Genomic DNA, 114,582 nt, shown 5'->3' on the forward strand with positions numbered 1-114,582 from the left:
CCCACCGGACGTTTGGTAGCCCCTCTTCCGGAACCCTATCCTTGAATTGGAAATTAGTCTTCATAATTACCGCCTAGTCCCCCAACCCTTTCTCTTATACCCACCCGGGGGGGGGAAAGCCCTGGGCGCCGAGCGCCCGCCAGCCCCAGCCCAGCAACACCACCAGGGCCAGCGCCTCCAGCGCCATCAGCGCCACCGAGCGGTTGCCCCCGCGTAAAAGCGTGGCCAGCGCCACCAACAGCAGCGCCGCCACCCAGACCACCCCGCCCAAGCCTTCCTGCGGGTGGGGCCTGGTGCGGCGGCGAGGCGCGTTGAGAACGGCAGACGAAGTGTTCATGCGGAATGCACCAGATAAGGGGAAACAGGGGCCGCGCCGGGCGCACGCGCCTGCAGCCAGGCCACATAGGGCTTCACGTGTTCGTGCACCGTGTCCGCAGCCTGCGCCAGCGGCAGCCATTGCCAGTGCCCGTGTTGCTCGCCCACGGGCAAGCCCAGGGCGTTCACCTCGGCATCGCTCAGGTGGGCCGCGTAGGGCAGGTTCACGTAGTGCGTGGGCACGGTGGGGGAAAAAGCGGCATCGGGGTAAAAGTGGTCCCAGGCGCCCATGGGCTCGCCGCGCTGCGCCAGCGCGCCCGCCCGCTCATCCGCCAGACCCAGCTCTTCCGCCGCCACGCGCCGCAAGGCAGCCGCCAGAGGCTCCCCCTTGCGGATGCGCCCGCCGGGTGTGAACCAGGTGCCGCGCGCCGGTGCGTTCAGCCGCTGGCCCACCAGCAGTTCACCGGCCGGGTTGGTCAAAACCCAGTCCACCGACACCAGCGGCAGCGCCGCCACCGCCTGTTGAAACTGGGCCAGCGGCAACAGAACACCGGCCGTTGCCGTATCAGCTGGCGCGCGCCAGCGTTGCCAGACCAGATGCGCGCCGCCCGCAAGGGCAATGCCCACCGCGTCGGCCAGCCAGTCTTTCAAGCTGGCAGAGAACCCCGGCAAGAAATACTGGTGCACCTCCACCGCCGCGCCCAAACCCAAGGCGAGGGCGGCCAGCGCCCAAGGCTTCAAGCGCAAGGCCCAGGCCAGCGCCGAGTACACGCCCAGAAACACCAGCCCGTGAGCCAGCTTGTCCACATCGCTGTACCAGGCGCGCACCGGCTGCCACAGCGCCAGTGCATAGGCCACAGCCAGCAGCAAGGCAACACATGCGAGGCGGTGCAGCGCTGCTTGCTTCACGCAGCCTCCCCCCGCACCAAAGCCAGCAACTGCGCCTCGAACCGGCGCAGGATCACGTCCTGGCTCAGCTCGGCCTCGGCATAGCGGCGGCCGTTGGCGCCCAACTCGGCTCGTCGGGCCGGGTCTGTCGCCAGCGTGCGCAGCGCTTCGGCCATGGCCGCAGCGTTCTCCGGCGGCACCACCAGGCCACAGGCAGCGTTATGAGTCACCACACGGCCCAATTCAGTTTCAGGCATCGCAGTGGCCAGCACCGCCCGGCCGCTGGCCAGCATGCCCGTGAGTTTGGAGGGCATCACCAAGTCCGCCGCATCGGCCCGTTGGGGCAGCAGGTGCACATCGGCCAAGCCCAGCCAATCGTTCAGGCGCTCCAGCGGCTGCAGGTCCAAAAAGCGCACGTTGGGCAAACCGGCGCAGCGCGCCTGCAAATCAGCCCTGCCCGATCCATTGCCGCCAAATACGAACTGGATCCGCGGGTCGCTTTGCAACAGACGGGCAACGTCGGCCAGTATTTCCAGCCCCTGCTTGTTGCCCATGTTGCCGGAATACAGGGCCACGACCGCATCAGACGGCAGGCCCAGCTCGACGCGATAAGCGCTGGGCGCGGCCAGCGGCTTGATGCCGCTGATGTCCACCCAGTTGGGAAAGTGCACCACCCGTTTAGCCGACACGCCCTTGGACAAAGCCCGGTCCACCATGCGGCCCGAGATGGTGGACACACGGTCAAACCGCTGCATCAGCCAGCGCTCAGCACCGGCCACCCAGCGGCGCAGGGTGTTGCCTTTGATCAGGCCCAGATCAAACGCAGCATCTACCTCGAAGTCCTGAATGTGCAGCCAGCTTTTTGCGCCTCCCAAGGATGAAAAAGCTATCGCTGCAGGCGCACACATGAACGCGGGCTCGACCATCCACACCACATCGGGCCGCCACGCCGTTTGGCGCAGCATCACCGGCAAGCTGGTCAGTGCAAAGCTTGCCAGGTGCAGCAGCCGTTTCAGGGCACTGGGTTTGGCTGGCACGTACAACGGGCAACGCCACACCTGAACGCCTTGCCCGCGCTCTGTCTGCCAAGTGTTGACGAAATCATTGGTGATCTGCCATTCAGGGTAATACGGCGGGGCCGTGACTACCCGTACATCGTGCCCCGCAGCGGCCAGCCAGGTCGCCATATCGCCGGTGTATTTGCCGATGCCCGTTAGCTCCGGGGCGAAGTTAATTCCATAGAGCAGTAGCTTCATTCGTTCTGGTCAGTTGTTTGCGCGAACATCTCCGCACACAGCGCGTCTAGCCCTGCATTCAAAGGCGGACTTAATAAGAGTGATCGTTTACTATCAATTGAAAAATAAAAATCGATATAAAAGCGTCATTGCATGGCCTTGCTATAGTCAATGGATGACTAGAAAATTTGCTTATATGTGTGCAAGCACGCAGCGCTTAATCAATTATTTCTATCCAATTCCCGTAATGCCATATTGGGCCAATGTCGCCGCCTGCCCAGCATGCAAGAAATAAGTTGTAGAGCAAATTGCACAGCAGAGGTTTAAATTACTATTTAATTGATTCGGTGCAATCCAGCCTTCATTTATGTGATAGAAGTTAAGTGCTCATTGCTGAGCGGTCCGAGCTATTAACATGACGCTTCCGCCTGATTGCTAGCGGTCATGCGCTTAGCAAAACGGCGCCCAATGCTGTTGAAGGGTTGTTCAATTAATTTAAAAGTTGTCCTTGATGCGAAAATAATAACGGGAAAACTGAGTAGGACAATTATGTTTACGGTTGTTTGAGAGATATCAGAATATAGAAGTGTCGGAGCGCCAACTGCGATTGAAAAAATTGGTATATGAAGCAAATAAGTCGAATATGACCAAGAGCCGGCCCTGGCGACTCGATAGTTTAGAACAAATATCTGTGCCGCATGTTTCAAAAAGGGATTGCTAATATTTACAATATTCATTTCGCTAAGAATTAGCGTGAAGAAGATGCTCCAAATTGCTGCCTCGAGCGGTCCTGATATCGTGGCAACTAGCGCGCTAAGAATTATTAGCGATTCTGCACGAAAATCGTGCAGAAATACCTCTTCTAGAATTAATCTAGAAATAATTCCAATTAAAAAATAATGTATCGATAATGGCAAAAAAGATGCATACGCCCAAGTGCCGAATTGACCGGACTTGGCAAGTTGGTTAAGCGCGAGACAAATTATCACAAACGCGATCGAGATACCTGTGGAGCGACGCAGCATATAAAGGATGGCAGGCGCCACAAGATAAAACTGCCATTCGAGAGACAGACTCCAGGCGGGTGCAAGGAATGTAGACGAAGCAAACGGTATTAGTGTGTCTGGTATGAGGCCATGTAGCAGGGTCAGATGTAAACCGAAATGGGTCAAAAAGTTGAGTGATTCCTCATTTGCACGAGCCTCTCGCATTTCTACACCGAACACCCATGGATGGAAATACGCAGCCTGATAGAGGTCATGAATTGCTATTGCGAGCAAAAAGCATGCAAAGTAAATTGGAAAGATACGAAAAAAACGTCGTGTTAGGTAGGGCGCGTACGATTCCTTGGATGCTTGAATCAGGTGTGTAATTACGAAGCCGCTAACGATGATGAATACGTTCACCGCAATGTCGCCGCGCTCAATAAGTGCCACAATTGGTTTTGGTATATAGGACGACCAGCCACCAAGGTGTGATGCGTGCCCAATGACGACCCACCAAGCCATGTAGGCGCGCAAGCTCTCGATGGAGACAAAATTTCGCATATAAACCCTCGGTATTCCTAATTAATGTAGCAGATGATGTGCTTTTAAATCGCAAACCTTCTTCAGGTAAAAAAGCTGTTTCAGCTCTAGGGTATCCCTGGCTCACTTGATGCGACGCGGCTTGAACGTACAACACTATTTCCTGCTAACCGGCTGATCGCAAGAGTTAAAAATAGGTAAGTGTTAAAGCGGGGTGAGTAAAACGCCGCCTCGGTTACGCTAAGAATAAAAAATAGGAAAATGGTAGGCCAACGAATTGGGCCAATGAGAAATCTCACATAGATTGAAGTTGATACGAGGTAATACGTTGTGCCGATAACGCCGAGATAGATCGCTAATGCAGATGGCAGATTCTGAATTTGGAAACGCCACTCGTAAAATACTGAGCTGGCCGGAATGTCTAAACTGAGATAGGTCTCCGTTAAAGGTGTAAAAGCCAGGTCGATCGAACCGATACCAACACCGAAAAGAGGATTTTTCGCCAATACGGCTAAAGCCGCATAAAGTGAACCGTAGGTGCGGTAAATCACGCTGTAGTCGTCGCCAGAGCTGATTGTTTGCAACCGGGTCTCGAACAATGTTTGAAGCAGTGTATATCCCAAAGCCATTGCGGGAAGCGCAACTACCATACCAATAATAAGTGCATTGACGCGTGTGCCAGAACGACTTTTTGAGCTCTCAAAAATGGCAAGAAGGCCAACAAATACCAGTGAAAAAACCGGAATTGGGCTGCGAGCCACTAGGACGCCGAGAACCCCGAACACAAGTGCAAGTGCATATCGCCTGCGATCTTCAGAAAGCCATGCAAACGCGCAAACGAGAAAGCAATATGCCAGTGCAAAATAGGAGGTTTCAGCAGTGAAAAATTTTGGTCGGCGAAATCCAAAGCCTATACCGACATCGCGATTATTAACAATGTCAATATAATCACCAAGCGAATAGAAATACGCCATCAAGGAATCCATGACAGAAGACAATCCAGTCGTGATTTCGATCGTCCCACCTATCAAAAGAAAAATAATTGCGAACTTGCTGAACCTCGCGATCTGCTTTCTCTCAAATGATGTGATTGTCCAATAGAGGGTAAGGCCTATGACGATGCTATATACATACTGAAAGAACGCGAGCAGCCTGGTTCCAAAGAAGGAAGAAGGTTCCGGCGCCATGTTTGAAAGTAGAAAGACTCCTACCGCGATTCCAAATGCTGCAAGAAATTGCCGTCTGCCAAGGCGGGGCAGGAAGATAAAAACCCCTATTAGCGCGAAAGGGAGCGCAGAGACCATCGGGAATGGTCCATATGGGATATTGACGTAGCATCCGATCAAAAAAAATATAGCAAAGATTGAAAATATAAGACGAGGCTTTTTCCGAATGATGCGGCGTTCAGGCGGCGTCAAATGCCTCATTTTCTGAGTATCTTCTACCTCACGACTAAGTAGTATGTAAGTCATGGTTCAAATTCCGACGGCGATGAGTGAAACCATGACTGTATATCCTTGTGGTGCCGGAGTGAATACTGGTAGCGAAAGCGAAAGAAGACCGCCTGTGGTCAAAATGAGTGGTAGTTCCTGGGACCTGAGCGCTTTCGGAAGAATGATGATTTTGCCTAAATCGAAAATCTGACCAAGGTCCTTGCGACCAGAGAGGATTGGCTTACCGTCACTATATAAGACGAACCCTCGAAGGATGTCGTCACTTATGCCCTCCGCGAAAATTCCTACCGCAACGATTCCAGCTCGCTGGCGGACAAATTTTCTGGAAAAGACCGGTTTTCCATTCCCTTCGAAGAAGAAATCGTAGCTATCGGCTTCTGTGAAGCGCACTGTTGATTCCGACGCAATACGCGCTAATGTCAAGGCCGGATCGAAAAGTGGGGCAATGAAGCCCACAGTTATGTGACCGCCTTGAGCGTCTGCGACTGCGACAGTGTTGTGCATGAGCTCATAGCGCATAGCTGATGGCGCTCGCCAAGGCATGTCAGTGAACCCGTCGATTTTCACCCTGGCGCCGTTCATTGCCCGTACCAAAGCAGAAGCGGCACCGCCACCAGCAGCCAGTTCCATGGACTGGATGGACAGGGCCAAAAGCTGAATGTTTGTGTGCCTGCCAGATGCAACGATATATGCACCGTTCGATCCGAGCCCAACGTGTTCGAAGCGAATACCCTGAACAACAAAGTTGGAGCAGCTTTCCAATAGAAGTTGGCATCCGGTACCTCTATTGAACTCAATCGATGTTAAAACAGCTGTGTCTGCACTTTCGATAATAATTGCAGGTTCTGAAAGATGATCGCAGCGGGCGTAGAATTCCTCGATCCGGTTGTTTGGTTGACCTGACTTGCCAAAAGTCCTCAAAAAAATGGCGGCCCCGCTATGGGCTTGACTCATGTGAATGCGACGGAAAGCGGCGCCCCAGATCGGACAAAGCAGCGTCTTGTGGCCATTATCACTTTGACCAAAACCTCGAAATCCATTGACAAGAATGCAATTGCTAATTTCGAAGTTCCAGTGTCCTGCGCCGCCTGGTCGGTTCGTTGCGAATCGCACAGCGTAGGCATTACGGTTGGCAGGTGTCTGATTTCGTTGCCATAAAAAACGAAAACCTGATATCGTCCAGTGATGAGTGTTTTCGCCGGAAAACAGGAAGATGCTCTTGTTGTCGCTTAGTTGAACGAGTTCGGTCATACACAGACCGACGAGCGAAAATTTTTCCGCATCGGCGGGAACGATTATTTCGTCACTAATGGAATAGCGAGCACCCCGAAATTCCAACCGACGCTTGGTAAGCGCTGCTACGGTAACCGATCGCTGAATTGGGAAGTAGTCGTCATGAATATCGCCTAGTGCACCGAACATTTCCGGTAATAACACGTTTTCATCAATTTCGAAGATTGAGTCGCTCGCATCAGTAATGTAGCCAGGATGTTGTGGTTGTTTCGAAACCCTGATCCACACTGCAGCGCCACCGTCATGCGGAGCAGTGAAGCCACTTGTGGAAATACGTTTCAAAGACTTAGGAACCGTGGACTTCAGAACTTCCTCCGTCGTCAAATAGACTGATTCAGTCTGCACTTCGGCACTCGCTACGACTGCGTGAGAACCTATTGCTCCTACAAGGGGCAACATGGTTAACGTTTGCCTCCGATTTATGTGCATTTCCCGCAGCATGTCATTTGGTGTGTTCAATGAATTCATTCGCCAAAATTCTCTTCAGATTGGATCGAAGAGACAGCAGATGTAGTTCACATGCTAGTGGATAAAAACCTCAGGCTCAAGGCGCGATGAGATAGCAACACGACAGTCATCAGCCAAATATCCGCAAGCGATCATCATGACCGGAAATAGTCCGTTGTCCAGGTTCAGAGCTTTGGCAACCTTTATTGCCATATGATGAGATACACACATATTGAGGCAACACGAGCCAATATTGCGAGCACTAAGTGCATTGACAAGCGCGCCCGAAAATATGCCAGTATCCACAAAAGGTTCGAAGATCTCATACTCGTTGAGAAATCCGCGAACGTCAGCAAGCACCACGATCATGTTAGCGATGGTGTCATCGAAACCCTTATTTCCATTTTGTAAGTCCAACATGCTCCGCACTTTCCGCGGATCTTGTACCAACGCTATAGCCCATGATTGCCGGTTGCAAACAGAAGGGCTATGGTTTGCCACTCGTACGGCTTCGATTATCACTTCCGAGGGAACTATGTCTTGGCGAAAATTGCGCACCGAGCGTCTTCCCGTGACCATAGAGTCGTACAGTTGTGTTGCTTCCTTAGAGTGATCGGTTTGATAGTTGATTGTGCCGGATTTACAGTCAATGGGCTTCTCGAGTGCATTAACAATTTTGGTCAGTGAGCGAATATCATCGTTTATGTGATTGTTCCTCGTGTGCCAACCAATATATTCATCCAACACCCCAACAGCTATCGAACGCGGTGCACCATTAGTCCCCGCCGCATGGCTTCGCTCTATCTCGCTCAGCAGCTTCTCTCGTTTAGCTGCACCGAAGTATGGACGAATTTCGCGAAAGCTTAGCCCCTTTTCAATGGTGTGGGCTTCTTTAAGAATCCACGCCCTGCTGTGCTTTGCGACATATCCTTTCGAAAGCGTCGCTGAATATTTAAGGTAATAAAATAGCCACCGGGTTGAGCGAATAACGGCTAGCGCTAATCTGGTCGCTCGGTTCGTGCGCACGAAATTTATCACTTAAACCTCCTGAAGATCAACGATGATGTCTGAATATCATCAAGTAAGTATGAATTAAATTTTGGCATATAACTGATCCTTGTCTTTATGCTGGCTGAACTTGTGTTCCATGTGCTAGAAAAAACACATTGGAAGAATTGTCGAAACGATCAATCGCGTAACCCACATCACTGCAGAGCCCTTCTTTCCATAAAATTCCGCGTATAGTGGAATGACAATGCAGCCACGCAACCAAATTAAGCTTGATAGAATCCAGACTAAGTTAATCATCGATAAGGACGAATTAAGAAATGCCACAGCGATAATGCTGGCTGATGCAAGCGCGATTTGAGTGCTGCCAAGGAAACCCGTACGGGCAAGCGCGATCATGCGCACTGAGTATATTTGTTGAATCGCTGATCCCAGAACGCCTAGAACGAGTGGTGGCATGAAGGTTGCCGCAGCTGCGAAATTCGGGAACGCGAAGCGAATAATCGGAGGCAGTAATAGGATTGCCCCCGCAAGGATCAGGTAGATTGTGATCTCAATGGCGACGGCTTGCTTGATGTTTCCTATTCCGGGAACATTAACAGAGGCAATGCTATTGTGAAGCCGTTCAAGGGGCTGAACTGCTGTGAGTATGATTTGTCGAATTATGGCTAATGTTGAAAACGCTAGACCATAGTTGGCAATATCGACTCGGTTGTATTGAGTGTGGTTGTAGAGAAAGAACTCCACACCTTGATATACAACGACAGATCCAAGAGAAATCTGAGATAGCGTGAGGTACCGGCCGAAGTTGAACTGAAACCGGCCTGAGGTCCAGTTGGCAAACTGGTATGATTTTCTATCAGATAGCCTCGATGCAATGGCCAAGACTGCAACGATATTTAGAAAATTCAGTGCAATTGTTCCAAGGAAGAAGCTGTTTTGACTGGAGATCAATGCAAAAGAAAAGGCGGATATATAGGGGATTGCGCCACCAAAATTGTTGAGAACAATTGAGGTGAAATAATTTCCTCGAAATTCGAGGATGCTCGTGGTGATAGTTCTTGCAAGAACCAAGAGGAGCGCAAACATGAGCGCTACAGTGTTGAGCCAAGTGACAGTTGCACCAGATCTGTTGATTGACAGAATAATTCCGATGAGCAGCAAGGCTCCAGTTACTAGTTGCACTATTGCCAGAGAGTTCATCTCACCACGGATATCTGTTGATGGTGGTTCTGAGAACAGAATGGAACGGAGATAGTTTTGGTTGGCTGGTGCAAATGCCGTTACAAGAGCAAAGGGTACGAAATAATGCTGGCGCAAAAAAGCGACTTGATCCGGTGAGAGAAATCGGAAGATTGCAATAGACAATAGTGCCAAGCCAACTGATGCACCCGTTTGAGCTATTGCCGATAATAGATTTTTGCGCATCCCACTACATTTCTACCATGCAAGCCTTGGGGCTTATGATGGACTGTTGTTCAATAGACTGTTAATTGCTTCGCAATAGTGCCCGGCTAGATATGCACTTTGTGGTGGAGGCATTGCCTTTGTTAGCTCGGCGTAGCGAGCACCATTCTCGGCTGCCAACCCTCGAATGGTGGTGATCACGTCCTCAACCGCAAGCTGGCAGGTGACACCTATGCCACGCTCATGGACAATATCACCAACATATACGCCCCTATTCGTTAAAGCCAGCTTTCCGAAGGCCACAGCGTTATAGATCCGATTGGTAAGAAGCCAGCGCTCATTGTCATTAGCTTCTGGATCAACGAACGCCCAGCTCAAATGAGCCTTGGCATAAATTTCTGCTAAATCCTCTTGCTTGAAGCGCCCGTGAAAATGAATCCAAGGGCTTCCAAAAATCAACTGCTTAAATGTTGCAGGTGGAATAGTCCTGTCTGGATAGCCGTGGAGATGAAATACGACCTCGCCCCGCATTTGCTCGGCAACTTCTCGGAGCACGTTAAGAATCGCTAGTGAGCGAAAAATACCTGAATAGACGATGACGAAGGGCGGGAGTTCCGGTGCCGGTGGCAGTGTGCTAGATGGTGCGCCAGGCAGATAATTCTCGATTACCTTCACTCGGTCACGTGCAATATTGCCACGATAATAATTTGTGTAAAAAGCCTCGGAAGTGAGCAGTAATAGATCAGATCGCTTTAGTAGCATCCATTCGACTTTCTGCAGCAGGCGCGCCCCCCATCCGCCAGACAAAACACGAGGATTTAGATCTGTGATATCCCAAATCAACCGGACATTGGGCTTTAGCAGTGCCGCAAATGTGACCAGAAAGCAAGCGTCGAGTCCCCAGGCCCAAAGGACGGTTGCGTCCGTTCGCAGCAGAGCCAGCATCAGTCTTGGGAACTTCAGGGAGAAGATCCGTTGGGTGATCGTCTCGACGACCTTATCTGTCGCGCTGTCATACATTTCTAAATCGAAGCTACCACCTACACAATCGGCTATACGGTTGAGTGAGGAGGAGTGTCTCGGCGCGAAAGAAATGAACAAAACCTTGTGCCTAGTCATAGCCCTTCAGCTCTGATTGGTGTAAAGGAAGGATTGCGCAGTGTAGACAGAATGTCAACCCAAAAGGCCGACATAGGCTGCCTCCAATTTTCGCCCCGTTGCCTGTTTGCTGAACTGACCAGCGACATGAAGATGAGCATCGATATTGGGCAGAGGTTGGGCGAGAGATTCACTGATTGCATCTCCCAGCGCCTCGCTGTCGCGCGGATCGAAAAAAATTGCTTGTGAACCTAAATAGTCCCGGGTACCGCCCGCTGACGTAATTGCTAGATTTGCTCCGCAATAGCCGGCATCCAACGCAACCAGTCCAACGCCTTCATAGAGACTCGGTAGGCAAAATACAGAGCAACTCAACAATTCCTCCATGAGTTCTTCATCAGAAATCCGGCCGAGATAGGCAATATTCGGATGCTCCTCCACAATTTTCATAAGCCAAGCAGCGAAGTCCGGGTCCGATAGAGAACCTGCAAGCCTGAGATTGAAATCGCGTTTAATTGCCACTTCAATTAATAGTCGAACATTTTTGCGCTGCTGTGCAAGATGACTGACATGAAATACTGTTGGTTTCCGGTGCTTTGAAGAAAGCATTGAAACATCAATGTTCCAATCTTTACTGACACTGATCGGAACATTGACAATTTTCTCAGTCGGAACCCCAACAGCTTCAAGTGATCGGCGCTCGAGATTCGAGCGGCTGAGGAAGAGATCGAAGGTCTGCCCGTACTTTCGGAGAAGGCGCTGGTTTTGATGCAACCGTAGCCTCTCGAACGGAATCTTTGAGACAAACGTTGCAAGCTTGCCGTAGGGCCTTGGGGGGTCGATGATCGGTGAGTAGACAGTATGGATTTTCTGCTGTGCTAGTTCATCAACGAGACTGTCGCACCAAGAACCATGCTGAAAGAGATGCACTAGGTCGAAGGATTTCCAATCAATTGACTGATCGGCACGAACAAATTCAACTTTATGTCCCAGTCTTGATAGGGACTCCGCCCAGCACTTTGCCTGCACTACAACGCCGCTGAAGACGTTGGTGTAGTAGCAGTACGAACTGAGAATGTAGGCAATCTTCACAATAATATTCCTGACATAACGTTCCAGATCGACGAGGTGGCGAGCTGTGGCGAGAGGTCGACTGAAATTCCATCAGGATGGGCTTCACCAAGGTGTTCGATCGCCCTAATAAGCAACCTAATATCTTCAATGGTAATCGCATCTGCTGAAGTCGATGCGTAGGCGCTGGCCGCCTTTGCATATGGGGTCTCGGTTACCAACCATTTCAACATGGTCTTGGCTTTTTTGCTGTACTCAAGGAAATAGACTGGCTTGCCGAGGGTCACTGCGTTTAGGCAGCAATGCATGCGTGCGGCGATTACGAAATCGACTTCGGAAATTTCAATTGCTATCTTTTTGAACCCGAGCGCGTCGTCGCAGAGCTTGACAGCCTTTTGTTGAATTGGTTCGAGTCTGTTGTAGATATTACGAAGAATAAAGCGATCGTCCAGATTATTGTCGCCGTCGGTCGAGTAGACGTGTGGAATAAAGCTGAACAAATAACCATCGTTGATGAGATCGGAAACGATTTTGGTGTACTTTTCGATCAGATCTGGACCAAACTTTTTCACTGTTAACGGTGAAAGATTTAATCCAATTCGCTGAACCTTGTTTGCTCGTACAACGCATGATGGGCGCAAAGAATACATCGGGTCAGGAAAGACCAGTGTTGGCGAATTAATGTTTTGATCGATGAGGTAGGAACTTGTTGAATCATCGCGAACTGCGATTAATTTGAAGCGATTGAGGTGAGCGATTAGGCGATTTCTTTGGACCCCCGAAAGTAGCTCAAAATTTTCCATGTTTGCACCGAACATTATGCTCGGAATGCCGCGCCTAGAAGCGAAGGATTCGTAGCCCATCCAGTCATCTGGGAGCATTCCGTCAAATATGGTGTAGATGTCGCCACCCACCGAGACAAATAGGTCAGCCTTTTCGAAGGCGGCTGAGCTGAAGCGTGGGGACCAATATTTGTCGAAACGTCTTGTCTGTCGGAGAAGGGCTCGAAAATATCGTTTCCATGAGAGCATCGGCACAACCTCGATTTGAGGCAAGTCCTTCAATATTTGCCTATCTCGGTTTGAATCGTAACTAGGGACGATGAAGCGTAAATCGTAGTCTGAAAGGGCATTTTCAAGAAATTTGATTGTCCCTCGTATAATTATCTCGCAACCAACATTGGATAATTGGAGGTACGAAAATATAATGGTCTTTGTTGATTTTTTCATGCTGGACTCGGCGAGATTTGTGCCATTTGATATCTCGTATAGCTCTTGCTTTGGATGTTCTGGGTGGCAGCAGGCTTATTTACTATTAAGAATAGCTTTCTGCTGGCAACCCTTTGTGTGGGAGTGGACGTTCTTTGCGGACTGTCGCTGGACATCCGGCGGCAATTACCCCGGATGGAATGTCTGATAGCACCGTGCTGCGCGCAGCGATAATCGCACCCCGTCCAATTGTTACGCCTGGATATACGAAGCAATCCGTAGCGACCCAAGCTTCCGCCTCTATGACGATAGGCGTAGCTGTAAGTGGGAATGTTATGTTGGCGATATCGTGCGAGCCAGTACAGATGTAACACCTTTGTGAAATTACTGCATGGTCGCCAATCTTGATTTCTCCGAGGCTATATAGGGCGGTGTTGTCTCCTATCCAGCAATGTTCTCCGAGTTCCACCTTCCATGGGTAAGTCACGCGGGCGGTCGGCCGGATTATCGCGCCTTTCCCGACCTTTGCGCCGAACAACCGCAGTAGCCATCGTCGCCAGAGATAGAAAGGCTGGGGGGACAATCCAAACGCCGTTGCTTGGACGATCTGCCAGGCCAGCACTATGAGTCCAGATCTTCCACGGAAATCTTCCGCAATGCTAAATCTGGATAAGTCCTGATAAAGCGGCTTTTCAGACACCCTTCTCTCCATCTGTAGTCTGGATAGACGCATTTTCGATAAGCGAGGGGATCTTCCTCCACTCACTATGCCTCTTAATCCAATGATCTGTGGGGCGCTTGGAATCAACGGATGCCATGGTATCAATCGTTCTGATATCAAAGTGTTAAGTGGCTGAGGCGGCCATTTTTTGCGAAATAGCTCTGTGAGGTAAGAAACCTCTTCCTAATAAAGTCATTAATTGGTCTAACCTCGGATGGCTCTTTGCATCTCTGGTATTCACGCGGGTTCGTATGAGGTATTTGGCTTCAGATCTCTAAGCCGATGGAGATGTGGTACCCGTGGGTTTTGAGTAACGCGTGGCGCTTTGCTTCGCCCAGATCGCTAACGACCATCTCTGTGACCATCTCTTGCAGTGCGATCTGCGGCACCCAACCCAGTTTCGTCTTGGCTTTGGAAGGATCGCCGAGCAAGGTTTCCACTTCCGCAGGGCGGAAGTAGCGCGGGTCGATTTGAACAAGGACGTCACCAGGTTTCACCGCTGGCGCTTTGTCGCCATCCACTGTTCGCACGACGGCCTTCTCGTCAATCCCGGTGCCCTCAAAGGCCAGAGTGATGCCCAGTTCTTTGGCGGCCATGTCGATGAACTGGCGCACGCTGTATTGCACGCCGGTGGCAATGACGAAGTCTTCGGGCTTGTCCTGCTGCAACATCATCCACTGCATGCGCACGTAGTCTTTGGCGTGGCCCCAGTCGCGCAGGGAGTCCAGGTTACCCATGTACAGGCAGCTTTCAAGGCCCTGGGCGATGTTGGCCAAGCCGCGCGTGATCTTGCGCGTGACGAAGGTTTCGCCGCGGCGTGGGCTTTCGTGGTTGAACAGGATGCCGTTGCAGGCGTACATGCCGTAGGCCTCGCGGTAGTTCACCACGATCCAGTAGGCGTAGAGCTTGGCCACGGCGTAGGGGCTGCGCGGGTAGAAGGGTGTGGTTTCCTTCTGGGGGATTTCCTGCACCAGGCCATACAGCTCGGATGTAGATGCCTGGTAGAAGCGGGTCTTCTTCTCCAGCCCGAGGATGCGGATGGCTTCGAGCAGGCGCAGCGTGCCCAGGCCGTCCACGTCGGCGGTGTATTCGGGGCTTTCGAAGCTGACGGCCACATGGCTCTGCGCGCCCAGGTTGTAGATCTCGTCGGGCTGGGTGTCCTGCACGATGCGGATCAGGTTGGTGCTGTCGCTGAGGTCGCCGTAGTGCAGGTGAAAGCGGGCGTTGTCAATGTGTGGGTCTTGGTAGATGTGGTCCACGCGCTGGGTGTTGAACTGGCTGCTGCGGCGCTTGATGCCGTGCACGATGTAGCCCTTTTCCAGCAGCAGCTCGGCGAGGTAAGAGCCGTCTTGGCCGGTGACGCCGGTGATGAGGGCGACTTTGGGTTTGGCTGCGGCGTTGGGGTTGGTGGTCATTGAGCGGTCTTATTCAGGAAATCTTGGTAAGCCAGGGCCAGGCCGGTGGGCAGGTCGACTTTCGCTTGCCAGCCCAGGCTGTGCAGGCGGCTGCTGTCCATGAGCTTGCGGGGGGTGCCGTCGGGTTTGCTGGCGTCAAACGTGATCTGGCCGGTGTAGCCGGTGACGCGGGCGATGCTGTGGGCGAGCTCGGCGATGGTCATGTCAGACCCGTAGCCCACGTTGATGTGGCTGAGCATGGGCTGGGTGTGTTGCTCGTAGCTGGCCTTGGGCAGGTTCATCACGTGCACGCTGGCGGCGGCCATGTCGTCCACATACAGAAACTCGCGCATGGGCGTGCCGCTGCCCCAGATGGCCACCTCGGGCGCGCCAGACACCTTGGCTTCGTGGAACCGGCGGATCAGCGCGGGGATGACGTGGCTGTTTTCGGGGTGGTAGTTGTCGCCCGGGCCATAGAGGTTGGTGGGCATGACGCTGCGGTAGTCCACGCCGTGGCTGGCGCCAAACTGGCGGTTGTAGCTTTCGCAGAGCTTGATGCCGGCGATCTTGGCCACGGCGTAGGGCTCGTTGGTGGCTTCGAGCGGGCCGGTGAGCAGGGCTTGCTCGCTCATGGGCTGCGGGGCGAGCTTGGGGTAGATGCAGCTGGAGCCGAGGAACAGCAGCTTTTGCACGCCGTTACGAAAAGCGGCTTCGATCACGTTGGCCTCGATCATGAGGTTCTGGTAGATGAAGTCGGCGGGGTAGACGTTGTTGGCGTGGATACCGCCCACCTTGGCCGCGGCCAGATACACCTGTTGCGGCTTGACTTGCGCGAAGAAGGCGCGCACGGCGGCCTGGTCGGTGAGGTCGAGTTCGGCGTGGGTGCGGGTGACGATGTGGCTGGCGGGGTGGCCGGCGGCGAGCAGCTGGCGCACGATGGCCGAGCCGACCATGCCGCGGTGGCCCGCAACGTAAATGGTTTCTGGCTGGTTCATGGGGTGGGAACGGGGTGGGGGGTGACGCGGCCGTAGGTGTCTTCCAGGCGGACGATGTCGTCTTCGCCGAGGTAGCTGCCCGACTGCACTTCGATCATTTCCAGCTCCAGCCGGCCGGGGTTGCGCAGGCGGTGCACCTCGCCGATGGGGATGTAGGTGGACTGGTTTTCAGACAACAGGAAGGTCTCGCTGCCGCGGGTGACTTCGGCCGTGCCTTTGACGACGATCCAGTGTTCGGCGCGGTGGTGGTGCTTTTGCAGGCTGAGGCTGGCGCCGGGCTTGACCCCTATGCGCTTGACCTGAAAGCGTTCGCCGAGGTCGATGCTGTCGTACCAGCCCCAGGGGCGGGCGACCTTGCGGTGGATCACGGCCTGGGCGCACTGCTGGCTCTCCAGCTGGGCCACCACGTCTTTGACCTGTTCGGCGCAGTCGCGGTGGGCCACGAGCAGGGCGTCGGGGGTGTCGATGATGAGCAGGTTTTTGGTGCCGAGCGCGACCACGGGGCGGTGGGGCGCGTGGATGTAGGTGTCGTGCGAGAGGTGGGCGTGGCCCTGGCCCTCGATGCGGTTGCTCTGGGCGTCGGCGGGCGTGAGCTCGGCAACGGCGTTCCAGCTGCCGACGTCGCTCCAGGCGCCGGTGTAGGGCACCACGGCCACGTTGGCATGGTGTTCCATGACGGCGTAGTCGATGCTTTGCGAGCGGCAGGCGGCGAAGGCGCCGGGCAGCGGCGTGACGTATTGGGGGCCGGTGGCCTCGGTCGAAGCGAGCGGCGCGGGCAGGGCTTCGCGGCAGCTGGCCAGGATGTCGGGCGCGTGTTGCTGCAGGGCTCGCAGCAGGGTGCTGGCACGGCACAGGAAGATGCCCGCGTTCCACAAGACTTCGCCGCTCAGCAGCAGCTGCAGGGCGTGGTCGGCGCCGGGCTTTTCAATGAAGCGCTCGACTTGCTGGGCGCCGTCGGCGCGGCGGGCGCCGTGCTGGATGTAGCCGTAGGCCGTGCTCGGGGAGCTGGGCACGATGCCGAATGTGACGATGGCGCCGCCCTCGGCCGCGGGAACACCTTGTTCGACCGTGCGGGCAAAGGCCGCGGCGTCGGGGATGTGGTGATCAGACGGGCAGAAGAGCAGCAGGGCCTCGGGCTGGCCGTTCTGCTCCGCCAGCAGGGCGGCGAGCGCCATGGCGGCGGCGGTGTTGCGCGCCACGGGCTCCAGGATCACCTGGGCCGAACCGGGCACGGTTTGCAACGCGTCGGCCACCATGAAGCGGTGGGCTTCGGCGGTGACGACCATGAGGCCGGGGCCGAGCGGGCGCACGCGTTCGAGCGTGAGCTGGAGCAGGCTCTTGCCGTTGATCAGGGGCACGAACTGCTTGGGGAAGCTCTTGCGGCTGAGGGGCCAGAGGCGGGTGCCGGAGCCTCCGCAGAGGACGACGGGGGTGATTATGTTGCGGTGCAGCATGAGATAACTATAGACGGGTCCGCCCGCAATGTCTGTAAGGCATGCGGGCGGCGTTGGGGAAAAGCTCGGGGTGGAATCAGCAGGCGCCTTCTTGTTTGAACACCACGCCCACGGTGCGCAGCATGATCACGAGGTCGTACCAGAGGGACCAGTTGCGCACATACCAGAGGTCCATGTCGATGCGGTGCTGGAAGGTGCTGCTGCTGCGGCCGCTGATCTGCCAGAGGCCGGTGATGCCGGGGCGGGCTTTGCCGTAGGCGGCGATGCTTTTGCCGTATTCGCCCAGCTCGCGGGCGAGCAGCGGGCGCGGGCCGACCAGGCTCATGTCGCCCTTCAAGACGTTGATGAGCTGGGGCAGCTCGTCGATGCTGGTGCGGCGGATGAGGCGGCCGATGGGGGTGATGCGCGGGTCGTTGGCGAGCTTGAAGTTGCTGGCCAGGTATTGCACGTAGAGCGTTTCGTTTTCGGTTTTCCAGCGCTCCAGGGCGCCGTCGGCGTCCATCACCATGCTGCGGAATTTGATGAAGTCGAACAGCTCGCCATCCACGCCCACGCGCTTCTGCACGAAGAACACGGGGCCGGCGTCGTCGCGTTTGATGCGCCAGGCGACCCAGGCAAACAGCGGCGCGAGCAAGACGAGCAAGGCGGCGGCGCCGGCGATGTCGAGCCCGCGCTTCAGGATCTGCGGGCCGCGGCGGTTGAGGTTGTTGCGGGCGCGCAGGAGCAAGACTTCGTGGCTGAAGAAGTGCGAGACCTCCATGCCGTAGATCGGCAGGCCGCCGATGGCGGGCACCATGACGAGGTCGTCGCGGGTGAGCATGAGCTCTTGCGAGAGTTCGCGCAGCCAGTTGTTGTCGCGGATGCCGAGCACGCCAACCAGCTGGTAAGGCCCGGGCTTGGCGAGGAACTCGCGCACGGCGGGGGTGAGCGCGGTGGGGGCGAAAACCCCTTCTTTGCCGAGCGAGACGAGGCGTTCGCCGGGGTTGGGGCTGACCACGGCCACGGGCTTGTAGCCCAGCAGGGGTTCGCTGGCGAGGGCGGCGGCGGCTTTTTCAACGTCGTCGGGGTGGCCGATCAACACGTAAGGCTGGGTGAGCAGGCCGGCGCGCAGCAGGTGGGAGCGGATGGCCAGTCGGGCCAGCGGCAGGAAGATGAGCACCAGGCCCCAGGTGACGCCGGTCCAGAGGCGCGAGAGCGGCCACTTGGCGAGGTACATGACCATGGCGTCGAGCAGCGCGGCGACCACGATGACGCGGATCATCTGGCGCGCTTCGTCCCACCAGGGTTTGCGGCGGTGGGCGGTGTAGTGGCCCTGCTCGGTCCACATCCAGCCGACCATGGCGAGGGCGATGGCGGCGAACAGCGTGAGGCGGAGCTGGCCGTTGTTGGCCCACCAGATGTTCATGGCCTGCGAGAGTGTCATTTCGTCGCGGAACCAGGCGGGCAGGCGCCCGGCCACGAAGCAGCACCACAAAACGCTCAGGTCGGTCAACACCAGACGGGCCTTGACCCAGCGCTGCCGCCGGGCGAGCTGGGCCCAGGGCGCAAGGCTGCGGGCCAGGTCCTGCTCGTTGTAGAGCGGGACCACCGTCACATTCGCAGGCGCTGCGGGAGGCGGTAGCACGCCTCTGTCTGGCGAAGCAATCATGGAATTCCCCGATTTTGTATTTGTTTCGACTTGCAACCTTTGGGCCAGGAATTACGCAAACAGGTAACGCCGACTAAACCATAGGTTCTTTTAGAGAACGTGACAGTGTGTAAATAGCCACACCCAAATACTGCCACCTGTAGACCTTCAGTTTAATCGACGACTTACGATTGGTAACACCTTTGGTCGATTCACCTTAGGCAGTCCTCCATTTGGGGGACAAGCCGGGCGGGGCCAGGCGACGAACGGTTGGTGCTGAGGGTGGGCCGCGGCGGGGTGCGGCGCACGGTTTGGGGGTGCTGCACAGCCTTGGTGCACTCTGGGGGTGTTCAGCTCAGGTCAATGTCCAGCACGGGGCTGCGTTGCGCGGTCGGTCGTTGCGTGCAGCCGACGAAGATGTGTTCCTCGGGCTCTTCGAGGCGGCCCAGGTAGAAGCAGCAAAAGGTCCAGCCGATGGTGTTGTCGACCTGGGCCGGGGTGCTCGGGCCGCGGCAGTCGAGTTGAGTCAGCAGGGCGTCCATGAGCTCGATGGTGCAGCGGGCGTTGAAGTGCAGCTGGCACAGGCCGCCGCTGTTGCGCTGGACTTGGCCAACCACCTGGCCTTCGACCACGACGGCCTGCCCTTCGGTCAGCGCAGCGAGCGAGCCGCCGGGGCGGGCCATGAAGTGGTCTTCTCTGCGCGCGGTGCCGTTGCGCGAGAGCGTGAGGGTGGCGTCCTGGAAGCACAGGCCGAGGGGGAAAGTGTCGCGGTCTTCGTTGACCGGAAACGGCCGGAGCTGGGCGTGCACGGCGAGCCCGGCACCGGGCGGGGGCGGCGTGAGCTCGTCGCCATCGAGCAGCCATTCGGTGACTTCGAAGTCGGTGCCGTCGATCTGGAACCAGAGTTCGGCTGCCTGGGGCTGGTCGGGGTCGGCGAAGGCTTCGAAGACGTCAAAGAAGTCCTGGTCGCCTTCGATGGCGTGCAGGATCTGGCTCAGTTCGCCGAGGTCGAGCGGCGAACACACGGTACCGGGGCGGGCCAGGTGGTTCATGGGGGACTCCTCCGAGGGGTTTCTGTAACTCCGTCCCTCCAGATACCGGGCTCGGGTATCCCGGGTTTCACCGCGGACTCAAAACGAGGTCTCCATGTCCACCGCCAGCGGCAGCTGGAAATAGCAGGTGGTGCCGACGCCGAGCATGGAAATGACCTCGAAGGCGCCGCCGTGCATGTTGATGATCTTCTTGGCGACCGCGAGCGAGCGGCCGCTTTGCACCAGGCCCTGGGCCAGGGGGTGGGTTTCGGTCAGGGGCACGTTGACCAGCTTGTTGATGAGGCCCATGTCCATGCCGGTGCCGTTGTCGGACAACACGAACGATTGCTGCGAGTTGCTGAAGCCGATGCGGATGCGCAGGGGTTCTTCGGGCTTGCTGTGGTCGCGCGCGAAGTTGATCAGGTGCGACAGGGCGCGGATGAGCAGGCTGGGGTCGGCGCGCACGGCGGGCATCTTGCCGACGATGACGCTGCCGGGCGCCAGGTCGGTGAACACGCTCTGGGTGGTGAGCACCACGAGGGACTGCAGATCGACCACTTCGGCGCGCACCGTGCTCTTGGCCACGAGGTGGTAGTCGACCACGTCGGCGATCAGCTCGGACAGGTGGGCCGCGGTCTTGGCGATCTTGCGCAGGCTGTCGTCGCGCTCGGGTTGGGCTGCGGGGTCCGAGCGCAGCAGGCGCTCGGCCTGTTGGTGAACGTAGCGGATGGGGTCGAGGAAGTTGCGCGCGACCGAGGCCAGCAGTTCTTCGGTCTCGCGTTTGGACTCGGTGGCCTGGCGTGCGTGGCGGCCGATGATGTCTTCGAAGCGCCGCACCTGCTCGCTGTCTTCGGCGGGGTGGTCGCTGACCAGGGGCGACCCGCTGGCGCCCGCGTCGGCGCTGAGGATCAGACCGTGGGAGCCTTCCTGGAGGTGGACTTTTTCAATCCGCAGCGTGGGCGCGTCGTCCTGGTGGAGCAGGAAGCGGCTCGGGATGGCGTCCACGGGCGGCAGGGTGCGCTGTTCGAAGATCCAGCGCAGGTGGTCGGGCAGCTGGCTGGCGTGGGGCTCGAAGGGCTGGCCGGCGTGCGACAGCAGGGTGCTGAAGTGGGTGTGTTCGCCGGCGGGCAGGTGGCAGAGGCCGAGCAGGCGCAGGGCGGGCTGGCTGATGAATTCAACGTAGCCGTTGACGTCGATCTGGACCACGCCTTGCTGGAGGTGGTCGAAGACCGGGTGCGTGCCGGCGTCGGCCTCGGTGTCGCCGGCCAGCGCCTGTTCGAGCAGGGCCTCGGCCGAGGACTTCATGGACGAGAGCTTCCAGCTGTGCAGCAGGGTTTCGAGCGCCTGGAACAGCAGGTAGGCGCCGTCGTGGTCGGCGAGGCCGACGCTGCCGAGGTGGCGCTCGAGCGCGAGCAGGTAGTGGCCGGTGTTTTCGCGCCCGAACACGTAGGCGATCAGCGGCAGGCCGGCTTCGGCCGGGGATTCGAGGTCGTCGGGCGCGAGCAGGTGTTCCAGGGGCGATTCGATGATGGCGCCGGTTTCGAGCTGCTGGAGTTTCAGCTGGAGGGTCAGGACGCCCGGACAGGACAACGGGGGCGAGAGTTGCCGCGAGGGGGGCGAGCCGGGGATGAGCCGCAGCGAGGCCACGGGGTGCAGGCGGGTCTGCCGGTCTTCGCCCCAGGGCAGCTCGGCCAGCAGGCCCTCGCTGGAGCCGGTGGCCCGCAAGATGGTGTGCAGCGCTTGCTGCAGGGGGTGGGCTATTTCTTCCACCTCCACCGCCAGGCGCAGCAGGTCGGAGGTGGCGGCAACGATCGTGGGGTCGGACATGAGGCTAAGTACCGCCGCATGCCAGCAAGGGATTCACTACTGGGGTGGGTTTCTTTGCGGCTTGCGCGGCCTGCTGCTTTTGGGGTGCTTTTGTGAGGTAGGGTGAAACCATTAGTGCACATGGCCGGTATGGCTTGGGTACGCCCCTTTTCCCGTTTCGCCGTCGCACCCATGCACCGAACGTTTGCCCACGCTTGCCTTGATCGCCGCGCGCACCCGCCGTCACCCGACGTCGACGGGCCCTCGCGGGCGTGGTTCGAGAGCATGGCTTCGCTGGCCTGGCTGCTGGAGCGGCGGCTGGCGCCGTTGGCCGAGACCGGTGGGCGGGCACACATGGAGTGTTTGCGCCTGCGGGCCATCGTGGCGCTGATGTGGTGGGAGCGCTTGTTGCCGCAGGCCTTGTCGGGCTGGAGCCTGTCGGACGCGGAGCGCCTGGTGGCGGCGGAGGTGGAGCACGAATGGGATGCTGAGGCGGTGGCTGTCGGGGGACACGACAGAGGGCTCGTTTCGCTGCTGGTCCGGGGCCCGGCACGGGCGGTTCTGGACTGGATCGAAGCGGCCGGGATCCGGGGTGGCCCGGTGTTTCGGCGCATCAAGCCGGATGGCCAGGTGCGGACGGGGGCGCTGACCCCGGTCGGCATCGGAAGTCTGTTTGCCAGTTTGTTGATGGAGGGGCGCAACGTGGGGGTGATTGATCGACAGTTTTCGCTGGACTTCTCAAAGAAGAGTCCCACTTTTCCCCGGAAGAGGCCGAGCTACCCACCCATTGGCCGCGATGATGCGCGGGGACGGGAGGGCCGGGCGGTGGCACCGGGCGGGGGCGTGCTGGGGCTCCCGGCGGGTGGGTGGGTCATGCCGCCCAGGGCTGAGCTGCTGGATATCGTGAGCGAGGGTGGTCATGACTGCCTGTGAGGTGGCGTGGAGCCGTTTGCCCCAGTCGGGCATGCAGGTTCACCGGGGGTTGCTGTACGACCAGATGAACCTGCGGGCGGTGGCCCGCCACGCAATCGCCAGCCAGCCACGCTTCAGTCACCTGACGCCGGAGGGGATGGTGCGCCGGATCTGGTCTGAATTGGCACTCAGGACCGATGGGTTTTCTGCCGAAGTACTGGAGGACATGGCGGATCAGGTGGACACAGTCTGCGGGGTGTATTTCACGGTGTCGTGGAACGAGCTGGAGGCCCAGGGCCACAGGGGCGCGCTCCAGCGGGGGCGGCTGATCACTTTTCTGGCGCGTCTGGGGCGCCCGGCGCTGAAGCTGGTCGCGCGGGCAGCGCCAGAACCCATACAAAGAGCAGGGTAATTGAATTGCCCTGGTTTTTGTGGGGTTATAGGGGATTTTGGGTGCTTCAGTTTTAATAGCGCTTTTTTTTGAAAACCAAGGTGCTATTAAATCTGTGGATAAATCCAATCGGGTCAGTGCTAAAAATGAAATCTTAAGGGGAGTTAACCGTTACATGAATGAACTATTAAAGCGGTTGCGGGGTTCGATGGTCGAGGGTTCCGGTTACGTGCAATTACAAAGTTAATTTCCATTAACATCTGCCCGTGGAATCCAATACCGACCCGCAAATGGAGGTTGTTGCCGAGCCCTTGCTCAGCATCGACAGCATGGCCGCTGTCCCGGCGCTGATGGCACGCATCAAGAACCGGGAGCAGGCGGCCATGGCGGAGCTGTACATGCTTTGCCATGCCAAGGTGTTTCGTCATGTGGCCTATCTGATCAGGGATGACCAGGCGGCGCGTGACATTACACAGGATGTGTTTCTGCGCATTTGGCGATATGCCAGTGCATACGATCCGGCCAAATCGTCCAATGCGATGGCCTGGATCAATCAGGTGGCGCGCAATCAGGTATTGACCGAGCTGGCGCGCCGGAAACGGAGGCAGGAGGACAGTGATGAAATTCCGGAAGATATGCCGGACGAAGGCAATGAAAGTGAACAGATGGCACGGATGACCGCCCGCAGCCCGGCTTTTGCGGCGGCCATGGGCAGTCTGAGCCCGTCGTCGCGGCGGGTGATCACGATGCGCTTCTTCGCGGATCAGTCGCTGGCGGAGATCGCCTCGGAGCTGAATGTGCCGCTGGGAACGGTCAAGACCTGGCTGCACCGTGGGCTGGCGCGCATGAAAACGGCGCTGGAAGCCGGCAACCTGGAGTCGATGAAACCATGAACCAGGTACCCGACCCGGGCGCCGACGGCGAGGCGCTGAAGCAGGCCATGGACGAGCTGATGGAGCGGGTGCGCGAAGATGCGCAGGCCCGGGAGCGCCTCCTGGCGCAGGACCCGCAGGCCGCCGAGCGCGCGGCCAGGCTGCGCATCTTGCTGAACGAGGCCAGGCGGCGGCTGGAGAATGCCGACCAGCCGACCGATCAAGCCACGGGCGACCCGGCTGCCGGGTCCTAGAAAACAAAAAAAAGGGAGTTCACGATGATTGAAATGCTGCTGCCGGAGCGCATGCGGCCCGTTCGGCTGGCTTCGCCGGAGCACCTGGGAAAGCCGCTGCTGGAGCACTTTGCCCAGGCCCGGCGGCGCATGGGGCGCGCGGCCTGGCTGTCTTCGCCGATTGGCCTGCTGGCGCTGTTGCCTTCGATCTTCACGCTGGAGGTGTTTGACCGCGTGATCTTCCGCCAGGGTTTTTCGACGCTGGTGGCGCTGCTGGCGGGTGTGGCGGTGGCGCTGATCGTGGAGTGGACGCTGCGGCGGCGGCGCTCGGCGAACCTGCGCGAGGCCGGCGCCTTGATCGACTGGGGGCTGTCGTCCACGCTGCTGGACAAGATGCTGGGCCAGCCCTTGCGCACGCTGGAGGACCGGCCGGCGGCGTCGTGGGTGGCCTTGTTCCGCGATGTCGGCGCCGTGCGCACCTTGCTGACGGGGCCGGTGGTGCAGTCGCTGTTTGATCTGCCGCTGGCGGTGTTTGCGATCGTGATCGTGGGGCTGGTGGCTTTGCCGGTGTTGCCGGTGGTGCTGGGCATGGTGTGCGTGTTCGCGGCCATGGCCTGGTGGTTTGCCGACGAGGTGAAGCAGGGCAAAGTGGCCGAGCTGCAGCAGGCGCGCAGCCTGGACATGTTCACGGCCGAGATGTGCCGCGCCCGCGAGTCGGTGAAGGCACTGGCGCAGCACGAGTCGGTGGCGGCGCAGTGGAAAACGGGTTACGAACAATGGCTGGCCGAGAGCTTTTCGCGCGGCAGCGAGATGGAGGAGACCAAGGAGCTGACGCATTCGCTGCTGATCGCCTCGTCGATCGTGATCACGGCCACGGGCGCGGTGGCCGTGGCCAACCAGTGGATGTCGATCGGGGGCCTGATCGCGGCCAACATGCTGGCGATCAAGGCGATCTCGCCGATCGCCACGCTGTCGGGCGCCTGGCGCCAGCTGGCCCAGTCGATCGAGGCGGCGCGCCGGCTCGACAAGGTGTTTGCCCAGCCGAGCGAGACCGGCAGCGCGGGCGTTTCGCTGCCGCGGCCCAAGGGCGCGATGACGCTGGACGAGGTCAGCTTCCGTTATGACGAGCAGTCGGAGCCGGTGTTCAAGAAGGTGTCGCTGACGCTGGCGCCGGCGCAGTTCTATTCGGTGGTGGGCAAGAACGGCGTGGGCAAGTCGACCTTGCTCAAGCTGGTCACCGGTCTGTACCGGCCCGACGAGGGGCGGGTGTTGATAGACGAATACGACCTGCAGCAGTTTTCTCGCCATGAGACGGCTTCGTGGATCGCGACGCTGTCGCAGAACGTCTATTTCCTGGACGGCACGATCGCCGACCAGTTGCGCCGGGCGGCGCCCGAGATCACGGACGAGCAGATCGTGAAGGCCTGCAAGCTCACGGGTGTGCACAGCTTCATTTCGCGCCTGCCCCAGGGCTATGCCACGGTCATGCGTGAAGGCGGGCGCACGCTGTCGGCGGGGGTGCGCCGCAAGATCGCGCTGGCCCAGGTGCTGCTGCGCAACCCGGCGGTGCTGGTGCTGGACGAGCCCACGAACGACCTGGACCACATGAGCGAGCTGCAGCTGATCGCCTCGCTGCGGCTGATCGCGAAGATGCGGACCGTGATCGTGGTGACGCATTCGGCCGAGCTGGTGGCCAGCTCGGACGTGGCGCTGGCGGTGTCGGGGGATGGCGATGTGCAGGTGATGACGCCGGTGCAGGCGCTGGGCGCCTACTTCAGCCCGCCCAAGGCGGAGAAAAAACCCGTCCAAGCCGCGCCGAGCCCCCTGGAACCCTCGTTGGGGGTCGTTGGACCGGATCTGGGCCTGGCCACCGCCGTGCCCGGCGAACTGCATTGAAGCCATGAATAAAAACCATCCGGAGGTCATCGATGCCCTGCATCGAAAACAGCACGAGGTGTCGGGCCGTTCGCGCTGGCGTCGCTGGGCGCTGCCCGCTGTGGGGGGCATCGCGCTGACGCTGGTCGTGGTGGCCCTGTTCGTGCCGGTGGAGATGTCGGTGACGGCGCCGGGCACGGTGGTGCCGTCGGCGCGCGTGAAGTCGGTCCAGCACCTGGAGGGCGGCATCGTGCGCGAGCTGTTTGTGCGCGAAGGGCAGAGCGTGCGCGAGGGCGATCGGCTGGTGCGCATGGAGCTGGGCGCCCAGGGGCCGAATCTGGAGGAGATCAGCGCCAAGGTGTCGGCGTTGCACGCGGCGCGCCTGCGGCTGGATGCCGAGGCCAGCGGCAAGGCGATTTCGAGCGAGATGTTTGGTGACGACACGGCGCCGATGGTGGCGCGCACGGAGCAGCTGACCCACGAGGCCCGGCTGCTGGAGCTGCAGGGGCAGCTGGCGGCGGCCCGCGCCCAGGTCGAGATGTTCAACGGCCGGGCGGGCGAGGTGGAGGCCAAGATCGAAGGGCATGCGGCGCGCGCGGCGCTGCTGGAGCGCGAATACGGCATCACGCGGGATCTGGCGAACGAGAAGCTGGTGTCCGACCTGGAGGCCACGCGCGCACTCAAGGACCTGGAGTCGAACCGGGCGGAGATGGCGGCTGCGCGCCAGGCCTTGCTCGCGGCGCGGGCGTCGGCGGCGGAGTCGCGCGGCAAGGTGGCGGAGGCGGAGGGCCGGTTTCGGCGCCGGGCCTCCGAGGAGTTGCTGGCCATCGAGCGCCAGATCGCCACGGCGAACGAGGAACTCCACCGTGCCCAGGACCAGCGCAACCGCACCTTGCTGGTGGCGCCGATCGCCGGGGTGGTCAAGGGGCTGCGCCTGACCGAGTCGGGCGGGGTGGTCAAGCCGGGCGAGACGCTGATGGAGGTGGTGCCGGCCGATGCCGAGATCGAGCTGGAGGTGCGCCTGCACCCCAAGGACCGCGGGCTGGTGCTGGTGGACCAGCCGGTGCAGATCAAGGTCAGTGCCTACGACTTCCTGCGTTTTGGTTCGCTCAAGGGGCGCGTGCTGCGGATCGCGGCCGATGCGGACCAGGACCCGGCCACCGGGCCGTTTTTCAGGATGGTGGTGCAGACGGAGGGCTCGGAGCTGGGCAAGTCGCGCCTGCCGGTGACGCCGGGCATGCAGGCCGACGTGGACATCATCATCGGCCACCAGCCGTTCGCCTGGTACCTCTTGCGCCCGGTGCTCAAGGTGGGTGCCGAAGCTTTCAGGGAGCCGTGATGTTGTTGCCTGTGAGCCGTGTGCCGCGCTGGTTGCCGCCCGCCCTGCTGGCGCTGGCGATGTTTGGGGCGGAGCGCGCGCTGGCCCAGTCGGTCGACGGCGCTGAGGACCGCGAAGTGGTGGCGCGCCGCATGGCCGATGCGCTGATCAACGCGCCCGAGGTGCTGACCGCGCGGGCCGAGCTGCGCACGGCCGAGGCCAACGTGGATTCGGCCGAGTACGCGGCTTACCCCCGGGTGGAGCTGGGGGTTTCGGGCAGCAACGGGGAATCGCCGTCGCGCAACAACCCGGCGAGTTCGGTGGACTCGCGCCTGAACGCCTCATTGAAATACACGGTCTGGGACTTCGGCCGCACCAGCGCCAAAAAACAGGCGGTGGCGTTTGCCCGCCAGAGCGCGCTGATGCGGCTGGACCAGAGCAAGGAGCAGTTTCTGCGCCAGCTGTTCGTGGCCTACCTGCAGGTGAGCCGCTACGAGCTGCTGGTGGAGGTGGGGCAGGATTCGCGCGCGGCGCTGGAGGAGCTGGAACGCCTGGAGTCCCGGCGCGTTCGCCTGGGTGGCGCGGGCATCACCGACGCGCGGGTGGCGGCGTCGCGGCTGGCGCTGTCCATGAACAAGGCCCTGCAGTTCGAGCAGTCCTTGCAGGATGCGCGCCTCAAGCTTGATGCCCTGCTGGGCGAGCCTTTGCCGGTGCAGAGCCTGCCGCCGATGCAGGTGCCCAAGGCCTGGCTGGCGCTGGCGCAGGCGGATCTGGCGCGCGAGAGCGACCGCAGCGCGACCCTGCGGGCGCAGCGGCTGAATGTGGACCAGGCGCGGGCCGACCTGGAGGCCGAAGAAAGCGCACGCTACCCGGCGGTGGACCTGACCTTCATCAAGCGCTACGAGTACCCGGGCGGTTTTTCGGAGAAGGCGCGCGTCGGCCTGCAGGTCAGCATGGGCTCGTCGGCGGCGCTGGAGGCGTCGGCCCGGGTGGAGCGTTCGATCAGCCGGCTGGAGACCGAGGAACAGAAGCTGGCGACCCTGGTGCGCGAGCTGCGGCAGAAAACCCTGTCGGGCTGGCAGCGGCAGCTGCTGTCGGGGCAGCGCGTGACCTTGTTGTCGTCGGCGGCGGGCGAGTCGGGCGCGGTGGTCGATGCGCGGCGCAAGCTCAACCAGGCCGGGCGGGAGACGACGCTGGCCCTGCTGGATGCGCAGGTGGAGGCCAACAACACCCTGATCGACTGGGTGCAGGCCATTTATGACATGCGCGTGGGGGAAGTGGAGCTGGCCGGGGACACCGGCCGCCTGCTGCCCGAGGAGGGGCAGGAGCTGCCGTGGCTGATGACCCTGTTCACCAGCGAGGACTACCGCAGCGACGTGCGCCACCGCCTGACCGCGGCACGGGTTTCGGCGCCGGCCCAGAAACAGGGGCGCCTGGCGCCTGCCACGCTGGCCGGCCTCCCCTCGTTCCGGATCGGCCTCAGTGTTTTGCCGGGGCCTGTTTTGGGGTCGGTGGCGACAGCCTCGGCATCGAATGTGACTTTTTTCCGCATTGATGTGAAACCATTCGAAGTACCGGCGGGTAGTTGGTGAGGGTGTAGCTGACACCTTCCAAACATTTGATGGTGATGTCGATGACTGATGTTCTTCCTATCGCGGGCGCTGACGCCCTGCTGCTTGATGAATTTGGCGACGAGTTGCTCGGGTCCGGCCTGATCAACAGCCTGGGTCTGGTGTCGGCGTTGCTGCTGGTGCAGGAGCAGTCGGCCCAGGGCTTCCCGACGCTTTCGCCGGCCAAGCTGGCGCTGGACGCGCTGTCCATGGATCTGCTGAATCTGGAGCCAGCGCTCGCTTCGCTGTCCAGCAGCGTGCCGGCCGGGTTGTTGTCGTCGCTGGAGGGCGAGGCCGAAGCGCTGCCCTGGTCGGACCTGCTGGGCCAGGCGCAGACCCTGGTCAACGAGCTGGTGGCGGGGGTGTCGTCGCAGGACGGCTTGCCGCTGGAGGCGCTGGGCCTGGAGTCGCTGACCACGCTGCTGGACGACTTGCAGGTGCTGGATGCCCAGCTGCCCGATGCCCTGGACATCACCAGCCTGGCCGGCGTCTCGGGGGTGTTGGCCGGTCTGACCGACGGTCAGCTGCCCTTGAACGCTTTGGATGGGTTGGTGCCGCACGCGGCCGAAATGGCTTCGCCGGTCCTGGATCAGGAAAGTGGTCTGGGGGTGGTGGATGTGCTGACCTCGACGGTGTCGGGTGGGGTGCCGGGCGTGTCGACCGAGTCGCCGGTGGTCAACGCGCCGGAGACTCTGGCGCCGGTGACCGCCCCGGTTCAGGAAGTGGTGGCCGGAGTGCTGCCGCCGGTCGAGAACCTGGTGGGTCTGGTGCCGGGCGTGGTCGCGCCGGTGGTGGATGGCGTGGTCGAGGTGCTGGACCAGACCACGGACGTGGTGGAGACGGTGGTCGGTGCGGTCGACGGCGTGACCGATCTGCTCGGCAACGTGGTTGAGGACCTGCTGACCTCCCCCGGCGATCTGCCCGAAACCCTGGTGGACGGGGTGGAGCAGGTGGTGGGCGTGGTCGAAGACGTGGTGGGCGAGACCACCGAGCTCGTGGGCGACGTCGTGGACGTGGTCGGCGAGGTCGTGACGGGCACCGTGGACAACCTGCTGGACGCGCTGGGTTCGACGGGCGGCCTGGGCGATGCCGGTGGCTTGCTGGAGCCGGTGACGGACCTGCTGTCGGGTGGCGGCCTGGGCGATGCCGGTGGCCTGCTGGAGCCGATGACGGATCTGCTGTCGGGTGGTGGTCTGGGCGATGCCGGCAGCCTGCTGGAGCCTGTGACGGATCTGCTGTCGGGTGGTGGTCTGGGTGATGCCGGTAGCCTGCTGGAGCCGGTGACGGATCTGCTGTCCGGTGGTGGTCTGGGCGATGCCGGCAGCCTGCTGGAGCCTGTGACGGATCTGCTGTCGGGTGGTGGTCTGGGTGATGCCGGTAGCCTGCTGGAGCCGGTGACGGATCTGCTGTCGGGTGGTGTAGATGCTTCCCTGATCGACACCCTCTCGGGGGTGGTGGAGCAGCCGCAGAGCCTGCTCGACGGGCTGACCGATCTGGGTTCGGTGACGGACGTCGTGACCGACCTGGCCTCCGACCTGCCGGTCGTGGGCGATGTGGTGTCCGAGCTGCCGCTGGTGTCCGACCTGACGGGGGGCACGCTGCCGCTGGTGCAGGCGCCAACTGACGAAGAAGGCGGTGCGCTGCTGGGTGGCCTGCTGGGCTGATCGACGACGCCCGCCGGGCGCGACCGAAGTCGCCTCTCGAAAAATCCCAGGCCCAATGCCTGGGATTTTTTTTGCCTCTGCGGTGGGGTCGGTTTCGTGCAACTTCGCACGCGATGGTGGGCTCGCGCAGAAGTAGTCGGGCGGGAATGAAACCCATTGGCGCATGGGTCAGTAAACATAACAAGCGCGTGAACAACAGGTTCACGCCACGTTTATTCAGGAACCGATCTCATGGAAACCACCGCCACCGCAGCCGCCTCTTCCGCACCCAACCCGGACATGGTTCCGGTGCTTCGTGGGGGCACCACCGTTCTGGTGCCCAACGACCAGGCCTTGATGCCGGGGGACCGCGTGGTCACGGGTGACAAGCCGGTGGATGTGCTGGTGCGCAATGCCGCGGGGACCAAGCAGGCCGTGGTGCGTGTGTCACCCAACTCCGAGGTGCTGATCCGCGACAACAGCGCCGCAGCGCCGGGCGAGGACGTGGCCGATATCGAAGTGATTGCCGGCGATGCCGTGTTCGTGGAGGACCCGAACCAGGACGTGGTGGCCCTGAGCAAGGCCAGCAAGGCTTTGCTCGGTGGCGGGCTGAGCATGCTCGACGGCGTGCTGCTGGGTGGCGCCGGTCTGCTGGCCGGCGCGGCACTGGCCGATGACAACGGCAACAACGTCAAGGGTGATGACACGGACACCGATACCGACACCGACACCGACACCGACACCGACACCGACACCGACACCGACACCGACACCGACACCGACACCGACACCGACACCGACACCGACACCGACACCGACACCGACACCGACACCGATACCGACACCGATACCGACACCGATACCGACACCGATACCGATACCGATACCGATACCGATACCGACACCGACACCGATACCGACACCGACACGGACACGGACACCGACACGGACACGGACACGGACACGGATGCCGACGCCGACAACACCCTGCTTTCCGGGGCGGGCCTGGTGCTGGATTCCGCGACCGACTCGGTCGGCGAACTGCTGGACGATGCGGGTCTGGGTGCGCTGGACCCGGTCTTGAATGAGGTCGTCGATCCGATCGTTGGCACGGTGACGGAGGAACTGGACAACCTGCTGATCGGTGAAGATGGCAACGGCGGCCTGACCACCGAAGTGGTCGACCTGGGACAGGAGGTGGCGGCGGTTGGCGAAGGCACGCCGCTGGAGCCGGTGACCGATCTGGCTGGCGACCTGGTGTCCGATCTGGGGACGACCCTGAACACCGTGTTCAACCAGGATCTGCTGGATTCGGAAACCTCGAGTTCGACCGCCAACATCGGAGGCGATGCCAATCAGCTGGTCGACAACCTGACCACCAACGCGGACACCTTGCTCGACGGCCTGCTCGGGACCGGGACGCTGCTGTCGGATCTGGTCGATGACACCAGCACCGCGCTGCTGGAGGACACGCTGGGCGAGGTGTTGTCGGGCGAGGGGACCGGTGATGTGTCGCTGACGGACGGGGTGGCCGCGATCGTGGACCAGGGCACCGATGCCGTGGACACCCTGGCCGCCGAGGTGGGGCTGGATGGCGTGACCGAGCCGCTGACCGAAGGCGTCGTTGACGCGTCGGCCACGGATCTGCTGGCCGCCGCGGACGAAGCGCTGATCGGCACCTCGACCGAACCGGGCCTGCTGGATCAGTTGGCCAGCGTGGGCGACGACGTGGTGGAGACCGGGGCGGACACGCCGCTGGCGCCGGTCACCGATCTGGTGGGCAACGCCGTGAGCGGTGTGGCGGACACCGCGGACGTCGTGCTGAACCAGGACGCTGCGAGCTCTGAAACGGGTTCTTCGACCGAGACGATTGCCGACCCGCTGGTGGACACCCTGGGTGGCCTGACCTCGGATTCCGACACGCTGCTCGACGCCCTGCTCGGGACCGACACCCTGGTGTCCGATCTGGTCGATGGGGGCACGACCGCTTTGCTGGAAGACACCGTGGGTGGATCGCTGGACAACAGCGTGGGGGTGGGTGACGCCATGCCGGGCGAAAACAGCTCGACCCAGGACCCCATCACCCAGCCGCTGACCGACCTGACACAACTGCTGTCGGGCGGACTTCTTGACCCCCTGACTGGCGGCTTGGGCGGCTGACCGCCCCGTTGGCTGGTTTTTGACAGGCCGCCATCTGGATGGCGGCCTTTTTTAATGAACGATCTTCTGCCCTCCTCCACGGTGCCTTGCCTGGCGGCCCTGCAGCGTTTCGGCGCTGAGCGGCTGCGCCTGCCCGGTGGCGACCAGGAGGTCCTGTTCCTGTCGACGAGCGACGGCAGTGAGCGTGCACTCACGGTGCTGGGACGTGGGGCCGACCTGGCGGCGGCTTGGCTGGACGCCTGGGCGCAGTGGCGCCAGCGCCAGGTCGGAGAGGCCGGGCTCCCGCGCTGGGTCCGGGTGGACCGGGTGATTCACGTGCAGGCCGCGAACTGGGGGCAGGTGCGGCGGCTGCTGGCCGGCACGAAGACCAACTATTTCGCTTTGGGCATCGCCTGGGACGCCGCGTTGGCGCAGGCCTGCCTGCCGGAGGAGCTGTGGGGGCACGCCTGTCTGTACAGCGGGGACATCAACGCCTGTGTGCCCAGTGACGAGAATTTGCGCGCGCTCACCCGGCGGAAGTTCGGTCGGGAAACCGGTTGGCCGCAGGACGATGCCACCCCGTTGTGGCTGTTTCAGACCAAGGGCGTCTTCGTGGAGGGCGAGGGGCCGGTGCAGCTGCTGGACAACGAGGGGGTGATGGACCGGGTCCGTCGCATCGATCAGCCCGACGCGACCCTGGTGGCGGAGGCGGTGCAGCGCAGCGCGGACTACCTGACGCGCCAGGTGACGCTGTCGGGGCGCTGGGTCTATGGCTGGTATCCCTGCTTCGACCGCCCGGTGCCGTCCTACAACGCGCTGCGGCACGCGAGCGCCGCCTATTCGCTGCTGGAAGCCTGGGACCTGACGCGTCAGCCCGCGCATCTGGAGGCCGCCACGCGGGCCATCGACCACCTGTGCCGGGAGCTGATCAAGCCGGTGGCGGTGCCGACGGGTGAAGCCCACGTGGCCTACCTGGTCGATGAAGGCGCCGAGATCAAGCTGGGGGGCAACGGGGTGGCCATTCTGGCCCTGGCCAAGCGCATCGAGCTGACGGGCGAGGCCCGGCACCTGGCGCTGATCCGGCCGCTGGCGGAGGGTTTGCTGCGCATGCAGGATGCGGCCACGGGCGCGTTCGTGCACGTGCTGGAATTTCCTTCACTGGCGGTCAAGGAAGTGCACCGCACGGTGTACTACGACGGCGAGGCGGCGTTCGGCCTGCTCAAGGCCTACGAATTGACAGGCGAGCACCGCTACCTGGAGGCGGTGGAGCGCGCCGTTGAATATTTCATCCAGGCGCAACACTGGCGCTCACACGATCACTGGCTGGCCTATGCGGTCAATGAACTGACCCGGCTTGCGCCGCAAGAGCGCTACTTTCGCCTGGGGCTGAAAAACGTCAGCCGGCATCTGGGCTTCATCCGGCAGCGCATCACGGCCTACCCGACCTTGCTGGAGCTGATGATGGCCGCGAGCGCCATGCTCGACCGCATGGACACGCTGGGGCTGGAGCCGCTGGCGCTGGACCCGGGGTTTGACCGCCAGGCCTTCGAGCAGGCCCTGCACCAGCGGGCGCGCCATCTGTTCAGCGGCTACTTTTTTCCCGAGCTGGCGATGTTTTTCCGAAGCCCGGCCCGGATGGTCAACACTTTTTTCATTCGCCACTACAGCTTCAGGGTGCGCATCGACGATGTGCAGCACTACCTCTCGGGGCTGGTCGCGTACCACCAGCGTTTTTTGTCGGGCGCCCGCACGCTGGCGCCGTCAACCGCACCCGAGCTATCGGCCTCTCCCTGAAACCCCGACGCGGTATCCGATGTATTGAAGAGGTACCGCCAGAAAAATCATTCAACAGGAATCCACCATGATCAAGCACCTCATCCCCTTGACCCTCATTGCCGTTCTGGCGGGATGTGCCGGTGTGCAGCAGTCCACCGAGCGCCGCACGATCACCCACTACGGGGGCATGTCGATCCAGAAGCCGGCACCGGTGTCGATGTCGTCGCGGAACGTCGAGTCGGTGGTCGCTCCCGGCAGCGTTCGGGGGACCCAGCTGGGCATCGTGTATTTCGATTTCGACGAGTACGTCGTAAAGCCCCAGTACGTGCCGGTGCTCGAAAACGTCACCCGCCTGCTCAAGGACAAGCCGGGCATGAAGGTGACGCTGGAAGGGCACACCGATGCGGCGGGATCGACGGAATACAACTTGGCGCTCGGGCAGCGGCGGGCCGAGGCGGTGCGCCAGGGGCTGGCCCGTTACGGGGTGTCGCAGGCTCAGGCCGAGGCGATCAGTTTTGGCGAGGAGAAGCCCGCCTTGCCGGGTCGCAGCGACGAAGTCGACGCGCGCAACCGCCGTGCCGAAATCTGGACGACACCCTGAGGCTGAGCCGGCCGGCGCCGGCCGGTGGTGCGCTTTCGGGGGCGTTCAGATGGCCGTGAGGTCGGTCTGGACGGGCCAGTTCAGGGCGTTGCTGTTGGCGGGGCTGCTGCCGAACTGGTGTTGCAGCAGCAGGGTGTACCTCCCGGGGCGGTTGCTGCAGAGGCGGTAGCCATCGGCCATGGGGTTGAGCTGCACGCCGCTTTGGGGTGCGGTCGTGAGTTGCCAGTCGTCAAGCGCGGGGTCGGCCAGGCGCAGCGTGACGCAAAAACCCCGTTTCATGTTCGACATGACCACCAGGCGCTGCTGGGCGCTGAGGCTGCCGTCGGCCTCGGGGTCGATCTGCTGCGGGTGGCTGTTTTCCAGCACGCGCATGACGGGCGGGATGACGATGCGGAAATTGAGCGTGGCGCTCGCCCCGCGGCTTTCGCTCCCCGTGACCACCACGCTCTCGCCCAACCCATTCACAGGCGCCAGCAGCAGGCCCAGGGCCGTGAGTGCGGTCACCAGTGCCGGGCGGATCGAGGGGGACATGCCCCACTATCGGCCTTTGGGGTGAAAACTTGAAGGGGCGCAGTCGATGACGCCTACCCCCGCGGGGGGAAGGAGGACGTCATGGAAAGCATTCCCGGGTCAGGTTTCAGGTGAGGCGACTGGCGGCGGCGCCATGGACGGCGCTTTGATCTCGCCGGCCCACCGCGATGACGGTGACGAACACGGTGTCATCGTCTACGCGTTACACCAGCAAGACCTCAATCCGCGCGCTGCACCGGCAGGCTGAGCTGGGTGGTTTCGCGCAGGCGCACGTCGACCTTGGCCTGGCCTTCGTCAACCACGCTCCAGGGCAGGGGCAGGGTTTCGTTGCGCACGCTGACGGTTCGCGGGCCGCTGGCGACGAAGGGGAATTCGAAGCGGCCCTGGGCGTCGGTGCGCACGGCGTAGCGGTTGTCGAGGTAGACGGTGACGCCGGGGGCGCCGGTTTCGCTGGCTTCCTGGGTGCCGCTGCGGTTAGCGTCGAAGTAGACGACGCCTGCGATGCGGCCGCCGCCTTCGCTGGGGCGCCCGCCCAGGGGCACGCTGCGGCTGCCGGCCTGCAGTTCGTAGCGGAGCACGGCGTAGAAGCTGCGGTCGTTGTCGGTCGGGGTGTCGGTGACGATGGGGGCGAGCGGGTCGAGGGGGCGCACGGTGCGGCTCTGGCCGAGGCTGCGGTTGTAGTTGCCTTCGAGGCTCCAGCGCTGGTTGACGCGCCAGACGCTGCCGAGGTTGATGCCGTGGCGGCGCTGGCCGTTGTTGCCTTGTTCGGTCTGCAGGGTGCCGCGCAGGCTGGCGTCGCCGGTGAGGGGGGCGGTGAAGGCGAGCGCGGCGGACCAGAGGGTTTCGTCTTCGCGGTCGGGGTCGGTGGAGCCGTCGGCGGTGGCCTGGTTGCGGGTGAGGCCGAAGCTGGTGGAGACGCTCCAGCCCTGGGGCACGGTCCAGTCCTGGTCGTAGCTGATCTCCTGTGAGCGGGTCTGGCTGGCGGCGCCGCCGCTGAGGGTGAGGCGCAGGCCGCTGGTGCCGAGCGGGTTCTGCCAGCGCCAGTCGCCGTAGCTGCTCCAGGCGTCGCCGTCGAAGTGGCGCACGGAGGCGCCGGCGCCGAGGCTGCTGGCGCGGCTGAGGCGCCAGCGGGCGCTGCCCGAGGCGTAGCTGCCGTCGCGGGTGCGTCCGCTGATGGAGCGCAGCCAGTCGACCGAGCCTTCGGCGGACCACTGGCGGGTGCGCCATTCGCTGCGCACGGTGGCGCCCTGGACGTCGGCGGGCATGGCCTGGCCGGCCCAGCTGAGGCCGGGGTCGAGGCGGTAGAGGCCGATGCCGTGCTGGCGCGGGCCGTCGTCCCATTCGCTGTCGATCCAGAAGCCCCGGGGGTTGCTGGCTTCGCCGGGGATGGCGCTGGTGGCTGGGGTGTCGCCACGGCTGAGGATGAGCTGGCCCTGGGTGCGGCGGCTGTCGCTCTCGTGGCGCAGGGCAAACAGGGTGGACCGGGCGTCGAGCGGGGTGCCGGTTTCGCGGGTCTGGCCGAGGGCGGTGACGCGGCTGGCGTCTTCGTGTTGCAGGGCGAGGGTCCAGCCGGGCAGGCCGAGCGGATCGGTGCTGTCGGGGCTGGCGCCGAGGTGCCACTGGGCGCCGAGCGTGGTGCGCCGGCCGCCGAGGCCGCGGAAGCCGCTGGCGGGCAGGCTTTCGAGCTGGCCGGGTTCGCCGCTGCCGGCCTGCAGGGCAAGGCCGCTGGCGGGACTGAGCCATTCGCCGGCCAGACCGCGCAGCGTGGCCGAGGGCAGGTACACGCGCGACGGCAGGCGGGTGATGCCGGGCGCGGGCGCGGTGATGACGCCGGCTTCGTGGTTGCCGATCCAGCCGCTGGCCAGCGGCAGGCCGCGCTGGCGCAGGGTGAGCGTGCCGCGGCTTTCACGCGGGGTGAGGCTGCCGTCGAGCGAGAGGGCGCCGTGGTTGGGGGTGTCGAGCAGGCCGTAGACGGCGAAGGCGGTCTGGGTCTTGCGTTCGGTGTCGAAGGGCTGGGTGCCGAGGCGGGTTTCGAGACGCAGGAAGCGCGGCCAGCCGGCTTTGTCGTATTCGAAGCCGCCTTCGTCGTCGTCGAGCGGCGCGAGGCCTTCAATGACGCGGTCCTGGTAGCCGGCGTCGGTGGGGGCTTCAGCGTTGTCGGTGGCGGGCGCAAGCGTCGCGGTCAGAGCGGTCGGGGGAGCAGCGGGCGCGGCTGTCTGCGCGTGCAGGCCCGGCGCGAACGCGCCAAAAAGGGCCAGCAGGCTGCAGGACGCCTGGCGCGCCAGGAGGGTGCGCGGCAGAAGGCATCGAAGCGAAACCGGCGAAAACCGCGGATCGCGCGGTGATACCGAGAAGGCCAGAGTTGAACCCTGGGCGCAGGAAGTAGTACCGTGCGAGACCGGTTTCTCGCCGGTTGCAGCCGATGTTCCTTCTGCCGCGCACCCTCCTAAGGTCATGGGGCGACGAAGCTCGTGTCCAGCGGCAGGCGGTTGGCGCCCCATTCGAGGCGGCCTTTGACGCTCAGCGGGAAACGGATCTCGGGCGCGGCCTTGCCGTCCTCGGGCACGGGACTGAGCGCGACGCGGCGGGTTTCGCCGGGCAGGATGGGCAGGTCCGCGGGCGACATTTCGAACTGGGTGCCCGCGGCGTCGGTGCCGTTGACGAAACCTTCCAGGCGGCCGTGGGCGTTGCCGGTGTTGCGCACGTCGATCGTGGCGGTGGGTTTGCCGTTGACCTGAACGACCTGCTGGGTGCTGATGCTGAGTTGGGGCGCGGCGCCGCCGATGGCGGCGTAGACGATGACGCCGATGCGCCCGCCGACGGGGAAGCTGATGTTGCCCTGCACCTTGGCCGGGTCGAGGCCTTCGACCATGAGGGCGAAGCGGCACTCGCGCGGCGGCGTGCCGGCGGGCGGGTTGATCTCGAAGCGGTAGCGGTAGCGCGCACCGGGTTCGATGCTGAGTTCGCGGCGCTCGATGGCGACCCAGGGGCGACAGCTGTCGGGGGCGAGTTCGGTGCTGAAGCTGACCGAGTTGTCGGGGTTGAAGGTCCAGTCGGCGGTGTAGACGCGGTAGTTGCCTTTTTGCTGGCCGACGTGCTGGATCTCCAGCACCTGGCGCAGGGGCTTGCCGGCTTCGGCCTGGACTTCAAAGCGCGGTGGCGAGATGTAGGCGGCGAAGCCCTGGGCTTGGGCAGCGACGGGCAGCATGGCCGCGGGCAGCAGGAGCGCCATCAGGCGGGAGGCGGGCAAAAGGTTCATGGTGAGTCCACGTCGATTTCGAAGTGGAAGTTGAGGCGGCGGCTGTTGCTCTGCCAGTCGGGGCCGGAGCGCAGGCGCACGAGCATCTGGTCGCGCAGGGCGCTGGTGGTGATGTTGCCGGCGTAGACGAGGGCGCGTTCACCCGAAACGAGGCGCCCGGCGAGCAGTTGGCCGTCGGTGGTCCAGACGGCTTCGAGGGTGGAAGTTTCGTCGTGCGGCAGCACCATGTAGACGCGGCCGCTGCGGCCGATCCAGTCCTGGGTGTTGATGTGGATGTTGACGCGCACCCAGGCTTCCATGCCGCCGTCCTTGTCGGCGCGGGTCTGCGGCAGCCACTGCATCTGGGCCGTGGGCGGCACGGTGTGGCTGAGCGAGTCATCGAGCTGGTGGGTTTCGGCGACGGCGGCGGTGGATATGAACAGCGCGACGAATACTGCGGCGAGGTGGGCAAACAGCGGCGGGTTCATGGGCTGCTCAATGTGTAGGTGACCTGGCCGTTGTAGGTGCCGGCCGCACGCAACGCGCTGTTGGCGTAGCTGAAGGTGTGGCAGTTTTCGATGTAGCGGTTGGCCGGGACGGTGGCCAGCGTCTGCGTGCCGCCGTTGAAGCTGCCGGCGGGGATGATGTTGGGCACGCTGCTGCCGGGCGCGGAGACGGTCCAGCTGATTTGCGAGAACGGAATCGTGTCGCCGGCGGCATTGGTGAGGTTGGCGGGCGAGGTGACGCGCAGGGTGGCGCTGGCGGGCTGGTTGTTCTGGTTGCGGCGGTAGGAGGCGCCGACCATGACCTGCGTGGACGGGTTGGGGCAGGTGGTGTAGTTGTCGCCGTAGAGGCTTCTGGACTGCGTGCTGTTGCTCGTCATGGCCAGGGCGGAGCCATTGCCGAGCTGGTTGACGGGCACCGACACTTCAACGCGGTTGATGGTGCCGTTGTTGCCATCGTACGTGCCGTTGCCGACGTGCAGGAAGACGCGGCGCGAGGCGGCGGCGAGGGTGAGCGACCAGGCGTGGGCCGCTGCAACCTGCCCGAGGCACAGCACGACCAAGCCCAGGGCGGCCAGCCGGCGCGGGCTGTGGGTGGGCGGCTTCATGGGTTCGTCATGGCTTCGTTGTGAAAAGACGAACGGAGGACTGCTGTGCGCAGGTCCTCCGTTGTCGTTTGCAACCGGTCTGCACCGGCTTGGCGATCGTTTCCCGACGATCAGGGGGCTACGGCGGTATAGGTCACCGTGGTTTCGTAGGTGCCAGCACCGACGGGAGCCGTGGCGCCCTGGTGGTTGTAGCTGAACGTCCAGTTGCTGGTGCGGTTGATGATCCGTCCCGTGGTCGGGGTCACCGTTGTCGCGGCTGCGCCGAAGGCTGGGTGGGCCAAGGTGCCGGCCGATGCGACGGTGATGCGCGACAGTGGGATGGAGTCGGTGCCGTCGGTCAGGTCAGCGCCGGCTGATGCGAAGTTCACATTGCCGATGTTGGAAAGCAGTTGCACCGGGACGATGCCGCCGGAGGTGGCCGCGATGCTGCCATCAGCGCCAACTTGTGGGTCAGTCAGAACGAAGGCCACTTCATCGACCGTGCCGTCGTTCGAAAGAATGGCACCGGTGCCCACTTTCAAGGCAATGAAACCCGGAATGACCACGCGGAAGTCCAGGTGGGCGTTGGCGGTACCGGTACCGGTCACGAGATTCGATTCCGCCGAAGCCAGCAGGGGAGCGGCCAGCGCAAGGGCCACAGCGGTTTTGATGAACAGAGACTTTTTCACGACGTTTCCTAGAAACAAAAAATTCCCTGACTGAACACTTTCTGGTGAATGACCAGCGGTGCTTCTATGTCTTGATGCTACGGAAAGTGCCAGTTTCAGGCAACCTGTCCGCATGAAAAAACGCACAGTTTCAACAACTTACGGCCGGGATGTTAACCAACGGTCGAGTTTGTGGATTGAGCGGTATCAAAAAGCGCTCAAGTTTTGCGCCCGTTTGTCGTGGGCAGTGATTTGGTCAACAAATGCGAGAGCGGCAAAGCGCCCGCGGCCTTCACTTCGCCGAGCGAAAAGCTGGTGTGCAGGTCTTTCACGTTGGGCAGGTTGATCAGCACCTCGCGCGCGAAACGGCTGAAGTGGTTCAGGTCGGGGCAGACGACCTGCAGCTCGAAGGTGCCCGAGCCGCTGATGTAATGGCAGGAGACGATTTCAGGGATGTCGCGGATGGCGGTTTCCATCTGGCGCAGGGCGTCGCCGCTGTTGCGTTCGGCGTCGATGCGGACGAAGGCGAGCACGCCCAGGCCGATCTGGGTGCGGTTGATCTCGGCGCGGTAACCGAGGATGAACCCCGCCTCTTCCAGCGCCCGCACACGCCGCCAGCACGGCGCCGCCGACAGGCCCACGCGGTTGGCCAGTTCGGCATTGGTCAGCCGGCCGTCGGCCTGCAATTCGTGCAGGATGGCGATGTCAAACTTGTCGAGTGTTTCCATGATGTCGTCATTCTAGAAAGAAGCGTTCTTCTGTGACCTGATATCAGAAAGGAAACCATCGCAAGTTGCTGCTCCCGCTTCTCCCATCCGTGGATGGGTGGTTTCCCTTCAGCGCAGGGTGTCCGCCGACGCGCCTGGCGGGATCTTCTGGGTGACGTGTCCTTCGGACGTCAGTGCGCTGACGGCAATGTCCTGTGCGGACCCCAGGGCCGGTTTTCTGATGCGGATTTCGAAGCCGTTTTGCAGTGAGGCGTTGGGAAAGTGGTGCTGGATGTCGGGTCGTTCGATGGCCTGCCATGCTTCGATGGGCACGGTTTGGTGCTGGCTCGTGACGACGAATCCGGCCGCGGGCTGGGTTTTCCAGAGCAGGACCCAGCCGGTGATGGTGATGAATCCGGCCTGCTCTTCGAGAGTTTCGACATGGCCCAGCACGGGCAGGTGGATGGCGGTACTGGCCGTGGGTGGGGCGGCGGGATTTTTTGACAGCGGGCCGGAAGGGTCGGCCAGCCCGATGCGCCCGGCCAAGTCCTGGCACCGGGCTTTCAGCTCAACGATGTGCTGCGCGCAGGGGTGGGACGGCACATCGTTGTTGTCGTGACCGAGAAAGAACGGGTCATCGAGCGGGCCGCATTCCGGATATGCCCTGCCGCGCGAGGCTTTGCGGCGAACATACTCGGCATAGGACTTGATGACGTAGTGGTTGATGCGGAACCGGGCCCAGCACACATCGCCAGACTGGCTCGGGTTGCGCTGGCCGGCGGAATAGTAGTCGCGCTTTTCAGTGCCATCGGTGTGCAGGTAGCGGTAGCCGGGCTTCAGCTGGCAGCTGTGCGGGCAGACGAAGCCGGCAAAGGCCTCCATCCGGATGATGGACTTGAAATGGTGGTTCAGATGGTGTTGCTGCGGGGCGTGGTGCAGAAAGCGTTCGGTCACGAGCCCGCTTTCTTCGGCCACTTTCATCGATGAGCCGTAGGTGGCCCAGTTCAGCGCCAGGGCCCCGACATCGGGGTGGGCGTGCGAGGTGGCTTGCAGGAGGTCGGACACCGTGTCCGGATGGTGGCTGGGCCAGAGGAACTCGTCGGCGTCCATGAAGGCCATCCATTCGACTTCGTGGCCATGGCGCCGGACGATTTCTTCGTAGACGGGCAACTGGGGGCCGATGCCCGGGGTGGTGGCGTAGGAGAAACAGGTGATGGGCAGTGTCTGGCTCAGCGCCTGTAGCAGCGGCCAGGTGTTGTCGCTGCTGTCGTTGTTGACGACATAAAAATGATCGAACCCCATCAGGCTGTGGTGAGCCAGCCACTCGATCAGGTACGGGCCTTCGTTCTTCACGATGATGGCCATTCCGACACGCGGCTTGTCTGCTTTCATCGCTTCACGCCAGACAGGCGTCGGGACGGGGGAGGACGATGGCGCTGGTGCGGTGGGCGTAGTGTGTGGGCACCCGATGGTGGTCGGGCCAGATGCTGTATTCGAAACCCCGTTCTTCGATGTCGACGATCTGGTGGGGGAGCCTGCCGGTGCGCAGGGTGGCGAGGATGGCCAGCGTGTAGCAGATCGGGCCAGACAACCGCAGTACACCGTGTTTCCCTGTACCGCAAGGGTCTGTCCGGTAGTACCGGATGTTGTGAAGCGTGGCCCGGATCACCGATTGGAGGAAAGGGTGGTCCGGTTCGGCAACGATGAACCATTGCTGGAATTCGCCACCCGGTATTTGGCTCAGTTCAGGGTGCAGCCCCCAGTTTTCCCAGCGCTGGTCTTTGGCGTTCTTCCATTGGGAGAGCAGGAACGAATCGGACGGCTGGATGGCTTGTCGCAGGGGCACGTTCACCGTGCTCTTGATGTCGAGGTAGACGCCGCCTTCGCGGTACATGACCAGGTAGCGAAAGAGGTCTGCCAGAACGACACCGTAGTCCGGGCTGATGGTCCTGACGGTTTCGAAGACCTCGGGCTCGAAATGCTGGCGGATGTAGTCCATCACGTCGGCGTCTTCATAGACCCTGTGTTTCCACTCGGGATTGCGCTCCGTGAGGCGTTGCAGATTCGCCTGGACGGCGGTCGGCAAGGCCGCTCTGGACGGGCAGGTCTGGTGCAACAGTCGGGGGATGGCCATGGTGGCGCGCGTGCGATGAAACAGCCGTAACAATTTGCACCATTGTTGGCCAAAAGGCATGAAATGCCTGTTGCACATGTGCGCCAGAATGGTGGCGAACGTCGTTTTTTTGGGCTGCGCGATCGGTGGCGCTGCACCCCCGCGCGTTCCGGATGGCATCCCCCAGTTCTTCATTTGTGCAGAACGGCCCTGCCGACCGCATTCAGTCTTTCATTATTTGCGTGTTCATGGAAAGGTTCTTTCTCGAACAGGGCAAACACGGGCATGAAAAGCAAACACCTGTCAGTGCCCGGGTCATACACTGTGCGGCACACTGAAACCCGCTCGCACCCACCCGGAGCGACCCGAAAAAAACCCGCCCACGAGGCGGTTCACCGGCCTTGCCAGGAGACAACAAGATGAACGCCCCACTGCCCGAACACATCCGCCGCGCGCTCGAAACCGTCACGCTGGACGACAAATATTCCCTCGACCACGGCCGCGCCTTCATGAGCGGCGTGCAGGCGTTGGTGAAGCTGCCCATGCTGCAGCGCCAGCGCGACGCGCTGCAGGGCAAGAACACGGCGGGCTTCATCAGCGGGTACCGCGGTTCGCCGCTCGGCGGCTACGACCAGGCCCTGCAGAAGGCGGCGCCCTATCTGAAGCAGCAGAACATCGTCTTCCAGCCGGGCGTGAACGAGGAGCTGGCGGCGACCGCGCTCTGGGGCACGCAGCAGCTGGGCTTTGCACCGCCCGGCTCCAACAAGTTCGACGGCGTCTTCGGCATCTGGTACGGCAAGGGCCCGGGCGTGGACCGCTGTTCCGACGTGTTCAAGCACGCCAACATGGCCGGCACCACACCCTGGGGCGGCGTGATCGCGGTGGCCGGTGACGACCACGTGGCCAAGAGCAGCACCGCCGCGCACCAGAGCGACCACATCTTCAAGGCCTGCGGCCTGCCGGTGTTCTTCCCGACCAGCGTGCAGGACATCCTGGACCTGGGGCAACACGCCATCGCCATGAGCCGTTTCTCCGGCGTCTGGGCCGGCATGAAGACGATCCAGGAGATCGTCGAGTCCAGCGCCACGGCGATGATCGACCCCGAGCGGGTCGAGATCGTGATCCCCGAGTTCGACATGCCGCCCGGCGGCGTGCACATCCGCTGGCCCGACCACGCGCTGGACCAGGAAGCGCGCCTGTTCGACTACAAGTGGTACGCCGCGCTGGCTTACATCCGGGCCAACAAGCTGAACCACAACGTGATCGCCGGCCCGAACGACCGCTTCGGCATCATCGCCAGCGGCAAGGCTTTCAACGACACGCGCCAGGCGCTGCTGGACCTGGGCCTGGACGACGCCACCTGCCGCCGCATCGGCCTGCGCCTGCACAAGGTCAACGTGGTGTGGCCGCTGGAAGCGCAGACCACGCGCGAATTCGCCACCGGCCTGCGCGAGATCCTGGTGGTGGAGGAGAAACGCCAGGTCATCGAATACCAGCTGAAAGAGGAGCTCTACAACTGGCGCGGCGACGTGCGGCCCAACGTGCTGGGCAAGTTCGACGAGGTCGAAGGCGATTTCAGCGGTGGCGAGTGGAGCATGCCCAACCCGAGTGCCCACACCCTGCTGCGCGCCAACGCCGACCTGTCGCCGGCCATCATCGCGCGCGCCGTGGCGCGCCGCCTGCGCAAGCTGGGTCTGCCCGAGGACGTGCAGGCGCGCATTGACGCGCAGCTCGCGATCCTGACGGCGCAAGAGCAGTCGATGCAGACCCTGCTGACCAAGGGCGTGGAAGGCGCCGAGCGCCAGCCCTGGTTCTGCTCGGGCTGCCCGCACAACACCTCGACCAAGGTGCCCGAAGGCTCGCGCGCCATGGCCGGCATCGGCTGCCATTTCATGACCATCTGGATGGACCGCGCCACCGTGGGCTTCACCCAGATGGGCGGCGAGGGTGTGCCGTGGATCGGGCAGCAACCCTTTTCCCATGACCAGCACATGTTCGCCAACCTGGGCGACGGCACCTACTTCCACAGCGGCATCCTGGCGATCCGCCAGAGCATCGCCGCCGGCGTGAACATCACCTACAAGATCCTCTACAACGACGCCGTCGCCATGACGGGTGGCCAGCAGGTGGGCGAGCGCCCCGAGGGCCACAGCGTGGTGCAGATCGCACAGAGCATGCGCGCCGAGGGCGCGGTGAAGATCACCATCGTGACCGACGAACCGGAAAAGTACGCTTCGGTGAGCGGCCTGCCGAGCGGCATTGCGATCCAGCACCGCGACACGCTGGACGCCGTGCAGCGCGAGTTCCGCGAGATCAAGGGCACCACGGTCATCATCTACGACCAGACCTGCGCCACCGAAAAACGCCGCCGCCGCAAGCGCGGCACCCTGGTGGACCCGGCCGAGCGCGTGGTGATCAACGAGCTGGTGTGCGAGGGCTGTGGCGACTGCAGCGTGCAGAGCAACTGCCTGTCGGTGGAGCCGCTGGAGACCGAGTTCGGCCGCAAGCGCACCATCAACCAGAGCAGCTGCAACAAGGACTTTTCCTGCGTCAAGGGCTTCTGCCCGAGCTTCGTCACCGTCGAAGGCGGCCAGCTGCGCAAGAAAGACAAGAAGACCGGCGCGCCGGAATGGACCGGCGGCGTGGTGCCGCAACCGGCCCTGCCCGCGCTCGACGCCGAGGCCTGGGGCATCATCGTCGCGGGCGTCGGTGGCACCGGCGTCATCACCATCGGCCAGCTGCTGGGCATGGCGGCGCACATCGAAGGCAAGGGCATCGTCACGCAGGATGCGGCGGGCCTGGCGCAAAAGGGTGGCGCCACCTGGAGCCACGTGCTGATCGGCGCGCACCAGGATGCGATCCGCACCACGCGCGTGTCGGCCGCCTCGGCCGACCTCGTGATCGGCTGCGACCCCATCGTCGCCGCGCACAAGGACACCTGGCTGCGCCTGCGCGCGGGCCGCAGCCACGTGGCGCTCAACGCCAGCGCCACGCCCACGGCCGCCTTCGTGACCAACCCGGACTGGCAGAACCCGGCGCAGGCCTGCGTGGACGCGCTGACCCGCAGCCTGGGCGCGGACGAAGTGGGCGTGTTCGACGCCGAAGCCGCTTCGACCCGGCTGATGGGCGACAGCATCTACACCAACCCCATGATGCTGGGCTACGCCTGGCAGCGTGGCTGGGTGCCGCTGGGGCTGGACGCGCTGATGCGCGCCATCGAACTCAACGCGGTGCAGGTGGACAAGAACAAGGCCGCCTTCGAGTGGGGCCGCCGCGCCGCGCACGCACCGTTGGCCGTGGCCGCGCTGCTGGCCCCGGCCGGCGCGGGCGCGCAGGTGATCCAGTTCAAGAAGCGCGAAAGCGTGGCCGAGCTGATCGCGCGCCGCGTGGAGTTCCTCACCGGCTACCAGAATGCGGCTTACGCCGCCGACTACCAGCGCTTCGTGGAGAAGGTGCGGGCGGTGGAAGCGCCGCTGGGCAAATCGACCCTGACCGCGGCCGTGGCGCGTTACCTCTTCAAGCTGATGGCCTACAAGGACGAGTACGAGGTGGCGCGGCTGCACAGCGATCCGGCGTTCCACGCCCGGCTGGCGAGCCAGTTCGAGGGCGACTTCAAGCTGCAGGTGCACCTGGCGCCGCCGCTGATCGCGAAGAAGAACAACAAGGGCGAGCTGGTCAAGCAGAAGTTCGGCCCCTACATGTTCACCGTCTTCCGCTGGCTGGCGAAGTTCAAGGGCCTGCGCGGCACGGCGCTGGACATCTTCGGCCGCACCGAAGAGCGCCGCACCGAGCGCGCCCTGATCGGCGAATACCGCGAGGCCATCGAGTCGCTGCTGGACACGCTGGACGCCGGCAACCACGCGCTGGCCCTGGAGATCGCCAGCGTGCCCGAGCAGATCAAGGGCTATGGCCACGTGAAGGCGCGCAACCTGGCGGCGGCGAGCAGCCGCTGGGCGGCGTTGCGGGATCAGTGGCGCAACGGCGAGACAACCGAGGTCCGGGTGGCCTGACCCGAACCCGTGCCACCGACCCCGGGGTCGGTGGCTTCCTCGGGGGATACCCCAGTGACCCCGGCCACTTAAGCCTCCGTTAAGAAAGCGTTCACACCATGGTCCGCGTTGCCCATGCAACGTCATGAGGGGCCAACATGCGGATTTTGGTGGTTGAAGACGATGCCGGGATCGCCAGGGGCTTGCGCACCAATCTCAAGCAGCGCGGCTACGTGGTGGATGTCTGCGATTCGGTACAGCACGCCTGGACCAGTGTCAGTGTCGAGCGCTTCGATCTGATCCTGCTGGACCTGGGACTGAGCGACGGAGACGGTTCGGAGCTGCTGCAACGCATCCGCCAGTGCACGCCCTCGCAGAGTGCACACCTCAACACCGACACGCCGGTGCTGATCATCACGGCGCGCGAAGGGGTCTCCGACCGGATCAGCGGCCTGAACCGCGGCGCCGACGATTACCTGGTCAAGCCGTTCGACTTCGACGAGCTCGAAGCCCGGATGCGCGCCTTGCTGCGCCGTGCCGCCGGACGTTCGCAGCCGACGGTCACACGGGGCAATATCGTGATCGATCCGGCCAACCGCTCCGTGTTGCTCGATGGCACGCCTGTGGAACTGTCGCGGCGCGAGTACACCTTGCTGCTCCTGTTGCTCAACGCCAAAGGGCGCATCCTGTCGCGTCAGCAGCTTGAAGACCGTCTCTACAACTGGGACGGTCTGGTGGAGAGCAACGCCGTGGAGGTGCATGTGCACCACCTGCGCCGCAAGCTGGGCGACGGCTTGATTTTCAACATGCGTGGGGTGGGCTACTACATTCCCCAGCCGGAAACCGAGCGCCAGTCGCTGCCGACATGAACCCGCTGCACCTCCAGCCCACCCTCACCCGGCGCCTGCAGCTGTGGGTGCTGTGCGCGCTGGTCGTGATGTGGCTGGGCTTCGTGTGGCTGGCCTACAAGACCGGTGCCAACGAGTCCGACGAATTGACCGATGGCCACCTGGCCAGCATGACGGCGATGCTGCTGAACCAGCGGTCGCTGGACTTTGTGGCGGATGCCCACCAGACACCCCGTGTGCGGGCGCCGCGGCTGATCTACCACGACTACCAGCAGACGCTGAGCGTGGCGTCGTGGGACGCGCAGGGCCGCCTGCTGGCCTTTCAGGGCGATGCCCCGGTGCCGTCTTTCGATGCCGCGACGGGGTTCCGGGAGCTGGCGCTGGGTGAGCCCGAGACCCGCTGGCGGGTGTTTTCGCAGTGGGACGTCAGCCGCAGTCGCATGGTGATGGTGCTCCTGAACATGGGGGAACGCGCCGATCTGGCCGCGGACATTGCGCAGCAGATGAGCGTGCCAGGCTTCTGGATGCTGCCGGCCTTGTCGGCGTTGCTCATGCTGGCCATCTGGCGTGGCCTGCGACCGCTCTACCAGCTGTCCGCCGAAGTGGCGCGCATCGATGTGGCGCGGGCGGAACGTGTGCCCGAGCGCTACAACATGCGCGAATTTGCATCGGTGGTCTCTTCCATCAACACCTTGATCAACAACCACAGCGCAGCGCTGGAACGCGAGCGCCAGCTGGCCAATGAGGTGGCGCATGAGCTGCGCACGCCCCTGTCCTCGCTGTCCTTGCAGCTCAAGGCGCTGCAGGGCTGGCTCGATCCGGAGGAGCGTCAGGAAATCCTGGCCCAGATGGAGTGCGACACATTGCGCGCCGGCCGTGTGCTGAACCAGCTGCTGGCGCTGGCACGCGCCAGCCGGACCGAGATGCAGAACATGGCCGAACCCGTCGATCTCGGCGCCATGGTGCGCCGGCTGGCGGCGGATGTCGTCCGCAATCCCCGGGTGGACAACCGTCCGCTCCGCGTGGACGTGCGTGAGGAGGTGACCGTCCATGCCCACCCGTTGCTGGTGGAGCTGGCTTTGTGCAATCTGGTCGACAACGCCTTGCAGCACACCCCACCGGGCACCGCGGTGGCGATCCAGTTGCTGCGGGCGGGTGCCGAGGTGTGGCTTCAGGTGTGTGATGACGGCACAAGCCATACGGCCCCGCTCGCCGCGCTCCGCCGCCCCCACGCCACCGAGCGGCTGGGCCTGGGGCACAAGATCGTCCAGCGGGCGATGGAAGTCCAGGGCGGGCGCTTCGAACGGGCCGAAGCGCCGGCGCCTTTCACCACCTGCTTCCGGTTGGTGTTTGTGGTCGGGATCCGGACCCTGGCCGAAGGGCCGGACAAGACGGCCACTTCCGCACCAGACGATCTCTCGCCTTTGCCTGCCTTCCCGTCTGCCTGACGGGCGGCGCGAGCCTGGCCGGCCTGCAGCGCCGGTTCATTCCCTCCCCACGGCTTCACCCTCCGGCGCAATGCGCCCGGTCTGTCATCGCGCTCGATCGGCTGCGCGCGGCGCAGGCGCCCGCCCGCGGCTGACAGGCCCCCATCCAGAAAGGGGGTAGACCCTACCGAACGGGTGGGGTGTCACCGTAAAGACGTACTTCGGAACACCGATCACAGTAATAAAACGTTACTTGTGTCCACTTTCGGTGATCGGGTAACGACCCGTGCGTACTTTCGTTCGCACACCGGTTGTTCTTCTTTTCAGGGGTATTCCATGGCCACCAACTACCAGCTCAAACCGTACGCCTTCAACTTCAACGACCTGAAGTTTCTGGAAAGACAGATCAACTTCAAGCCGCTGTTCGATGAACAGGGCAACGCCATCATCCAGTGGGACGGCACCGGCGCTGTCTACAACTCCAACGACATGGCCACCCGGGTGCTCTATGCCGATCAGGGATCCGCTGTGGCCAACATCGCTGCGTATGGCACCTCCTACGCCTATGTGACCGATTTCGCCGGCCTGCGCGAGCCGTCGGGTCACAACAACAACCTTTACCTCGTGAACGCCGACTGGGGCGCCAACGACCAGCCTTTCCTGCAACGCACCCAGGTGGTTTTTGACCAGTACGTCAAGCCGCTGTCGGGTGCCATGCAACCCGACCCCAGCAACCCGGTCAACTACGACATCGATGGCAATCTCGTGGCGAATCCGACGATGGTGCCGGTCGACCCGAACGCGTTTTATGCACTGAAGTTCGCCACCCCTCCCGCGGCGGGCGCCGACTACGAAAAGACGGCGACCCACGCGGTGCAGAACGTGGTGGACTACACGCCGCGCATGATCAGCCAGTTGACGACGACGGCGGGCGCGACCTTTGGCATCGATGGCAACAACCACATCATCAAGGACGCCAACGGCTTCACCCAGGTGAACGACTACGGCGACCTGCAGGCGTCCGGCCTTCTGGATACCCAGGCGCAAGGCAACACCGAGTACTTCATCGGTGCCACCAACCCCGGCGTGGCGCCGGTCAACGGCTGGTTCGTGTTGTTCGGCCAGTTCTTTGACCACGGCCTCGATTTCATCGGCAAGGGTTCTGACGGCACCAAGATCACCATCAACCTGGCCACCGACGACCCGATGTATGGCGTGATCGACCCGAACACCGGCCAGCCCACCACCCAGATCGTCATCTCGCGCGCCGACGTGAGCGGCTTCACCGCCGACGGCACGGCGCAGTGGGTCAACCACACCTCGCCCTACATCGACCAGAGCCAGACCTACGGCTCCGACCAGGAAGTGACCGACATCCTGCGCGAATGGGTGTCCACCGACGGCGGGCTGACCTACCACGCCAGCTCGCACCTGATCGACGGCCAGACCTCCGTGGCCTGGAAGAACGCCTTCGGCGAAACCACCAACGCCACCCTGCCCACTTTGAACGAGCTGCGTGCCCACCTGATTGAAACGGGCCGTGACGATCTGACCTGGGAAGATGTGGCCAACCTGCGTATCCGCGATGCTTCGGGCCATGTGGCCACGGGTGCCGAAGCGGGCTCGTCGGGCCAGGCGCTGCTGCTGGACTTCAACCCGCGTTTTGACGCTGCCCACTTCACGAATCCGCTGAATCCGGAAGCTGCTGCGGGGTTTGCGGACAACATCGCCACCCTCACGGCGGCAGCGCAGGCCCTGGGCCCGGACTTCAATTTCGGCTACGACGGCGAGACGATCTTCCTGACGGTGCCCGCCGGCATCATGGGTCCGGGCGCACCGGCCATGACGGTCACAGGCGCCAGCGCGCTGGCGCTGTGGGTGAACTTCGGTGACTTCAGCATCAAGTCCACGATGCAGGCCGGTCCCGACATCATCGCCGTGGCCCAGGAAGTCCGTGACGCGGTGGGTGATCTGCTGCTGGCCTCGGTGGGTGACCACTACATCGCCGGCGACGGCCGCGCCAATGAAAACATCGGCCTGACCGCCGTGCACCACGTCTGGCACGAAGAGCACAACTTCCAGGTGCGCAACATCCAGAACGCCCTCGCCACCGAAGACCTCCGCCAGGAACGGCTGGACCAGGCGGGCACCTACGACCACGACCTGCTGAAGGACTGGCAGATCAACACCGGGACGCAGGACGCCAACGGCAACTACACGCATGGGGTGGGTGGCGCCATTGCCTGGAACGAGGACAAACTCTTCCACGCCGCCAAGATCACGGTGGAGATGGAATACCAGCACACGGCGATCGACCAGTTTGCCCGCACCATCACACCCAACATCGCCGAGTTCGTGGGCTACAACGCCGGCTCGCAGGGTGACGTGAGCCTGGACTTCTCGCAGGTGGCCTACCGCTTTGGCCACAGCACGCTGCGCGAGTCGATCGACACGATGGACCCGAACGGCGACCTCACCGGCGCCATCATGCGCGTGGCGCTGGAGAAAGCCTTTCTCACCCCGGAGTTGTTTGCCAACACCGGTGCCGCCGCGATCGCGATGGGCATGACGCACCAGCAAGCCAACGAGATCGACGAGTACCTCACGCCCGCCCTGAACCAGGGTCTGCTGGGCCTGCCGCTGGATCTGGCCGCCATCAACATCGCCCGGGGCCGTGACGTGGGCATCCCGACGCTCAACGCCTTTCGCGCCGCGATCAATCTGGATGAGTACGTGAGCTGGGCCGACTTCGGCGCCAACATGATCCATCCGGACAACCTGGTGAACTTCATCGCGGCCTACTCGTTTGATGGCGATGTGGCACGCGCCGCCGCGATCATCGGGCTGGACAACGGCAGCATCGCCGAAGGCGACACCGAGGCGATGGGCTACACCTACCAGCAGGCGCTGGACTTCATGAACAACACCGACGCATCGTTGTATGGCGTCGATGGCTTCAACCACATCGACACCTGGCTCGGTGGCCTTGCCGAAGTGCACGTGACCGGCGGCCTGCTGGGTGAAACCTTCGACACGGTGTTCGCCGACCAGATGACGCGCCTGATGAACGGCGACCGTTTCTACTACCTCTACCGTCTGGACCAGCTGCAGATGGGCGAAGGCATCATCAACGAACAGTTCAAGGACATCGTCGAGCGCAACACCGGCGCAGAACACCTGAACGGCAGCGTGTTTGCCTACGCCGACAAGTACTACGACCTGGCGGAAGGGGCGCTGGCGGATGCCAAGACCGAACACAAGTACGGCGAGGTTCTGGCCCAGCGGGCGTTGGACGACCTGCCGGCGATCGGCATCTACTCCACCAAGGGCAATGCCACGACCGGCAATGGCGCCATCGTGACCATCAACGGCGTGCAGTACATCCGCGACCTGCGGGTGGATGACGGCGCAGCCACGTCGGGAACGACCGCCATCAACGGCGGCTTGAACCTGGACGGCACACCCAACAGTGGGGCCGAGTCGCACGAGGTCATCGTGGCTTCGGACCACAACGACCTGATCTACGCCTGGGGCGGCGACGACACCGTCTACGCCGAAGGCGGTGACGACATCGTCTATGGCGGCAACGGCATCGACCGCATCTACGGCGGCGACGGCAACGACCGAATCTACGGCGGTGACGGCGGCGACTTGCTGGACGGCGGCGCGGGCGACGACTACGTGAGTGGCCAGCAGACGGCCGTGGCCGCAGCCGGCATCGACCAGGTGATCGGCGGCGAAGGCAACGACATCCTGCACAGCGGCGTGGGCATTGACAAGCTGTCGGGCGAGTCGGGCGACGACTTCATCTTCGGTGAAGAAGAAACCGACGCCTTCACCCACGGTGGCGATGGCAACGACGTGATCGACGGGGGTGTCGGCGGCGACCTGCTCTGGGCCGACGACGGCGACGACCTGGTCATCGGCGGCGACGACCAGGACATTTCGGCCGGCGGCAACGGCGACGACATCCTGCGCCCCGGCATCCCTTCGCTCGCCATGGGCGGTGGCCCGGACGAAGTGGTTGGCGGCCTGGGCAAGACCGACCTGGGCAACGACGGCAAGGGCTTCGGCTTCGACCTGATCGACTTCAGTGACCACCCCTACTCGCCGCAGGGCGTGTCGGTGCTGTTCTCGACCCAGCAGAACCCGCTGGTGCAGATCGACGTGCCCTCTTCGTTCCCGGCCTGGGTCGGTATCGAGGGCGTGATCGCCAGCCAGGGCAACGACACCATCAACGCCGATGTGACCAACGTCTTCGGTGGCGCCAACTGGCTCATCGGTGGCAGCGGCAACGACAGCATCACCGGCGGCCTGGGCAACGATGTGATCGTGGGCGACGGCATCCGTCTGGACAGCCTGATCGGCACTTATGCGGGTGCCTACGACCAGTACCTGGACGGTGCGAGCCACCGCGCAGCGGGGTTCATCCAGAACAACGGCCTGCTCGACGCCGTCGGTTTTGGCGCCGACAAGCACATGACCACCATGCTGTCTTCCGCGACCTTCCAGAACTTCGTGCTGGGCGGCAGCGAAGTCACCCGCTTGTGGCGCAACGGCGTGGTCGGCACCGACCTGGCCGACAGCGTGGTGGTGGGTGACGGTGGCACCGTGGGCACAGCGGACACCGTGAAATTCACGGGCAACTATGCGGACTACGCGGTTGAATTGGTCACCTTCGCATCGCAGAACGAAGGCACGATCACCGCCTACAAGGTCACTGACTCGGTGGCCAACCGCGATGGCGTGGACGTGGTGGTGGGCGTCGAGAACTTCCAGTTCGCCGACCAAACGATCAACGTCGCCCAGCCGATGGCTCCCATGATCACGTCCAACGGCGGTGGCGGCAGTGCCGTCACCGCCGTGGCCGAAAACACGACCGCCGTTACCACGGTGACCGCCACCGACGGCACGTTTGGCGACGTACTGACCTATGGCATCGCGGGTGGCGCTGACGCTGGCTTGTTCACCATCGACGCCAACACCGGTGTGCTCAGCTTTGTTGCACCCAACAACTTCGAGGCGCCAGCAGACAGCAACGGCAACAACAGCTACGACGTGATCGTGAAGGTGACCGACCTCAGCGGACTGATCGACACCCAGACCCTGGCGGTGAACGTCACCAACGTGAACGAAGCGGCCACCGGCTCGGTGAATGTGACCGTCTACACCACGAACGTCAATGTCGCGCAGACCGCGCAGACCGCCGCCACCCTGACGGCACTCAGCACGGTGGTCGATCCGGACGCGCCCGCGTACCCGCTGACGTACCAGTGGCAGCAGCAGAACGCGGCCGGTGTCTGGTTCAACATCGCCGGCGCCACCAGCGCGACATTGGCCAACCGCAGCAACGCCACGCTGCGCGCCACCTCGACCATCAACGACGGCTTCGGCCCGGCCACGTACATTTCCCCGGAAACGGTGAAGGTCGGCACCAGCGGCAACAACACGCTGGTCGGCACGGCGGGCGCCGACCTCGTTCTCGGCCTGGCGGGCACCGACAACCTCACCGGCGGTGCGGGCGACGACACCGTGGACGGCGGCCTGGGCAACGACACCCTGCGTGCGTCGGTGGGTGACGGCAACGACACCTACATCGGCGGTGCCGGCATCGACGCCTACAACCTGTCGGTCACTTCGGCGGCCGCCAACGTTGACCTCACGGCCGGGACCGCCAGCAGCGCGCAAACCGGCAACGACGCGCTGGTGGGGATCGAAAACGTGGTTGGCAGCAGTGGCGACAACGTGATCACCGACGCGACCGGGGCCAACGGCCTGAACGGTGGCGCAGGCAACGACACCTTCGTGCTTGTGGGGGACGACGCACGCGACATCCTGGTCGGTGCAGCGGGCGTGGACACGGTGGACTTCACGGCGGTCGCAGCCAACCTGACGGTGAACCTGGGCACCGCCACTGCCGTGGTAAACGGCAGTGGAACCACCACGGCCCTCAGCGACACGGTCTACGGCGTCGAGAACTTCATCGGCGGCTCCGGCAACGACAGCATCACGGGTAGCTCGGCGGCCAATCAGCTGTCGGGCGGCTTGGGCAACGACAGCCTTATGGGTGCAGCCGGTAGGGACACGCTGGATGGTGGTGCCGGCGACGACACGCTGACAGGGGGGGCCGGCCTGGACAACCTGACCGGTGGTGATGGTGTGGACGTGTTCGACTACAACGCCTCGAACGAGTCGGGCGTCGGCGCTGCGGTGCGCGACCTCATCGCGGACTTCGTCGCCGGGACGGACAAGCTGGACTTCTCGACCCTCGACGCCAACACCGGTGTGGCGGGCAATCAGGACTTCACCTTCAACGCGACCGACGGGGCCCTGTTCACCGGAGCGGGTCAGATCGTGTACCACTATGAGGGCAGTGGTGGCAGCGAGATCACGGTGATCGAAGGGAACGTCAACAACAACCTGGGTACCGACTTCCAGGTTGCCCTGGTGGGCCACGTCAGCCTGAGCGCCAGCGACTTCATCCTGTAACCCCGGCGGCGCCCAGCCTTTGCGCGTCCGACGTCGACGCGTCGGGCTCGTCAGAAAACCCCGCCCGGTGTGGCGGGTTTTTCTTGTCCGACGGCCGTGACGGGCGACATGCAAGACAGTCAACTTCGCCGCGAAGAACTGGTCAGAGTGGCGTCGCGGGCACTACACTGACCGCGGCAGCTGGCACAACCTCAGAGACAAGAAGGTATCGGTCATGAACGAACTTGATCTGCTCCTGAGCACCCTGTTCAATGTGGGAGACCATGCCGAGTTGCGGGGTCCGCGGTTCTGGGGCCTGACCCAGTCGCTGGATGTGGCCACCCTGATCATCGATCGTGAGAATCTGATCGAGCTGGCGAATGAACCGGCCCATCGCCTGCTCGCCTTGTCGGATCTGGACAGCGAATGCCGCAGGATGTGCGAGTTTCTGGGCGAGCCGGGACAGGTGTTCCTGGACGGCGTGCGTCAGCAGACCGATGATCCCTACGCCTCCTTTTTTCGAAGCTATCTGGTGGACCAGACGGGGGCGGCGAACCAGGTGGCCGTCTTTGCGCACGCCATGCACCGTGACAGCCTGGTGACGGGCAGCATGCTGCTGTTCATCGTCCCGGGGCACCGGGAAGCCGCGCTGCTGCACGCTTTGGCCAATGCAGGATCACGCGATGACTTTGTCGCCAACTTCTTGCGACTGGCTCGCGAGGATGAACGCAAGCGCATTGCCAGTGACCTGCACGACGGTTTGGGGCAGGTGCTCACGATGCTCAAGTTCAAGGTCGAGCGTGCGCTGTTGCGGCTGGACAGCGCCGATGTGGAGGGTTCGCGCCTGTTGTTGAACGAAGCGGTCCGCGATCTGCGGGGTGCGGTCGATGATGTGCGGCGCATATCCAACCAGCTGCGGCCGACCATGCTGGATGATCTGGGACTGCTGCGTACCGTGCAGTCGCTTTGCCGTCAATGCCAGGCCGCGACCCCGCAGCTGGCGATCGAGCTGGATGTGCCCGAGTCGGAGAGCGATCTGCCTCCCACGCTCAAGTACGTGGTCTTCCGCCTGTTGCAGGAGGCCTTGAACAATGTGATCAAGCATTCCCAGGCCAGCCGGGTGCTGATCTACATGCGCATTCACGATGGACAGTTTTCCATCGGGGTGGAAGACAACGGCCAGGGTTTTGATTCGCGTGGCATTCTGAGTGGCAAAACCTGTCTCGTGGGGATTGGACTCAACAGCATGCGGGAACGCACGGAGGGCGCCAGTGGGCGTTTCTCCATCCAGTCCGAGCCGGGTCAGGGGACCGTGATCACGGCCACCTGGATGCTGAATGCATCGGGTTCCAAGCACCGGGCGATGCAGGAACAGGTGATGCGGATCACCGCCAGTCCGCCCGCCATTCAGCCGGACATCAATCTCAACGAGCAAGGTCCGTCAGTTCGTCGGTGAAGGGGGACGTGTCCTGGAAGGAGCTGGTGGCCCAGCTACCGGCCGATGACTTGAATCGCAGCATGTGACCACGCTCCACCCAGCCGTGGTGCAGTGCCATCAGGATGAGCTCGGTGGCGCTGTGCAGACCCAGCTTCTGCATGAGGCTGGAGCGGTGCTTTTCGACGGTTTTTGGGCTCAGGTGCAACATTTCTGCGGCGACCCGGTTGGTGCAACCTTCGGCCACCAGCTTCACGATGGAGCGCTCCCTGTGGGTCAGGCGCTCCCATGGCGAGTGGGTCTGCGGTGCGGCAGGGTCTTGAATGAAGTGGTTGACCAGCTGCCCCGACACATCGGCGCTGAGAAACAGTTTGCCGGCCAGCACCTGTCGCATGGCGTGGACAAACTCTTCATAGTTGGCGTCTTTGAGGACGTAGCCATCCGCACCGGCTTTCAGGGCCTCGCGCACGTACTCCTCGGACTGCTGCACGGTCAACGCCAGGATCTTGATCTGGGGATCGCGGCGTTTGATCTGCAGCGTGGCCTCGATGCCGTTCATGTTGGGCATGGACAGGTCCATGGTGATCAGGTCGGGCTTGAGCTTCTGCGCCAGCTGCATGGCTTCCCGCCCGTCGCGTGCCTCGCCCACCACCTCGAAGTTCGGAACGGCGGAGATCATCGAGCGCAGCCCCTCCCGCAGGAGGTTGTGGTCCTCTGCAATCAGTATCCGGTGTTGCATGCTCTTCTCCTTCGGGTGTCTGGGGAGGAGGTTGCGCAAGGAAACTTAAGAACTACTTAACAAACTATCGCGACCGTTTCGGTGCCCTGCGGCCGACAGGCCCCGCGCATACAATCGTTTTTTCCGGCCGTAGCAGGTGGTTTCGTCTGAAGCCGTCCTGTCGGAGGCTGTTTTTTCTCTTGTGGAGACCCTGTGTTTATCTCTTCTGCTTATGCCCAAGCCGCCGCTGGCGGCGACACCCAGTCCACCATCATGGGCCTGTTGCCCCTGGTGCTGATGTTCGTGGTGCTCTATTTCGTGATGATCCGCCCGCAGATGAAGCGCCAGAAAGAGCACAAGGCCATGGTCGAAGCGCTGGCCAAGGGCGACGAAGTTGTGACCGCCGGGGGTTTTCTGGGCAAGGTGTCCAAGATCGGTGAAGCCTATATCGGTGTGGAACTTGCCGACGGCGTGGAAGTCCAGATGCAGCGTTCGGCCGTGACGCAAGTGCTGCCCAAGGGCACGATCAAGTAAGCCCACCCCCGCGCCGGGCTCACTGCGTGGCCCGTCACCCCCTCAAGGGGGCAGTGCCTGCAGCCCGGCAAAGCCGGTTCTGCGGCACTCTGGTTTGAAGACTCCCCTGCGCTGCCGCACTCGAAGCGATTCAACATGAATAGATATCCGCTCTGGAAGTACCTGATCATCGCGGTGGCGCTGGTGATCGGGGCTTTGTATGCCCTGCCCAACCTGTTTGGCGAGTCGCCTGCGGTGCAGGTGTCGGCCGCTCGGACGGCGGTGAAGGTGGATCTGTCAACCGTCACGCGGGTGGAGCAGGCGCTGAGCGCGCAGGGTCTTGTGGCTTCGACGGTGCAGTTCGAGGGCACTTCGGTGCGGGCGCGGTTCGAAGACACCGATACCCAGCTGAAGGCGCGTGACGCCATCGAGCGCGCGCTCAACCCGGATCCGGCCGACCCGGGCCATGTGGTGGCGCTGAGCCTGTTGCCGCGCACCCCTTCGTGGCTGGCGGCGCTGGGCGCGTCGCCCATGTACCTGGGTCTGGACCTGCGCGGCGGCGTGCACTTCATGCTGCAGGTGGACATGCCGGCGGCGCTGCAGCGCCGTGCGGACGTGCTCGCGGGCGACCTGCGCACCGCGCTGCGCGAGAAGAACGTGCGCCACGGTGGCGTCAACCGCAACGGGATCAACATCGAGGTGCGCGCGCGCGATGCCGCCACGCTGGCAGCGACGCGCGCCGTGATCCAGGACCAGTTCCCGGATCTGGTGTCCAGCGAAACCCCTGAAGGCAGCGAGTTCCGGCTGATGGCCACGATCAAGCCGGAAGCGGCGCGCTCGGTGCAGGACCAGGCGCTCAAGCAGAACATCACCACGCTGCACAACCGCATCAACGAGCTGGGCGTGGCCGAACCGGTGATCCAGCAGCAAGGAGCAGACCGCATCGTGGTGCAGCTGCCCGGCGTGCAGGACACGGCCAAGGCCAAGGACATCCTGGGCCGCACCGCGACGCTGGAAATGCGCCTGGTGGACGAGAGCACCGAAGGGCGCGCCGCCGCCGATGGCACCGGGCCGGTGCCTTTTGGTGCGGACCGCTTTCCGACGCGGGACGGGCGCGCAGCGATCGTCAAGAAACAGGTGCTGGCCACGGGCGAGAACCTGACCGATGCGCAGGCAGGCTTTGATTCGCAGCAGCAGGAACCGAGCGTGACGCTCTACATGGATGCCAAGGGCGGGCGTGTCATGCGCGACGTCAGCCGCGAGAACATCGGCAAAGGCATGGCGATCATCCTGTTCGAAAAGGGCAAGGGCGAGGCGATTTCCGTGGCGACGATCCGCGGTGAACTGGGCAACCGCTTCCAGATCTCGGGCAGTATGAACATCAATGAGGCCAACGACCTGGCGCTGCTGCTGCGCGCGGGTTCGCTGGCCGCGCCGATGGAGATCATCGAGGAGCGCACCATCGGCCCGAGCCTGGGCGCCGACAACATCGCCAAAGGCTTCAACAGCGTGATCTGGGGCTTTGCCGTGATCGTGCTGTTCATGTGTGCTTATTACATGTTGTTCGGCGTGTTTTCCAGTCTGGCGCTGGGTTTCAACCTGGTGTTGCTGGTGGCTGTGCTGTCCATGCTGCAGGCCACGCTGACGCTGCCGGGCATTGCCGCCATGGCGCTCGCCTTGGGCATGGCCATCGACTCCAACGTGCTGATCAACGAGCGCGTGCGCGAGGAGCTGCGCAACGGCGCGGCGCCGCAGTCGGCCATCAACGCCGGCTACGAACACGCCTGGGGCACCATCCTGGACTCCAACGTCACGACCCTGATCGCAGGTGTGGCGCTGCTGGCCTTCGGTTCGGGTCCGGTGCGCGGCTTTGCCGTGGTGCACTGCATCGGCATCCTGACCAGCATGTTCTCGTCGGTGGTGTTTTCCCGTGGACTGGTCAACCTCTGGTACGGCCGTCAGAAAAAGCTCAAGACCGTGTCGATCGGCACCGTGTGGCGGGCCGGCGGCAAGGCCCCCGCGATCAAGGCCGACTGAGCGGCACACCTTCAAGGAACCAGCATGGAGTTTTTCCGCATCCAGAAGGACATCCCGTTCATGAAGCACGCCATCGTGCTGAACGCGATTTCCGCCATCACCTTTGTCGCTGCGGTGGTGTTTCTCGTCCTCCGCGGGCTCAACCTGTCGGTGGAATTCACCGGCGGCACGGTCATGGAAGTGGCCTACGAGCAGCCGGCGGACCTGGCCGCCGTGCGCCATGTGGTCGAGTCCCTGGGCTACGCCGATGTGCCGGTGCAGAACTTTGGCTCTTCGCGCGATGTGCTGCTGCGACTGCCGGTGCAGGCGGGCAAGAGCTCGGGGCAACAGAGCGAGGCCGCATTGGCCGCGCTCAAGGCGCAGAACCCCACGGTGGAGCTGCGCCGCTCCGAGTTTGTCGGTCCGCAGGTGGGTCAGGAGCTGGTGGAAGACGGGCTCAAGGCGCTCGGTCTGGTGATCGTCGGCATCATGATCTACTTGGCGGTGCGCTTCGAGTGGAAGTACGCCGTCTCGGCCATCATCGCCAACCTGCACGACGTGGTCATCATCCTGGGCTTCTTTGCGTTCTTCCAGTGGGAGTTTTCGCTCGCGGTGCTGGCGGCGGTGCTGGCGGTGCTGGGCTATTCGGTCAACGAATCTGTGGTGATTTTTGATCGCATCCGTGAGAGTTTCCGTCGCCACCGCAAAAAGACGACACCGCAGATCATCGACCACGCAATCACCTCCACCATCAGCCGTACGATCATCACCCACGGTTCGACCCAGATCATGGTGCTGTCGATGCTGTTGTTTGGTGGTCCGACGCTGTATTACTTTGCGCTGGCCCTGACCATCGGCATCCTGTTTGGCATCTATTCTTCGGTGTTTGTGGCCGCGGCCATTGCCATGTGGCTGGGCATCAAGCGCGAGGACCTGATCAAGTCGGGCAGCAAACCGGCGGAAGCCGATCCCAACGACCCCAACGGGGGGGCCGTGGTTTAAGCGTCAAACACCCCGGACCCAGCCCGCCTGTTCGTCAATAGTGTTGAGTCCTTTCGTGTCATACTGAAACCATCGTGTCCTCTCCTGATCAGCACGTCTCCTCTCTGGCCAAACAGGCGCGTGAACTCTTCGTGGTTCATGTGGGACGTGCGCTTCCCGACCTGGTCAAAAGCTGTGAGACGCGGCTGACCTCCATCCTCGATCAGGCCGGGCCGGCACGCGACATGCAGGAACGCCGCGATGCCTGGATGGCGTTCCAGAAAAATCAGACCGCCTGGCTGAACCAGTCCCGCAAGGTGCTGCAGCGCACCCTGCTGCCGCGTTTCACGGCTTCTGGCAGCTCGGTCAACAGCGCGCCCGGGCGGTTGGAGCTGATGGCAGAAGGTGCCATGGACGACCAGATCCTTGCTTCGCGACTGGCGATGCGCGTGCTGGACCAGGCCTCCACCGAACTCAACGAACTGCGCCTGCGCATCCAGCACCTTGAAAAGCGCCAGGAGCTGCCGCGTGGCGACGTGCTGCTGCCCGACGTGGTGACGCGCATCCTGGTGGACCAGTGGCTCGATGTGCAGATGAGCCGCGAAGGCTGGTTGCTGGTGCAGGACGCCCTGGCACCCATGCTCGCCAAGAGAATGCACGAGGCCTACAAGGCGGCCAACGAATTTCTGGTCTCCAGCGGAGTGATGAAAGAGATCGACCTGCAGGCGCTGGTCAAGCGTGCGCCGGGCAGTCGCTCGGCTGCGCCGGCCGCCGGCGATGTGGCCGCCGCGGGCGCTGTTGCGGAAGGCCGTGGTGGCTTCGAGGGCAAACGGGTGGCCGGGCAGGTCAGCGATGAACGTGGCGGGTCTGCCAGGCAAAACGGTACTGATTCAGGTGGGCAGGCTGGCATGGGTTCGCAGCGGGGCGGCATGACCTCCTCGGCCATGGGTGTGCACGATGAAACCCGCATGATGACCAGTGCTTCGCCCCTGGCCAGGGCGCGCATGCGGGCTCAGGGCGTGGTTGGGCGGCTCAAGCGCATGCTGATCGACCGTGTGGGCGGTGATTTTGAGGCGACGCAGTTGTTGCCGCCTTCGCCCCAGCTGGTGCAGGCGATGCAGCGCATCGCCCCTGTGGTCAGCGTCGACGCCGGCTTGCCGCAGACGGGCAGCACAGGCTCGGGCGTGGTGTATGCGGACGCCTCACACATTGAGCGCGCGGCCACGGCCCTGCGCCAGCGCACCGTTGAACTCAAGCAGGCCGCCGAGACGCCCGCCGAAAAGGCCACCATCGAGGTGGTGGCGCTGATGTTCCAGAGCATCCTGGCCGAGGAGCGCATCCCGGCCACCGTGCGGGTCTGGTTTGCCCGGTTGCAGATCCCGGTGCTGCGGGTGGCGCTGGCCGAGCCCGAGTTTTTCAGTGCCCTGCAGCACCCGGCGCGTCGCCTGATCGACCGCATGGGTTCCTGTGTCATGGGCTTCGAATCCAATGTCACCTCGACCGCGCTGGAGATGGAAATCAAACGCGTGGTGCAAGTGATCGAACAGTACCCGGAAACCGGACGCCGGGTGTTCCAGCTGGTGTTCGACGAATTTCAGAAGTTTCTCTCGACCTACCTCAGCGGGCAGGGCAATGCCAGTCGGTTTGTCACGGTCGCCCAGCAGGTGGAGCAGAAGGAAACGCTGTCCGTGCAATACACCATCGAGCTGCGGAAGTTGCTCGACGACGTGCCGGTGCGCGACGAAGTGCGCGAATTTCTGTTCAAAGTCTGGGTCGAGGTGCTGGCGGTGGCCAGTGTCAAGTTTGGTCTCAAGCACGAGGAAACGGCGTCGCTCAAGCGGGTGGCGTCCGATCTGTTGTGGGCGGCGAGCGCCAAACCCAACCGCAATGACCGCGCCCGGGTGATCCAGCAGCTGCCCAGCATCCTGCAGCGCTTGCGCCAGGGCATGGGTTTGCTGGGCTACCCGGCCGGCCTCCAGGACCAGCACATCAAGTCGGTCAGCGACACCTTGGCCGATGCGTTCATGTCGCGCACGGAACCGATTCCGCAGGAGCGGCTGGACAAACTGTCCGATCGCCTGGCGCATCTCGAAGACTACCTGCCGGAAAACGGGGTGGGCGATCTGGACCTGGACAACGAGAGCATCGAGATGATCACCGGCGTGGACGCCAGCAACATCGAGGTGATCAAGCATGGCGGCAGCCAGCCGAACGAGGCGATGCGGGCCTGGGCCGTCGAGCTGCAGATCGGCTCGTGGTTTGGGCTGGACCACAACGGCAAGCTCAACAGCGTGCAGCTCGCCTGGCGCAGCGACCGTGGCCAGCTGTACCTGTTTGTCACCAACAGCGGGCGTTGCTTCCTCGTGCAGGCCAATCGCGTGGCGGCCTATCTGCAGGCGGGCCTGCTGGTGCCGAGCGAAGACGAGGCGCTGACCGTGCGCGCCACGCGCGATGCAATGGCCAAGTTGGACGCGAACCCCGAGAGACTGCTCGGTTGACCCCCCCGCGCCGCACTGGCGGTGCGTCACCCCCGGGGGCAACGCTGGCGGCACGGCAAAGCCGGTTCCGCGGCGTTCTGGCTTGAAGACACCTCGCTCCGGAGGCTGTTGGGTCGCTCCGGCAGGCTTCAGCTCTGGCCTGTTCGCTGAAGCAGGCCACCAGGAAGCCGCCCCACCCAGCCGTCCAGTTCCAGTTCCAGCAAGCGCGCCTGCAGGGTCGCGGTGTCGAGGCCGGTGCGCGCCTGCAGGGCGTCGAGGCTGACCGGGTCGTGACCCAGCGCGTCGAGCAGGTCGTCGTCGGGTGGCTCCGTGGTTGATCCTTCTTCCGGAGTCGCCGGAGCACCCAATCGAAGGTCTTCCAGGATGTCCTGCGCCGACTCGACCAGCTTGGCGCCCTGGCGGATGAGCGAGTGGCAGCCCCTGGCCTGTGGGGCGTGGATCGAACCGGGGATGGCAAACACCTCTCGACCCTGTTCGGCGGCCATGCGGGCGGTGATGAGCGAACCCGATTGCAGTGCCGCCTCCACCACCAGGGTACCTTGCGACAGGCCGGCAATGATGCGGTTGCGTTGCGGGAAGTTGGCCGGCAGCGGGGACGTGCCCAGCGGGTACTCGCTGACCAGGGCGCCGCGCTCGGCGATGCGGTGGGCGAGGTTCAGGTGCCTTTTGGGGTAGACGCGGTCCAGACCGGTGCCCACCACGGCGATGGTCCTGGCGCCGGCTGCCAGTGCGCCTTCATGGGCCGCGCCATCGACCCCGAGCGCAAGACCGGACACGATGCACAGGCCGGCCTGGCCCAGGGCCTGGGCAAACTGGTGGGCGTTGGTCGCGCCCTGGTGGGTGGGGTTGCGGCTGCCGACGATGGCGAGCTTGTTCGGGTGGCTCAGGGCTTCCAGATCGCCCAGCACATACAGCAGCACCGGTGGATCGGCGATCTGCAGGAGCGCGGACGGGAAGCGCGCGTCGCCCAGCGTCAGCAGGTGGTGACGGTCTGACTGGGCCAGCCAGGTTTGCAGGCGCTCCAGCGCAGGTTCCAGTTCATCGGGAATCTCTTGCAGGGCTTCGGCGATGCGGGCGCCGACGACGGTCTGCAGCGCCGTCAGGCTCTGCGAAAAAACGGTCTGTGGCAGTCCAAACGCGGCCAGCAGCTTGCGCGCGGTCTCGTTCCCGACACCAGGGGTCAGCAGCAGCCTCAGCCAGGCGGCCAGCTCTTCTCTGGCCATGGGTTGTCAGGGGTTGACGAAGCGGTCGCCCACCTTGACGCCATCGTTGATCTGCAGGACCAGCGCGTAGGACACCTTGTCGAAGGTGCGGAAGACCATCATCAGGCCGTTGCGCTCACCCGGCAGGCGCATCGTCGGGCGGCTGTCGTCGGTCTTGTCGACGATCTGGTTGGTGTCGCGCAGCAGGGCCAGCACATGGCCGTTTTCCATGCCGTGCTCCCGGCCGCGGTTGATGGCCACGACCTGGTTCTGCGCCGCAAACGTCACCGCGTTGCCGTAAACCGAGACGATCTGCCCCTTCTGGACACTGCCGGGTGCGCGAGGGACGTAGTTGCTGAACTCGCGCGGCGGCTCGGGCAGCAGGCGGTCGCCCACGCGCATTTCCTCTTTGGCCTGCACGATGTCGATGGTGGCGGGCACCAGCTCCGATGGCGGGGCGGAAGTGGCTGTGGAGGTGTTGGCCATCTGCACCCGCTCGACGTTGGCCGGGTTGTCAAAGGCGGGTTTGTAGACGTCGGCCTTGACGGGTTGCGGTGCGGCGCCGGGTGCTGGCGGCGTCTCGACATTGATGCGGCTCTCTGCCCGGCTGAGGTAGGCCTTGCCCACGTATTGCGCTTCGTAGGCGATGACTTCGCCGGTAGAGGGGTCCTTGAGCGGCACCGCGTTGCGGAAGACGCGGAAGTTGCGGGGTTTGCCGGCGGCCAGGCTCAGCGCGTCCGCGGAGGCGCCGGTGCCATCGCCGTAGCTGCCGCGCGCGTAGGCCCGGTCGCCGAGGCTGAGCAGCACGCGGTTTTCAGGCGTGGCGACGATGCGCGGTGCGCGCGCGAAGGTGGCTTCGTCCACGATCAGCGGTTCGGCCAGGAAGGCTTCGATCTGCTGCATGGAGACCGGCGGAATGGCCGAGTCGGACAGGCTCTCGGAGCGGATGCGGGGTGAAACACGCACGGTGGCGGTTTCGCCGCTGCCCGGACGGCGGGTGCTCAGGCGGGCGCGACCACTGCTCTTGTCGAGGTAGAGCACCTGCCCGGGGTAGATGCGGTGCGGGTTCTTGATGTCATCGAGGTTCATGCCCCAGAGCTCGGGCCAGCGCCACGGGCTTTTCAGGAAGATGCCGGAGATGCGCCACAGCGTGTCACCACGAACGACGGTGTGGCTGTCGGGCGCATTGGGGGCCAGTTCGGACAGCGGCACACCCGTCTCGGCGACCTGGTTGGCCGTCGCCCGCTGCCCGGCGGTGATGGGAAAGTTCTGCGCCCAGACGCTGCTGCTGGTCAGCGCGGCGAAAAGGACAGCGGCCCCGGCCAGCGGATGCAGGCGATGCGGCGAACGGTGTTGGACGGTCGGACAGGTGTTCAATGGCATGTGTGGGCCCCTGGGGCAGACGCCATCGCCTCGGAGGTCCGCAGGGGCCGGGACCGGGGTGAGACGGCGCTTTTTATCTTGACAAGTCGCATTTGATTTTGCGCCCAAGCCCTTGATTAGGCAATGTTTATGGCATTTGGGCCGTGCGGGCGCGGACAAAAGTGGCGAAAATAACGACAAACCCACAACCTTGTCACTGCAGCGCCCAACCCCACGTGGTGGCGGTGATCCGGAACGTCCGTCCCATTTTTGACTCCACCGAGACATGAACCCGCCTGAGCTGCTCAACATCCTGCGTTACCCCGACCCGCGCCTGAACACCGTTGCCCGGCCGGTGGCGGTGGTGGACGCGCGCATCCACCAGCTGATCGCGCGCATGTTCGCCACCATGTACGACGCCAGCGGTATCGGCCTGGCCGCGACGCAGGTGGATGTGCACGAGCGGCTGATCGTGATCGATGTGAGCGAAACCCGCGATCAGCCGCTCGTGCTGATCAATCCCGTGATCGAGTGGTCCAGCCCCGAAACCCGCAAGGGGGAAGAGGGCTGCCTGTCCGTGCCCGGCATTTACGACGGCGTGGAGCGCTCGATCGCCGTGCGCGTGCGTGCGCTCGACGGCAACGGGGTGGAGCGCACGATGGAGGCCCAGGACATGCTCGCGGTCTGCATCCAGCACGAGATGGACCACCTGATGGGCAAGGTGTTTGTGGAATACCTCTCGCCACTCAAGCGCAACCGCATCAAGAGCAAGCTGGTCAAGGCGCAACGCGAAACGGAGCGGGCATGAACCTCGCACCGGGCATGCGTTACCGACTGCTGGCGCTGGCTTCCGGGCTGGTGTTGCTGGCCGGTTGCGCGGGCATGCCCGAACGCGTGCCCCCGGGCAGCACCCGGGCGCAGATCGAAGAGCGGCTCGGCCGGCCGACGGCGGAACACCGCTTGCCCGACGGCACGCGCCTGCAGTACTCCCGCCAGCCGGCCGGCGCGCAGGTGTACAACCTGGACCTGGGGCCGGACGGGCGCTTGCGTAGGCTGGAGCAGGTCATGGACGTGGCCTGGCTGGAGCGCATCGAGGTCGGACGCTGGACGCGTGACGATGTCTTGTTGCATCTGGGGCGTCCTGCATGGGTGGAGCAGGTGGCGCGGTTTGATGGCGACATCTGGACCTACCGTGTGATCGATCACGTATGGCAGCGCCGGGTTCACATCCATCTGAGCCCGGCGGGCGTGGTGCAGAAAGTGATGTACTCCGACGAACCGATGCCCGACGACCGGACACCCTGAGTGTGGGTCCACGGTGCTCGACCGCATCGTCCGGCCCCTTATTTCTTCATCGCATGAAAATCATTTTTGCCGGTACGCCGGAGTTCGCCCGCGTGGCGCTGGAACGGTTGCTCGCGGCCGGGTTTGAGATTCCCTTGGTGCTGAGCCAGCCGGACCGCCCGGCGGGGCGCGGCATGAAGCTGCAGGCCTCTCCGGTCAAGCAGTGCGCGCTGGCGCACGGCTTGGCGGTGGCACAGCCACGCAGCCTGCGCCTGGATGGCAAGTTCCCCGTAGAGGCCACCGCGGCGCGCGCCGCGATCATCGCCGCGAACGCCGACGCGATGGTCGTCGCCGCGTACGGTCTGATCCTGCCGCAATGGGTGCTGGACGCGCCGCGACTGGGATGTTTCAACATCCACGCTTCGCTGCTGCCGCGCTGGCGCGGCGCGGCGCCGATCCACCGCGCCATCGAGGCCGGCGACCAACACACCGGCGTGACCATCATGCAGATGGACGCCGGACTCGACACCGGCGACATGCTGCTGGTCGAGCGCCTGCCCATCGCGGCCGACGACAGCACCGGCAGCCTGCACGACCGCCTGGCCGTGCTGGGCGGGCGCCTGATGGTGGAGGCGCTGGAGATGGCGGCCTGCGGCGGCCTGAGTCCGGTACCCCAGCCGGCCGACGGCGTGACCTACGCGCACAAGATCGAGAAGGCCGAGGCGGCCATTGACTGGACCTTGCCCGCGGCCGTGATCGCGCGCAGGGTGCGCGCCTTCAACCCCTTTCCGGGGGCGAGCACGGCGCTGGCGGGTGAGGCGATCAAGGTCTGGGCGGCGCAGGTCGAAACCGACACCGGTGCAGATGCGGGTGCGGCTGCGCCGGGACAGGTACTGGCCATCGGGCCCCAGGGTATCCGGGTCATGACGGGCGACGGCGTGCTGGTGTTCGATGAGCTGCAGCGCGCGGGCGGCAAGCGCCTGCCGGCGGCGGACTTCCTGCGCGGTTTTGCGCTCACGCCCGGGCAGGTGCTGGACGCCCCGACCACCGCAACCGTGGCGGCGGCCTGATGTTCTACCTGCGCGAACACCGCCAGCGGGCGGAATTCTGGGAAGGCGTGCGCGACCAGGGCACGGTGGCCATGGGCATCGGCGCCTGGGGCCTGATGACCGGCGTGGCCATGGTCAAGTCGGGACTGTCGGTGCTGGAAGCCTTGTTGATGACCCTGATCGTCTACGCTGGCAGCGCCCAGCTCGCGGCCGTGCCCATGATCGCGGCGGGCGCGCCGCTGTGGGTGATCCTGACCGCGGCGTTCTGCGTCAACCTGCGTTTCGTCGTGTTCTCGGCGCATCTGCGGCCCTACCTGATGCACCTGCCGCGCTGGCAGCGGCTGGTCAGCGGTTACGTGACCGGTGACCTGAGCTATGTGTTCTTCGCGCGCCGTTTTCCCAAACCCGGCCAGTCACCCGACGAACTCGCACGCCAGCAGGCCTACCTGATGGGCAACTGCGCGGTCAACTACATCGCCTGGATGGTGGCCAGCGTGGTCGGCATCGTGCTCGCCAACGCCATCCCCACCGAATGGGGGCTGGGTTTTGCCGGCATCCTGGCGCTACTGGGCGTGCTCAGCTCGCTGGCCTCTTCACCGCTGCGCATCGTTTCGGCCGGTGTGGCCGGGGCCGCCGCGGTGGTGGCCTGGGCTTTGCCGCTCAAGCTCAACATCCTGGTGGCCATCGCCAGCGCCGTGGCGATCTGCCTGGTGCTGGAAAAGGCGATGCCGCACCGTCCCGCCGCGGGAGCGCCCCATGTTTGACCTCGACCCCTGGACCCTGCTCACCATCGTGGCGCTGGGGTGCATCACGGTGATCACGCGTGGGTTTTTCTTCCTGTCGGACAAGCCCTGGACCTTGCCGCACTGGGCCCAGCGCGGGCTGCAGTACGCGCCCATCGCCGCTTTGGCCGCCGTGGTGGTGCCCGAGATCGTGATGGCACAGGGCGAGCTGGTGCGCACCTGGCAGGACGCGCGCCTGTTCGCCGCCGCCGCCGGGGGCGCCTGGTTCTACTGGCGCCGCGGTGTGCTCGGCACCATTGTGGCCGGCATGCTGGTCTACCTGCCGCTGCGCATCGGGCTGGGCTGGTGAGGGCTGAGGCGCCTTCTTAAGGCCACCTAAAGGAAGGTGCGTCAAAATAGGGAGGCAGCGCTTTCGCCGCCGACGGCCTTGTCGGCGCAGCGAAGCCGTGTTGCGATTTTTGTGAATCTTGATGAAACCCATGACAGACCCCCGGTCGACCGCTGCGGCCCTCCCAGTGTCCGGCCATGCCGCGCCGCTGGTGTCGGTGCTGATCCCCGCGAAAGACGAAGCCGGCAACATCGGTGCCCTGGTGGACGAGATCGTCGATGCCCTGCAGCCGACCTGCGGCTTTGAAATCGTGCTGGTGGACGATGGCAGCACCGATGGCACCGACCAGCAGTTCCTGCAGCGCTGCCAGGCCCGCGGTGCGCGCGCCCAGCTGCTGCGCCACGCACGCAGCTGCGGGCAGAGCACCGCGATGTGGACCGCTTCGCGCCATGCCCGCGGGCGCTATCTGGTCACCATCGATGGCGACGGGCAGAACGACCCGGCCGACATCCCGGCCCTGGTGCGGCAGGCGCAGGAACTGGAGGCGGGTGGCGAACATTTCTGCATCGCGGGCTTTCGCCACAAGCGCAAGGACACCGAGTGGAAGAAGATCCAGTCGAAGATTGCCAACGCCGTGCGCCGCCAGATCCTCGATGACGGCGTGCCCGACACGGGTTGCGGACTGAAGCTGATCCCGCGCAGCACCTGGGCCTTGCTGCCGTATTTTGATCACATGCACCGCTACATCCCGGCGCTGGTGCGGCGCGTGGGTGGCCGCATCGCGGTGGTGCCGGTGAACCACCGCCACCGCACGGCCGGGGTGTCCAAATACACCGCCTGGAACCGTGTGTGGGTGGGCATCGTCGACATGTTTGGCGTGCGCTGGCTGATCCGGCGCAGCAAACAGCCGGTGCTGGAACGGGTGGAAACCGTCGGTGAAATCTAGCGCCAAACTGCTCGTCAAGCCGCTGGGGCTGACGGCTGTGCTGACGCTGGCCTTTGTCTCCCTGCACTACGGCTGGTGGGGTTCGGTCACCGAAGAAGACCTCTTGCGCCAGCTGTTCCAGCAGCACTGGGCCATCGCCTGGCCGGCGTTCGCCCTGGGCAGCATTGTCTACACCGCGGCCGGGGGACCGCGCCAGTTGCTGGCTTTCAGCTGCGGCTACCTCATGGGTGGTTTTGTGGGCGGGGTGGTCAGCGCCTTGCTCACCGGGTTCGGGGCCTTGCTGACCATCGCCGTGGTGCGCCGCATGGGCATGGACTGGTTGCGCCAGCGCCATGGCCAGAAGATCGAAGGCTTGCGTCGCGTGCTCGCCGAGGACACCTGGCTCTGGATCTGCATCATCCGGCTGATGCCGGTGGGCAGCAATCTGCTGACCAACGTCGCCGCCGCACTGGCGGGTCTGAGCCGGCGCGGTGTGTTCCTGGGCAGCCTGCCGGGTTACCTGCCACAGTCGCTGCTGTTCAGTTACGCCGGCCGCGGTGTGGCCCTGCAGGACAGCTCGAAGATCTGGATGAGTTTTGCCCTGCTGGTGGTCTCCAGCGTGCTGGCCTGGTACCTGTACCACCACGGTTTCAAGCAGCGCATGGAACAATGGAAAGTCACCCCCGCGCCGCCTGCTGCGTCACCCCTTCCAGGGGGCGCAGCCAGCGGCCCGGCAAAGCCGGTTCCGCGGCTGCCTCGGGGAGATGGCGCTACGGACTTGACGGAGAACCATCCCCATGACTTCTGACGCCACCGTGCGCCGCCAGACGCTGTTCTGGCTGGCGGCCACGGCCCTCGTGCTGTTCGCGGGCATCGGCCTGCGTTACCCCTGGCCGGCCGACGAGCCCCGCTTTGCGCAGATCGCGCGCGAGATGGTCGAGAGTGGCCAGTGGCTGTTCCCGACCCGCGGCGGCGAGTACTACCCGGACAAGCCACCGGTGTTCATGTGGCTGAGTGCGCTGTTTTTCCAGCTCGTCGGCAACCTCAAGCTGTCGTTCCTGCTGCCCAGCGTGCTGGCCTCGATCGGCACGCTCTGGCTGGTGCACGACCTGGGCCGTCGCTTGTGGAATGCGCAGACGGCGCTGTTCGCCGTGCTGGTGCTGGCCTTCACGCCGCAGTTCCTGTTGCAGGGCAAGGCGGCGCAGATCGACGCCCTGGTCACGTTCTGGATCACGCTGGGCTGCTACGGCCTGCTGCGCCATTTCCTGACCGGGCCCCACTGGCGCTGGTACTTCGTGAGCTGGGTGGCCATGGGCCTGGGCATCATGACCAAGGGCGTGGGTTTCCTGCCGCTGCTGATGCTGCTGCCGTTGGCTCTGTGGAGCAATGCTCCCCCCTGCGCCGCTCCGCGTCTTTCCCCCGAAGGGGGGACCGCACCTGCGGCCCGGCAAAGCCGGTTCCATGGTGCGTGCTGGAGCTGGCGCCTGCTGCTCGGTGTGCCGGTGATGCTGGCGGTGATCGCGCTCTGGCTGGGGCCGATGCTCTGGCAGGTGCACAGTGTGGGCACCGACACGATGGTGGCCTACCGCAACGACCTGCTGTTCCGGCAGACCGGCGAACGTTTCGTCAATGCCTGGCACCACGTCAAACCCTGGCACTACTTCTTCACCCAGGCGATCCCGGTGGTGTGGTTCCCCTTGCCGATCGTGATGCTGGTGTTGATCAAGCCCCTGGTGGCGCTGCTGCGCCAGGATGCCAAGCTGCGTGTGTTGCTGGCCTGGGTGGGGCTGGTGCTGCTGTTTTTCTCGATCAGCTCGGGCAAGCGCGAGGTCTACATCTTCCCCGCTCTGCCCATGTTGTCGCTGGTGGTGGCGGTACTCTGGGTGAACAGCCGGAAGCTCCCGCTGGCGAAGAAGCTGGACGGGGTTTTCCGCTGGTTGATGCCGGTCATCGCCGCCCTTCTGATGGCTCTGGGTTTGCTGATGTGGCTGGCACCCGGGCGTTTGCCCGGCAAGCTGCAGGACTACGCCGACATCGTGGGTGCCGTGGCCGCGCCCCTCACAGGATTGGGCGTGGCCTTGATCGCCGTGCTGTTGTGGCTGCGCCGGTCCGACCTGTTTGTCCGTCTGGCCGCGGCCAGCCTGGTGGGCTGGCTGTTCGTCGCGCTGCTGGTCTGGCCGCGGGTGGATCCCTATCGCACGCCGCAGGACATGATGCAGGCGGTGGAGCAGCATCTGCCCCCGGGGGCCGAGCTCGGGCTGATTGCCTTCAAGGAGCAGTTCCTGCTGTTCAGCCAGCGGCCACTGACCCACTTCAGCTACCTGGCGCCGCTGCTGCAGCAGGAGCAGAACGCCTGGATCTGGATGCGCGAGGCCCCGAACCGCCACCTGCTGGTGCCCACCGACGGCGAACTGGGCTGTTTCGAGGTCGCACGTGCGGTGTCGCTGGGCGAGGCGCACCGGCGCGAATGGGTGCTGCTCGGTCCGGACGCGGTGCGGCCGACCTGCGGGACACCGGCCCGTCTCCAACGTTTCCACTACCAACCCGTCACGAACGGGGTATTGCCATGACCGAACCGATCCCCGGGCCCGGCCGGAAAATCCTGGTCACCGGCGCCGCCGGCTTCATCGGTTTTCACCTGTGCAAGCGCCTGCTCGACCAGGGTTTTGAGGTCGAGGGCCTGGACAACCTGAACGCCTACTACGAGCCCACGCTCAAGCAGGCCCGCCTGCAGCAGTTGCTGGACCGGCCCGGCTTCGCGTTCCACCGCCTGGACTTGGCCGACCGCGATGCCATGGCGCGGCTGTTTGCCGAAAACCGTTATGACGCGGTGCTGCACCTGGCCGCCCAGGCCGGCGTGCGCTATTCGGTTGACCATCCCATGACCTACCTCGACAGCAACCTGGCCGGCATGCTGACGGTGCTGGAGGGGTGTCGTCACAGTGGTGTGCGGCACCTGGTCTATGCCTCGTCCAGCTCCATCTACGGCGCGGCGCGCCAGATGCCGCTGCGCGAGGACATGGTCACCGACCAGCCGATCTCGCTCTACGCCGCGAGCAAGAAGGCCAACGAACTCATGGCCTACAGCTACAGCCACCTCTACGGCATCCCGGCCACCGGGCTGCGCCTGTTCACCGTGTACGGACCCTGGGGGCGCCCGGACATGGCCATCTTCAAGTTCGTGCGCGCGGTGCTGGCAGGCCAGCCGATCGATGTCTACAACAACGGCCAGATGCGCCGCGACTTCACCTACGTGGACGACGTGGTCGACGCCGTGCTCAAGGTCATGGCCGTGCCGCCGGTGGCCACGGCCGACGCGCCCGCCCACCGGGTGCTCAACGTGGGCAACAACGGGCCGGTGAGCCTGCTGGACTTCATCGGCTGCATCGAAAAGGCCACCGGCATCGAAGCCATCAAACACTTCATGCCGATGCAGCAGGGCGACGTGCCGGAGACCTGGGCGGACACCACGGCGCTGGAAAAGGGTTTTGGCATCCGCCCGAACACCGATCTGCAGCTCGGGGTGCAGCGTTTTGTGGACTGGTACCGCGGCTACTACGGCGACACTGGCACCGTTTGAGCCGCCTGCCCGGCGAGCCAGGGCCGCGCTCCGAGCCAGCCGGCCAGGCTGACGCTGGCGCAGGTCAGCAGCGTCCACAGGGTGTGGCTGGGCGGGTGCGCGCCGCGCAGGGTCTGCGCCGCACCGGCGAGCGCGCCGGCGAACACCAGAAACATCAGCCAGCGCCAGCCGGTCGCGGCCTCGCGGTCGACCCCTCGGGGCGGCAGCAGCCAGGGCAGGCACAGGGGCAGAAAGGCCAGGGCGCTGGAAGCGTGACCGCCGGGGAAGCAGCGGCCAGGCCCCCCGTCCGTGTCCAGGAAGTTCCAGTGCGAAACGTAAGACGCGCCGCCGCCGAAGGCCTGCAGCTCCCAGGGGCAGCTGGTGAGGCTGTGGTACTTCACCAGATTCACCGCCAGCAGCGACAGCGCCACCAGCACCACCACGACGAGGCGCTCGCGCCGGTCGATGGCCGGGCCGGGCCAGGTCTGTGGCCACAGCACCCACAGCCCGAGCAGCAGGTAGAAGCCCAGGGCGACCTGCCGCAGGCCATCGTGCAACACCCGTTCCAGCAGCCAGTGGTGGCGCCAGGGAAACCCCTCGGGCGTTCCGATGGCCTGCAGCACGGGCAGGTCCAGGCCCGAGAGATCCCACAGCAGGGTCAGCACCAGCACCGCCACCAGACCTCTCAGCAGGTGGATGACGGGTGGCGAATGGGCCAGCAGGGAACGGGCAGCGGGACGGGTGTGCATGGGGTGCCATCGTGCGCGGCGCACTTTAAGAGAGGCTTAAGCGCGGTCCGGATAATGGAACTCTTTTGTCATCGGGCTCTGGCCCGCCTCTGAAATGCGCGCACTTGTGGTGGAAGACGATCCCGGCATCGCCAGCGGTCTGAGCGATTCGTTGCGCCAGGCGGGTTACGCGGTGGACGTGTGCCCGACCCTGGATGCCGCCTGGGCGGCCCTGGCGGTGGAGCCTTTTGACGTGTTGCTGCTGGATCTGGGCCTGCCCGATGGCGACGGGCTGGACCTGCTGGCGCGCCTGCGCCGCCTCGGTGAGCGCAGCCGGGCCCACGAAGCGCTGCCGCGCAGCGACATGCCGGTGCTGATCATGACGGCTCGCGATGGCGTGAGCGACCGCATCAGCGGCCTGGACAGCGGGGCCGACGACTACATCGTTAAACCGTTCGACGCCAACGAATTGCTAGCCCGGCTGCGCGCCATGCTGCGGCGGGCGAGCGGGCGCAGCAAGCCCTTGATCGAACACGGCGACCTGGTGCTCGACCCGGCCACGCGCACGGTGGAGCGCGCGGGGTTGCCGGTGGCCCTGGGTGGGCGCGAGTTTGCGCTGTTGCTGACCCTGCTGCAGGCCCGTCCCCAGGTGCTGTCCAAGGCCCGGCTGGAATCGGCCCTCTACGGCTTTGGCGAAGCGCTCGACAGCAACGCGATCGAGGTGCACGTGCACCACCTGCGCCGCAAGCTGGGTGAGTCGCTCATCAAGACCGTGCGCGGCGTGGGTTACTTCATTCCCCGCGAAGTGGCCACCGCCGCCGCGCCGAAGCGCTCGGACCCCGAATGAACCCGGTGGCCGCTTCACCATCGCCGCAGCCTGTGCTGCGCCGCTACATCCTGAGCTGGACGCTCGGTGCGCTGTTGCTGGTGTGGCTGACCCTGATCGCCGTGGCCTGGTCCACCGGGTTCCGCGAGGCGCGCAAGTTTTCGGACGGCCAGCTGGTGGCGGTGGCCAAGCTGTGGATCGAAGCTTCGCCCACCGGGGCCAGCCAGAACACGGTGCCGGCGTCGGCCGGTCTGGAGCATGAGTACCTGCAGGACGTCGCCGTGCTGGCCTGGGAGGATGGCCGCCTCGTGGCCGACACCCACCGCATCGCGCCGGGGCTGGACATCACGAGTCTGCCCCCGCGGGGGTTTCGCACCCTGACACTGCAGACCGAACACGGCCTGAGCGACTGGCGCAGCTTCGGCGTGCGCCTGAACACAGACGGACGCGAGCGCCGCGTGCTGGCGCTGATGGACATGAAGAAGCGTGGCGAGCTCGGCAAAGACATCGCCGAACACGTGGCGCAACCCGCGATCCTGATCCTGCCGCTGGTGGCCCTGCTGCTGTGGTGGACCATCCGGCGCGGTTTGCGTCCGCTGGACCAGCTCTCCAGCGAGGTGGCTGCGCTCGACGGGTTCGCCGGTCAGCGGCTGGACACCCAGCACCGTTTTCGCGAATTCACCAGCACGGTCTCGGCCATCAACACACTGGTCGATACCTTGCAGAAGCAGGCGCAACGCGAGCGCGAATTCGCTTCCGACGTGGCGCACGAACTGCGCACGCCGCTGGCGGTCATTGCGCTGCAGGCCCGGGCCGCGCAGGGGGACGCTTCGCCCGAACGCCTGGACCGGCTGGAGCGCGAGGCCCTGCGCGCCGGCCGCATCCTGTCGCAGTTGCTGGACCTGGCGCGGGCACAGCGCACCGGTACCGGGGGGCCGTCCAACCTGTTGGAGACGCAGGACGTCGAGCTCGGCGAGCTCGCGGCGCGTTTGATTTCGAACCATGCGCAACTGGCGTACGAAACGGGTCACGAGCTGTCCCTGCAGCAGCCCGAGCAGCCCGTGCGCGTATCGGCCCAGCCCATGTTGCTGGAGCTGGCACTGCGCAACCTGATCGAAAACGCCCTGCGCCACACGCCCGAAGGCACCCAGGTGTCGGTCGAAATCTGGCGCTCATCCGACGGCTTCGGCGTGTCCGTGTCCGACGACGGTCAACGCGCGGGCTCGGTTGCCGTCACCGCAGCGTCCGAGCCCGGCCTCGGTCTGGGCCTGCGCCTGGTGGGGCGCATCGCCGAACAGATGGGCGCCACGCTGGAGCGCGATGCGGGCGAGCCGCCCATGAGCACGCGGTTCAATCTGCGCTGGGCACGCTGAGAACCCTGGATTCTTGGCGGAACAGGTCGGCATAAGGTTGGCTTAACCCAGGCTGCATACGCTGGCGGAGCCAGTGTGTGCTGGCGCATCGAATGTGACCATGCAGGCAATCTTGTCCCCGGCGCTGTCCGCCCTGCCCACGCAGGCGCCCGCCCCCATCAACACTCCAGCTGTCCGGTCCCCGGGCCAGACCGTCTGGTTGCTCGCGCTGTGGCTGGCCGGTCCGGGCAATCTGCCGCTGTGGCAGCGCATGCTGTCCGGTGGCGAGGTCCGCTGGACGGCGTTCATGGGCCTGGGTCTGATGATCCTGGGCGGCACGGCGGCCTTGCTGTCGCTGCTGGCGTGGCCGCGCCTGCTGCGGCCGGTCGCGTCCCTGCTGGTGGTGATGGCGGCCCTGAACAGCCACTACATGTGGCAGTACGGTGTCGTGATCGACGCCACCATGCTGGCCAACGCCTTGCACACCGATGTGCGCGAGGTGCGGGACCTGCTGTCGTGGTCGCTGGCGGGCAGCCTGCTGCTGGTGGCGGCGCCACCGCTGTGGTGGTTGTGGCACCGGCCGGTGGCGATGGGCCACGCGGCTTCGCGGCTGCTGCCCAACGGCCTGGGCGCGGTGGCCGGCCTGGTGTTGGCGGTGGGCGCGGCACTGCTGAGCTACCAGGACCTCGCCTCACTGATGCGCAACCAGAAGGCGCTGCGCTTCATGATCAATCCCCTGAACACGGTGTATGCCGCAGGCAAACTGGCTGCGCAACAGCTGCCCGCGCAGGCGCGCACCCTGACGCCGGTCGGTGAAGACGCGGTGCTTGGCGCGAGCTACGCGAACCAGGCGCGGCCACCGCTGCTGCTGCTGGTGCTGGGTGAGACGGCGCGCGCCGACCACTTTGCCCTCGATGGCTATGCCCGTGACACCACGCCCACGCTGGCGCGCTGGCAACAGCAGGGTGATCTGGTGAACTTCAGCCAGGTGCGTTCCTGCGGCACCAACACCCAGGTGTCGGTGCCTTGCGTGTTCTCACCACTGACGCGAGCCCAGGGCGGTGACGAGACCGCGCGCCACGAAAACCTGCTGGATGTGTTGCAGCGGGCCGGACTGGCGGTGCTCTGGCTGGACAACCAGGCGGGCTGCAAAGGCGTCTGTGATCGGATCCCCCATGCGAGCACGCGCGAGCTGGCCGTGCCGGGTCTCTGTTCCGACGGAGAGTGTTTTGACGCGGTCATGTTGAATGATCTCGATGCGCGCATCGCCGCCCTTGACCCGCAACGCCGCGAGCGCGGCGTGGTGCTCGTCATGCACCAGATGGGCAGCCACGGCCCGGCGTATTTCAAACGCACGCCGCCCGGGCACAAGCGCTTTGTGCCCGAATGCACCAGCGCCACGCTGTCGGACTGCACCCCCGAGTCACTCGCCAACGCCTACGACAACACCATCGCCTACACCGACCACTTCCTGGGCCAGACGCTGGACTGGCTGCAGCGCCAGGCCCAGCAGGGGCGGCACGACACCGGCCTGGTCTATGTGTCCGATCATGGCGAATCGCTGGGCGAAAACGGGCTCTACCTGCACGGTTTGCCGTACGCGCTGGCACCCGAGCAGCAAACCCATGTGCCCATGGTGGCCTGGTTGTCGCCCGGGCTGCAGCGGCGCAGCGGCGTCTCGGTGGGCTGTCTGCGGCAGCGCTCAGGCGAGGCCTTGTCACACGACAATGTGTTCCATTCGGTGCTGGGGCTGATGGACGTGCGCACCTCGGCGTACCAGCGCCCGCTCGATGCGCTGGCGCCCTGCGCCAAGCCGCCGGTGCAGGCCGGGGTCAGTCCGCGGCCGGCAGGCTGAGGGCGACCCCCAGACCGCCCAGTCGGGCCGTTTCCAGGCGGACATCGCCCCCGTAGAGCCGGGCCAGATCGGTCACGATGGCCAGGCCCAGCCCCGATCCGGGCACGCTTTCGTCCAGCCGTGCGCCCCGCGCGAGCACGGCGGCGCGGGCCTGGTCGTCGATGCCCGGACCATCGTCCTCCACGCGCAGGCACAGCCGGCCCGCTTCGCTGGAGGCGCTGACCACCACCGTGTGGCGTGCCCATTTGCAGGCGTTGTCGATCAGATTGCCCAGCATCTCCTGCAAGTCCTGTTCTTCGCCCGCAAAGGCCAGCGTGTCGGGCAGACCGCTGGCGTCGATGTCAATGTGACGTTCGGCGTGCACCCGCTGCATCACCCGCACCAGGCCGAGCACCACCGGGGCCACGGGCGTGCGCAGACCGGGCAGGCGCTCGGCGGCGGCGGCCCGCGCATGGGCGAGGTGCCAGTCGATGTGGCGTCGTGCCGTGTCCACCTGTTCGTGGACCAGGCGCGCGAGTGCGGGCCCGGTGTCGCGCGGGTTGGCCGGGTCGCCCGCGTTCAGCGCCTGCGTGGCCGCCTGTCCCAGGACCGCCAGCGGGGTCTTGAGGGCGTGGGCCAGGTTGCCCGCCTGGGTGCGCGCGCGCGCCACCACCTCGGCGTTGCGGTCCAGCACGCCGTTGAAGTCGTCGATGAGCGGCTGCACCTCACTGGGGAAACGGCCCTGCAGTCGGGCGGAGCGGCCTTCGCGCACCTGCACCAGGGCGTGCTGCAGGCCCCGCAGCGGCGACAGGCCCACCGCGACCTGGGTCACCGCGGCCAAGGCCAGCAGCGCACCCAGCACCAGCAGCGAAATGGAAAGCACACCGGTGAAGCGGTCGACCGCTTCCAGCGCCTGCCGGGTTTCGGCCGCTACGATCAGGCGCCAGCGCACGCCCGGCTGTTCGCCCAGCGCCACGGTGCGTTCCAGCATCAGCACGGCCGCGCCCTGCGGACCGCTGCCTTCGTGCACGTGCACGGTGCCGTTCGCCAGCGCATCCGCGCTCAGCGGCAGGGTGGTGTCCCAGAGCGAGCGCGAACGCAGCACGCCGCTGCGGATGGCGCCGTCCCCGCTCACCTGATCGAGCTGCCAGTAAAGACCGGAATAGGGTGTGCGCCAGCGCGGGTCGGACAGCTGTTGCGGATCGATCACGGGTTGCCCGCTGGCGTCCAGTTCCAGTTGGGTGGTCAGCTGGTCGAGCTGCAGGGTCAGCGCCGCTTCGAACTGGCGCATGACGTGTTCGCGAAACAGGCCGCTGAGCCAGACACCGGCCAGCAGCAGCGCCAGCGCGAGCGCGGCGAGCGTGGCGGCCAGCAGGCGAAAACGCAGCGAGGAGGCCCAGCGGCCGAACGTGATCATGGGTTGTTGAGCTTAAGGCACCGATGAACCTGCCCTGCATGCGCCGCAACGCCGGGCATCGCGCGCGGCATGGCGCCGGCTCAGTCCGTGCTGGCCTGCGGCTGCACCAGTCGGTAGCCCAGGCCGCGCACGGTCTCGATCAGTTCGGGCGGGAGTTTCTTGCGCAGTCGGCCGACGAACACCTCGATGGTGTTGGAGTCGCGGTCGAAGTCCTGTGCGTAGATGTGTTCGGTGAGTTCGGTGCGCGAGACCACCGAGCCCGGGCGGTGCATCAGGTAGTCGAGCACCTTGTACTCGTGGCTGGTCAGGGCGACCGGTTGGCCCGCGAGCGTGACGCGGCCGCTGCGCGTGTCCAGCGCCAGCGCGCCGCACTGCAGCACCGGTGAGGCCAGGCCGCTGGCGCGGCGGATCAGCGCGCGCAGGCGCGCCAGCAGCTCTTCCATGTGGAAGGGTTTGGTCAGGTAGTCGTCGGCGCCGGCATCGATGCCCGCCACCTTCTCGCTCCAGTTGTCGCGTGCGGTCAGGATCAGCACCGGCATGGTCCGGCCGGCATCGCGCCAGCGTTTGAGCACCGTGAGACCGTCGAGCACCGGCAGGCCGAGGTCGAGCACCACCGCGTCAAACGCTTCGGTGTCGCCCAGGAAGTGGGCGTCGCGGCCGTTGTCGGCTTCGTCCACCGCGTAGCCGGCGTCCACCAGGCCGCTGCGCAGTTGTGCGCGCAGCGTGGGTTCGTCTTCTACCAGGAGGATGCGCATGCGGGTTCTTTCAATGTCCACGGTTCCTGGGGTCGCGATGGCGATCCTCGCGGGTCCTGCGACGCAGCACCTCGCCGGTCTTGGCGTCGAGTTCGAGCTTGATCCGCTGACCACCGGCCTGCAGCAACTTGATCTCATAGACCCAGCGCTCGCCGTCGTTCTCCAGTTCGACTCCCAGCACCTGGCCCGGGTGCTCGCGTTCCAGCCGCTCCAGCACCGATCGCAGTGGCAGCACCTGCCCGGCCTGCACGGCTTGCAGGGCGCGCTCGTGGTCGTCGTCGCGTGACCAGGCGGGGGTCGTGCCCAGCCCGCCCAGCAGCGCCGCTGTCACCAGCAGGGTCCGCAGCGGCGCGCTGCCGTATCCGGGGCGTGTCAACACATTCATGGGGTCATTGTCGGTGGGCATTCCTTAACGGCAGATGAACGGCCGCTTCAGCTGGCGTTCAAGCGGGGTCTCTCACACTGCATCCCGTTCTCCCCTTCATCCCTTTGAAAGACACCATCATGTTGTTTGTGCATTCTTCCCGACTGTCCGCCGGCCTGCTCGCGGCGATGCTGGCCAGCAGCTTGTGGTCGACCGCTGTGCACGCTGCCGACACCACGCCCGCCGCACAACTGCAGCACTGGAGCGCCCAGGCCGGCACACCGGGCGATGCGGCCAAGGGCCAGACCTTCTTCAACGCCAAACACGGGGCCGAGTGGTCGTGCGCCTCCTGCCACAACACGCCGCCCACCACGCAAGGCAAACACGCCAACACCGGCAAGCTGATCGCGCCGCTGGCGCCGGCCTTCAACCCCAAGGCGTTCACCGACACGGCGAAAGTCGACAAGTGGTTCAAGCGCAACTGCAACGACGTGCTCAGCCGCGAATGCAGCGCCGGCGAAAAGGCCGACGTGCTGGCCTACCTGAACAGCCTGAAGTGAACGACCTCGACATCCAGGAGCGATCCATGAAAACCCCCACCACCCGATCCCTGCTCGTGGCCATTGGCCTGGGCATCGCCGCACTGTCCACCGCGCAGGCCGACGGCGGGCGCATGATGCCGCGCGACATGCCCAAGGCCTACATGGCCGAATGCGCCGCCTGCCACACCGCGTACACACCGGGCCTGCTGCCCGCCCGTTCGTGGCAGCGCATCATGGCCGGCCTGGACAAGCACTACGGCACCGACGCTTCGCTGGATGACGCCACCGTCAAGCAGCTCAGTGCCTGGTTGCAGGCGAACGCCGGCACCTACAAGCGTGTGGTCGAGGAGCCGCCCGAGGACCGCCTCACGCGCTCGGCCTGGTTCGAGCGCAAGCACCGCGAGGTCCCCGCCTCGGTCTGGAAACACGCCAGCATCAAGAGCGCGGCCAACTGCGCCGCCTGCCACACCGGCGCCGACCGCGGCGATTTCGATGACGACAACATCCGGATGCCGGCGGGCGTGAACCTGGGCCAGCGCTGGTTCTGGAAAGACTGAACCCGGGAGAACCACCATGCAAGCCACCACCCCCATGCCTTCCTCTGCTGTCGCTGGCGCGTCCCAGGCGCGACCAGCCGCCCGACGCCGTGTCACCGATGCGCCCACCCGCATGTTTCACTGGCTGTTCGCCCTGTGTTTTCTGGGCGCCTACCTGACGGCCGATGGCGAGAGCTGGCGCATGCTGCACGTCACGCTCGGCTATTCCATGGCGGGTCTGCTGGGCTTTCGTATGGTCTATGGCCTTTTCGGCCCGCGCCAGGCGGGCCTGGGCCTGATGTGGCGCAAGCTGGGCAGCGCGCCAGCGTGGCTTCGGTCGCTGCGCACGGCCCCATCCATCGCCGCCGTCAACTGGCGCCAGGGGCAGAACCTGCTCATGGCGCTGGCGGTGGTGGCCCTGCTCGTGCTCGTGGTGCCGCTCACCTTGAGCGGCTACGCGACCTTCAACGAATGGGGCGTGTTCCCCGGTGACGACTGGCTGGGCGAAATGCACGAATTTCTGGGCGAGGCCTTTCTGTTTGTGGTGCTGGCCCATTTGGCCCTGATCCTGGGTCTGAGCCTGCTGCGCCGCAAGAACCTGGCATCGCCCATGTTGACCGGCAGCGTGGAAGGGCCGGGTCCGAGCCTGGTGCAGAAGAACCGCGCCTGGCTGGCGACCCTGCTGCTGCTCGCGGTGCTGGCCTACGGCGCCTGGGAATGGCAGCAGTCGCCCAACGGGCTGGTGTCAGCCAAGGCCCTCAGCAGCCTCGTGTCGGGCAACGGCGGCGGGCGCGATCACGGTGATGACGATTGACCGCCCCGAGTCCGGGCCTTACTTGACGAACTGAATTCTGAAAGCAACAACCATGAACCAATACCTCTGTGTGGTCTGCGGATGGCTGTACGACGAAGCCGCTGGCTGGCCCGAAGAAGGCTTTGCGCCCGGGACGCGCTGGGCCGACGTGCCGGACGACTGGCGCTGCCCCGAGTGTGGCGTGGGCAAGGCCGACTTTGTGCTGTGCGAGGGGTGAGTCCCACCGACTTCGCGGGTGGATTCAGCGCGGCTTCTCTGGCGTGAGGGGCGGCAGGCGGGTCATCCGCACCACGTCGCCCGTGACCGGATGCTGGTAGGCCTCCACGATGCCACCGCCGTGTTCGATGGCGTAGAACTCGTGGCAGTTGCCCCGCGACACCTTGAACTTCACCAGCAGGTAGGCCGATGCCCTGAAACGCGCGCGTGCCTGCGCCTCGGACAACCATTGGCTGCGTGGCAGTTCGGTGCAGACCACCTTTTCGCCCGGGGTGCTGGCCTGTGCCGATCCGCTGGACCCGATCAGGAGCGCAAGGCACAGGGCAGCGAACGCAGGCGAGCCGATGAGGGCGTGTGGGTGGCGAGGCGGGGTGCTGGGTGACATGGGCGCTTGAGGGGCAGTGGTTGATGGAGATCCCTGTGGATCGAGCCACCAGATACTGGCGCCCCAACATTTACGCATCCTTAAACAGCCGTCGCGGGGGCCAACGCCCGTCTGTCGGCTTCAGGTGCCGACAGCGCATTCCCTACAATTTGCGCTGTTCCCCTTCACTTCGCACCTGTTCAAGGCTTCACCATGCAATTCATCCGTTTCTCCGATCTCTGCGCCAGTGGCCAGGCCAAGGGTCAGCGTGTCTTCATCCGCGCCGACCTCAACGTGCCGCAGGATGACGCCGGCAAGATCACCGAAGACACGCGCATCCGCGCCAGCATCCCCGCGATCCAGATGGCGCTGGACGCCGGTGCCGCCGTCATGGTGACGTCGCACCTCGGCCGCCCCACCGAAGGTGAATTCAAGCCCGAAGATTCGCTGGCCCCCGTGGCTGCGCGCATGGGGGAACTCATGGGCCGCAGCATCCCCGTGGTGGCCAACTGGGTCGATGGCGTGTCCGTCGAACCCGGCCAGCTCGTCATGCTGGAGAACTGCCGCCTCAACGTCGGGGAGAAGAAGAACAAGCCCGAACTCGCCGCCAAACTCGGCAAGCTCTGCGACATCTTCGTGCACGACGCCTTCGGCACCGCGCACCGCGCCGAAGGCAGCACCTACGGCATCGCCGAGACCGCGCCGATCGCCTGCGCCGGCCCCTTGCTGGCGGCCGAGATGGACGCCATCGGCAAGGCCCTGGCCAACCCGAAACGCCCGCTGATCGCCATCGTCGCCGGCAGCAAGGTCAGCACCAAGCTCACCATCCTGCAGGCCCTGGCCAAGAACGTCGACGGCCTGATCGTCGGCGGCGGCATCGCCAACACCTTCATGCTCGCGGCCGGCCTGAAGATCGGCAAGAGCCTGGCCGAGCCCGACCTGATCGGCGAAGCCAAGGCCGTGATCGACGCCATGAAAGCGCGCGGCGCGGCGGTGCCGATCCCGACCGACGTGGTCTGCGCCAAGAGCTTCAGCCCCGACGCCGTGGCCACGGTCAAGGCCGCCACCGACGTGGCCGAAGACGACCTGATCCTGGACATCGGCCCGCAGACCGCGCAGCTGCTGGCCGAACAACTCAAGAAGGCCGGCACCATCGTCTGGAACGGCCCGGTGGGCGTGTTCGAGTTCGCCGCCTTCGAGAACGGCACCAAGGTCATTGCCCACGCGATCGCCGAGAGCAGCGCGTTCAGCATCGCCGGTGGTGGCGACACCTTGGCGGCGATCGCCAAGTACGGCATCGAGAAGGACGTGGGTTACATCTCCACCGGTGGTGGCGCCTTCCTCGAAGTGCTGGAGGGCAAGACACTGCCGGCGTTTGAGGTGCTCGCCCGGCGCGCGGGCTAACGCTTCCGGGTGGGTATCCGGAGCACCACCCACGCACCGATCGCGGCCGTGGCCAGCAGCACCAGCTGCACCGCCACGCGCCCGCGAAAACTCCAGATCGACACGCTGACCATCACCGCCATGGACACCACGGCAACGATCTTGTTGCGCCGTGTCAGGCTGCGGTGCGTTTCCCAGTCGCGCAGCATCGGACCGGTGAGCCGGTGGTTGAGCAGCCAGCGGTGCAGGCGCGGCGAAGCCTTGGCGTAGCAGGCTGCGGCCAGCAGGATGAAGGGCGTGGTGGGCAGACCGGGCAGCACGATGCCGATCAGGCCCAGCAGCAGCGCCAGCGAACCGGCGGCCCACAGCAGCCCACGCACCAGGCGCGAACGGTGGGGCGCCTGGGTGGCGCTCACGGCGAGAACATCCCCAGCGGGTGGTGGGCCGTCGCGATGCTGGCCATGAGGCCCACCACCGACAGTGCCGCGACAAAGGCGAGGGCCTTGCCGGTGCGCGTCGGCGCGCGTTTGAGGGCAAAGCTGCCCAGCACGATGTAGACCACCAGCAGCACCAGCTTGGCGCCCAGCCAGTGGTTGTGCCAGGGGTTCAGCTGCAGCAGCCACCACAGCGTGGCGCCTGCGAGCAGCAGCAGCGAGTCGATGACGGGGCTCAGGCCACGGGCCAGGGCGCGCATGGGCCAGGCCTGTCCCGCCAGCACACCCAGGCCGCGCACCGCGAACACCGACACGCTCAAGACCACCAGGGTGATGTGCAGGTGTCGGAGCCAGGGGTAGAGGGCGGCAATCAGTTCGGGGGCGGGCATGGTCCGCGCATCATAGGGCGCTGCAGACTCAGCCCGCCAGCGTCGGGTAGTCGATGTAGCCCTTCGCACCGCCGCCATAAAACGTCGTCTTGTCGGGGGTGTTGAACGGACCGCCCGCGTGCAGCCGTGTCACCAGATCCGGGTTGGCGATGAAGGCCCTGCCGAAGGCCACGAGGTCGGCGCCATCGGCGAGCGCCTGGCGCGCCATCGCCAGGTCGTAGCCGTTGTTGACCATCCAGGCCCCCCGGCCGCCGGCTTCGCGGTAGGCGGTTTTGAGTGCGGCGTAGTCGAAGGGCCGGTCCGGCAGTTCGCGCGGGCCGCCGGTGGCGCCTTCGATCAGGTGCAGGTAGGCCAGCTGCAGGGGGGCGAGTTTGCGCACCACGTGGTCGAACAGCGGTTGCGGATGGTCATCGTGCGCGTCGTTGGCCGGTGTCACGGGCGAGAGCCGGATGCCGGTGCGGTCGCCGCCGACGGCTTCGGCCACGGCGCGCGTCACCTCCAGCAGAAAGCGTGCGCGGTTGGCGATGCTGCCACCATGGTCGTCCTTGCGGTGGTTGCTGCCCGTCTTGAGGAACTGGTCGATCAGGTAGCCGTTGGCGGCGTGGATCTCGACGCCATCAAAACCGGCTGCGATGGCGTTGAGCGCGGCGTGGCGGTAGTCCATCACGATGCCGGGGATCTCTTCGGCGTCGAGCGCGCGCGGTTCGGAGGTGTCGACGAAGGTGGGCACGCCGTCCTTGATCAGCACCGTCTTGGTGTGGGCGCGGATCGCCGAGGGCGCGACCGGCGCGCCAAAGTGTGGCTGCAGCTCACGGTGTGACACGCGGCCCACGTGCCAGAGCTGAACCACGATCTTGCCGCCGGCGTCGTGCACGGCCTGGGTCACGCGTTTCCAGCCGTCGAGCTGCTCGGTGCCGTAGAGGCCGGGCACGTCGGCGTAGCCCTGGCCCTGGTGGCTGATGGCGGTGGCTTCGGTGATCAGAAGGCCGGCGCTGGCGCGCTGGGTGTAGTAGGTCGCCATCAGCGGCGTGGGGATGGCGTCGGGCGCGCGGTTGCGGGTGAGCGAGGCCATCACGATGCGGTTGGACAGGCTCAGGGCGCCCACTTGCAGGGGTTCGAAAAGGGTGGTCATGGTGGGTATGAGCGGCAGGGATGGAGATGCGGCCCAGTCTACGCCTCGCAGCCCGCGCAGGCAGTCGCCGACGGACGGTGATTCCACCGAGGGTGTTTCAAAAAGTGATGACGGGCGGTATAACTTTGCTCATGATCCACCTCCGCGAAATCGACCACCTCGTGCTGCGCGTCGTGAATCTCGATGCCATGCTGCGGTTTTATGGCAATGTGCTGGGCTGCCGCATTGAGCGCCGCCAGGATGGCATCGGGCTGGTGCAGTTGCGTGCCGGGCGCTCGCTGCTCGACCTGGTGCCGGTGGACGGGCCGCTCGGTCGCGCCGGCGGCGCGGCGCCGGGCGCGCAGGGGCGCAACCTTGACCATTTCTGCTTCCGGGTGGAGCCGTTTGACGAGGCACAGATCCGTGCCCAGCTGCGGGCGCACGGCGTCGAGGCCGGCGAGCTGGCCTCGCGCTATGGCGCCGAAGGCGAGGGCCCTTCGCTCTACGTCACCGACCCCGAAGGCAATGTGGTGGAGCTCAAGGGGCCGCCCGATGGCGCGTCCCCGGCGCTGTGATCAGGCCGTGCGGCCCTGTTGCAGCACCTCGCGCAGGCCCGCGAAGCGCCTGCGGTACTGGGCCGGTGTGAGGTTGACCTCGCGCTTGAACAGGCGCGCGAAATAGCCCGCGTCTTCGTAGCCCACCTGGCCGGCGATGGCCTCGATCGAGTCCTCGCTGCCTTCCAGCAACTGTTTGGCCTCTTCGAGCCGCACGTGGTGCACGTACTGCAGCGGTGACAAACCTGTGGCCTGCTGGAAGCGGCGCACGAAGGAGCGCTCGGCCAGGCCCGAGAGCCGCGTCATCGCCGCCACCGGGCTGGGCTCGCCGTAGTGGTCGGCGACCCAGAGCTGGCAGCGCGTGATGACCGCGTCGTCCGACTGCCGGCTCGCCGAGAGCCGCGCAAACGGCTGCTGGCCACTCTCGTGCCAGTCGATCAGGTACAGGCGCGCCATCTGCATCGCCGCCTCCAGACCCACCAGCCGGGCGATCAGGTACAGCGCGAGGTCTTGCCAGGAGGTGCCGCCACCGGCCATCACCAGGCGCTGGCCTTCGCCCGCGGTCACCAGCGCGCGCCGGCGGTGCAGGCGGATGCCCGGGTGGCGCTGCGCCAGCACGTCGCAGTAGGCCCAGTGGGTGGTGGCGTCTTCGCCTTCGAGCAGGCCGGCTTCGGCCATGAGCAGCGCGCCCGAACAGGCCGCCGCGATGATGGCGCCACGGGCATGGGCTTCGCGCAGCCAGGCCGCTTCGGCCTCATAGCGTCCGTGCAGGTCGGTGCTCGGCACCACGAACACCTCGGGGATGCAGACGACCTGCGGGGCCACGGCGTTGGCGATGGAGGTGTCGGGCACCAGGTGCACGCCGTTGGCAATGGTCAGGGGCTGGCCGTCGGCCGACACGATCTGCACCCGCAGCAACGAGCTGCCCGGGCGGTCCTCCACCACCAGGGGCCAGTCGCGCCCCACGCCCATGAACATGTCGCTCATGCCGAACAGCATCGAGGCCGCCACCTCGGGCAGCGCCAGGATGGCAACGGTGGCGAGCACGGGGGCGCCGTCGTGATCTGACATGGCGGTTTTGTCGGGTGGCTGTCGGATTTGACTGCAGGTGAAAACGGGGGGTCTGCCTACAGTGCCTGACCGATTCTAGAACCGTCAAATCCCCTTGCAACCCCTCACTGGAAACACCATGTCCTGGCCCGAAATCCTCACCCTGGCGGTGCTGCCCGCCTTCCTCCTGCTCGACGCCATCACCCACGCCCACGCTGGCCGCGTGCGCGGCTGGCGCTCGCGGGCCCTGTCCATCACCGTGGTCAACACCGGGCTGGCGCTGGTCGTCGGCCACCTCTGGAGCCGCTTCTTCGGAGGCCTGCACGTTTTCGACGGGGCCGCCTTCGGCACCGCTGGCGGTGCGGCGCTGGGCGTGCTGGTGTACCAGCTCTTCCACTACGGGTACCACCGCAGCGCGCACCGCTTTGACACCCTCTGGCGCCTGGGCCACCAGATGCACCACAGCGCCGAATCGCTCGACCCCTGGGGTGCCTTCTACCTGCATCCGCTGGACACGGCGCTGTTCACCACGATCTCCAGCCTGGTGCTGTTTCCCCTGCTCGGTCTGAGCCCCGAAGCGGGGGCCTGGGCGGTGGCGCTGCTGACCTTTCTCTCGGTGTTCCAGCACGCCCGCGTGCGCACGCCGACCTGGCTGGGCTACCTGATCCAGCGGCCCGAAAGCCACGCCATCCACCACCAGCGCGGCGTGCACGCGCACAACTACGCCGACCTGCCGCTGTGGGACCTGCTGTTCGGCACCTTCCGCAACGGACCGGCGAACGCGCCCTGGCCCGAACTGGGTTTCCACGACGGCGCCTCCGCGCGCATTCCCGAAATGCTGGCGTTCCGCGACGTGTCGCGCGCCCGGCACTGATCTTCTTTTTCCTTTTTCCTCACCCCAACCCCGGAGCAATCCCATGACCACGAAAGACACCGTCGGCTACACCCTCTCGGGCGGCAACGCCCACGCCCTGGACCTGCTGGAGCAGGCCCTGCACCAGTTCCGCTGCTTTGCCGACAACCCCCTGGCCACCGCCGAAGCGGCGCTGGCCGAAGCCCCCGACCTCGTGATGGCCCAGGTGCTGCGCGCCTGGCTCTACCTGCTGTCCTCGGAAGCTGGCGCCCTGGCGCCGGCGCGCGAAGCGCTGGCCGCCGCGCGCGAGCTGCCACACAACGAGCGCGAAGCCTGGCACCTGCGGGCCATCGCGCAGCTGTGCGACGGCCAGTGGCGCGCCGCCGCGCTCACGCTGGAAGACCTGAGCGCGCACTACCCGCTGGACGCGCTGGCCCTGCAGGCCGGCCAGCAGCTCGACTTCTTCGTGGGCGACTCGCGCATGCTGCGCGACCGCATCGCGCGCGCCCTGCCGGCGTGGTCCGCCACCCTGCCCGGCTGGCACGCGGTGCTGGGCATGCAGGCCTTCGGGCTCGAAGAAACCGGTGACTACGCCCGCGCCGAACGCCTGGGGCGCCAGGCCGTGGACCTGCAGCCCCGCGACGCCTGGGCGCAGCACGCGGTGGCCCACGTGCTGGAAATGCAGGGCCGGCGCGACGAGGGCATCGAGTGGATGCGGGGCAACGAAGGCTGGCAGACCGACAACTTCCTGGCCGTGCACAACTGGTGGCACCTCGCGCTGCACCACCTGGCGCAGGGCGATGTGACCGAAGTGCTGGCGCTGTACGACGGCCCGATCCACGGCCACCGCCCCGAGATCCATGTGGAACTGGTGGACGCGAGCGCCTTGCTGTGGCGGCTGGATTTGCAGGGGGCGGACGTGGGCGCGCGCTGGGAGCGTCTGGCCGAGCGCTGGGCGCCCTTCGCGGGCGACGGCCACTACGCCTTCAGCGACTGGCACGCGGCCATGGCCTTCGTGGCCGCCGGGCGCGAGGACCTGCTGCAGGCGTTGCTGCAGGCCCAGCGCCAGGCCATGGCCAGCGAGGGCGACAACGCGGCCTTCACGCGCGAGGTCGGCTCGGCGGTCACGCAGGCCTGCATCGCCTTCGGCCAGCAGGACTGGGCGCGTGCGGTGGCCCTGCTGCGCCCGGTGCGCAGCCAGTCGCACCGTTTCGGTGGCAGCCATGCGCAGCGCGACCTGATCGACCTCACGCTGATCGCGGCGGCCCAGCGCAGCGGCCAGAAAGCCCTGGCGCGCGTGCTGGAGCAGGAGCGTCTGGCCCTGGCCCGGCAGCGCCTGCCCGCGCGGCGCGAGGCGCTGACCGCCTGACTCCCGTTCCTTCCCACCTTTCGCTGGCCCCGCCGGCCTTGAACCATGCACACCGTACAGCTGTCCCTGCCTTCCACCCTGCGCCTGTCGCGCCGGCCGCACCCGGCCGCCAGCTCGCGCCCCGCCACCGACACCTGGGTGCTGCCCCGGGGGACCCTGCATCGCATCGCGCGGCCACTGGGCTGCCGCATCGAGTGCATCGCCGGGCGGGCCTGGATTACCCACGACCGTGACCCGCGGGACACCGTGCTGGAAGCGGGTGAAAGCCACACCTGCGACCGGCCCGAGCGCGTGATCGTGCAGGCCCTCGAAGCGCTCACCCTGCGGGTGCTCCCACCCGCCGGGTGAGCCGGATGACGGCGCGTTGACCGCGTATCCCGTGCGTCGGCGCGCCGGGGTGCCATCAAGGGACGCTGATCGGTGGGTAGGCGCGCCGGGGGAGGGGTACAGGGGTCTTTCGCGGGCTCACAGACCGGCGGGATGCAAAGCATCTGACAATGCTGTTCATGAATCCCATGCCCAAGCCCCTGCAAGACATCCGCCTCTCCCTGCTCGATCTGGTGGCCGTGCGCGAAGGCGGCACGGTGGCCGATGCGCTGACCATCGCCCGCCGCACCGCACAGCACGCGGAGGCCCTGGGCTTCACGCGTTACTGGCTGGCCGAACACCACAACATGAGCGGCATCGCCAGTTCGGCCACGGCCGTGCTGGTGGGCCACATCGCTGGCGCCACGCAGCGCATGCGCGTGGGTTCGGGCGGCGTGATGCTGCCCAACCACGCGCCGCTGGTGGTGGCCGAGGCCTTTGGCACGCTGGCCGAGCTCTACCCCGGCCGCATCGATCTGGGCCTGGGTCGCGCGCCCGGCACCGACCCGCTGACCATGCGCGCGCTGCGCCGCGACCGCCGCGAGACCGAAGACGACTTCCCGCGCGACGTGGCCGAACTGCAGCGCCTGCTGGGCGATGCGGTGCCGGGCCAGAAGCTGATCGCCATGCCCGGCGCGGGCACCCATGTGCCGATCTGGCTGCTGGGCTCCAGCCTGTTCTCGGCCCAGCTCGCGGCCGAGCGTGGTCTGCCATACGCCTTCGCCTCGCACTTTGCACCGCGTTACCTGCTGCAGGCGCTGGACCTGTACCGCCACAACTTCAAGCCCTCGGCCGTGCTGGACAAGCCCTACGCCATCGTCGGCGTGCCACTGATCGCCGCACCCACGGACGACGAAGCCGAGTACCTGGCCAGCAGCACCTACCAGCGTGTGCTGGGCATCCTCACCGGCAAACGCGGCCAGCTGCCGGCACCGGTGGCCGGCTTCATGGAAACGCTGGACACCCAGGCCCATGCGGCGATTGCCGACTTCCTGGCCTGTGCGGTGATCGGCGGCCCGGACACGGTGCGCGCCGGCCTCACCAGACTCGCCAACGCGACCCAGGCCGACGAGTTCATGCTGGTGAGCGACGTGTTCGACCCGGCGCTGCGCCTGCGTTCGCTGGACATCGCCGCGGCGGCGATGCGCGAGCCGGTGGCAGCCTGACGTCTCTGGTCGACTGAGGTTCTCTGCACACCGCTGGATCGCAAACGCCTTCTACGCAGACAGGTGCGGCGGCGTGCGCATCTGCTCGGGCGTCGTGAAGTAGGCCGACGACGCACCCATGCGCGTGCGCGCCCGCTCCAGTTCGTGCCGCGCCACGCTGCGCAGGTGCACCTCGTCGGGGCCATCCAGCAGGTGCAGAGCGCGGCCCCAGGTCCAGAACTGCGCCAGCGGCGTGTCGGGCGACAGGCCCATGGCGCCGAAGATCTGCATCGCGCGGTCCACCACGCGCGTCTGCAGGCCCGCGGCCACCACCTTGATCGCGGCCACCTGCGCGCGCACGGCGGCGGGTTCGGCCATGTCGGGATGGTCGAGCAGCCAGGCACAGCGCAGCACCAGCAGGCGCGCCTGGTCGATCTCGATGCGCGACAGCGCGATCCACTCCTGCACGTTGGCGTAGTCCGACAAGTATCTGCCAAAGGTCTGGCGCTCCAGCGCGCGTTCGGTGGCGAGCGCCAGCGCCAGTTCGCACTGGCCGATGGTGCGCATGCAGTGGTGCACGCGGCCCGGCCCCAGCCGCGCCTGCGCCATGGCAAAGCCTTCGCCCCAGCCACCGAGCAGGTGGTCGGCCGGCACGCGCACGTGGCGAAAGACGATCTCGCAATGCCCCTCGGGCGCGTGGTGGTGCACCACGCTGATGTTGCGCACCACCTCAATGCCCGGCGTGTCCAGCGGCACCAGCAGCATGCTGTGCTGGTGGTGCTTGATGTCCGGCGCACCGCTGTCGTCGGCTGCGTTGCGCGCCATCACGATCAGCAGTTTGCAGGCTGGGTGCGCCACACCTGTGATGAACCACTTGCGGCCGTTGAGCTCCAGTGCATCGCCTTCGCGCCGCACCGTGGTCTGCAGGTTGGTCGGGTCGGACGAAGCCACGTCGGGCTCGGACATGGCGAAGGCGGATCGGATCGTTCCATCGAGCAGCGGTGTGAGCCACTGCGTGCGCTGCGCCGGCGTGGCGAAGCGGTGCAGCAGCTCCATGTTGCCGGTGTCGGGTGCGCTGCAGTTGAACACCTCAGGCGCCCAGTGCAACTTGCCCATGGCCTCGGCGAGCGGTGCGTAGTCGAGGTTGTCCAGCCGGGTGCCGGGTTCGTCATCGCGCAGGCCGGGCAGGAACAGGTTCCACAGCCCTTCCTCGCGTGCCAGGGTCTTGAGGTCATCCAGGAACGGCGGCGGGTAGTCGCCCTGCTGCACGGCCTGGTGCCAGGCCGCGTTGTGCGGCAGCACATAGCGTTGCATGAAGTCGGTCAGGCGCTGCAGCAGCGCCTGTGCCCGGGGGCTGTGCTCGAAGTTCATGGGGGCATTGTGTGGACCGCCCGGCCGCTTGTCAGCGCGTGCGCGACATGGACCGCAGCCCTGTTGCGCGCGCTCAGTGGCTGCGCACCAGCGTCGTCCAGGCCTGGGTCAGGCGGTGGGCCAGGTCTTCGGGGCGGTGCACCAGCGCGTAACCCTGGCGGCCGAACAGCAGCGGCAGGTAGTCGTGGCCCGCGCTGTCGATGGTCACGCAGAACGGGGTCAGCCCGGCCGCACGGGCCTCGTGGATCGCGTGGCGCGTGTCTTCCAGGCCGTAGCGGCCTTCGTACTGGTCGAGGTCGTTGGGCTTGCCGTCGGTCAGCAGCATCAGCAGCCGGCAGCGCTGCGGGCACTGGCGCAGGTGATCGGTGGCGTGGCGGATCGCCGCGCCCATGCGGGTGTAGTAGCCCGGCCGGATCGCGCCCACGCGGGCGCGCGCGGCGTCGTTCCAGGGCTCGTCCAGCCCCTTGATGCACTGCATGCGCACGTGTTGTCGGCGCACCGAGCTGAAGCCCCAGACGGCGAACGGATCGCCCACCGCGTTCAGGGCCTCGCCGAACACGTAGAGGGCGTCGCGGATCACGTCGATGACGCGCGCGTGGTCGTTCGCGTGCGCGTCGGTGGACTGCGAGAGATCGGCCAGCAGCCAGGTGGCGAGGCTGCGCTCGCCCCGGGTCTGCCGGGTGTAGACCGCGGGCGTGTCGCTGCGCCGGGCGCTGGCCCCGAGGCTGTCGGCCTGCAGGCGGATCCAGGCGTCCAGGTCGATGTCGTCGCCCTGCTCCTGGCCGCGCTGAAGGCGCGGCGCGTGGCGCAGCACCTCCATGCGCCGGCGCACCTGGCAGGCCGGCGCCGGGCACGAAGGGCGCGCCCTGGCGGGCCCGCAGGTCCTGCACCAGGCAGTGGTCGGGCACCAGCACACCGCGCCGATGGTCCCACTCGGGGAACTTGCGGCCCGGGCCGAGCGGGGTGTCGTCGGCGCTGCTGCTGGGCAGGTCCAGGTCGAACTTCACGCGCGCGGCCAGGGTCTGGCCCTGTTGCGCCACCGACAGGACCTCCATGTCGTTGGCGGCCTTGATCGCGTTGCCGTCGTCTTCGTCGTCGCTGCTGCGGTTCACGCGCACCAGCTCGCTCCACGACATCAGCGCCTCGGCGCGGAACGGCAGCACCATGGCATGGCGTTCCTGCGTGTGGGTCGTGGCCTGGGCGCGCCGGCGCTGGGCGTCGGCGGCGGCAGTGGCCGCGCCCACTGGACTTGCCCCCCCGGCGCCCGTGGGGTGTCTGGTGGGTGTTCCCCCCACCCACACCAAGTCTGGACAACCCGGGTGTGGGTGGGGGGGTAATGTGGGGCCCTTTTTTTTATACACATCTAGTTGTTAAAAAGAGACGGGGCGAGGGCGGCGCGTCCGCGCAAGCCCGCCACACCCGGCCGCTGCGCCAGGTGCAGATCGCGCAGGCGCTCGTAGCGCGGGTGGAAACCGGGGAAGGCGTCCAGCGCGCGTCGGGTGGCGCGCACGTTGTCGGTCAGCCACCGGCCGCTGGGCACCCAGTGGGCCGTGAGCAGGGCCAGCCAGAGGTAGAGGTCGCGGTTGAGCGCGGGGTCGGCGAACACCGCCACGCTCGGCGGCAGGGCCAGCACCTCGGGCTCCAGCACCGCCAGTGCGGCCCGGTCGCCGCTGCCCGCGAGCCGGTGCAGCCAGTGGCGCGGGGCGGCGGTGCGCTGCAGGCCCGCCTCGGCCAGCCGCACGTGGGCCTGCCCGCCCGCGGCGCGAAACAGCAGGCCGATGGCCGTTTTCACGTCGGACAGCTGCACCGCGGCGGCCGCGTGCTCGGGCCGGGTCAGGCGCGTCAGGGCCACGTGCCACCAGCGTCCCACCATTTCTTCCATCAGGGCTGCTCCGGTGAGTGGGCGCGGCGCTGCCGCAGGGTCTCGCGCAGGGCGTCCGCGCCGATGCGCCACTGCAGCGTGGGGCTGCGCCCCTGCGCGGTGTGTGTGCTGTCGCAGGCGTCCAGGCATTGCCCGCACTGCACGCAGGAAAACATGCGCCGCTTGATGTTGCGCGGCTGCAGCCGCATGGGGCACACGCTGTCGCAGGCGTTGCCCAACGGCGCGTCGGGCGCGGCCAGGGCGGCGTGCGCCGGAGCGCTGCGCTGCTCGCTCTGGCAGGTCCGGCAGTCGCGCGCACGTTCGCGCTCGAACGAGACCACCAGCCCCCGCGGGTTGGCCATCCAGGCCAGGCTCTGGAACAGGCCCACCGCGCAGCCGAAGCGGCAGAACAGGTGCCGCGCGAACGCGAACTCGGCGCTGAAGAGGGCCGTGCCCACCAGCAGGAAACGCAGCTGGTTGGCGGTGAGCGTGCCGCTGAACAGGCCGCCCCAGATCAGCTGCGGCGGCAGCAGGTAGGTCAGCAGGGTGATGGCCCAAGCAAAGCCCGCGAGCAGGCAGCTCAGCGCGAACAGCGGCCACCAGCGCCGCTGCGGCGTGACGCCGGCGCGGTGCACCGGCGTGCGGTCCCACAGGCTGAGCTTGCCGCAGGCGCGGTGCAGCAGGCTGTTGAGCGATTCCACCAGCGAAAAATGCGGGCACAGCCAGCCGCAGTAGATGCGGCCGTAGCGGTAGGCCAGCGCGAGGAAGCCGCCCACGATCAGCACGGCGGGCAGCAGCGCGCGCCACAGCAGGTTCAGGCCGGCCTGGGTGGCGCTGATCTCACCGGTGAGCAGGCCGTCGATGCCGAGCGACCAGCGCATGCCCAGCACCCAGAGCTGGGTCTCATACAAGTCGAAGCGCAGCAGGTTGAGGCTGGGCGCGAGCAGGAACAGGGCGAAGAAGCCGATCTGGGTGCGTCGGCGCCAGATCTGAAGGCTGCGCGCGCGGCGTTGCGCTTCGCTGGCCGCCGGGCCGGTGAGGGACAACTGTTCCATGGGGCCTTGCGCAGCACGGGCTGCGCGTTATCCCTCGTCGCCCAGGATCGCACGCACCACTTCCATCAGGGCCTCGGCGGTGCCGGGGTCGTCGGTCAGGGCGTTCACGATGGCGCCCCGGCAGGCGCGCAGTGGCGCCAGGCCACCGGCCATCAACCTGGCGGCGGAGACCAGCAGCCGGGTGCTGGCGGTCTCTTCCAGGTCGTGTTCGGTCAGCCGGCGCAGGGCCTGCGCCAGAGCCACCAGCTGCGCGGCCTGCAAGGCGTCGATGCATCCCTCGTTCATCACGATGTGGCGTTCGGTGTCGGCCGGGGGGTAGCCCAGGTCGATCGCCACGAAGCGCTGGCGGGTGCTGGGTTTGAGGCCCTTGAGCAGGTTCTGGTAGCCAGGGTTGTAGGACATGACCAGCATGAAGCCGGGCGGTGCGATCAGCTGCTCGCCGGTGCGCTCGATCGGCAGGCAGCGCCGGTCGTCGGCCAGCGGGTGCAGCACCACGGTGGTGTCCTTGCGGGCCTCGACCACCTCGTCCAGGTAACAGATGGCGCCGGTGCGCACGGCGCGCGCCAGCGGTCCGTCGGACCACACGGTCTCGCCCTGGCCGATCAGGAAGCGGCCCACCAGGTCGGCCGCGCCCAGGTCGTCGTGGCACGACACCGTGATCAGCGGGCGGCCCAGGCGGGCCGCCATGTGTTCGACGAAACGGGTCTTGCCGCAGCCGGTCGGGCCCTTGATCAGCAGAGGCAGCTGGGCGCGCCAGGCCTGGTCGAACACCTCGCACTCGCCGGCCTGTTCGGCGTAGTACGGCAGCGGGTTCGCCCGGGCGTACAGTTCGGTGACGGTCATGGCGCTCATCCTGGTCTCAGGCGTTGCGCACGCGCAGGGCCGCGGCACCCGTTGGCACCTCGCGGGGCACGCCGCCGATGAAGAAGCTGGACAGGTAGGTCATGAGGCCGATCAGGAAGCCCACGCCGCCGCCGACGCGGATCCAGTAGAAGAAGCGCAGCTGGTCCTGGGTGTCCATGAAGGACATCGCGCCCGAGGTCGGCATGCGTTGCAGCCAGATCTGCAGGATGCCCGCGCCGGTGAGCGCCAGCACCATCACGACCATGCCCACGGTCATCATCCAGAAGCTCCACATCTCCACGTTCTGCGCCTTCTGGCTGTTGGCCACGCGGCCGCGCAGGATGGGCATGGCGTAGCTGATGATCGCCAGCACCACCATCACGTAGGCGCCGTAGAAGGCCAGGTGGCCGTGTGCGGCCGTGACCTGGCTGCCGTGCGTGTAGTAGTTGACCGGGCTCAGCGTGTGGATGAAGCCCCACACACCGGCGCCCAGGAAGGCCACCACCGAGCAGCCCACGGCCCACAGCAGCGCGGCCTGGTTGGGGTGTTCGCGGCGGCGGCGCTGCACCATGTTGAAGGCGAACACCGTCATCATGAAGAAGGGGATCGGTTCCATGGCGGAGAAGATCGAGCCCACCCACAGCCAGTAGCCGGGCATGCCAATGAAGAAGAAGTGGTGACCCGTGCCCAGGATGCCAGTGATCAGCGCCATGGCGATGATCACGTAGAGCCATTTGTCGATCACTTCGCGGTCCACGCCGGTGGTCTTGATCAGCACGAAGGCCAGCAGCGCGCCCATGATCAGCTCCCAGGTGCCTTCCACCCACAGGTGCACCACGAACCACCAGTACATCTTGTCGCGCACCAGGTTGTGCGGGTTCACGAAGCTGAACAGGAACAGCAGGGCCAGGCCCCACAGGCCGATCATCAGCACCAGGCTGATGCTGGTCTTGCGGCCCTTGAGCACGGTCATGCTGATGTTGAACAGGAAGCCCAGCATCACCGCCACGATGCCCAGCTTGGTGGGCAGGGGCTGCTCCAGGAACTCGCGGCCCATGGTCTGCAGGATGTCGTTGCCCGTGAGTTCGGCCAGCTTGGCGTAGGGCACCGCGAGGTAGCCCACGATGGTCAGCGCGCCGGCCACGAGGAAGATCCAGAACAGCGCGATCGCCAGTTTCGGGCTGTAGAGCTCGGTCTCGGACTCTTCGGGCACCATGTAGTAGGCCGCGCCCTGGAAGCCGAACAGCAACCACACGATCAGCAGGTTGGTGTGGACCATGCGGGCCTGGTTGAACGGGATGTAGGGGAACAGGAAGTCCCCCAGCAGGTATTGCAGCCCGAGCGCCAGACCAAAGACGATCTGGGTCGTGAACAGCGCGAGGGCGGCGATGAAGTAGTACTTGGATACCGACTGCGAGGCGTACGGAAGTCTGGTCGAGGACATGGTGTTGTTCCTTGGGATGTCAGGTGTGCGCATGGCTCTCAGCCTTCGATGTTCGGTGGCCATTTTTCGGTGTTGATGCCACCGGTCCAGCGCAGGAACTCGACCAGGTCGTCGAGCTGCTGTTCGGAAAAGTTGAACTGCGGCATCTGGCGCCGGCCCTCGACATGGGTGGGCTGGATCTTCATCCACGTCTTGATGAAGTCTGGCCCGCGGCGCGCGTACACATTGCCCAGCTCGGGGGCGAAGTAGGCCCCCTCGCCGAGCAGGGTGTGGCAGCCGATGCAGTTGCGCGTTTCCCAGAGTTTCTTGCCGTTGATCACGGCCGGGGTGATGGCCTCCGCGTTCGAGCGCGCGGGGATGCGGCGTTCGCTGTCCCAGATCAGGCCGGCGAACACCAGGATGAAAAACACCGACCCTCCGTAAAACATGTTGCGGGCCATCTGCTTGGTGAAGCCGCTGGATTTGACTTGGTTCATAGAATCTCGCTCCTGTGACTGGAATGCCGGGGGTGAGTTTGGGAGCGGGCGGGTTTTCTTTCCTTGAACCGGTTCAAGTTTCACGTCGAAAATGTCAGAAATCGGCCGGGGATATCTGGGCCGATTCCACAACCCCCCACCTACAATCCGGCACCGCCGCGGCTCCCGCACGGAAAAGGAACCGATGGACACCAGCGACTTCAACATCCCGCGCTTTCTGGCGACCCAGGCGCTCTTCACCGACCTGTCGACCGAAGAGCTGGAGCGCGTGGCCGAGGGCTGCCAGGTGCGCCGCCTGGCGCGCGGTGACACCGTGTTCCGCTATGGCGAGCCCTGCCGCGAGTTCCATGTGCTGGTGCTGGGCCAGGTCAAGCTGTTTGCGCTGTCGCCCGCCGGGCAGGAAAAGGTGATCGAGCTGGTGCAGCCCGGCCACAGCTTTGCCGAGGCGCTGATGTTCACCGACAAGCCCTACATCCTGAATGCGCAGGCGCTCACCAGCAGCCTGCTGCTGAGCGTGGGCAAGCAGGTCATCGTCAACGAGATCCAGCGCGACCCCCGCTTCTCGCTGCGCATGCTGGCGGGCATTTCCCGGCGCCTGCACGGTCTGGTGCACGACATCGAGACCGGCGCGCTGCACACCGGCATGCAGCGGGTGATCGGCTACCTGCTGCGCGAACACCAGGTGGAAGACTGCTCCACGGGCGAGGTCTACATCGTCTCGCTGCCGGTGAGCAAGGCCACCGTGGCCTCCCGGCTGTCGCTCACGCCGGAGTATTTCTCCAAGGTGCTGCACGAACTGGAGTCGGTGAACCTGATCCGTATCGACAAGCGCGACATCCACATCGTCGACGTGCCGGGTCTCGCCAGGTATGGGGTCCAGACCTGAGAGCGCACTGCGCGGCGCACGGCCTCACGCCATCAGCGCCGCGAACAGCGGCTCCATGCGGGCCGTCACCGCCGGGTCCATGGCCATCACCCGGCCCCATTCGCGCTGCGTTTCACCGGGCCACTTGTTCGTCGCATCCAGCCCCATCTTGCTGCCCAGGCCGCTCACGGGCGAGGCGAAGTCGAGGTAGTCGATGGGGGTGTGTTCGATGGTGAAGCTGTCGCGCGCCGGGTCCATGCGTGTGCTCATGGCCCAGATGACTTCGCCCCAGTTGCGCACGTCGATGTCCTCGTCCACGACCACGACGAACTTGGTGTACATGAACTGGCGCAGGTGGCTCCACACGCCCATCATCACGCGCCGCGCGTGACCGGCGTAGGCCTTGCGGATCTGCACCACCGCCATGCGGTAACTGCAGGCCTCGGACGGCAGGTGGAAGTCAGTGATCTCGGGGAACTGGCGCTGCAGCAGCGGGATGAACAACTCGTTCATCGCCAGCGCGAGCATGGCGGGTTCGTCCGGCGGTTTGCCGGTGTAGGTGGAGTGGTAGATGGCGTCGCGCCGCATCGTGATGCGCTCGACCGTGAACACCGGGAACTCGGCGCGTTCGTTGTAGTAGCCGGTGTGGTCGCCGTAGGGGCCTTCGAGCGCGTGCTGCCAGCCGCTGGGGTGCGCGGCGTCGGGCTGGATATGGCCCTCGAGCACGATCTCGGCCGAGGCGGGCACCTGCAGCGGCACGCCCAGCGCCCGCACGACCTCGGTGCGCGCGCCGCGCAGCAGGCCGGCGAACTGGTATTCGGAGAGGCTGTCGGGCACGGGCGTGACCGCGCCCAGGATGGTGGCCGGGTCGGCGCCCAGGGCCACGGCCACCGGGTAGGGCTGGCCCGGGTGTTGCCGGCAGTGGTCGCGGAAGTCGAGCGCGCCGCCGCGGTGGGCGAGCCAGCGCACGATGAGCTGGTTGCGCGAGAGCACCTGCTGGCGGTAGATGCCCAGGTTCTGCCGCGTCTTGTGCGGCCCGCGCGTGATCACCAGGCCCCAGGTGATGAGCGGGGCCACGTCGTCGGGCCAGCAGTGCTGGATGGGCAGGCGCGCCAGGTCCACGTCGGCACCTTCCCACACCCGCTCCTGGCAGGGCGCGGAACTGCGCTCTTTGGGGCTCATGTGCCACAGCGTCTTGACCAGACCGCTCAGGGCCACCATGTCTTTCAGCCCGCCCGGCGCCTGCGGCTCCTTGAGCGCGGCCAGCACCTCGCCGAACTGGCGCAGCTCGCGCAGGCTGCCCACGCCCATGGCGCGCGCCACACGGCCGGTGGTGCCAAACAGGTTGCCCAGCACCGGCATGCTGTGGCCGGTGGGCCGCTCGAACAGCAGGGCCGGTCCGCCGGCGCGCAGCACGCGGTCGCACAGCGCGGTCATCTCCAGGTGGGGCGAGACCGGTTCGTTGATGCGCCGCAGCTCGCCGGTGGCTTCGAGCTGGGCCATGAAGTCGCGCAAGTCGCGGTAGGTCATGCGGGCACCTTGTCCATGCCCTGCCAACGCTGGCTCAGCGTGTGCGGCACGTCCAGCAGATCGAGCACACGCGCCACGCTGGCGTCCACCAGATCGTCGAGCGTCTGGGGCCGCAGGTAGAAGGCGGGCATGGGGGGGCAGACGATGGCGCCCATTTCGGTCACGGCGGTCATGTTGCGCAGGTGGCCCAGGTGCAGCGGGGTCTCGCGCGTCATGAGTACCAGTCGGCGGCGTTCCTTGAGCATCACGTCGGCCGCGCGCGTGACCAGGTTGTCCGACAGGCCGTGCGCGATGGCCGCGAGCGTGCGCATGGAGCAGGGCGCGACCACCATGCCGCTGCAGCGGAACGAGCCGCTGGCCGGGCCGGCGCCGAGCTGGTTGGCGTCGTGCAGGGTGTGCACCAGCGGGCGCAGCATGTCGGCGTTCACGTCGAGCTCGTGGCGCAGCGTGAGCCAGCCCGCGTCGGACACCACCGCGTGCGCCTGCACGTCGGGCATCTCGCTCAGCACCTGCAGCAGGCGCAGGCCGTAGACCGCGCCGCTGGCACCGGTGATGGCCACCAGCAGGCGGCGTGGTTCAGGGGGTGGGGAGCTCATCGGGTGGCGTATCGGCGTCTTGCAAGAGGCGCTGCAGGTCGTTGCGCACCCGGAACAGCACGGCCTCGGCCTGGTCCGGGTCGAAGTCCTCGTGCAGGCGCTTGCGCACGCCGTAGATGTTCAGCTGGTGGTGCTGCGTGGGTTCGATGCCGTGGCGGCCCAGGCAGTGGCGCGCGCATTCCAGGGGACAGCCGTCCAGGACCACGATGGGGCGCCCCGAGCGGGCCGTCTTCAGCAGGCTGGGCACGTCACCGCCGATGCCCGCGATGCAGGACATTTCGGCCGTGCCCATGCGGTCCAGCCGCACCGCCACGTGGTTGGCCAGCTGCGCGGCGCTGGAGCAACCGGAGCACGCGTAGACGATGGGCAGTTTGGGGTCAGCGCGGGCCATGGCGGGAACCTGGCGCCCACGATGGGCGCAACTGCCGCAGGCGGGACAGCACGGCCGAGGGCGCCCACTGCGCGAAGTCGAACACTGGCAGCTCCAGCGCGTCGAGCGCGTTCTTGACCACCAGGCCCAATTCGGTGTCGCCCTCCATGGAGAGGCGGCGGTTGAAGAACAGGGTGTCGGGGTCGTCCAGCCGCTGCGCCAGGCGCAGGAAGTCGTGGGCGTTGGCGCTCAGGGTGAGCTCGGTGGCGGGTTGCGGCGTGCTGGCGCGGAACGCCGTGCGCTGCCACGCAAAGTCGAACTTCAGGCCGGCGTCGCGCACGTGGATGCGGATGCGCTGGCCCTGCAGGCGCTCGGCCACATCGGCCGGCAACTGTCGCGCCAGCACCAGGTTGAGCCCGGCGACCAGCAGCAGCGAGCCGGGATACGGCGGCAGGCGCGAGAGCATGGCGGCGAGCGGCAGGGGAACGGTGTGGCGCTGGGTCTGGGCAAAGGTGTCGTTCATGGGGAGGCGGTGGCGTTCAGGCCACGTACAGCAGCAGGGTGAAGAAATGGCAGGTGCTGCCGCCGAGCACGAACAGGTGCCAGATGCCGTGGCCATGGCGCAGCTTGTGGTCGGTGGCGTAAAAGGCGATGCCCAGGGTGTAGAGGGCGCCACCGGTGGCCAGCCAGGCAAAGCCGGCCGGGCCCAGCGCCTGCCACAGCGGCGCCACCGCCACCAGCGCCAGCCAGCCCATGAGCACATAGATCACCAGCGACAGCACCCGTGCACCGCGCGCCAGCCAGATTTCCTGCGCGATGCCGGCCACGGCCAGCGACCAGACCACGCCCAGCAGCGACCAGCCCCAGGGACCTTTGAGCGAGACCAGCGCAAAGGGCGTGTACGTGCCCGCGATCAGCAGGTAGATGCTGCAGTGGTCCAGCTTCTTGAACACGGCCTTGGCCCGACCGCCCAGCGCGTGGTACAGCGTGGACGCCACATAGAGCGCCACCAGCATCGCGCCATAGACACTGAAGCCCACGATGCGCCAGGGGTCGCCCTTGAGCGACGCGCTGGTGATGAGCACCACCGAACCGGCCACGGCCAGCACCGCCCCCACGAGGTGGCTGATGCTGTTGAAGCGCTCGCCGGTGGCCATGGTGTCAGGCGGTGGCCGGCGCTGTGGCCGCGACGCGGTCCTGCCCGGGCTGGCCGTGCCAGTAGCCGTTGCAGTCGGCCGGGCCCTGGCCCGCGTCCGGCAGCAGCGGCAGCAGGGCCGCGCGGGCCTCGGTGCCCGAGCGGCTGCCGCGGCGCACCGCGTCGTACAGGCCGATCACGTCCGCCGTGTGCAAGGACTGCGGGCTGATGCGCGCCACGTCGACACCGAGCGCCGTCAGATCGTCCCAGGCGTCGATCAGGCTGTGCACCCGCGCCGACTGGGTCTGGATGCCGTTGAGCACCAGGAACTCGGCGCTCTCGCGCGTCTTGAGCATCAGGCCGTCGGGGTGGTCGATGCAGCTGAAGCGGCAGTCGTCCTTGGGCAGGTTGCGGTGGCGGGCGGTGAAGCAGCGGGCCGAAAACGCCAGCGGCAGGCGGCCGTGCACGAACACCTCGGTCTGCAGGCCGGCCGGGCGCTGCTGCTGCAGCAGGGTCAGGTCTTTGCGCGGCATCTCCAGCGGCGCCACCCAGCGCGAGGCGCCCAGCGACGCCATCCATTGCAGCGTGGGGCCGTTGTAGACGTTGAGGTGCGGGCCGGCGACGAAACCGCGCTCACCGGCCAGCGCATTCACCGCGCCCATGTCGTTGGCCTCGATGCCGAAGTCGGTGTTCGCCGCGATCTTCTGCATTGCGCTCACGTCCGAGCCCGACTCCAGCAGCACCTGGGTGGAGAGCACGGCGGTCTTGCCCGAAGCGCGCATCAGCTCGGCCACGTCCAGCCAGTCCGACAGGCGCAGCTCGTGGCGGCGCGAGCAGGTCACCTCGCCGAGGTAGACGATGTCCACCGCCGTCGCGGCCATGGCCTCGTAGAAGTCGAACACGGTCTGGCGTGGCCAGTAGTACTGCAGGGGTCCGAGAGAAAGTTTCATATCGGTGTTTCGTTCATCGCGCGTGCCTTTCCCAGCACGCGCCGAAGATCCGGCTCCGCCGGTCCAAGGGCGTGGTCCCCCTGGGGGGAAGCCGCGAAGCGGCGCAGGGGGGATGTCATTTCCACGGCCGGTGGTAGGCGCCCAAGGTGTGTTGCTGACCTTCCGCGACCTGGTCGAGCGAGGCCATCCAGGCGCTCTTGGGCGTGTAGTGCTGGGGCTGGGCGACGCAGCTGTCGATGGCTTCGCGCCAGACCTTCGTGACCTGGGCCACGTAGGCCGGGCTGCGCTGGCGACCTTCGATCTTGATCGCGCGCACGCCCATTTGCAACAGCTGCGGCAACAGAGAGAGCGTGTTGAGGCTGGTGGGCTCTTCGATCGCGTAGTAGCTGGTGTCGTCTTCCACATCAAAGCGGCCCTTGCACAGCGTGGGGTAGCCCGCGCTCTCGCCGGCGGCGTAGCGGTCGATCAGCACGCCGTTCAGGCGCGACTCCAGGCCCTTCGGTGTTTCCTGCCAGCGCACCGCTTTGGCCGGCGAACACACGCCGTGCGTGTTGGGCGATTCGCCCGTGACGTAGGACGAAAGCGCGCAGCGTCCTTCAACCATCACGCACAGGCTGCCGAAGCCGAACACCTCGATCTCCACCGGCGTCTTCTGCACCACCTGGCGCACCTGGTCGAGCGAGAGCACGCGCGGCAGCACGGCGCGCGAAATGCCGAACTCGCGGTGGTAGAGGTTGATCGCTTCAGGGTTGGTGGCCGAACCCTGCACCGAGAGGTGCAGCCGCAGCCGCGGGTGGCGCTGCGTGGCGTAGCGCATGAGGCCGGGGTCGGCCAGGATCACCGCGTCCACACCCAGGTTCACCGCCTTGTCCATCGCCTCGCGCCAGCGCTCCGGCTGCGCGGCCTGGGGGTAGGTGTTGAGCGCCATGAACACCTGGCAGCCACGCGCATGCGCGTAGGCCACGCCGGTCGCGATGGCCGCGTCGTCGAAGTTCAGGCCGGCGAAGTTGCGTGCGTTGGTGGCGTCGCGCAGGCCCAGGTAGACGCAGTTGGCGCCGTGGTCCACCGCGGCCTTGAGCGCGGGCAGGCTGCCGGCCGGGCAGACCAGGTCCAGGGTGTGGGGGTTGTCTAACGTTCGGTCGGTGGCCATGGAAGCTTGCGTGGAAGGTGCGGCACGGCGGAGATGCCGTTGCCAGGCGGGCGCGAAGGTATCAGCGGCCCGGAGCCCGGGCGTTGACCTGGGTCAATGGGTTCATGGCTTGATCTGACGCAAACGGATCGGCTCAGGAACGCGTGCACCCGCCCAACCAAGGACACCGCCGGGCCGGCTTTGCCGGACGGCTGGTGTCGCCCCCTGGGGGGTGGCGCGAAGCGACGCGGGGTGGGCCAAATCAAGCGCAGCCGCAAGCCGATCCGCACCCGGTCTGCACCTGGACCTCGAACTGCGGGAACAGCACGTTGTTCTCCAGGTGGATGTGGTTGATCAGGTCGTCGGACAGCTGCGCGATGCCGGCGTACAGCGCGCGCCAGGTGTTGCAGGCGCCGCGCGGCGGGTTGGCGTCGTCGGTGAGGGCCATCAGGCGTTCGAGCTGTGCGCCGTGACCGGTGTGTTCGTCGCGCATCACGTGGATCGGCCCCAGAGCCTGCGCGCCACCGCCGCTCTTGAACAGCGGGAACAGGATCTGTTCCTCCTTGTCCATGTGGTCCAGCAGCTCGGCTTCCATGGTCTCCAGGTGTTCGGCCAGTCCGGCCGGCACATCCGGGTTTTCGCGGTGCACCGCCTCCACGCGACGGGCCATGCGGATCAGCTCGGGCAGCTGCTCGCGGTGCACGGCGTGGTAACGCGCGAGGATGTGATCGACCAGCGCTTCGGGCGACTCGGTCGCTGGCAGCTCGCTCGGGCGCTCCAGTTCCGCGAGTTCGGCGAGCACCGCGTCCAGTGGCAAGCCCTTGCTGGCACAGGCCTGCTGCAGCGGCACCTGGCCACCGCAGCAGAAGTCGAGCTTGAGGCGGCGGAAGACCGCGGTGGAGCCGGGCAGATCGACGGCGATCTGACCGATGGCCTGCTGGGCGCGGTCGGCGGTGGGGATGGCAACGGTGGCGGCGTGGTTCATGGGGTTTCCTTAAATATTCACACTGAATTCATGTATTAAAAGATAAAATTCATTCGAGGTGAATATTTCCTCAGAACGACACGGGGTATCCGGAAGAACGATGCCCCCGCCTCCAGGAGATCCCGGCATGCGACTGACCCACTGGAGCGACTACAGCTTGCGGGTGCTGATGTACTGCGCCGCCTGTGCGCAGCGCGAAAAGCCCGCCACCATCAGCGAGATCGCAGAGGCCCACGGCATCTCGCGCAGCCACCTGACCAAGATCGTGATGACGCTCTCGGGTCTGGGGCTGCTGGAGACCACGCGCGGTCGCGGCGGCGGCCTGCGCCTGCTCAGGCCGGCGCACGAAACCGTGCTGGGCACCGTGATCCGCCAGACCGAGACCGACTTCACGCTGGTCGAGTGTTTCGACAACGACCACAACACCTGCCGGCTCAACGGCTATTGCCGCCTCAAGGGCGCGCTGCAGCAGGCGATGGACAGCTACCTCGCGGTGCTCGACGGCCTGACGCTGGCCGATCTGCTGGAACCCATGCCAACACCGGTGGCCGGCGCGCGCAAGGTCGTGCACCTGAAGCACATCCCGGGTCTGCCCGATCTGTAGGAGCGCCTTGGCGGCCTCTCCCTTGGCGTCTCCGTCTGCCAGCCACAGCGCTCATCGACCTCGGCGCCCTGCGGAAAAAAGTGGGTGACGCTGTCGATCTGGCGCGTTACCGTTCGTCGTGGTACTGGCGGCACCCACCCAAAGGAGAAATCACGATGCGATTCATCATCACAGCACAGGCAGGCACGGACGACACGAAAACAGACCCGCCAACGGGTTTCGACGAAAAGCTCTTCACGGCCTACATGCAGTTCAACGAAGCGATGCACCAGGCCGGCATCCTGGTGGCGTCCGAGGGATTGAACCCTGCCGCACGGGGCGCACGTGTCGCGGTTTCCCAGGGACGGCGGCACCTCGTCGATGGCCCTTTCGCCGAATCGAAGGAACTCGTTGGCGGCTTCTACATCATCGATGTGAAGTCGCTTGAAGAAGCCATCGGGTGGGCGCTGCGCGCGCCCTCCGGATGGGGCTCAGACGACGTGCTGGAGATTCGCCAGCTGACCGGGCCAGGTGACATTCCGCCCGAGATCCTCGAGCTCATCAGATCCGCCGCGCCGACCTGGAGCGCATCGGTCTGGCAGGCGAGAGCGTAGGCCGCCGGGCTGGCCTGGTGCCCATGCGCCAGACCCTCGCGCAGAGCCTGCGTCAGGCGCACCGCGTCAATAACGTGGCACAACGAAGGTGCTTTTCACCTGAACCGGCTCGTGCACGCCGGCCGTGTCGGGTTCGATCTGGAATACCACCGGCAGCGTCTCACCGCCGTGGCGCTGGGCCCATTCCAGCGGCAGCACCAGCCGCACCGGCATGCTGGCGGTGCTGGTCGCGCCCACCGACAGCCCGGCGGCCGTGTCCAGCCGCAGGCCCTCCTGGCCTGAGACCCGCACGATGTAGCCCTGAGGCTGCTCCAGGCTGTTGGTGATCTGCAGCTGGTAGGTGTTCTCGACGTCGCCGTTGCCGGTCTGGCGTGCCAGTGCGCCGCGGTCGCGGCTGACGGCCACGCCGTAGTCGGTGCGGTGGCCCACGCTCCAGATGAAGGCACTGCCCAGCGCCAGCAGCAGCGCCGCGTAGATCAGCACCCGCGGTCGCCAGATCCGCCGCAGCATGTGCGCGGGCGTCCAGCCCTGCTCGATGCCGTTGCCCGAGGAGTAGCGGATCAGGCCGGGTGCGTAGCCCATCTTGTCCATCACCTCGTCGCAGACGTCGATGCAGGCCGCGCAGGCGATGCATTCGTTCTGCAGGCCGTTGCGGATGTCGATGCCGGTCGGGCAGACCTGCACACACAGCGTGCAGTCGATGCAGTCGCCCAGGCCCAGCGCCTTGGGGTCGGCCTTGCGCGAGCGCGCACCGCGGTTCTCGCCCCGCTTCGTGTCGTAGGCGATGACCATCGAATCCATGTCGATCAGCGCGCTCTGGAAGCGCGCGTAGGGACACATGTATTTGCAGACCTGCTCGCGCATGAAGCCGGCGTTGCCGTAGGTGGCGAAGCCGTAGAAGAAGACCCAGAACGTGGCCCAGGGTGTGAGCGTCAGCGCCAGGGTCTGTTCGGCCAGGCTGTGGATGGGGATGAAATAGCCGACGAAGCTGAAACCGGTGAACAGGGCGATGGCGATCCAGGCCGCCTGCTTGCCCGTCTTGCGCAGCAGCTTCTCCAGCCCCCAGGGCCGCGCGTCCAGCCGCAGGCGCGCGCTGCGGTCGCCTTCGATGCGCCGCTCGACCCAGAGGAAGATCTCGGTGTAGACCGTCTGAGGGCAGGCGTAGCCACACCAGACACGGCCGGCGATGGCGGTGACGAAGAACAAGCCCAACGCCGACAGCACCAGCAGCGCCGCAAGGTAGATGAAATCCTGCGGCTGCAGCACCAGCCCGAACACATAGAAGTGCCGCTCTTCCAGATCAAACAGCACCGCCTGCCGGTCGTTCCAGCGCAGCCAGGGCAGGCCGTAGAACACGATCTGGGTCAGCCAGACCATCACCCAGCGCCAGCGCGCAAAGCGTCCGCTCACCGAGCGCGGGTAGATCTTCTGCTGCTGGTCCAGCAAGGGAAAGAACACCGGCTGGGCCGCCGGTTCGGGTGGATTTGACATGGCATCGATGGCACGAAAAGATGCATTTTAAGTGCATATTAATTTCATGATCGGGCGCCGTGCAAACCCTTGCCCGCGCCGGGGTCTCCGGCCCCGGGCGTGCAACTTGCTGGTATCGGGGTCGGTACAAAGCCGCTAACCTATGGCCATGGCATCCACCGTTTCGCTCTCGATCAAGCTGATCCGCATCGGCGCCGGCCTGCTGGTCATCGCGCTGGCCTCGATCGGCCTCACGCTGTGGGTGACCTGGCAGCTCGAAGGTGGCGCGGCGGCGGTGAACGAGGCCGGGCGCATGCGCATGCAGACCTGGCGCCTCAACAGCTCGGTGGCGGCCCAGCTGCCGGCCAGCGACATCAACGCCCTGGTGGCGCAGTTCGATCAAAGCCTGGGCCTGCTGCGCAGCGGCGACCCGAGCCGCCCGCTGTTCGTGCCCTGGAACGACGAGGTGAGCCGGCAGTTCGTCATGGTGGAAGCGCTCTGGCAGAACCAGCGCCCGCTGTGGCTGGGCGAGGTGCCGCCCGATGCCGCTCGCTCGCTGCAGGCCGCGGGCGAGTTCGTCGACGCGATCGACGGCTTCGTGCTGGTGATCGAGAAACAGCTCTCGGGCTACACCGCCATCCTCAACCTGTTCCAGTTCGTGATGATGGCGCTGGCCATCGGCAGCGCGGTGATCATGCTCTACACCGGCTACCTCTACGTGATCAACCCGCTGGCGCACCTGCGCAGGGTGCTGGCGCGGGTCGAGGCGGGCGAGTTCGGCACCCGCATCGACGTCGACACGCAGGACGAATTTGGCCAGGTGGCCGCCGGTTTCAACCGCATGGCCAGCACCCTGCAGTCGCTTTACGAAGGGCTGGAGGCCAAGGTGCAGGCCAAGACGCAGCGCATCGAGGCGCAGCGCGCCCGGCTGGAAGCGCTGTACGAGGTGAGTGCCTTTCTCGCGCAGTCCAATACCATCGAGGAACTCTCGCGCGGCTTTTCGCAGCGCGTGCGCCAGGTCATGAAGGCCGACGCGGTGGCGGTGCGCTGGTCCGACGAAGCCAACCAGCGTTACCTGATGCTGGCCTCCGACTGTTTCCCGCAGGAGATGCAGGAGGAAGAGCGCAGCCTGCTGGCCGGCGCCTGCGCCTGTGGCAACCTGCAGCCCGACGCCCGCACGCGCGTCATCCCCATCCACACCCACGACGCAGCGCCCATGCGGCATTGCGCGCGCGCGGGCTATGAAAGCCTGGTGAGCGTGCCGGTGCGCCTGCAGCAGCGGCTGATCGGCGAGATCGACCTGTTCTTCCGCAGCGACGTGCAGCTCAACGCCGACGAGACAGAGCTGCTCGACGCGCTCGCCAGCCACCTGGCCAGCGCGCTGGAAGGCCTGCGCGCGGCGGCGCTGGAGCGCGAGGCCGCGGTGGGCGAAGAGCGTGCCCTGCTGGCGCGCGAGCTGCACGATTCGATCGCCCAGTCGCTCGCGTTCCTGAAGATCCAGACCGGCCTGCTGCGCAGCGCGGTGCAGAAGCAGCAGCCGGACAAGGTGAGTTCCACACTGGACGAGCTCGATGCCGGTCTGAAGGAGAGCATCAACGACGTGCGCGAACTGCTGGTGCACTTCCGCACCCGCACCAACACCGACGACATCGAGGCCGCGCTGCAGGAAACGCTGCAGAAGTTCCAGCACCAGACCGGCCTGCCCACGCGCCTGCAGCTCGAAGGGCAGGGCCTGCCACTGCCGGCCGACGTGCAGGTGCAGGTGCTGCACGTGCTGCAGGAAGCGCTGTCCAACGTGCGCAAGCACGCGGGCGCCAGCCACGTCAGCCTCGATGTGCACAAGGCCGCGCGCTGGCGCTTTGCCGTGCGCGACAATGGCGCCGGCTTCGACACCGCCCAGCAGCGCAGCGAGAACCACGTCGGCATGAAGATCATGCGCGAGCGCGCCGAACGCATCGGCGCCAGCGTGGAACTGGTGTCCAGCCCCGGCCAGGGCACCACGGTGACCCTGACCCTGCCCCCGTACCCGGTGAGCGGCCGTGGCATTGGCACGCTGGGCCTGAACCTGCAAGAACTGTCCGAGACCCTGCCCGCCCCATGACCCATGCACCCGCGCCCCGCATCCAGCTGCTGCTGGTCGACGACCACAACCTCTTTCGCCGCGGCTTGCGGGCCCTGCTGTCGCAGGACGAGCGCTTCGAGGTGGTCTGCGAGGCGGGCGACATCGGCGAGGCCTTGCGCTGCCTGGCGCAGGCGCCCAGACCCGATGTCATCCTGCTCGACAACCACCTGCCCGGTGTGCGCGGGGTGGACGCCATTCCCGCGCTGAAAGACGCCGCGCCGGGCGCGCGCATCCTGATGCTCACCGTGAGCGAAAACGAAGACGACCTGGCCGCCGCCCTGCGCGCCGGCGCCGACGGCTACCTGCTCAAGACGGTGGAGTCCGACCACCTGGGCGACACCATCGTCAAGGTGCTCGACGGTGAATCCGTGATCAGCCCAGAGATGCTGACCAAGCTGGTCTCGGTGTTCCGTGCCCGACCAGCCGAAAGCGCGCCGGCCCCCCTGGAACCGGCCAGCGGCCCATCGCCCGACCTGCTCTCGCCGCGCGAGCGCGAGATCCTGCTGCTGATCGCGCGAGGCGACAGCAACAAACTGATCGCGCGCGCGCTCGACATCGCCGAGACCACGGTGAAGATCCACGTGCAGCACATCCTGCGCAAGCTGGGTCTGAGCTCGCGCGTGCAGGCTGCGGTCTATGCGACCGCGCATGGGCTGGCCTGAAATCCACTTGATCCACATCAAGTCGGTGTGATTCCGGCCCTGGGGTAGTTCTTCCGGACGATGGCCGCTGTGGCGACCATCGTCCTTCTGCTGCGTGCCGGGCACCCTCCGGCGGATGTTCGGCGCGGGGGAAAAAACGGACAGTCATGCCATGTCTCTGGAGAAAGAACATGGCCTCTGAACTTCGAAATCAACGGAAAGCCTGGTCGGTGCTGATCGTCAGCACCCTGGCTTTCACCGTCTGCTTCATGGTGTGGATGATGTTTGGCGTCATCGGCATCCCGATCAAGAAAGCGCTCGACCTCAATTCCACGCAGTTCGGCCTGCTGATGGCCACGCCGGTGCTGACCGGCTCGCTGGTGCGCGTGCCGCTGGGCATCTGGACCGACCGCTACGGCGGCCGCATCGTGATGGCCATCCTGATGGCGCTCACCGTGCCCGCGATCTGGATGATGAGCTACGCCACCGCCTACTGGCACTTCCTCACCATCGGCCTCTTCGTCGGCCTGGCCGGCGGCTCGTTCTCGGTCGGCACGCCCTATGTGGCTCGCTGGTTTCCGAAAAACCGCCAGGGCATGGCGATGGGCGTGTACGGCGCGGGCAACTCGGGTGCCGCGGTCAACAAATTCGTCGCCCCGGTGCTGCTGGTGGCCTTCGGCTGGACCATGGTGCCGCAGGTCTACGCGGCCATCATGCTGGGCACGGTGATCCTGTTCTGGCTCTTCAGCCACAGCGACCCCTCGCACCTGGTGCCGAGCAACGTGACCTTCAAGGACCAGCTCAAGGCGCTGAAGGACCCCAAGGTCATCAAGTACTGCCAGTACTACAGCATCGTGTTCGGTGGCTACGTGGCCCTGAGCCTGTGGATGGTGCAGTACTACGTCGGCGAGTTCGGCCTCGACATCCGCGTCGCCGCCCTGCTGGCCGCGGCGTTCTCGCTGCCCGGCGGCGTGCTGCGCGCCATCGGCGGCATCCTGTCGGACAAGTTCGGCGCCCACAAGGTCACCTGGTGGGTGATGTGGGTCAGCTGGATCTGCCTGTTCCTGCTGAGCTACCCGCAGACCGATTTCACCATCATG

103 protein-coding genes (1 of these 103 running past the window's edge) are annotated in these 114,582 nt (G+C 65.1%); 48 read left to right on the forward strand and 55 right to left on the reverse strand.

The annotated features are described in order from the left end of the window. Positions 1-94 precede the first annotated feature (94 nt). From F3K02_RS03210 to F3K02_RS03295, 18 genes are all read right to left on the reverse strand, one after another. Complete coding sequence (locus tag F3K02_RS03210) at positions 95-337, reverse strand: hypothetical protein (protein ID WP_177133266.1); 243 nt, start codon at positions 335-337, stop codon at positions 95-97. Continuing rightward, positions 334-1,224, reverse strand: a complete 891-nt coding sequence (locus tag F3K02_RS03215; protein WP_177133268.1) for a VanZ family protein — start codon at positions 1,222-1,224, stop codon at positions 334-336. The genes F3K02_RS03210 and F3K02_RS03215 overlap by 4 nt, the downstream gene beginning before the upstream one ends. Beyond that, a complete protein-coding gene (locus F3K02_RS03220; RefSeq protein ID WP_177133270.1) occupies positions 1,221-2,459 on the reverse strand; it encodes a glycosyltransferase WbuB in 1,239 nt (412 codons plus the stop codon). The genes F3K02_RS03215 and F3K02_RS03220 overlap by 4 nt, the downstream gene beginning before the upstream one ends. Positions 2,460-2,848: 389 nt before the next feature. Beyond that, complete coding sequence (locus F3K02_RS03225; RefSeq protein WP_177133272.1) at positions 2,849-3,985, reverse strand: acyltransferase family protein; 1,137 nt, start codon at positions 3,983-3,985, stop codon at positions 2,849-2,851. A gap of 86 nt (positions 3,986-4,071) precedes the next feature. Continuing rightward, complete coding sequence (locus F3K02_RS03230; RefSeq protein WP_177133273.1) at positions 4,072-5,436, reverse strand: hypothetical protein; 1,365 nt, start codon at positions 5,434-5,436, stop codon at positions 4,072-4,074. Positions 5,437-5,439: 3 nt separating this feature from the next. After that, positions 5,440-7,179, reverse strand: a complete 1,740-nt coding sequence (locus F3K02_RS03235) for a hypothetical protein (protein WP_177133275.1) — start codon at positions 7,177-7,179, stop codon at positions 5,440-5,442. A 54-nt stretch (positions 7,180-7,233) separates the two neighbouring features. Beyond that, the gene (locus F3K02_RS27855) at positions 7,234-8,196 is read right to left on the reverse strand and encodes a nitroreductase family protein (protein WP_218179346.1); all 963 of its coding nucleotides are present in this window, start codon (positions 8,194-8,196) and stop codon (positions 7,234-7,236) included. A gap of 114 nt (positions 8,197-8,310) precedes the next feature. Then, positions 8,311-9,594: a hypothetical protein gene (locus F3K02_RS03245; RefSeq protein WP_177133279.1), complete on the reverse strand. Its 1,284-nt coding sequence runs from the start codon at positions 9,592-9,594 to the stop codon at positions 8,311-8,313. Between the two features lie 33 nt (positions 9,595-9,627). Then, on the reverse strand, positions 9,628-10,593 hold the full coding sequence (locus F3K02_RS03250; RefSeq protein WP_177133281.1) for a glycosyltransferase family protein: 966 nt from the start codon (positions 10,591-10,593) through the stop codon (positions 9,628-9,630). Between the two features lie 153 nt (positions 10,594-10,746). Further along, positions 10,747-11,763 carry a glycosyltransferase gene (locus F3K02_RS27860; RefSeq protein WP_177133283.1) on the reverse strand — a complete coding sequence of 339 codons (1,017 nt, stop codon included), beginning with the start codon at positions 11,761-11,763 and terminating at the stop codon, positions 10,747-10,749. Further along, positions 11,760-12,971: a polysaccharide pyruvyl transferase family protein gene (locus F3K02_RS03260; RefSeq protein ID WP_177133285.1), complete on the reverse strand. Its 1,212-nt coding sequence runs from the start codon at positions 12,969-12,971 to the stop codon at positions 11,760-11,762. Before F3K02_RS03260 ends, F3K02_RS27860 begins: the two co-directional genes overlap by 4 nt. An 85-nt stretch (positions 12,972-13,056) precedes the next feature. After that, positions 13,057-13,683 carry a putative colanic acid biosynthesis acetyltransferase gene (locus tag F3K02_RS03265; RefSeq protein WP_343066968.1) on the reverse strand — a complete coding sequence of 209 codons (627 nt, stop codon included), beginning with the start codon at positions 13,681-13,683 and terminating at the stop codon, positions 13,057-13,059. A 254-nt stretch (positions 13,684-13,937) separates the two neighbouring features. Beyond that, the gene (gmd, locus tag F3K02_RS03270; protein ID WP_177133287.1) at positions 13,938-15,086 is read right to left on the reverse strand and encodes a GDP-mannose 4,6-dehydratase; all 1,149 of its coding nucleotides are present in this window, start codon (positions 15,084-15,086) and stop codon (positions 13,938-13,940) included. Continuing rightward, entirely contained in the window at positions 15,083-16,060 is a 978-nt protein-coding gene (fcl, locus tag F3K02_RS03275) for a GDP-L-fucose synthase (RefSeq protein ID WP_177133289.1), read from the reverse strand. The genes gmd and fcl overlap by 4 nt, the downstream gene beginning before the upstream one ends. Further along, complete coding sequence (locus tag F3K02_RS03280) at positions 16,057-17,514, reverse strand: mannose-1-phosphate guanylyltransferase/mannose-6-phosphate isomerase (protein ID WP_177133290.1); 1,458 nt, start codon at positions 17,512-17,514, stop codon at positions 16,057-16,059. Before F3K02_RS03280 ends, fcl begins: the two co-directional genes overlap by 4 nt. A 76-nt stretch (positions 17,515-17,590) precedes the next feature. Next, positions 17,591-19,162 carry an undecaprenyl-phosphate galactose phosphotransferase WbaP gene (gene wbaP, locus F3K02_RS03285; RefSeq protein ID WP_177133292.1) on the reverse strand — a complete coding sequence of 524 codons (1,572 nt, stop codon included), beginning with the start codon at positions 19,160-19,162 and terminating at the stop codon, positions 17,591-17,593. Positions 19,163-19,491: 329 nt separating this feature from the next. Next, positions 19,492-20,193, reverse strand: a complete 702-nt coding sequence (locus F3K02_RS03290; RefSeq protein WP_177133294.1) for a hypothetical protein — start codon at positions 20,191-20,193, stop codon at positions 19,492-19,494. A gap of 78 nt (positions 20,194-20,271) precedes the next feature. Further along, positions 20,272-21,999, reverse strand: coding sequence for an ATP-binding protein (locus tag F3K02_RS03295; RefSeq protein WP_177133296.1), 1,728 nt, complete (start codon positions 21,997-21,999; stop codon positions 20,272-20,274). Between the two features lie 264 nt (positions 22,000-22,263). Between F3K02_RS03295 and F3K02_RS03300 the strand changes: the two genes are divergently transcribed. From F3K02_RS03300 to F3K02_RS03350, 11 genes are all read left to right on the forward strand, one after another. After that, the gene (locus F3K02_RS03300; protein ID WP_177133298.1) at positions 22,264-22,911 is read left to right on the forward strand and encodes a site-specific integrase; all 648 of its coding nucleotides are present in this window, start codon (positions 22,264-22,266) and stop codon (positions 22,909-22,911) included. 49 nt (positions 22,912-22,960) lie between these two features. Beyond that, the gene (locus F3K02_RS03305) at positions 22,961-23,302 is read left to right on the forward strand and encodes a hypothetical protein (RefSeq protein WP_177133300.1); all 342 of its coding nucleotides are present in this window, start codon (positions 22,961-22,963) and stop codon (positions 23,300-23,302) included. 245 nt (positions 23,303-23,547) lie between these two features. Beyond that, on the forward strand, positions 23,548-24,174 hold the full coding sequence (locus tag F3K02_RS03310; protein ID WP_177133302.1) for an RNA polymerase sigma factor: 627 nt from the start codon (positions 23,548-23,550) through the stop codon (positions 24,172-24,174). Further along, positions 24,171-24,407: a hypothetical protein gene (locus F3K02_RS03315; RefSeq protein WP_177133304.1), complete on the forward strand. Its 237-nt coding sequence runs from the start codon at positions 24,171-24,173 to the stop codon at positions 24,405-24,407. Before F3K02_RS03310 ends, F3K02_RS03315 begins: the two co-directional genes overlap by 4 nt. Before the next feature lie 24 nt (positions 24,408-24,431). Continuing rightward, positions 24,432-26,282, forward strand: coding sequence for a peptidase domain-containing ABC transporter (locus F3K02_RS03320; protein WP_177133306.1), 1,851 nt, complete (start codon positions 24,432-24,434; stop codon positions 26,280-26,282). 4 nt (positions 26,283-26,286) lie between these two features. Next, the gene (locus tag F3K02_RS03325) at positions 26,287-27,600 is read left to right on the forward strand and encodes an HlyD family type I secretion periplasmic adaptor subunit (protein WP_177133308.1); all 1,314 of its coding nucleotides are present in this window, start codon (positions 26,287-26,289) and stop codon (positions 27,598-27,600) included. Next, complete coding sequence (locus tag F3K02_RS03330) at positions 27,600-29,171, forward strand: TolC family protein (RefSeq protein ID WP_177133310.1); 1,572 nt, start codon at positions 27,600-27,602, stop codon at positions 29,169-29,171. The genes F3K02_RS03325 and F3K02_RS03330 overlap by 1 nt, the downstream gene beginning before the upstream one ends. A gap of 41 nt (positions 29,172-29,212) precedes the next feature. Next, on the forward strand, positions 29,213-30,853 hold the full coding sequence (locus F3K02_RS03335; protein ID WP_177133311.1) for a hypothetical protein: 1,641 nt from the start codon (positions 29,213-29,215) through the stop codon (positions 30,851-30,853). A 231-nt stretch (positions 30,854-31,084) separates the two neighbouring features. Next, complete coding sequence (locus tag F3K02_RS03340) at positions 31,085-32,992, forward strand: hypothetical protein (RefSeq protein WP_177133313.1); 1,908 nt, start codon at positions 31,085-31,087, stop codon at positions 32,990-32,992. A gap of 54 nt (positions 32,993-33,046) precedes the next feature. Further along, on the forward strand, positions 33,047-34,765 hold the full coding sequence (locus tag F3K02_RS03345; protein WP_177133315.1) for a YyaL domain-containing protein: 1,719 nt from the start codon (positions 33,047-33,049) through the stop codon (positions 34,763-34,765). A 67-nt stretch (positions 34,766-34,832) separates the two neighbouring features. Then, complete coding sequence (locus F3K02_RS03350) at positions 34,833-35,348, forward strand: OmpA family protein (RefSeq protein WP_177133317.1); 516 nt, start codon at positions 34,833-34,835, stop codon at positions 35,346-35,348. Positions 35,349-35,393: 45 nt separating this feature from the next. Here the strand turns inward: F3K02_RS03350 and F3K02_RS03355 are convergent, their stop codons facing one another. The 9 genes from F3K02_RS03355 to F3K02_RS03395 all read right to left on the reverse strand — a co-directional run bounded on the left by F3K02_RS03355 (position 35,394) and on the right by F3K02_RS03395 (position 43,716). Continuing rightward, on the reverse strand, positions 35,394-35,879 hold the full coding sequence (locus F3K02_RS03355) for a hypothetical protein (protein WP_177133319.1): 486 nt from the start codon (positions 35,877-35,879) through the stop codon (positions 35,394-35,396). A 218-nt stretch (positions 35,880-36,097) separates the two neighbouring features. Continuing rightward, positions 36,098-38,335, reverse strand: a complete 2,238-nt coding sequence (locus tag F3K02_RS03360; RefSeq protein WP_177133320.1) for an SdrD B-like domain-containing protein — start codon at positions 38,333-38,335, stop codon at positions 36,098-36,100. Then, on the reverse strand, positions 38,332-39,138 hold the full coding sequence (locus F3K02_RS03365) for a fimbrial biogenesis chaperone (RefSeq protein ID WP_177133322.1): 807 nt from the start codon (positions 39,136-39,138) through the stop codon (positions 38,332-38,334). The genes F3K02_RS03360 and F3K02_RS03365 overlap by 4 nt, the downstream gene beginning before the upstream one ends. Then, the gene (locus F3K02_RS03370) at positions 39,135-39,605 is read right to left on the reverse strand and encodes a hypothetical protein (protein ID WP_177133324.1); all 471 of its coding nucleotides are present in this window, start codon (positions 39,603-39,605) and stop codon (positions 39,135-39,137) included. Before F3K02_RS03370 ends, F3K02_RS03365 begins: the two co-directional genes overlap by 4 nt. Further along, a complete protein-coding gene (locus F3K02_RS03375; RefSeq protein WP_177133326.1) occupies positions 39,602-40,228 on the reverse strand; it encodes a hypothetical protein in 627 nt (208 codons plus the stop codon). The genes F3K02_RS03370 and F3K02_RS03375 overlap by 4 nt, the downstream gene beginning before the upstream one ends. A gap of 110 nt (positions 40,229-40,338) precedes the next feature. Further along, positions 40,339-40,896, reverse strand: coding sequence for a hypothetical protein (locus F3K02_RS03380; RefSeq protein WP_177133328.1), 558 nt, complete (start codon positions 40,894-40,896; stop codon positions 40,339-40,341). Between the two features lie 197 nt (positions 40,897-41,093). Beyond that, the gene (locus tag F3K02_RS03385; protein ID WP_177133330.1) at positions 41,094-41,603 is read right to left on the reverse strand and encodes an Lrp/AsnC family transcriptional regulator; all 510 of its coding nucleotides are present in this window, start codon (positions 41,601-41,603) and stop codon (positions 41,094-41,096) included. Between the two features lie 108 nt (positions 41,604-41,711). After that, positions 41,712-42,974 (reverse strand): glycosyltransferase family 2 protein, encoded by a 1,263-nt coding sequence (locus tag F3K02_RS03390; RefSeq protein WP_177133332.1) that lies wholly within the window; start codon positions 42,972-42,974, stop codon positions 41,712-41,714. Between the two features lie 4 nt (positions 42,975-42,978). Then, positions 42,979-43,716, reverse strand: a complete 738-nt coding sequence (locus tag F3K02_RS03395; protein WP_177133334.1) for a glycosyltransferase family 32 protein — start codon at positions 43,714-43,716, stop codon at positions 42,979-42,981. 398 nt (positions 43,717-44,114) lie between these two features. Between F3K02_RS03395 and F3K02_RS03400 the strand changes: the two genes are divergently transcribed. The 5 genes from F3K02_RS03400 (at position 44,115) to F3K02_RS03420 (ending at position 57,883) form a co-directional block, all read left to right on the forward strand. Continuing rightward, on the forward strand, positions 44,115-47,705 hold the full coding sequence (locus tag F3K02_RS03400; RefSeq protein ID WP_177133336.1) for an indolepyruvate ferredoxin oxidoreductase family protein: 3,591 nt from the start codon (positions 44,115-44,117) through the stop codon (positions 47,703-47,705). 137 nt (positions 47,706-47,842) lie between these two features. Continuing rightward, the gene (locus F3K02_RS03405) at positions 47,843-48,553 is read left to right on the forward strand and encodes a response regulator (RefSeq protein WP_177133337.1); all 711 of its coding nucleotides are present in this window, start codon (positions 47,843-47,845) and stop codon (positions 48,551-48,553) included. Further along, the gene (locus F3K02_RS03410) at positions 48,550-49,980 is read left to right on the forward strand and encodes a histidine kinase dimerization/phospho-acceptor domain-containing protein (RefSeq protein WP_177133339.1); all 1,431 of its coding nucleotides are present in this window, start codon (positions 48,550-48,552) and stop codon (positions 49,978-49,980) included. The genes F3K02_RS03405 and F3K02_RS03410 overlap by 4 nt, the downstream gene beginning before the upstream one ends. Before the next feature lie 315 nt (positions 49,981-50,295). Further along, complete coding sequence (locus tag F3K02_RS03415; RefSeq protein ID WP_177133341.1) at positions 50,296-56,448, forward strand: peroxidase family protein; 6,153 nt, start codon at positions 50,296-50,298, stop codon at positions 56,446-56,448. 313 nt (positions 56,449-56,761) lie between these two features. Beyond that, a complete protein-coding gene (locus tag F3K02_RS03420) occupies positions 56,762-57,883 on the forward strand; it encodes a histidine kinase (protein ID WP_177133343.1) in 1,122 nt (373 codons plus the stop codon). Here the strand turns inward: F3K02_RS03420 and F3K02_RS03425 are convergent. Continuing rightward, on the reverse strand, positions 57,852-58,601 hold the full coding sequence (locus tag F3K02_RS03425; RefSeq protein ID WP_177133345.1) for a response regulator: 750 nt from the start codon (positions 58,599-58,601) through the stop codon (positions 57,852-57,854). The two genes, F3K02_RS03420 and F3K02_RS03425, sit on opposite strands and share 32 nt — an antisense overlap. Positions 58,602-58,793: 192 nt before the next feature. Between F3K02_RS03425 and yajC the strand changes: the two genes are divergently transcribed. From yajC to F3K02_RS03445, 4 genes are all read left to right on the forward strand, one after another. After that, entirely contained in the window at positions 58,794-59,114 is a 321-nt protein-coding gene (gene yajC / locus F3K02_RS03430) for a preprotein translocase subunit YajC (RefSeq protein ID WP_177133349.1), read from the forward strand. A 135-nt stretch (positions 59,115-59,249) separates the two neighbouring features. Then, positions 59,250-61,130 carry a protein translocase subunit SecD gene (gene secD / locus F3K02_RS03435; protein WP_177133350.1) on the forward strand — a complete coding sequence of 627 codons (1,881 nt, stop codon included), beginning with the start codon at positions 59,250-59,252 and terminating at the stop codon, positions 61,128-61,130. A 24-nt stretch (positions 61,131-61,154) separates the two neighbouring features. Further along, positions 61,155-62,111, forward strand: a complete 957-nt coding sequence (gene secF / locus F3K02_RS03440) for a protein translocase subunit SecF (RefSeq protein ID WP_177133352.1) — start codon at positions 61,155-61,157, stop codon at positions 62,109-62,111. Positions 62,112-62,185: 74 nt separating this feature from the next. Then, entirely contained in the window at positions 62,186-64,588 is a 2,403-nt protein-coding gene (locus F3K02_RS03445; RefSeq protein ID WP_177133354.1) for a DUF1631 family protein, read from the forward strand. 128 nt (positions 64,589-64,716) lie between these two features. Here F3K02_RS03445 and dprA read toward each other — a convergent pair whose 3' ends face one another. Then, positions 64,717-65,811, reverse strand: a complete 1,095-nt coding sequence (gene dprA, locus F3K02_RS03450) for a DNA-processing protein DprA (RefSeq protein ID WP_177133356.1) — start codon at positions 65,809-65,811, stop codon at positions 64,717-64,719. Positions 65,812-65,817: 6 nt separating this feature from the next. After that, positions 65,818-67,173, reverse strand: a complete 1,356-nt coding sequence (locus tag F3K02_RS03455) for a LysM peptidoglycan-binding domain-containing protein (protein ID WP_177133358.1) — start codon at positions 67,171-67,173, stop codon at positions 65,818-65,820. Positions 67,174-67,438: 265 nt separating this feature from the next. Here F3K02_RS03455 and def point away from each other — a divergent pair, with 265 nt between their 5' ends. From def to F3K02_RS03500, 9 genes are all read left to right on the forward strand, one after another. Further along, the gene (gene def / locus F3K02_RS03460) at positions 67,439-67,960 is read left to right on the forward strand and encodes a peptide deformylase (protein WP_177133360.1); all 522 of its coding nucleotides are present in this window, start codon (positions 67,439-67,441) and stop codon (positions 67,958-67,960) included. Next, a complete protein-coding gene (locus tag F3K02_RS03465; protein WP_177133362.1) occupies positions 67,957-68,457 on the forward strand; it encodes a hypothetical protein in 501 nt (166 codons plus the stop codon). The genes def and F3K02_RS03465 overlap by 4 nt, the downstream gene beginning before the upstream one ends. 53 nt (positions 68,458-68,510) lie before the next feature. Beyond that, positions 68,511-69,506 (forward strand): methionyl-tRNA formyltransferase, encoded by a 996-nt coding sequence (gene fmt / locus F3K02_RS03470; protein WP_177133364.1) that lies wholly within the window; start codon positions 68,511-68,513, stop codon positions 69,504-69,506. Beyond that, positions 69,506-70,249 carry an AzlC family ABC transporter permease gene (locus F3K02_RS03475; protein ID WP_177133366.1) on the forward strand — a complete coding sequence of 248 codons (744 nt, stop codon included), beginning with the start codon at positions 69,506-69,508 and terminating at the stop codon, positions 70,247-70,249. Before fmt ends, F3K02_RS03475 begins: the two co-directional genes overlap by 1 nt. After that, entirely contained in the window at positions 70,242-70,577 is a 336-nt protein-coding gene (locus tag F3K02_RS03480; protein ID WP_177133368.1) for an AzlD domain-containing protein, read from the forward strand. The genes F3K02_RS03475 and F3K02_RS03480 overlap by 8 nt, the downstream gene beginning before the upstream one ends. Positions 70,578-70,707: 130 nt before the next feature. Further along, positions 70,708-71,502 carry a glycosyltransferase family 2 protein gene (locus F3K02_RS03485; RefSeq protein ID WP_210826578.1) on the forward strand — a complete coding sequence of 265 codons (795 nt, stop codon included), beginning with the start codon at positions 70,708-70,710 and terminating at the stop codon, positions 71,500-71,502. Then, the gene (locus tag F3K02_RS03490) at positions 71,492-72,289 is read left to right on the forward strand and encodes a VTT domain-containing protein (protein ID WP_177133370.1); all 798 of its coding nucleotides are present in this window, start codon (positions 71,492-71,494) and stop codon (positions 72,287-72,289) included. Before F3K02_RS03485 ends, F3K02_RS03490 begins: the two co-directional genes overlap by 11 nt. Further along, positions 72,279-74,051 carry an ArnT family glycosyltransferase gene (locus F3K02_RS03495; RefSeq protein ID WP_177133372.1) on the forward strand — a complete coding sequence of 591 codons (1,773 nt, stop codon included), beginning with the start codon at positions 72,279-72,281 and terminating at the stop codon, positions 74,049-74,051. Before F3K02_RS03490 ends, F3K02_RS03495 begins: the two co-directional genes overlap by 11 nt. Further along, complete coding sequence (locus F3K02_RS03500; protein WP_177133374.1) at positions 74,048-75,061, forward strand: SDR family NAD(P)-dependent oxidoreductase; 1,014 nt, start codon at positions 74,048-74,050, stop codon at positions 75,059-75,061. Before F3K02_RS03495 ends, F3K02_RS03500 begins: the two co-directional genes overlap by 4 nt. Here F3K02_RS03500 and F3K02_RS03505 read toward each other — a convergent pair. Continuing rightward, positions 75,037-75,789 (reverse strand): phosphatase PAP2 family protein, encoded by a 753-nt coding sequence (locus tag F3K02_RS03505; protein ID WP_177133376.1) that lies wholly within the window; start codon positions 75,787-75,789, stop codon positions 75,037-75,039. The two genes, F3K02_RS03500 and F3K02_RS03505, sit on opposite strands and share 25 nt — an antisense overlap. A gap of 94 nt (positions 75,790-75,883) precedes the next feature. Here F3K02_RS03505 and F3K02_RS03510 point away from each other — a divergent pair, with 94 nt between their 5' ends. From F3K02_RS03510 to F3K02_RS03520, 3 genes are all read left to right on the forward strand, one after another. Beyond that, the gene (locus F3K02_RS03510) at positions 75,884-76,615 is read left to right on the forward strand and encodes a response regulator (RefSeq protein ID WP_177133378.1); all 732 of its coding nucleotides are present in this window, start codon (positions 75,884-75,886) and stop codon (positions 76,613-76,615) included. Beyond that, positions 76,612-77,967, forward strand: coding sequence for a sensor histidine kinase (locus tag F3K02_RS03515; protein WP_177133380.1), 1,356 nt, complete (start codon positions 76,612-76,614; stop codon positions 77,965-77,967). Before F3K02_RS03510 ends, F3K02_RS03515 begins: the two co-directional genes overlap by 4 nt. Positions 77,968-78,067: 100 nt before the next feature. After that, positions 78,068-79,801, forward strand: a complete 1,734-nt coding sequence (locus tag F3K02_RS03520; RefSeq protein WP_177133382.1) for a phosphoethanolamine transferase — start codon at positions 78,068-78,070, stop codon at positions 79,799-79,801. Here F3K02_RS03520 and F3K02_RS03525 read toward each other — a convergent pair. The 3 genes from F3K02_RS03525 to F3K02_RS03535 form a co-directional block, all read right to left on the reverse strand. Then, positions 79,779-81,197 carry a sensor histidine kinase gene (locus F3K02_RS03525; protein ID WP_177133384.1) on the reverse strand — a complete coding sequence of 473 codons (1,419 nt, stop codon included), beginning with the start codon at positions 81,195-81,197 and terminating at the stop codon, positions 79,779-79,781. The two genes, F3K02_RS03520 and F3K02_RS03525, sit on opposite strands and share 23 nt — an antisense overlap. An 80-nt stretch (positions 81,198-81,277) precedes the next feature. Then, complete coding sequence (locus tag F3K02_RS03530; RefSeq protein ID WP_177133386.1) at positions 81,278-81,952, reverse strand: response regulator transcription factor; 675 nt, start codon at positions 81,950-81,952, stop codon at positions 81,278-81,280. Between the two features lie 10 nt (positions 81,953-81,962). Further along, a complete protein-coding gene (locus tag F3K02_RS03535; RefSeq protein ID WP_177133388.1) occupies positions 81,963-82,337 on the reverse strand; it encodes a PepSY domain-containing protein in 375 nt (124 codons plus the stop codon). Between the two features lie 119 nt (positions 82,338-82,456). Between F3K02_RS03535 and F3K02_RS03540 the strand changes: the two genes are divergently transcribed. Genes F3K02_RS03540 through F3K02_RS03555 form a run of 4 tightly spaced genes read left to right on the forward strand, consistent with a single transcriptional unit; the run spans position 82,457 to position 84,425 of the window. Continuing rightward, positions 82,457-82,876: a DUF1924 domain-containing protein gene (locus F3K02_RS03540; protein ID WP_425485559.1), complete on the forward strand. Its 420-nt coding sequence runs from the start codon at positions 82,457-82,459 to the stop codon at positions 82,874-82,876. Between the two features lie 26 nt (positions 82,877-82,902). Next, complete coding sequence (locus F3K02_RS03545; protein ID WP_177133390.1) at positions 82,903-83,415, forward strand: diheme cytochrome c; 513 nt, start codon at positions 82,903-82,905, stop codon at positions 83,413-83,415. A 16-nt stretch (positions 83,416-83,431) separates the two neighbouring features. Next, positions 83,432-84,208, forward strand: a complete 777-nt coding sequence (locus F3K02_RS03550) for a cytochrome b/b6 domain-containing protein (RefSeq protein WP_177133392.1) — start codon at positions 83,432-83,434, stop codon at positions 84,206-84,208. 52 nt (positions 84,209-84,260) lie between these two features. Beyond that, entirely contained in the window at positions 84,261-84,425 is a 165-nt protein-coding gene (locus F3K02_RS03555) for a rubredoxin (protein ID WP_177133394.1), read from the forward strand. 24 nt (positions 84,426-84,449) lie between these two features. On the opposite strand, the gene F3K02_RS03560 is transcribed toward F3K02_RS03555, so the two are convergent. After that, a complete protein-coding gene (locus F3K02_RS03560) occupies positions 84,450-84,809 on the reverse strand; it encodes a PepSY domain-containing protein (protein WP_177133396.1) in 360 nt (119 codons plus the stop codon). A 192-nt stretch (positions 84,810-85,001) separates the two neighbouring features. Between F3K02_RS03560 and F3K02_RS03565 the strand changes: the two genes are divergently transcribed. After that, positions 85,002-86,192, forward strand: coding sequence for a phosphoglycerate kinase (locus F3K02_RS03565; RefSeq protein WP_177133397.1), 1,191 nt, complete (start codon positions 85,002-85,004; stop codon positions 86,190-86,192). On the opposite strand, the gene F3K02_RS03570 is transcribed toward F3K02_RS03565, so the two are convergent. The 3 genes from F3K02_RS03570 to F3K02_RS03580 are packed head-to-tail and all read right to left on the reverse strand — an operon-like array spanning position 86,189 to position 88,126. Beyond that, a complete protein-coding gene (locus F3K02_RS03570; protein ID WP_177133400.1) occupies positions 86,189-86,587 on the reverse strand; it encodes a DUF454 family protein in 399 nt (132 codons plus the stop codon). The genes F3K02_RS03565 and F3K02_RS03570 overlap by 4 nt on opposite strands. Next, a complete protein-coding gene (locus F3K02_RS03575; RefSeq protein WP_177133402.1) occupies positions 86,584-86,994 on the reverse strand; it encodes a SirB2 family protein in 411 nt (136 codons plus the stop codon). The genes F3K02_RS03570 and F3K02_RS03575 overlap by 4 nt, the downstream gene beginning before the upstream one ends. Before the next feature lie 28 nt (positions 86,995-87,022). After that, positions 87,023-88,126: an alkene reductase gene (locus F3K02_RS03580; protein WP_177133404.1), complete on the reverse strand. Its 1,104-nt coding sequence runs from the start codon at positions 88,124-88,126 to the stop codon at positions 87,023-87,025. A 131-nt stretch (positions 88,127-88,257) separates the two neighbouring features. Between F3K02_RS03580 and F3K02_RS03585 the strand changes: the two genes are divergently transcribed. Further along, complete coding sequence (locus F3K02_RS03585) at positions 88,258-88,680, forward strand: VOC family protein (RefSeq protein ID WP_177133406.1); 423 nt, start codon at positions 88,258-88,260, stop codon at positions 88,678-88,680. Here F3K02_RS03585 and F3K02_RS03590 read toward each other — a convergent pair whose 3' ends face one another. Next, a complete protein-coding gene (locus F3K02_RS03590) occupies positions 88,681-89,730 on the reverse strand; it encodes a GlxA family transcriptional regulator (protein WP_177133407.1) in 1,050 nt (349 codons plus the stop codon). It abuts the gene before it with no gap. A gap of 118 nt (positions 89,731-89,848) precedes the next feature. Here F3K02_RS03590 and F3K02_RS03595 point away from each other — a divergent pair, with 118 nt between their 5' ends. From F3K02_RS03595 to F3K02_RS03610, 4 genes are all read left to right on the forward strand, one after another. Continuing rightward, positions 89,849-90,583: a sterol desaturase family protein gene (locus tag F3K02_RS03595; protein ID WP_177133409.1), complete on the forward strand. Its 735-nt coding sequence runs from the start codon at positions 89,849-89,851 to the stop codon at positions 90,581-90,583. 43 nt (positions 90,584-90,626) lie between these two features. Further along, positions 90,627-91,931: a tetratricopeptide repeat protein gene (locus F3K02_RS03600; RefSeq protein ID WP_177133411.1), complete on the forward strand. Its 1,305-nt coding sequence runs from the start codon at positions 90,627-90,629 to the stop codon at positions 91,929-91,931. Between the two features lie 45 nt (positions 91,932-91,976). Further along, positions 91,977-92,279, forward strand: coding sequence for a DUF2917 domain-containing protein (locus F3K02_RS03605; protein WP_177133413.1), 303 nt, complete (start codon positions 91,977-91,979; stop codon positions 92,277-92,279). A gap of 158 nt (positions 92,280-92,437) precedes the next feature. Continuing rightward, on the forward strand, positions 92,438-93,463 hold the full coding sequence (locus tag F3K02_RS03610; RefSeq protein WP_177133415.1) for an LLM class flavin-dependent oxidoreductase: 1,026 nt from the start codon (positions 92,438-92,440) through the stop codon (positions 93,461-93,463). Positions 93,464-93,514: 51 nt separating this feature from the next. On the opposite strand, the gene F3K02_RS03615 is transcribed toward F3K02_RS03610, so the two are convergent. The 7 genes from F3K02_RS03615 to F3K02_RS03645 form a co-directional block, all read right to left on the reverse strand. Further along, positions 93,515-94,813, reverse strand: coding sequence for an acyl-CoA dehydrogenase family protein (locus F3K02_RS03615; protein ID WP_177133417.1), 1,299 nt, complete (start codon positions 94,811-94,813; stop codon positions 93,515-93,517). A gap of 73 nt (positions 94,814-94,886) precedes the next feature. Further along, positions 94,887-95,633 carry a nitric oxide reductase activation protein NorD gene (locus F3K02_RS03620; RefSeq protein WP_246309141.1) on the reverse strand — a complete coding sequence of 249 codons (747 nt, stop codon included), beginning with the start codon at positions 95,631-95,633 and terminating at the stop codon, positions 94,887-94,889. A gap of 543 nt (positions 95,634-96,176) precedes the next feature. Further along, positions 96,177-96,695 (reverse strand): hypothetical protein, encoded by a 519-nt coding sequence (locus F3K02_RS03625; RefSeq protein WP_177133419.1) that lies wholly within the window; start codon positions 96,693-96,695, stop codon positions 96,177-96,179. Next, entirely contained in the window at positions 96,695-97,729 is a 1,035-nt protein-coding gene (locus F3K02_RS03630; RefSeq protein WP_177133421.1) for a 4Fe-4S binding protein, read from the reverse strand. Before F3K02_RS03630 ends, F3K02_RS03625 begins: the two co-directional genes overlap by 1 nt. A gap of 27 nt (positions 97,730-97,756) precedes the next feature. Beyond that, on the reverse strand, positions 97,757-98,572 hold the full coding sequence (locus F3K02_RS03635; RefSeq protein WP_177133423.1) for a CbbQ/NirQ/NorQ/GpvN family protein: 816 nt from the start codon (positions 98,570-98,572) through the stop codon (positions 97,757-97,759). A gap of 16 nt (positions 98,573-98,588) precedes the next feature. Beyond that, positions 98,589-100,016 (reverse strand): cbb3-type cytochrome c oxidase subunit I, encoded by a 1,428-nt coding sequence (locus tag F3K02_RS03640; protein ID WP_177133425.1) that lies wholly within the window; start codon positions 100,014-100,016, stop codon positions 98,589-98,591. 38 nt (positions 100,017-100,054) lie between these two features. Beyond that, complete coding sequence (locus F3K02_RS03645; protein ID WP_177133428.1) at positions 100,055-100,492, reverse strand: c-type cytochrome; 438 nt, start codon at positions 100,490-100,492, stop codon at positions 100,055-100,057. A gap of 184 nt (positions 100,493-100,676) precedes the next feature. On the opposite strand from F3K02_RS03645, the gene F3K02_RS03650 reads away from it, so the two are divergent. Then, positions 100,677-101,378 carry a Crp/Fnr family transcriptional regulator gene (locus F3K02_RS03650; protein ID WP_177133430.1) on the forward strand — a complete coding sequence of 234 codons (702 nt, stop codon included), beginning with the start codon at positions 100,677-100,679 and terminating at the stop codon, positions 101,376-101,378. Positions 101,379-101,402: 24 nt separating this feature from the next. Here the strand turns inward: F3K02_RS03650 and ubiD are convergent, their stop codons facing one another. The 8 genes from ubiD to ytfE form a co-directional block, all read right to left on the reverse strand. Beyond that, entirely contained in the window at positions 101,403-102,887 is a 1,485-nt protein-coding gene (gene ubiD, locus F3K02_RS03655; RefSeq protein WP_177133432.1) for a 4-hydroxy-3-polyprenylbenzoate decarboxylase, read from the reverse strand. After that, positions 102,884-103,483: a UbiX family flavin prenyltransferase gene (locus F3K02_RS03660; protein WP_177133434.1), complete on the reverse strand. Its 600-nt coding sequence runs from the start codon at positions 103,481-103,483 to the stop codon at positions 102,884-102,886. The genes ubiD and F3K02_RS03660 overlap by 4 nt, the downstream gene beginning before the upstream one ends. Beyond that, positions 103,464-103,874: a putative zinc-binding protein gene (locus F3K02_RS03665; protein ID WP_177133436.1), complete on the reverse strand. Its 411-nt coding sequence runs from the start codon at positions 103,872-103,874 to the stop codon at positions 103,464-103,466. Before F3K02_RS03665 ends, F3K02_RS03660 begins: the two co-directional genes overlap by 20 nt. Then, the gene (gene ubiT, locus F3K02_RS03670) at positions 103,861-104,376 is read right to left on the reverse strand and encodes a ubiquinone anaerobic biosynthesis accessory factor UbiT (RefSeq protein WP_177133438.1); all 516 of its coding nucleotides are present in this window, start codon (positions 104,374-104,376) and stop codon (positions 103,861-103,863) included. Before ubiT ends, F3K02_RS03665 begins: the two co-directional genes overlap by 14 nt. Before the next feature lie 16 nt (positions 104,377-104,392). After that, positions 104,393-105,010: a PAQR family membrane homeostasis protein TrhA gene (gene trhA / locus F3K02_RS03675; RefSeq protein ID WP_177133440.1), complete on the reverse strand. Its 618-nt coding sequence runs from the start codon at positions 105,008-105,010 to the stop codon at positions 104,393-104,395. A 4-nt stretch (positions 105,011-105,014) separates the two neighbouring features. Then, on the reverse strand, positions 105,015-105,938 hold the full coding sequence (gene ubiV / locus F3K02_RS03680) for a ubiquinone anaerobic biosynthesis protein UbiV (RefSeq protein ID WP_177133442.1): 924 nt from the start codon (positions 105,936-105,938) through the stop codon (positions 105,015-105,017). 115 nt (positions 105,939-106,053) lie between these two features. Further along, positions 106,054-107,088 carry a ubiquinone anaerobic biosynthesis protein UbiU gene (ubiU, locus tag F3K02_RS03685; RefSeq protein WP_177133444.1) on the reverse strand — a complete coding sequence of 345 codons (1,035 nt, stop codon included), beginning with the start codon at positions 107,086-107,088 and terminating at the stop codon, positions 106,054-106,056. A 241-nt stretch (positions 107,089-107,329) separates the two neighbouring features. Beyond that, positions 107,330-108,052 carry an iron-sulfur cluster repair protein YtfE gene (gene ytfE / locus F3K02_RS03690; RefSeq protein WP_177133446.1) on the reverse strand — a complete coding sequence of 241 codons (723 nt, stop codon included), beginning with the start codon at positions 108,050-108,052 and terminating at the stop codon, positions 107,330-107,332. 127 nt (positions 108,053-108,179) lie between these two features. On the opposite strand from ytfE, the gene F3K02_RS03695 reads away from it, so the two are divergent. Then, positions 108,180-108,656, forward strand: coding sequence for an Rrf2 family transcriptional regulator (locus F3K02_RS03695; RefSeq protein WP_177133448.1), 477 nt, complete (start codon positions 108,180-108,182; stop codon positions 108,654-108,656). Between the two features lie 155 nt (positions 108,657-108,811). Beyond that, positions 108,812-109,249 carry a YciI family protein gene (locus F3K02_RS03700; RefSeq protein WP_177133450.1) on the forward strand — a complete coding sequence of 146 codons (438 nt, stop codon included), beginning with the start codon at positions 108,812-108,814 and terminating at the stop codon, positions 109,247-109,249. A gap of 66 nt (positions 109,250-109,315) precedes the next feature. Here F3K02_RS03700 and ccoG read toward each other — a convergent pair whose 3' ends face one another. Continuing rightward, positions 109,316-110,740, reverse strand: coding sequence for a cytochrome c oxidase accessory protein CcoG (ccoG, locus tag F3K02_RS03705; RefSeq protein WP_177133452.1), 1,425 nt, complete (start codon positions 110,738-110,740; stop codon positions 109,316-109,318). A gap of 148 nt (positions 110,741-110,888) precedes the next feature. Between ccoG and F3K02_RS03710 the strand changes: the two genes are divergently transcribed. The 3 genes from F3K02_RS03710 to F3K02_RS03720 all read left to right on the forward strand — a co-directional run. Further along, a complete protein-coding gene (locus F3K02_RS03710; protein ID WP_177133454.1) occupies positions 110,889-112,820 on the forward strand; it encodes a type IV pili methyl-accepting chemotaxis transducer N-terminal domain-containing protein in 1,932 nt (643 codons plus the stop codon). After that, positions 112,817-113,503, forward strand: coding sequence for a response regulator (locus tag F3K02_RS03715; protein ID WP_177133456.1), 687 nt, complete (start codon positions 112,817-112,819; stop codon positions 113,501-113,503). Before F3K02_RS03710 ends, F3K02_RS03715 begins: the two co-directional genes overlap by 4 nt. Positions 113,504-113,673: 170 nt before the next feature. Next, a protein-coding gene (locus F3K02_RS03720; RefSeq protein ID WP_177133458.1) for an MFS transporter crosses the window boundary here: on the forward strand, positions 113,674-114,582 show its 5' portion. 360 nt of this gene lie beyond the right edge of the window; the window shows 909 of its 1,269 coding nt (coding positions 1-909); it begins with the start codon at positions 113,674-113,676; its stop codon lies beyond the right edge, outside the window.

The sequence above is a fragment of the Hydrogenophaga aromaticivorans genome, assembly GCF_013387465.1.
Lineage (GTDB): Bacteria > Pseudomonadota > Gammaproteobacteria > Burkholderiales > Burkholderiaceae_C > Hydrogenophaga > Hydrogenophaga aromaticivorans.

Bases quoted from the DNA above. Each gene is read 5' to 3' on its own strand.
- F3K02_RS03295 (WP_177133296.1), bottom strand. From the start codon at position 21,999: ATGTCCGACCCCACGATCGTTGCCGCCACCTCCGACCTGCTGCGCCTG.
- F3K02_RS03660 (WP_177133434.1), bottom strand. From the start codon at position 103,483: ATGAGCTCCCCACCCCCTGAACCACGCCGCCTGCTGGTGGCCATCACC.
- F3K02_RS03525 (WP_177133384.1), bottom strand. From the start codon at position 81,197: ATGATCACGTTCGGCCGCTGGGCCTCCTCGCTGCGTTTTCGCCTGCTG.
- F3K02_RS03280 (WP_177133290.1), bottom strand. From the start codon at position 17,514: ATGCTGCACCGCAACATAATCACCCCCGTCGTCCTCTGCGGAGGCTCC.
- F3K02_RS03635 (WP_177133423.1), bottom strand. From the start codon at position 98,572: ATGACCGTCACCGAACTGTACGCCCGGGCGAACCCGCTGCCGTACTAC.
- F3K02_RS03230 (WP_177133273.1), bottom strand. From the start codon at position 5,436: ATGACTTACATACTACTTAGTCGTGAGGTAGAAGATACTCAGAAAATG.
- F3K02_RS03395 (WP_177133334.1), bottom strand. From the start codon at position 43,716: ATGGCCATCCCCCGACTGTTGCACCAGACCTGCCCGTCCAGAGCGGCC.
- F3K02_RS03520 (WP_177133382.1), top strand. From the start codon at position 78,068: ATGCAGGCAATCTTGTCCCCGGCGCTGTCCGCCCTGCCCACGCAGGCG.
- F3K02_RS03400 (WP_177133336.1), top strand. From the start codon at position 44,115: ATGAACGCCCCACTGCCCGAACACATCCGCCGCGCGCTCGAAACCGTC.
- F3K02_RS03615 (WP_177133417.1), bottom strand. From the start codon at position 94,813: ATGAACTTCGAGCACAGCCCCCGGGCACAGGCGCTGCTGCAGCGCCTG.
- F3K02_RS03540 (WP_425485559.1), top strand. From the start codon at position 82,457: ATGTTGTTTGTGCATTCTTCCCGACTGTCCGCCGGCCTGCTCGCGGCG.
- F3K02_RS03250 (WP_177133281.1), bottom strand. From the start codon at position 10,593: ATGTATGACAGCGCGACAGATAAGGTCGTCGAGACGATCACCCAACGG.
- F3K02_RS03365 (WP_177133322.1), bottom strand. From the start codon at position 39,138: ATGAACCTTTTGCCCGCCTCCCGCCTGATGGCGCTCCTGCTGCCCGCG.
- F3K02_RS03355 (WP_177133319.1), bottom strand. From the start codon at position 35,879: ATGTCCCCCTCGATCCGCCCGGCACTGGTGACCGCACTCACGGCCCTG.
- F3K02_RS03645 (WP_177133428.1), bottom strand. From the start codon at position 100,492: ATGAACCAAGTCAAATCCAGCGGCTTCACCAAGCAGATGGCCCGCAAC.
- F3K02_RS03600 (WP_177133411.1), top strand. From the start codon at position 90,627: ATGACCACGAAAGACACCGTCGGCTACACCCTCTCGGGCGGCAACGCC.
- F3K02_RS03405 (WP_177133337.1), top strand. From the start codon at position 47,843: ATGCGGATTTTGGTGGTTGAAGACGATGCCGGGATCGCCAGGGGCTTG.
- gmd (WP_177133287.1), bottom strand. From the start codon at position 15,086: ATGACCACCAACCCCAACGCCGCAGCCAAACCCAAAGTCGCCCTCATC.
- F3K02_RS03505 (WP_177133376.1), bottom strand. From the start codon at position 75,789: ATGCACACCCGTCCCGCTGCCCGTTCCCTGCTGGCCCATTCGCCACCC.
- F3K02_RS03700 (WP_177133450.1), top strand. From the start codon at position 108,812: ATGCGATTCATCATCACAGCACAGGCAGGCACGGACGACACGAAAACA.
- F3K02_RS03545 (WP_177133390.1), top strand. From the start codon at position 82,903: ATGAAAACCCCCACCACCCGATCCCTGCTCGTGGCCATTGGCCTGGGC.
- F3K02_RS03650 (WP_177133430.1), top strand. From the start codon at position 100,677: ATGGACACCAGCGACTTCAACATCCCGCGCTTTCTGGCGACCCAGGCG.
- F3K02_RS03630 (WP_177133421.1), bottom strand. From the start codon at position 97,729: ATGGAACAGTTGTCCCTCACCGGCCCGGCGGCCAGCGAAGCGCAACGC.
- F3K02_RS03425 (WP_177133345.1), bottom strand. From the start codon at position 58,601: ATGCAACACCGGATACTGATTGCAGAGGACCACAACCTCCTGCGGGAG.
- F3K02_RS03715 (WP_177133456.1), top strand. From the start codon at position 112,817: ATGACCCATGCACCCGCGCCCCGCATCCAGCTGCTGCTGGTCGACGAC.
- F3K02_RS03260 (WP_177133285.1), bottom strand. From the start codon at position 12,971: ATGAAAAAATCAACAAAGACCATTATATTTTCGTACCTCCAATTATCC.
- F3K02_RS03290 (WP_177133294.1), bottom strand. From the start codon at position 20,193: ATGAACCACCTGGCCCGCCCCGGTACCGTGTGTTCGCCGCTCGACCTC.
- ytfE (WP_177133446.1), bottom strand. From the start codon at position 108,052: ATGAACCACGCCGCCACCGTTGCCATCCCCACCGCCGACCGCGCCCAG.
- F3K02_RS03325 (WP_177133308.1), top strand. From the start codon at position 26,287: ATGAATAAAAACCATCCGGAGGTCATCGATGCCCTGCATCGAAAACAG.
- F3K02_RS03665 (WP_177133436.1), bottom strand. From the start codon at position 103,874: ATGGCCCGCGCTGACCCCAAACTGCCCATCGTCTACGCGTGCTCCGGT.
- F3K02_RS03495 (WP_177133372.1), top strand. From the start codon at position 72,279: ATGACTTCTGACGCCACCGTGCGCCGCCAGACGCTGTTCTGGCTGGCG.
- F3K02_RS03225 (WP_177133272.1), bottom strand. From the start codon at position 3,985: ATGCGAAATTTTGTCTCCATCGAGAGCTTGCGCGCCTACATGGCTTGG.
- trhA (WP_177133440.1), bottom strand. From the start codon at position 105,010: ATGGCCACCGGCGAGCGCTTCAACAGCATCAGCCACCTCGTGGGGGCG.
- F3K02_RS03535 (WP_177133388.1), bottom strand. From the start codon at position 82,337: ATGAATGTGTTGACACGCCCCGGATACGGCAGCGCGCCGCTGCGGACC.
- F3K02_RS03245 (WP_177133279.1), bottom strand. From the start codon at position 9,594: ATGCGCAAAAATCTATTATCGGCAATAGCTCAAACGGGTGCATCAGTT.
- F3K02_RS03575 (WP_177133402.1), bottom strand. From the start codon at position 86,994: ATGCCCGCCCCCGAACTGATTGCCGCCCTCTACCCCTGGCTCCGACAC.
- F3K02_RS03455 (WP_177133358.1), bottom strand. From the start codon at position 67,173: ATGCCATTGAACACCTGTCCGACCGTCCAACACCGTTCGCCGCATCGC.
- F3K02_RS03480 (WP_177133368.1), top strand. From the start codon at position 70,242: ATGTTTGACCTCGACCCCTGGACCCTGCTCACCATCGTGGCGCTGGGG.
- F3K02_RS03500 (WP_177133374.1), top strand. From the start codon at position 74,048: ATGACCGAACCGATCCCCGGGCCCGGCCGGAAAATCCTGGTCACCGGC.
- ubiU (WP_177133444.1), bottom strand. From the start codon at position 107,088: ATGGCCACCGACCGAACGTTAGACAACCCCCACACCCTGGACCTGGTC.
- F3K02_RS03595 (WP_177133409.1), top strand. From the start codon at position 89,849: ATGTCCTGGCCCGAAATCCTCACCCTGGCGGTGCTGCCCGCCTTCCTC.
- ubiV (WP_177133442.1), bottom strand. From the start codon at position 105,938: ATGAAACTTTCTCTCGGACCCCTGCAGTACTACTGGCCACGCCAGACC.
- F3K02_RS03340 (WP_177133313.1), top strand. From the start codon at position 31,085: ATGGAAACCACCGCCACCGCAGCCGCCTCTTCCGCACCCAACCCGGAC.
- F3K02_RS03335 (WP_177133311.1), top strand. From the start codon at position 29,213: ATGACTGATGTTCTTCCTATCGCGGGCGCTGACGCCCTGCTGCTTGAT.
- F3K02_RS03390 (WP_177133332.1), bottom strand. From the start codon at position 42,974: ATGAAAGCAGACAAGCCGCGTGTCGGAATGGCCATCATCGTGAAGAAC.
- F3K02_RS03580 (WP_177133404.1), bottom strand. From the start codon at position 88,126: ATGACCACCCTTTTCGAACCCCTGCAAGTGGGCGCCCTGAGCCTGTCC.
- F3K02_RS03530 (WP_177133386.1), bottom strand. From the start codon at position 81,952: ATGCGCATCCTCCTGGTAGAAGACGAACCCACGCTGCGCGCACAACTG.
- F3K02_RS03415 (WP_177133341.1), top strand. From the start codon at position 50,296: ATGGCCACCAACTACCAGCTCAAACCGTACGCCTTCAACTTCAACGAC.
- secF (WP_177133352.1), top strand. From the start codon at position 61,155: ATGGAGTTTTTCCGCATCCAGAAGGACATCCCGTTCATGAAGCACGCC.
- F3K02_RS03375 (WP_177133326.1), bottom strand. From the start codon at position 40,228: ATGAAGCCGCCCACCCACAGCCCGCGCCGGCTGGCCGCCCTGGGCTTG.
- ubiT (WP_177133438.1), bottom strand. From the start codon at position 104,376: ATGAACGACACCTTTGCCCAGACCCAGCGCCACACCGTTCCCCTGCCG.
- F3K02_RS03210 (WP_177133266.1), bottom strand. From the start codon at position 337: ATGAACACTTCGTCTGCCGTTCTCAACGCGCCTCGCCGCCGCACCAGG.
- ubiD (WP_177133432.1), bottom strand. From the start codon at position 102,887: ATGACCTACCGCGACTTGCGCGACTTCATGGCCCAGCTCGAAGCCACC.
- F3K02_RS03510 (WP_177133378.1), top strand. From the start codon at position 75,884: ATGCGCGCACTTGTGGTGGAAGACGATCCCGGCATCGCCAGCGGTCTG.
- F3K02_RS03605 (WP_177133413.1), top strand. From the start codon at position 91,977: ATGCACACCGTACAGCTGTCCCTGCCTTCCACCCTGCGCCTGTCGCGC.
- fmt (WP_177133364.1), top strand. From the start codon at position 68,511: ATGAAAATCATTTTTGCCGGTACGCCGGAGTTCGCCCGCGTGGCGCTG.
- F3K02_RS03710 (WP_177133454.1), top strand. From the start codon at position 110,889: ATGGCATCCACCGTTTCGCTCTCGATCAAGCTGATCCGCATCGGCGCC.
- F3K02_RS03410 (WP_177133339.1), top strand. From the start codon at position 48,550: ATGAACCCGCTGCACCTCCAGCCCACCCTCACCCGGCGCCTGCAGCTG.
- F3K02_RS03590 (WP_177133407.1), bottom strand. From the start codon at position 89,730: ATGTCAGATCACGACGGCGCCCCCGTGCTCGCCACCGTTGCCATCCTG.
- F3K02_RS03475 (WP_177133366.1), top strand. From the start codon at position 69,506: ATGTTCTACCTGCGCGAACACCGCCAGCGGGCGGAATTCTGGGAAGGC.
- F3K02_RS03300 (WP_177133298.1), top strand. From the start codon at position 22,264: ATGGCTTCGCTGGCCTGGCTGCTGGAGCGGCGGCTGGCGCCGTTGGCC.
- F3K02_RS03345 (WP_177133315.1), top strand. From the start codon at position 33,047: ATGAACGATCTTCTGCCCTCCTCCACGGTGCCTTGCCTGGCGGCCCTG.
- wbaP (WP_177133292.1), bottom strand. From the start codon at position 19,162: ATGATTGCTTCGCCAGACAGAGGCGTGCTACCGCCTCCCGCAGCGCCT.
- F3K02_RS03565 (WP_177133397.1), top strand. From the start codon at position 85,002: ATGCAATTCATCCGTTTCTCCGATCTCTGCGCCAGTGGCCAGGCCAAG.
- F3K02_RS03320 (WP_177133306.1), top strand. From the start codon at position 24,432: ATGATTGAAATGCTGCTGCCGGAGCGCATGCGGCCCGTTCGGCTGGCT.
- F3K02_RS03625 (WP_177133419.1), bottom strand. From the start codon at position 96,695: ATGGAAGAAATGGTGGGACGCTGGTGGCACGTGGCCCTGACGCGCCTG.
- F3K02_RS03515 (WP_177133380.1), top strand. From the start codon at position 76,612: ATGAACCCGGTGGCCGCTTCACCATCGCCGCAGCCTGTGCTGCGCCGC.
- fcl (WP_177133289.1), bottom strand. From the start codon at position 16,060: ATGAACCAGCCAGAAACCATTTACGTTGCGGGCCACCGCGGCATGGTC.
- def (WP_177133360.1), top strand. From the start codon at position 67,439: ATGAACCCGCCTGAGCTGCTCAACATCCTGCGTTACCCCGACCCGCGC.
- F3K02_RS03560 (WP_177133396.1), bottom strand. From the start codon at position 84,809: ATGTCACCCAGCACCCCGCCTCGCCACCCACACGCCCTCATCGGCTCG.
- secD (WP_177133350.1), top strand. From the start codon at position 59,250: ATGAATAGATATCCGCTCTGGAAGTACCTGATCATCGCGGTGGCGCTG.
- F3K02_RS03585 (WP_177133406.1), top strand. From the start codon at position 88,258: ATGATCCACCTCCGCGAAATCGACCACCTCGTGCTGCGCGTCGTGAAT.
- F3K02_RS03330 (WP_177133310.1), top strand. From the start codon at position 27,600: ATGTTGTTGCCTGTGAGCCGTGTGCCGCGCTGGTTGCCGCCCGCCCTG.
- F3K02_RS03360 (WP_177133320.1), bottom strand. From the start codon at position 38,335: ATGACCTTAGGAGGGTGCGCGGCAGAAGGAACATCGGCTGCAACCGGC.
- F3K02_RS03385 (WP_177133330.1), bottom strand. From the start codon at position 41,603: ATGGAAACACTCGACAAGTTTGACATCGCCATCCTGCACGAATTGCAG.
- F3K02_RS03265 (WP_343066968.1), bottom strand. From the start codon at position 13,683: ATGCGTCTATCCAGACTACAGATGGAGAGAAGGGTGTCTGAAAAGCCG.
- F3K02_RS03485 (WP_210826578.1), top strand. From the start codon at position 70,708: ATGACAGACCCCCGGTCGACCGCTGCGGCCCTCCCAGTGTCCGGCCAT.
- F3K02_RS03610 (WP_177133415.1), top strand. From the start codon at position 92,438: ATGAATCCCATGCCCAAGCCCCTGCAAGACATCCGCCTCTCCCTGCTC.
- F3K02_RS03350 (WP_177133317.1), top strand. From the start codon at position 34,833: ATGATCAAGCACCTCATCCCCTTGACCCTCATTGCCGTTCTGGCGGGA.
- F3K02_RS03695 (WP_177133448.1), top strand. From the start codon at position 108,180: ATGCGACTGACCCACTGGAGCGACTACAGCTTGCGGGTGCTGATGTAC.
- F3K02_RS03220 (WP_177133270.1), bottom strand. From the start codon at position 2,459: ATGAAGCTACTGCTCTATGGAATTAACTTCGCCCCGGAGCTAACGGGC.
- F3K02_RS03465 (WP_177133362.1), top strand. From the start codon at position 67,957: ATGAACCTCGCACCGGGCATGCGTTACCGACTGCTGGCGCTGGCTTCC.
- F3K02_RS03550 (WP_177133392.1), top strand. From the start codon at position 83,432: ATGCAAGCCACCACCCCCATGCCTTCCTCTGCTGTCGCTGGCGCGTCC.
- ccoG (WP_177133452.1), bottom strand. From the start codon at position 110,740: ATGTCAAATCCACCCGAACCGGCGGCCCAGCCGGTGTTCTTTCCCTTG.
- F3K02_RS03555 (WP_177133394.1), top strand. From the start codon at position 84,261: ATGAACCAATACCTCTGTGTGGTCTGCGGATGGCTGTACGACGAAGCC.
- F3K02_RS03640 (WP_177133425.1), bottom strand. From the start codon at position 100,016: ATGTCCTCGACCAGACTTCCGTACGCCTCGCAGTCGGTATCCAAGTAC.
- F3K02_RS03370 (WP_177133324.1), bottom strand. From the start codon at position 39,605: ATGAACCCGCCGCTGTTTGCCCACCTCGCCGCAGTATTCGTCGCGCTG.
- F3K02_RS03235 (WP_177133275.1), bottom strand. From the start codon at position 7,179: ATGAATTCATTGAACACACCAAATGACATGCTGCGGGAAATGCACATA.
- F3K02_RS03620 (WP_246309141.1), bottom strand. From the start codon at position 95,633: ATGGAGGTGCTGCGCCACGCGCCGCGCCTTCAGCGCGGCCAGGAGCAG.
- F3K02_RS03315 (WP_177133304.1), top strand. From the start codon at position 24,171: ATGAACCAGGTACCCGACCCGGGCGCCGACGGCGAGGCGCTGAAGCAG.
- dprA (WP_177133356.1), bottom strand. From the start codon at position 65,811: ATGGCCAGAGAAGAGCTGGCCGCCTGGCTGAGGCTGCTGCTGACCCCT.